General features: G+C 64.0%; 107 protein-coding genes and 1 tRNA gene (2 of these 108 running past the window's edge). 66 read left to right on the forward strand and 42 right to left on the reverse strand.

The window, feature by feature from the left end:
- On the reverse strand, positions 1-138 hold the beginning of the coding sequence (locus tag F3H96_RS01335) for a branched-chain amino acid ABC transporter permease (protein ID WP_149790134.1). It extends 768 nt beyond the left edge of the window; the window shows 138 of its 906 coding nt (coding positions 1-138); it begins with the start codon at positions 136-138; the stop codon falls past the left edge of the window.
- Positions 139-332: 194 nt separating this feature from the next.
- Here F3H96_RS01335 and F3H96_RS01340 point away from each other — a divergent pair, with 194 nt between their 5' ends.
- The 10 genes from F3H96_RS01340 (at position 333) to F3H96_RS01385 (ending at position 12,579) form a co-directional block, all read left to right on the forward strand.
- Complete coding sequence (locus tag F3H96_RS01340) at positions 333-941, forward strand: CGNR zinc finger domain-containing protein (protein WP_149790135.1); 609 nt, start codon at positions 333-335, stop codon at positions 939-941.
- The gene (locus F3H96_RS01345) at positions 934-1,464 is read left to right on the forward strand and encodes a hypothetical protein (protein WP_149790136.1); all 531 of its coding nucleotides are present in this window, start codon (positions 934-936) and stop codon (positions 1,462-1,464) included. The genes F3H96_RS01340 and F3H96_RS01345 overlap by 8 nt, the downstream gene beginning before the upstream one ends.
- 170 nt (positions 1,465-1,634) lie before the next feature.
- The gene (locus F3H96_RS01350; protein ID WP_280177767.1) at positions 1,635-5,147 is read left to right on the forward strand and encodes an indolepyruvate ferredoxin oxidoreductase family protein; all 3,513 of its coding nucleotides are present in this window, start codon (positions 1,635-1,637) and stop codon (positions 5,145-5,147) included.
- A gap of 146 nt (positions 5,148-5,293) precedes the next feature.
- Positions 5,294-7,609 (forward strand): EAL domain-containing protein, encoded by a 2,316-nt coding sequence (locus tag F3H96_RS01355; RefSeq protein WP_149790138.1) that lies wholly within the window; start codon positions 5,294-5,296, stop codon positions 7,607-7,609.
- A gap of 401 nt (positions 7,610-8,010) precedes the next feature.
- Entirely contained in the window at positions 8,011-8,772 is a 762-nt protein-coding gene (locus tag F3H96_RS01360) for a hypothetical protein (protein ID WP_149790139.1), read from the forward strand.
- Between the two features lie 95 nt (positions 8,773-8,867).
- On the forward strand, positions 8,868-9,017 hold the full coding sequence (locus tag F3H96_RS01365; RefSeq protein ID WP_149790140.1) for a DUF3096 domain-containing protein: 150 nt from the start codon (positions 8,868-8,870) through the stop codon (positions 9,015-9,017).
- Positions 9,018-9,157: 140 nt separating this feature from the next.
- Positions 9,158-9,382, forward strand: a complete 225-nt coding sequence (locus F3H96_RS01370; RefSeq protein WP_149790141.1) for an aa3-type cytochrome c oxidase subunit IV — start codon at positions 9,158-9,160, stop codon at positions 9,380-9,382.
- Between the two features lie 86 nt (positions 9,383-9,468).
- Entirely contained in the window at positions 9,469-10,749 is a 1,281-nt protein-coding gene (locus F3H96_RS01375; RefSeq protein ID WP_149790142.1) for a Re/Si-specific NAD(P)(+) transhydrogenase subunit alpha, read from the forward strand.
- Positions 10,749-11,171, forward strand: a complete 423-nt coding sequence (locus tag F3H96_RS01380) for a proton-translocating transhydrogenase family protein (protein WP_149790143.1) — start codon at positions 10,749-10,751, stop codon at positions 11,169-11,171. The genes F3H96_RS01375 and F3H96_RS01380 overlap by 1 nt, the downstream gene beginning before the upstream one ends.
- 1 nt (position 11,172) lies before the next feature.
- Positions 11,173-12,579 carry an NAD(P)(+) transhydrogenase (Re/Si-specific) subunit beta gene (locus F3H96_RS01385; RefSeq protein ID WP_149790144.1) on the forward strand — a complete coding sequence of 469 codons (1,407 nt, stop codon included), beginning with the start codon at positions 11,173-11,175 and terminating at the stop codon, positions 12,577-12,579.
- Positions 12,580-12,702: 123 nt separating this feature from the next.
- Here the strand turns inward: F3H96_RS01385 and F3H96_RS01390 are convergent, their stop codons facing one another.
- From F3H96_RS01390 to F3H96_RS01405, 4 genes are all read right to left on the reverse strand, one after another.
- Positions 12,703-13,302, reverse strand: coding sequence for a short chain dehydrogenase (locus F3H96_RS01390; protein ID WP_149790145.1), 600 nt, complete (start codon positions 13,300-13,302; stop codon positions 12,703-12,705).
- Positions 13,299-13,661: a MerR family transcriptional regulator gene (locus F3H96_RS01395; protein ID WP_149790146.1), complete on the reverse strand. Its 363-nt coding sequence runs from the start codon at positions 13,659-13,661 to the stop codon at positions 13,299-13,301. The genes F3H96_RS01390 and F3H96_RS01395 overlap by 4 nt, the downstream gene beginning before the upstream one ends.
- Before the next feature lie 253 nt (positions 13,662-13,914).
- The gene (gene gyrB / locus F3H96_RS01400) at positions 13,915-16,386 is read right to left on the reverse strand and encodes a DNA topoisomerase (ATP-hydrolyzing) subunit B (RefSeq protein WP_149790147.1); all 2,472 of its coding nucleotides are present in this window, start codon (positions 16,384-16,386) and stop codon (positions 13,915-13,917) included.
- Between the two features lie 253 nt (positions 16,387-16,639).
- Positions 16,640-17,221, reverse strand: coding sequence for an NADPH-dependent FMN reductase (locus F3H96_RS01405; RefSeq protein ID WP_149790148.1), 582 nt, complete (start codon positions 17,219-17,221; stop codon positions 16,640-16,642).
- Positions 17,222-17,396: 175 nt separating this feature from the next.
- Here F3H96_RS01405 and F3H96_RS01410 point away from each other — a divergent pair, with 175 nt between their 5' ends.
- Positions 17,397-18,767: a cytochrome P450 gene (locus tag F3H96_RS01410; RefSeq protein ID WP_149790149.1), complete on the forward strand. Its 1,371-nt coding sequence runs from the start codon at positions 17,397-17,399 to the stop codon at positions 18,765-18,767.
- A gap of 91 nt (positions 18,768-18,858) precedes the next feature.
- Here F3H96_RS01410 and F3H96_RS01415 read toward each other — a convergent pair whose 3' ends face one another.
- The 6 genes from F3H96_RS01415 to F3H96_RS01440 form a co-directional block, all read right to left on the reverse strand.
- Positions 18,859-19,842, reverse strand: coding sequence for a complex I NDUFA9 subunit family protein (locus F3H96_RS01415; RefSeq protein ID WP_149790150.1), 984 nt, complete (start codon positions 19,840-19,842; stop codon positions 18,859-18,861).
- Between the two features lie 378 nt (positions 19,843-20,220).
- Positions 20,221-21,222 (reverse strand): Ldh family oxidoreductase, encoded by a 1,002-nt coding sequence (locus tag F3H96_RS01420; protein ID WP_149790151.1) that lies wholly within the window; start codon positions 21,220-21,222, stop codon positions 20,221-20,223.
- A gap of 112 nt (positions 21,223-21,334) precedes the next feature.
- Complete coding sequence (locus F3H96_RS01425) at positions 21,335-22,144, reverse strand: ABC transporter permease (protein WP_149790152.1); 810 nt, start codon at positions 22,142-22,144, stop codon at positions 21,335-21,337.
- Positions 22,144-22,857 carry an ABC transporter permease subunit gene (locus F3H96_RS01430; protein WP_244619892.1) on the reverse strand — a complete coding sequence of 238 codons (714 nt, stop codon included), beginning with the start codon at positions 22,855-22,857 and terminating at the stop codon, positions 22,144-22,146. The genes F3H96_RS01425 and F3H96_RS01430 overlap by 1 nt, the downstream gene beginning before the upstream one ends.
- A 153-nt stretch (positions 22,858-23,010) precedes the next feature.
- On the reverse strand, positions 23,011-23,805 hold the full coding sequence (locus F3H96_RS01435) for a transporter substrate-binding domain-containing protein (RefSeq protein WP_149790154.1): 795 nt from the start codon (positions 23,803-23,805) through the stop codon (positions 23,011-23,013).
- A 56-nt stretch (positions 23,806-23,861) separates the two neighbouring features.
- Positions 23,862-24,677 carry an ABC transporter ATP-binding protein gene (locus tag F3H96_RS01440; RefSeq protein ID WP_149790155.1) on the reverse strand — a complete coding sequence of 272 codons (816 nt, stop codon included), beginning with the start codon at positions 24,675-24,677 and terminating at the stop codon, positions 23,862-23,864.
- A gap of 211 nt (positions 24,678-24,888) precedes the next feature.
- Here F3H96_RS01440 and F3H96_RS01445 point away from each other — a divergent pair, with 211 nt between their 5' ends.
- The 4 genes from F3H96_RS01445 (at position 24,889) to F3H96_RS01460 (ending at position 29,131) form a co-directional block, all read left to right on the forward strand.
- Complete coding sequence (locus F3H96_RS01445; RefSeq protein ID WP_149790156.1) at positions 24,889-25,761, forward strand: dimethylarginine dimethylaminohydrolase family protein; 873 nt, start codon at positions 24,889-24,891, stop codon at positions 25,759-25,761.
- Positions 25,731-26,402: a TetR family transcriptional regulator C-terminal domain-containing protein gene (locus F3H96_RS01450; protein WP_149790157.1), complete on the forward strand. Its 672-nt coding sequence runs from the start codon at positions 25,731-25,733 to the stop codon at positions 26,400-26,402. Before F3H96_RS01445 ends, F3H96_RS01450 begins: the two co-directional genes overlap by 31 nt.
- 198 nt (positions 26,403-26,600) lie before the next feature.
- The gene (locus F3H96_RS01455) at positions 26,601-28,181 is read left to right on the forward strand and encodes a 5-guanidino-2-oxopentanoate decarboxylase (RefSeq protein WP_149790158.1); all 1,581 of its coding nucleotides are present in this window, start codon (positions 26,601-26,603) and stop codon (positions 28,179-28,181) included.
- 242 nt (positions 28,182-28,423) lie between these two features.
- A complete protein-coding gene (locus F3H96_RS01460) occupies positions 28,424-29,131 on the forward strand; it encodes an SDR family NAD(P)-dependent oxidoreductase (RefSeq protein WP_149790159.1) in 708 nt (235 codons plus the stop codon).
- Between the two features lie 18 nt (positions 29,132-29,149).
- Here F3H96_RS01460 and F3H96_RS01465 read toward each other — a convergent pair whose 3' ends face one another.
- The 5 genes from F3H96_RS01465 to aroA form a co-directional block, all read right to left on the reverse strand.
- Entirely contained in the window at positions 29,150-29,506 is a 357-nt protein-coding gene (locus tag F3H96_RS01465) for a hypothetical protein (protein ID WP_149790160.1), read from the reverse strand.
- A gap of 57 nt (positions 29,507-29,563) precedes the next feature.
- The gene (locus F3H96_RS01470) at positions 29,564-30,379 is read right to left on the reverse strand and encodes an MOSC N-terminal beta barrel domain-containing protein (protein WP_149790161.1); all 816 of its coding nucleotides are present in this window, start codon (positions 30,377-30,379) and stop codon (positions 29,564-29,566) included.
- A gap of 215 nt (positions 30,380-30,594) precedes the next feature.
- A complete protein-coding gene (gene rpsA, locus F3H96_RS01475; RefSeq protein WP_149790162.1) occupies positions 30,595-32,292 on the reverse strand; it encodes a 30S ribosomal protein S1 in 1,698 nt (565 codons plus the stop codon).
- A gap of 208 nt (positions 32,293-32,500) precedes the next feature.
- On the reverse strand, positions 32,501-33,151 hold the full coding sequence (gene cmk, locus F3H96_RS01480; protein ID WP_149790163.1) for a (d)CMP kinase: 651 nt from the start codon (positions 33,149-33,151) through the stop codon (positions 32,501-32,503).
- 247 nt (positions 33,152-33,398) lie between these two features.
- Positions 33,399-34,757 carry a 3-phosphoshikimate 1-carboxyvinyltransferase gene (gene aroA, locus F3H96_RS01490; RefSeq protein WP_149790164.1) on the reverse strand — a complete coding sequence of 453 codons (1,359 nt, stop codon included), beginning with the start codon at positions 34,755-34,757 and terminating at the stop codon, positions 33,399-33,401.
- A 194-nt stretch (positions 34,758-34,951) separates the two neighbouring features.
- On the opposite strand from aroA, the gene F3H96_RS01495 reads away from it, so the two are divergent.
- From F3H96_RS01495 to F3H96_RS01505, 3 genes are all read left to right on the forward strand, one after another.
- Positions 34,952-35,350 (forward strand): TIGR02300 family protein, encoded by a 399-nt coding sequence (locus tag F3H96_RS01495; protein ID WP_149790165.1) that lies wholly within the window; start codon positions 34,952-34,954, stop codon positions 35,348-35,350.
- A 178-nt stretch (positions 35,351-35,528) separates the two neighbouring features.
- A tRNA-Ala gene (locus F3H96_RS01500) sits at positions 35,529-35,604 on the forward strand.
- Positions 35,605-35,745: 141 nt separating this feature from the next.
- Positions 35,746-36,099, forward strand: a complete 354-nt coding sequence (locus F3H96_RS01505; protein WP_244619872.1) for a hypothetical protein — start codon at positions 35,746-35,748, stop codon at positions 36,097-36,099.
- Positions 36,100-36,112: 13 nt separating this feature from the next.
- Here F3H96_RS01505 and F3H96_RS01510 read toward each other — a convergent pair whose 3' ends face one another.
- Entirely contained in the window at positions 36,113-37,201 is a 1,089-nt protein-coding gene (locus F3H96_RS01510; RefSeq protein ID WP_244619873.1) for a lactonase family protein, read from the reverse strand.
- Between the two features lie 225 nt (positions 37,202-37,426).
- Here F3H96_RS01510 and F3H96_RS01515 point away from each other — a divergent pair, with 225 nt between their 5' ends.
- The 3 genes from F3H96_RS01515 to F3H96_RS01525 are packed head-to-tail and all read left to right on the forward strand — an operon-like array spanning position 37,427 to position 40,305.
- The gene (locus F3H96_RS01515) at positions 37,427-38,002 is read left to right on the forward strand and encodes a MaoC family dehydratase (RefSeq protein ID WP_149790166.1); all 576 of its coding nucleotides are present in this window, start codon (positions 37,427-37,429) and stop codon (positions 38,000-38,002) included.
- 3 nt (positions 38,003-38,005) lie between these two features.
- Positions 38,006-39,166 carry a CaiB/BaiF CoA-transferase family protein gene (locus F3H96_RS01520; RefSeq protein WP_149790167.1) on the forward strand — a complete coding sequence of 387 codons (1,161 nt, stop codon included), beginning with the start codon at positions 38,006-38,008 and terminating at the stop codon, positions 39,164-39,166.
- 14 nt (positions 39,167-39,180) lie between these two features.
- Positions 39,181-40,305, forward strand: coding sequence for an extracellular solute-binding protein (locus F3H96_RS01525; protein ID WP_149790640.1), 1,125 nt, complete (start codon positions 39,181-39,183; stop codon positions 40,303-40,305).
- 229 nt (positions 40,306-40,534) lie between these two features.
- On the opposite strand, the gene F3H96_RS01535 is transcribed toward F3H96_RS01525, so the two are convergent.
- Positions 40,535-41,371: an amidohydrolase gene (locus F3H96_RS01535; RefSeq protein WP_149790168.1), complete on the reverse strand. Its 837-nt coding sequence runs from the start codon at positions 41,369-41,371 to the stop codon at positions 40,535-40,537.
- A 64-nt stretch (positions 41,372-41,435) separates the two neighbouring features.
- Positions 41,436-42,224 (reverse strand): IclR family transcriptional regulator, encoded by a 789-nt coding sequence (locus F3H96_RS01540; protein WP_149790169.1) that lies wholly within the window; start codon positions 42,222-42,224, stop codon positions 41,436-41,438.
- Positions 42,225-42,390: 166 nt separating this feature from the next.
- Between F3H96_RS01540 and F3H96_RS01545 the strand changes: the two genes are divergently transcribed.
- The 11 genes from F3H96_RS01545 to F3H96_RS01595 all read left to right on the forward strand — a co-directional run bounded on the left by F3H96_RS01545 (position 42,391) and on the right by F3H96_RS01595 (position 52,476).
- A complete protein-coding gene (locus F3H96_RS01545; protein WP_149790170.1) occupies positions 42,391-43,707 on the forward strand; it encodes a sugar ABC transporter substrate-binding protein in 1,317 nt (438 codons plus the stop codon).
- Positions 43,708-43,828: 121 nt separating this feature from the next.
- Positions 43,829-44,725 (forward strand): sugar ABC transporter permease, encoded by an 897-nt coding sequence (locus tag F3H96_RS01550; protein WP_149790171.1) that lies wholly within the window; start codon positions 43,829-43,831, stop codon positions 44,723-44,725.
- A gap of 2 nt (positions 44,726-44,727) precedes the next feature.
- Entirely contained in the window at positions 44,728-45,594 is an 867-nt protein-coding gene (locus F3H96_RS01555; RefSeq protein ID WP_149790641.1) for a carbohydrate ABC transporter permease, read from the forward strand.
- Positions 45,595-45,598: 4 nt separating this feature from the next.
- Positions 45,599-46,696, forward strand: coding sequence for a sn-glycerol-3-phosphate ABC transporter ATP-binding protein UgpC (ugpC, locus tag F3H96_RS01560; protein WP_149790172.1), 1,098 nt, complete (start codon positions 45,599-45,601; stop codon positions 46,694-46,696).
- Position 46,697: 1 nt separating this feature from the next.
- A complete protein-coding gene (locus F3H96_RS01565; protein ID WP_149790173.1) occupies positions 46,698-47,810 on the forward strand; it encodes a mandelate racemase/muconate lactonizing enzyme family protein in 1,113 nt (370 codons plus the stop codon).
- A gap of 9 nt (positions 47,811-47,819) precedes the next feature.
- On the forward strand, positions 47,820-48,149 hold the full coding sequence (locus tag F3H96_RS01570; protein ID WP_149790174.1) for an L-rhamnose mutarotase: 330 nt from the start codon (positions 47,820-47,822) through the stop codon (positions 48,147-48,149).
- Positions 48,142-49,215, forward strand: coding sequence for a Gfo/Idh/MocA family oxidoreductase (locus F3H96_RS01575; RefSeq protein ID WP_149790175.1), 1,074 nt, complete (start codon positions 48,142-48,144; stop codon positions 49,213-49,215). The genes F3H96_RS01570 and F3H96_RS01575 overlap by 8 nt, the downstream gene beginning before the upstream one ends.
- Positions 49,216-49,223: 8 nt before the next feature.
- On the forward strand, positions 49,224-49,670 hold the full coding sequence (locus F3H96_RS01580) for a MaoC/PaaZ C-terminal domain-containing protein (RefSeq protein ID WP_149790176.1): 447 nt from the start codon (positions 49,224-49,226) through the stop codon (positions 49,668-49,670).
- A 16-nt stretch (positions 49,671-49,686) separates the two neighbouring features.
- Entirely contained in the window at positions 49,687-50,418 is a 732-nt protein-coding gene (locus tag F3H96_RS01585) for an SDR family oxidoreductase (protein WP_149790177.1), read from the forward strand.
- A 47-nt stretch (positions 50,419-50,465) separates the two neighbouring features.
- Positions 50,466-51,743, forward strand: coding sequence for an L-fuconate dehydratase (locus F3H96_RS01590; protein ID WP_149790178.1), 1,278 nt, complete (start codon positions 50,466-50,468; stop codon positions 51,741-51,743).
- A gap of 76 nt (positions 51,744-51,819) precedes the next feature.
- Positions 51,820-52,476, forward strand: coding sequence for a DUF2161 family putative PD-(D/E)XK-type phosphodiesterase (locus tag F3H96_RS01595; protein WP_149790179.1), 657 nt, complete (start codon positions 51,820-51,822; stop codon positions 52,474-52,476).
- Positions 52,477-52,499: 23 nt separating this feature from the next.
- Here the strand turns inward: F3H96_RS01595 and dgoD are convergent, their stop codons facing one another.
- Entirely contained in the window at positions 52,500-53,648 is a 1,149-nt protein-coding gene (dgoD, locus tag F3H96_RS01600; protein ID WP_149790180.1) for a galactonate dehydratase, read from the reverse strand.
- 16 nt (positions 53,649-53,664) lie between these two features.
- The gene (locus F3H96_RS01605) at positions 53,665-54,354 is read right to left on the reverse strand and encodes a FadR/GntR family transcriptional regulator (protein WP_149790642.1); all 690 of its coding nucleotides are present in this window, start codon (positions 54,352-54,354) and stop codon (positions 53,665-53,667) included.
- Between the two features lie 270 nt (positions 54,355-54,624).
- On the opposite strand from F3H96_RS01605, the gene F3H96_RS01610 reads away from it, so the two are divergent.
- From F3H96_RS01610 to F3H96_RS01625, 4 genes are all read left to right on the forward strand, one after another.
- The gene (locus tag F3H96_RS01610) at positions 54,625-55,617 is read left to right on the forward strand and encodes an arabinose ABC transporter substrate-binding protein (RefSeq protein WP_149790181.1); all 993 of its coding nucleotides are present in this window, start codon (positions 54,625-54,627) and stop codon (positions 55,615-55,617) included.
- A gap of 86 nt (positions 55,618-55,703) precedes the next feature.
- On the forward strand, positions 55,704-57,215 hold the full coding sequence (araG, locus tag F3H96_RS01615; protein WP_149790182.1) for an L-arabinose ABC transporter ATP-binding protein AraG: 1,512 nt from the start codon (positions 55,704-55,706) through the stop codon (positions 57,213-57,215).
- Between the two features lie 9 nt (positions 57,216-57,224).
- Complete coding sequence (gene araH / locus F3H96_RS01620) at positions 57,225-58,175, forward strand: L-arabinose ABC transporter permease AraH (RefSeq protein ID WP_149790183.1); 951 nt, start codon at positions 57,225-57,227, stop codon at positions 58,173-58,175.
- 102 nt (positions 58,176-58,277) lie between these two features.
- Entirely contained in the window at positions 58,278-59,057 is a 780-nt protein-coding gene (locus F3H96_RS01625) for an SDR family oxidoreductase (RefSeq protein ID WP_149790184.1), read from the forward strand.
- Between the two features lie 118 nt (positions 59,058-59,175).
- Here the strand turns inward: F3H96_RS01625 and F3H96_RS01630 are convergent, their stop codons facing one another.
- Positions 59,176-60,123: a GlxA family transcriptional regulator gene (locus tag F3H96_RS01630; RefSeq protein WP_149790185.1), complete on the reverse strand. Its 948-nt coding sequence runs from the start codon at positions 60,121-60,123 to the stop codon at positions 59,176-59,178.
- 85 nt (positions 60,124-60,208) lie between these two features.
- Here F3H96_RS01630 and F3H96_RS01635 point away from each other — a divergent pair, with 85 nt between their 5' ends.
- The 10 genes from F3H96_RS01635 (at position 60,209) to F3H96_RS01680 (ending at position 70,063) form a co-directional block, all read left to right on the forward strand.
- Positions 60,209-60,916, forward strand: a complete 708-nt coding sequence (locus tag F3H96_RS01635) for a DJ-1/PfpI family protein (RefSeq protein ID WP_149790643.1) — start codon at positions 60,209-60,211, stop codon at positions 60,914-60,916.
- Positions 60,917-61,038: 122 nt separating this feature from the next.
- Complete coding sequence (locus F3H96_RS01640; RefSeq protein ID WP_149790186.1) at positions 61,039-61,770, forward strand: FadR/GntR family transcriptional regulator; 732 nt, start codon at positions 61,039-61,041, stop codon at positions 61,768-61,770.
- Positions 61,767-62,969, forward strand: a complete 1,203-nt coding sequence (locus F3H96_RS01645; RefSeq protein ID WP_149790187.1) for a PLP-dependent transferase — start codon at positions 61,767-61,769, stop codon at positions 62,967-62,969. The genes F3H96_RS01640 and F3H96_RS01645 overlap by 4 nt, the downstream gene beginning before the upstream one ends.
- A 26-nt stretch (positions 62,970-62,995) precedes the next feature.
- The gene (locus F3H96_RS01650; protein ID WP_149790188.1) at positions 62,996-64,273 is read left to right on the forward strand and encodes a sugar ABC transporter substrate-binding protein; all 1,278 of its coding nucleotides are present in this window, start codon (positions 62,996-62,998) and stop codon (positions 64,271-64,273) included.
- A gap of 230 nt (positions 64,274-64,503) precedes the next feature.
- Complete coding sequence (locus tag F3H96_RS01655; RefSeq protein WP_149790189.1) at positions 64,504-65,427, forward strand: sugar ABC transporter permease; 924 nt, start codon at positions 64,504-64,506, stop codon at positions 65,425-65,427.
- Positions 65,427-66,275, forward strand: coding sequence for a carbohydrate ABC transporter permease (locus F3H96_RS01660; RefSeq protein ID WP_149790190.1), 849 nt, complete (start codon positions 65,427-65,429; stop codon positions 66,273-66,275). The genes F3H96_RS01655 and F3H96_RS01660 overlap by 1 nt, the downstream gene beginning before the upstream one ends.
- 3 nt (positions 66,276-66,278) lie before the next feature.
- The gene (ugpC, locus tag F3H96_RS01665; RefSeq protein ID WP_149790191.1) at positions 66,279-67,346 is read left to right on the forward strand and encodes a sn-glycerol-3-phosphate ABC transporter ATP-binding protein UgpC; all 1,068 of its coding nucleotides are present in this window, start codon (positions 66,279-66,281) and stop codon (positions 67,344-67,346) included.
- Between the two features lie 70 nt (positions 67,347-67,416).
- Complete coding sequence (locus F3H96_RS01670) at positions 67,417-67,902, forward strand: hypothetical protein (protein WP_149790192.1); 486 nt, start codon at positions 67,417-67,419, stop codon at positions 67,900-67,902.
- A gap of 119 nt (positions 67,903-68,021) precedes the next feature.
- Complete coding sequence (locus tag F3H96_RS01675) at positions 68,022-69,461, forward strand: aldehyde dehydrogenase family protein (protein WP_149790193.1); 1,440 nt, start codon at positions 68,022-68,024, stop codon at positions 69,459-69,461.
- A 20-nt stretch (positions 69,462-69,481) separates the two neighbouring features.
- A complete protein-coding gene (locus tag F3H96_RS01680; protein WP_149790194.1) occupies positions 69,482-70,063 on the forward strand; it encodes a DUF1349 domain-containing protein in 582 nt (193 codons plus the stop codon).
- Positions 70,064-70,169: 106 nt separating this feature from the next.
- On the opposite strand, the gene F3H96_RS01685 is transcribed toward F3H96_RS01680, so the two are convergent.
- The 4 genes from F3H96_RS01685 to F3H96_RS01700 form a co-directional block, all read right to left on the reverse strand.
- The gene (locus tag F3H96_RS01685) at positions 70,170-71,453 is read right to left on the reverse strand and encodes an O-antigen ligase (RefSeq protein WP_149790195.1); all 1,284 of its coding nucleotides are present in this window, start codon (positions 71,451-71,453) and stop codon (positions 70,170-70,172) included.
- 149 nt (positions 71,454-71,602) lie between these two features.
- Positions 71,603-72,694, reverse strand: a complete 1,092-nt coding sequence (locus F3H96_RS01690) for an acyltransferase (RefSeq protein ID WP_149790196.1) — start codon at positions 72,692-72,694, stop codon at positions 71,603-71,605.
- Positions 72,695-72,811: 117 nt separating this feature from the next.
- Entirely contained in the window at positions 72,812-74,047 is a 1,236-nt protein-coding gene (locus tag F3H96_RS01695) for a polysaccharide biosynthesis/export family protein (protein ID WP_149790197.1), read from the reverse strand.
- Between the two features lie 131 nt (positions 74,048-74,178).
- A complete protein-coding gene (locus tag F3H96_RS01700; protein ID WP_149790198.1) occupies positions 74,179-74,856 on the reverse strand; it encodes a sugar transferase in 678 nt (225 codons plus the stop codon).
- 607 nt (positions 74,857-75,463) lie between these two features.
- Here F3H96_RS01700 and F3H96_RS01705 point away from each other — a divergent pair.
- Positions 75,464-75,736: an exopolysaccharide production repressor exox gene (locus tag F3H96_RS01705; RefSeq protein ID WP_149790199.1), complete on the forward strand. Its 273-nt coding sequence runs from the start codon at positions 75,464-75,466 to the stop codon at positions 75,734-75,736.
- On the opposite strand, the gene F3H96_RS01710 is transcribed toward F3H96_RS01705, so the two are convergent.
- The 6 genes from F3H96_RS01710 to F3H96_RS01735 form a co-directional block, all read right to left on the reverse strand.
- On the reverse strand, positions 75,710-77,596 hold the full coding sequence (locus tag F3H96_RS01710) for an ABC transporter ATP-binding protein (protein WP_149790200.1): 1,887 nt from the start codon (positions 77,594-77,596) through the stop codon (positions 75,710-75,712). The genes F3H96_RS01705 and F3H96_RS01710 overlap by 27 nt on opposite strands.
- A gap of 8 nt (positions 77,597-77,604) precedes the next feature.
- Positions 77,605-78,582, reverse strand: a complete 978-nt coding sequence (locus F3H96_RS01715; protein ID WP_210248144.1) for a serine kinase — start codon at positions 78,580-78,582, stop codon at positions 77,605-77,607.
- Complete coding sequence (locus F3H96_RS01720; RefSeq protein WP_149790201.1) at positions 78,579-80,492, reverse strand: lasso peptide isopeptide bond-forming cyclase; 1,914 nt, start codon at positions 80,490-80,492, stop codon at positions 78,579-78,581. The genes F3H96_RS01715 and F3H96_RS01720 overlap by 4 nt, the downstream gene beginning before the upstream one ends.
- 3 nt (positions 80,493-80,495) lie before the next feature.
- Positions 80,496-80,912, reverse strand: a complete 417-nt coding sequence (locus tag F3H96_RS01725) for a lasso peptide biosynthesis B2 protein (RefSeq protein ID WP_244619874.1) — start codon at positions 80,910-80,912, stop codon at positions 80,496-80,498.
- A complete protein-coding gene (locus tag F3H96_RS01730) occupies positions 80,896-81,195 on the reverse strand; it encodes a PqqD family protein (protein WP_149790202.1) in 300 nt (99 codons plus the stop codon). The genes F3H96_RS01725 and F3H96_RS01730 overlap by 17 nt, the downstream gene beginning before the upstream one ends.
- Before the next feature lie 152 nt (positions 81,196-81,347).
- A complete protein-coding gene (locus tag F3H96_RS01735; protein WP_149790203.1) occupies positions 81,348-81,500 on the reverse strand; it encodes a lasso peptide in 153 nt (50 codons plus the stop codon).
- 501 nt (positions 81,501-82,001) lie between these two features.
- Here F3H96_RS01735 and F3H96_RS01740 point away from each other — a divergent pair.
- The 9 genes from F3H96_RS01740 (at position 82,002) to F3H96_RS01780 (ending at position 91,849) form a co-directional block, all read left to right on the forward strand.
- Complete coding sequence (locus F3H96_RS01740) at positions 82,002-83,216, forward strand: nucleotidyltransferase family protein (RefSeq protein WP_149790204.1); 1,215 nt, start codon at positions 82,002-82,004, stop codon at positions 83,214-83,216.
- 8 nt (positions 83,217-83,224) lie between these two features.
- Complete coding sequence (locus F3H96_RS01745) at positions 83,225-84,292, forward strand: glycosyltransferase family 2 protein (RefSeq protein ID WP_149790205.1); 1,068 nt, start codon at positions 83,225-83,227, stop codon at positions 84,290-84,292.
- 56 nt (positions 84,293-84,348) lie between these two features.
- Complete coding sequence (locus F3H96_RS01750) at positions 84,349-84,741, forward strand: hypothetical protein (protein ID WP_149790206.1); 393 nt, start codon at positions 84,349-84,351, stop codon at positions 84,739-84,741.
- A gap of 252 nt (positions 84,742-84,993) precedes the next feature.
- Complete coding sequence (locus F3H96_RS01755; protein ID WP_149790645.1) at positions 84,994-85,833, forward strand: family 16 glycosylhydrolase; 840 nt, start codon at positions 84,994-84,996, stop codon at positions 85,831-85,833.
- Between the two features lie 171 nt (positions 85,834-86,004).
- On the forward strand, positions 86,005-87,336 hold the full coding sequence (locus F3H96_RS01760) for a UDP-glucose/GDP-mannose dehydrogenase family protein (protein WP_149790207.1): 1,332 nt from the start codon (positions 86,005-86,007) through the stop codon (positions 87,334-87,336).
- 93 nt (positions 87,337-87,429) lie between these two features.
- The gene (locus F3H96_RS01765) at positions 87,430-88,878 is read left to right on the forward strand and encodes a GMC family oxidoreductase (protein WP_149790208.1); all 1,449 of its coding nucleotides are present in this window, start codon (positions 87,430-87,432) and stop codon (positions 88,876-88,878) included.
- 11 nt (positions 88,879-88,889) lie between these two features.
- Entirely contained in the window at positions 88,890-89,333 is a 444-nt protein-coding gene (locus F3H96_RS01770; RefSeq protein ID WP_149790209.1) for a hypothetical protein, read from the forward strand.
- 114 nt (positions 89,334-89,447) lie between these two features.
- On the forward strand, positions 89,448-90,668 hold the full coding sequence (locus tag F3H96_RS01775) for a glycosyltransferase family A protein (RefSeq protein WP_188131255.1): 1,221 nt from the start codon (positions 89,448-89,450) through the stop codon (positions 90,666-90,668).
- Positions 90,669-90,769: 101 nt separating this feature from the next.
- Positions 90,770-91,849 (forward strand): glycosyltransferase, encoded by a 1,080-nt coding sequence (locus tag F3H96_RS01780; protein WP_149790211.1) that lies wholly within the window; start codon positions 90,770-90,772, stop codon positions 91,847-91,849.
- 28 nt (positions 91,850-91,877) lie between these two features.
- On the opposite strand, the gene F3H96_RS01785 is transcribed toward F3H96_RS01780, so the two are convergent.
- Together F3H96_RS01785 and F3H96_RS01790 are read right to left on the reverse strand one after the other, a co-directional pair.
- A complete protein-coding gene (locus tag F3H96_RS01785; RefSeq protein ID WP_149790212.1) occupies positions 91,878-92,900 on the reverse strand; it encodes a phosphoribosyltransferase in 1,023 nt (340 codons plus the stop codon).
- Between the two features lie 45 nt (positions 92,901-92,945).
- Positions 92,946-94,442 carry a lipopolysaccharide biosynthesis protein gene (locus F3H96_RS01790; RefSeq protein ID WP_149790213.1) on the reverse strand — a complete coding sequence of 499 codons (1,497 nt, stop codon included), beginning with the start codon at positions 94,440-94,442 and terminating at the stop codon, positions 92,946-92,948.
- A gap of 197 nt (positions 94,443-94,639) precedes the next feature.
- On the opposite strand from F3H96_RS01790, the gene F3H96_RS01795 reads away from it, so the two are divergent.
- From F3H96_RS01795 to F3H96_RS01820, 6 genes are all read left to right on the forward strand, one after another.
- Positions 94,640-95,809, forward strand: coding sequence for a glycosyltransferase (locus F3H96_RS01795; RefSeq protein ID WP_149790214.1), 1,170 nt, complete (start codon positions 94,640-94,642; stop codon positions 95,807-95,809).
- A gap of 26 nt (positions 95,810-95,835) precedes the next feature.
- The gene (locus tag F3H96_RS01800; RefSeq protein ID WP_149790646.1) at positions 95,836-96,825 is read left to right on the forward strand and encodes a glycosyltransferase family 2 protein; all 990 of its coding nucleotides are present in this window, start codon (positions 95,836-95,838) and stop codon (positions 96,823-96,825) included.
- Positions 96,825-97,763, forward strand: coding sequence for a glycosyltransferase (locus tag F3H96_RS01805; protein ID WP_149790215.1), 939 nt, complete (start codon positions 96,825-96,827; stop codon positions 97,761-97,763). Before F3H96_RS01800 ends, F3H96_RS01805 begins: the two co-directional genes overlap by 1 nt.
- Entirely contained in the window at positions 97,753-98,739 is a 987-nt protein-coding gene (locus tag F3H96_RS01810; RefSeq protein ID WP_149790216.1) for a glycosyltransferase family 2 protein, read from the forward strand. Before F3H96_RS01805 ends, F3H96_RS01810 begins: the two co-directional genes overlap by 11 nt.
- A gap of 27 nt (positions 98,740-98,766) precedes the next feature.
- Complete coding sequence (gene galU, locus F3H96_RS01815) at positions 98,767-99,663, forward strand: UTP--glucose-1-phosphate uridylyltransferase GalU (RefSeq protein ID WP_149790217.1); 897 nt, start codon at positions 98,767-98,769, stop codon at positions 99,661-99,663.
- Positions 99,664-99,830: 167 nt separating this feature from the next.
- A complete protein-coding gene (locus tag F3H96_RS01820) occupies positions 99,831-102,212 on the forward strand; it encodes a polysaccharide biosynthesis tyrosine autokinase (RefSeq protein ID WP_149790218.1) in 2,382 nt (793 codons plus the stop codon).
- A gap of 97 nt (positions 102,213-102,309) precedes the next feature.
- Here the strand turns inward: F3H96_RS01820 and F3H96_RS01825 are convergent, their stop codons facing one another.
- Positions 102,310-103,398, reverse strand: a complete 1,089-nt coding sequence (locus F3H96_RS01825; RefSeq protein WP_348530042.1) for a LysR family transcriptional regulator — start codon at positions 103,396-103,398, stop codon at positions 102,310-102,312.
- Here F3H96_RS01825 and F3H96_RS01830 point away from each other — a divergent pair.
- Complete coding sequence (locus F3H96_RS01830; RefSeq protein WP_149790219.1) at positions 103,397-104,368, forward strand: NmrA/HSCARG family protein; 972 nt, start codon at positions 103,397-103,399, stop codon at positions 104,366-104,368. The two genes, F3H96_RS01825 and F3H96_RS01830, sit on opposite strands and share 2 nt — an antisense overlap.
- A 106-nt stretch (positions 104,369-104,474) precedes the next feature.
- Here the strand turns inward: F3H96_RS01830 and F3H96_RS01835 are convergent, their stop codons facing one another.
- From F3H96_RS01835 to F3H96_RS01845, 3 genes are all read right to left on the reverse strand, one after another.
- Positions 104,475-105,188 carry a metallophosphoesterase gene (locus tag F3H96_RS01835; protein ID WP_244619875.1) on the reverse strand — a complete coding sequence of 238 codons (714 nt, stop codon included), beginning with the start codon at positions 105,186-105,188 and terminating at the stop codon, positions 104,475-104,477.
- Between the two features lie 221 nt (positions 105,189-105,409).
- Positions 105,410-106,489 (reverse strand): acyltransferase, encoded by a 1,080-nt coding sequence (locus F3H96_RS01840; protein ID WP_149790221.1) that lies wholly within the window; start codon positions 106,487-106,489, stop codon positions 105,410-105,412.
- A gap of 121 nt (positions 106,490-106,610) precedes the next feature.
- Complete coding sequence (locus tag F3H96_RS01845; RefSeq protein WP_149790222.1) at positions 106,611-108,518, reverse strand: propionyl-CoA synthetase; 1,908 nt, start codon at positions 108,516-108,518, stop codon at positions 106,611-106,613.
- A 609-nt stretch (positions 108,519-109,127) separates the two neighbouring features.
- Between F3H96_RS01845 and F3H96_RS01850 the strand changes: the two genes are divergently transcribed.
- From F3H96_RS01850 to F3H96_RS01860, 3 genes are read left to right on the forward strand one after another with little or no spacing between them, the layout of a single operon-like run.
- Complete coding sequence (locus F3H96_RS01850; RefSeq protein ID WP_149790223.1) at positions 109,128-109,415, forward strand: PqqD family protein; 288 nt, start codon at positions 109,128-109,130, stop codon at positions 109,413-109,415.
- Positions 109,415-109,846, forward strand: a complete 432-nt coding sequence (locus F3H96_RS01855; protein ID WP_149790224.1) for a lasso peptide biosynthesis B2 protein — start codon at positions 109,415-109,417, stop codon at positions 109,844-109,846. Before F3H96_RS01850 ends, F3H96_RS01855 begins: the two co-directional genes overlap by 1 nt.
- Positions 109,843-110,829: a serine kinase gene (locus tag F3H96_RS01860; RefSeq protein ID WP_149790225.1), complete on the forward strand. Its 987-nt coding sequence runs from the start codon at positions 109,843-109,845 to the stop codon at positions 110,827-110,829. Before F3H96_RS01855 ends, F3H96_RS01860 begins: the two co-directional genes overlap by 4 nt.
- A gap of 126 nt (positions 110,830-110,955) precedes the next feature.
- On the opposite strand, the gene F3H96_RS01865 is transcribed toward F3H96_RS01860, so the two are convergent.
- From F3H96_RS01865 to ptsP, 4 genes are all read right to left on the reverse strand, one after another.
- Positions 110,956-111,981, reverse strand: a complete 1,026-nt coding sequence (locus tag F3H96_RS01865; protein ID WP_149790648.1) for a nucleotidyltransferase family protein — start codon at positions 111,979-111,981, stop codon at positions 110,956-110,958.
- Between the two features lie 68 nt (positions 111,982-112,049).
- Entirely contained in the window at positions 112,050-113,036 is a 987-nt protein-coding gene (gene dhaK / locus F3H96_RS01870) for a dihydroxyacetone kinase subunit DhaK (protein ID WP_149790226.1), read from the reverse strand.
- A 78-nt stretch (positions 113,037-113,114) separates the two neighbouring features.
- Positions 113,115-113,546: a hypothetical protein gene (locus F3H96_RS01875; RefSeq protein WP_244619876.1), complete on the reverse strand. Its 432-nt coding sequence runs from the start codon at positions 113,544-113,546 to the stop codon at positions 113,115-113,117.
- Positions 113,547-113,553: 7 nt separating this feature from the next.
- Positions 113,554-114,631 carry the 3' portion of a phosphoenolpyruvate--protein phosphotransferase gene (gene ptsP, locus F3H96_RS01880; RefSeq protein ID WP_149790227.1) on the reverse strand. The gene runs 497 nt beyond the window's last position, so only the last 1,078 of its 1,575 coding nucleotides appear in the window; its start codon lies beyond the right edge, outside the window; it ends in the stop codon at positions 113,554-113,556.

Raw genomic sequence — 114,631 nt, forward strand, 5'->3', positions numbered from 1 at the left:
GCAAAAAGCGAACAGCGCGCCATAGGCCAGATTGGTGCGGTGCAGGATGCCGTTGGTCAGCACATAGCCGAACGCCAGCAGCGCATAGAGCGCGCCCGAATGCAGCCCGTTCAGCACCTGCTGGCAGAAATAGAGCATGTGGCGTCCCTAGAGCAATTCCAGGAAAAGCGCGAAGCGGTCTTTCATCCGCAATTGCGCAAAAACAAAGACTTAGAACGGTTCAGCGATTCTGCGAAATGCTGAGCCGCTCTGGGCCGAGCGTCCCGGTCCGTTGGAACCGTTACATTCGGATTCTAACTTGTCAAACATGTTTTATCGGTTAGATTTCTACCATGATAGTCTCGTGGACCCCGCATCGCTTCACCGGCGGCATTCTGGCGCTCGACACGGCGAACACCGTCGTGCTGCGCAACGATCCGCAAAAGACCTTCGACCGTTTCGACGATCCGAACGAGATCGCCCGCTTCGCGGAAGCGGCAAGCGGCTTTCGCGCCTCCGAACTCGGCGGCCGGCGGCTGAGGGCGCTGGAGCCGCACGACATAAAGCCGACCGTGATCTCGATCCGCGAGGCGACCGATCGCCTGTTTCGCCATGCGGTGTCGAACGGCGCCGTCGCAACCAGCCACCTGCCGGCTTTCCTCACGGCCTGCGCCGACGGGCTGTCCGCCACCGCGACCGACATCGGGACGCCGGGCCGGCCTTTCGGCGATCCGCGAACGCCGATTGCCTTCGAGGCGGCTTTGGCCGTCTCGGCGCTGTCGCTGTTGCGAGACGAAACGGTCGCCAGGCTGAGGATCTGCCCCAATTGCAGCTGGCTTTTCCTCGACCGCAGCCGCAACGCCAGCCGCCTTTGGTGCGACATGGCCGTTTGCGGCAACCGCCAGAAGGCAAATCGCTATTATCGCCGCCGGACGGCGGCGAGGGAGGTCAGCAATGCTTAGAAAATTGTCGCGTTCGGCTCTGGTCGGCGCCGCCTTGACCGCCGCAATCGCGCTCGGCGCCTGCCGCGACACCGGCAAGGACCAGCTTTTTGCCATTTCCGGCAAGTTGTTCGAGTTCAACTACCGGCTCGCCATCGCCACCTATGTCATTACGCTGCGGCCGTTGCGGCCGATGGTCGACGGCCAGGTCGCGGTCGTGAGCTTCCAGAATCCGGCCGGCGGCGACCCGCTCGTCGTCAACCAGAAGATCTGGCCGAAGCTGCCGCATATCACGCTGACCAGCCCGCCGCTCACTTGCGTGGTCAAGGACAAGCCCTATTCCGTCTCGATCCGCATCGAGGACGCGAGCGGAAAGTTGCTGCAGAGCATCGACACCACCATGACCTCGTCCGAGGACCAGACGATGCTGCCGGACCGGCCGCTGGTGATCGGGCCGAAATACGAGCTCAACCCGGAGCTTGCCGGCCATCCCGATGGCAAGCTGCCCAACGCGCACAAGCCGGATTGCTCAAAAGCGACCTGAAACGTCCGCGCTCGCGCGAAATTTTTGTTCTTCACGAAACGGTTAGCATGATCTTGCGTGCGCCCCTGGCCACTCGCCAGACCGTTTGTTGCGTGTTACTTGGCCCCTGCGATTTTGTTTGACCTCTCCGCCAAGGGAAGAAAGACTGCGGCGTCCCACTCCGACGCTGGCTGCCTTATTTTGAGGCGCCTCCGCAGAGGAAATACCTGATGACGCTGCACGACGTCGCGCTCGACGACAAGTTCGACCTTGGCAAGGAGCGCGTCTTCCTGTCCGGCGCGCAGGCGGTCGTGCGCATGCTTTTGATGCAGCGCGAGCGCGATCGGCGCGCCGGCCTCAACACAGCGGGATTCGTCTCCGGCTATCGCGGATCGCCGCTCGGCGGCCTCGACATGCAGCTGTGGCGGGCAAAAAAGCAGCTCGCCCAATCCGATATCGTCTTCCAGCCCGGCCTCAACGAGGAGCTTGCCGCCACCGCCTGCTGGGGCTCGCAGCAGACCGAATTGCTGGGCGAGGGCACGCATGACGGTATCTTTTCGGTCTGGTACGGCAAGGGGCCGGGCGTCGACCGCTCCGGCGACGTTTTTCGCCACGCCAATCTTGCCGGATCGTCGAGAAATGGCGGCGTGCTTGCCCTGATGGGCGACGACCATATGGCCGAATCCTCGACCAACGCGCATGCGACCGAATTCCTGTTCGTCGACACCATGGTGCCGATCCTCAATCCGGCAGGCGTCCAGGAGATCATCGACTACGGCCTCTACGGCTTTGCCATGTCGCGTTTCGCCGGTACCTGGGCGGCGATCAAATGCGTGAAGGACAACATCGAATCGACGGCTTCGGTCGATGCCTCGATCGGGCGGCTCGACATCGTCATTCCCGAATTCGACATGCCGCCGGGCGGCTTGAACATCCGCCACGAGATCGACATGCTCGGCCAGGAAGAGCGGCTGCATGAATACAAACGCGCCGCCGCTTCGGCCTTCATCCAGGCCAACGGGCTGAACCGCATCGTCTATTCGGGCGGCCGCAATCCCAAGCTCGGCGTCATCACCATCGGCAAGAGCTATCTCGATGTCCGCCAGGCGCTGGAGGATATCGGCGTCGACGAGGAGGCCGCCAACCGCATCGGTATCCGCTTGTTCAAGGTCGGTTGTCCTTGGCCGCTTGATTTCCAGCACATCGCCGACTTCGCGCGCGGCCTCGACACCATCGTCGTCGTCGAGGAGAAGCGTTCGCTGATCGAGGTGCAACTGCGCGAGAGCCTCTACGGCACCGCCACGCAGCCGGTCATCGTCGGCAAGAAGGACGAGCGCGGCGACTGGCTGTTCCCGGCCAAGGGCGCGCTCGATCCGAACGAGATCGCGATCGCGCTCGGCGAGCGGATTCTGCGCACCATCGGACCATCGGAGGAGATCGCCGCGCGGGTAGCCAAACTGCGCCAGTTCCAGGCGATGCTCGCCGACACCGTCGATATCGGTTCGCGCACGCCTTTCTTCTGCTCGGGCTGCCCGCACAATTCCTCCACCAAGGTGCCGGACGGCTCGATCGCCGCTGCCGGCATCGGCTGCCACTTCATGGCGCTGTGGATGGATAGGAACACGGTCGGTTTTACCGCGATGGGCGGCGAGGGCGCGCAATGGGTCGGCCAGGCCCCGTTTTCCAAGCGCGACCATATCTTCCAGAATCTTGGCGACGGCACCTACAACCATTCCGGCGTGCTGGCGATCCGCTTCGCGCTCTCGAGCGGCGCCAACATCACCTACAAGATCCTCTATAACGACGCGGTGGCGATGACCGGCGGTCAGCCGCATGAAGGCGGCCTGAGCGTCGACATGATCGCCAGGCAGGTGCGTGCCGAGGGCGTCGAGCGGATCGCGGTCGTCACCGACGAGCCGGACAAATATGCCGGCAAGGCCGATTTTCCGGCGGGGACAACAATCCATCACCGCGACGATCTCGACCTGGTCCAGCGCGAATTGCGCGAGGTGAAGGGCGTTTCGGTCCTCATCTACGACCAGACCTGCGCCGCCGAGAAACGCCGGCGCCGCAAGCGCGGGACCTTCCCCGACCCCGACAAGCGCGTCTTCATCAACGAGCTGGTCTGCGAAGGCTGCGGCGATTGCGGCGTGCAGTCGAACTGCGTCTCGATCCAGCCGGTCGAGACCGAATTCGGCCGCAAGCGCCGGATCGACCAGTCGAGCTGCAACAAGGATTTCTCCTGCCTCAACGGTTTCTGCCCGTCCTTCGTCACCGTGCATGGCGGCAAGATCAGGAAGGCCGAAGGCATTGCGGGCAAGGCCGATCCCCTGGACGGTGTGCCCGCGCCGGCTGAATTTCGCATGGGCGGCCAGGGCTGGGCGGCGATCATCGACGGCGTCGGCGGCACCGGCGTCGTCACCGTCGGCGCGGTGCTCGGCATGGCCGCGCACCTGGAAGGCAAGGGTTGCGGCATGATCGACATGGCCGGCCTTGCCCAGAAGGGCGGCTCGGTCTTCACCCATGTCCGGATTGCCCCGACGCCCGAGGACATCCACGCCATTCGCGTTTCGGCCGGTAAGGCCGACCTGGTGCTCGGCTGCGACCTCGTCGTCTCCGGCGCCAAGAAGGTGCTGGGCGCGGTGCGCGAGGGCCACACGATCTTCCTCGCCAACACCGCCGAGATCATGCCTGGCGAATTCACCCGTTCCGCCGATTTCTCGCTGCCGGTCGAGCGGCTGAAGAAGGCGATCCGGGCGGCTGCCGGCGACGACAAGGCCCATTTCTTCGACGCCACCCGCACGGCAACCGCCTTGTTCGGCAATTCGCTCGGCGCAAACATGTTCATGCTCGGCTTCGCCTTCCAGCATGGCGGCCTGCCGCTTTCGGCCGAAGCCGTTGAAAAGGCGATAGAATTGAACGGCGAAGCGGTGGCGATGAATATCGCGGCATTCCGTTGGGGCCGCCGCGCCGCGCATCAGCCCGATTTCGTGCGCGGTCTGGTCGGCCAAGCCGGCAAGCCGGCATCCAGGTCGGCCGAGACGCTGGATGATGTCATCGCCCGCCGCGTCGCTTTCCTCACTGCCTACCAGAACGCCGCCTACGCCAGCCGCTATGCCGACCGTGTGGCGACGTTGCGTGCCGCCGAAGCCAAGGCGATCCCCGGCTCGACCACGGTGACCGAGGCTGCCGCCAGGAACCTCTTCAAGTTGATGGCGATCAAGGATGAATATGAGGTGGCACGGCTCTACACCGACGGCACCTTCGCCGCCGATCTCGCCAAGCAGTTTCAGAGCTACGAAAAGCTTGAATTCCACCTCGCGCCGCCGATCCTCGGCCGGCGCGGCAATGACGGCAAGCCCCGGAAATCGAGCTTCGGCCCGTGGATGATGAAGGGCTTTCGGCTGCTGGCGGCGATGAAGGGCCTGCGCGGAACGGCGTTTGACGTCTTCGGCTACACGGTCGAGCGGCGCATGGAGCGGCAGCTGCTGAGAGAGTACGAGGCCGATCTTGACCTTATCGCCGGCGCGCTGGCGCCGGGCAAGGTCGAAGCCGCGGCGGCCCTGGCCTCGGTGCCGGCGCTCATCCGCGGCTACGGCCATGTCCGGAAGGCCAGCGCCGAGAAGGCGGCGGGCGAGCGCTCGCGCTTGATCGGTCGTTTGGCCCAGGCCGCTTCGGAGCCGACCCTCCGGGCGGCGGAGTGATCGCGCATCGCGTCGACGGTGCGCCAAATCCTTGAATTTCCTGTCTGTCCCGCGTGTCTCGACCCTCTGCAACCGGGGTCGAGCGCCGTTCTAAGCCTTTCTTAAGGCGGGTGTGGCATGACAAGGCGCAGTGTTGGGCCAACGGCATGGGCAGGACAAAGACCGAGAACATCCCGGCGGATGTTTACATCCAGTTTGTGCGGTCGTTGTTCGACAACGCCCACATGCTGGTGATCGGTGGCGTTTGCTACTGGATCCTCGGTTTCATGATCTATTGGCGGACGCACAATCCGCTTTTTCTGGGCTTTTCCTTCGTTCTGCTCTCCATCAGCCTTTTCCGTTACTTCGGCATACGAAGCTTCCTGAAGGCGGGTGGCACCATAGCCGATGTCGAGGAAGCCCGGCAGTGGGAGCGCAACTATATCCTTAAAGGCAGCTTGCAGGGCCTCGGGCTCGGCTCGCTGTGCTTCATATCGATCTATGTTTATCCCGATCCCTTCGCCGAGCTGGCCGCGACCTCGCTGACGATTGCGACATTGGTCACGGTCGTTGGCCGCAACTACGGCTCGCCGCAGATGGTGCGGATTTTCTCCGTCACCTTCATCGGTCCGGCGGCACTCGGGCTGCTGCTGCGCATGGATTTCCCCTCGGTCCTGCTCGGCCTGATGATCATCCCGCTGACATTCATCACCATCAACAGCGCCGACCATGTCCGCAACGTGCTGTTCTCCGCCGTCATCGGCCACAAGCAGGCCAGAAACCTGACGCGCCGGTTCGACCGGGCGCTCAACACCATGTCGCACGGCCTGGTCATGCTGGGTCCCGACGGGCGCGTCGCGGTGGCCAATGCCGAAGCTGCCCGTCTGATGTCGCTGACATCGGGCGACGCTTTGCTTGGACGCTCGATCCATGGTCTTTTGATGCGCGGCGTTGCCGGCGGCATGCTGGCGCCGAAAGACTGCCGCTACATCGAAGCGCAGCTGACGCGCGCGCTGCGCGAAGGCCGCGACCGCAAGGTTCTGGTTTCCCTCGCCAACGGCCAGCACTATGAATTCTCCGCCCGCGAAGGCAGTCAGGAACTGGGCGTCATCACCTTCGAGGACGTGACGGCCCGCGTCGAGGCGGAGGAGAAGATCCGCTTCATGGCGCGCTACGACAATTTGACCGGCCTGCCGAACCGCGCCTATTTCCATGAACTGGTTGGCGAGGCCATGGCCTCCGGCGACCAGGACCGGCTCTGCGGCCTGGCGGTGCTCGATCTCGACGACTTCAAGAGCGTCAACGACACGCTCGGCCATCCGGTCGGCGACGGGCTGATCTATGCCGTGGCCGAGCGTCTCGCGGCGATCGCCGGACCGGGCATCACCGTCAGCCGCTTCGGCGGCGACGAGTTCATGATCTTCTTCGACCGTGTCGAGGACGAGAGCCATCTCAGCACCCTGCTCGACCAGATATTCGCGGACCTACAAGGCGAGGTCGACGTCGCCGGCCACGGGCTGCGCATCCAGACCAGCGGCGGCGCCGTGCTGTCCAAGGTCAGGGACACCGACGCGGACGCCATGATCGTCAAGGCGGACCTTGCCCTCTACAAGGCCAAGGAGCTCGGCAAGAACAGCTGGCGGCTGTTCGAGGCGGCCATGGATGCCGCCTTCCGCAATCGCCAGCTGATGAAGGCCGATCTGCGCAATGCCGTGCAGGCCAGGGAATTGCGCGTCGTCTATCAGCCGATCGTGGCCATCGACACCATGCGCATCGCTAGTTGCGAGGCGCTTTGCCGCTGGGATCATCCCGATCTCGGCCCGGTCTCGCCCAGTGTCTTCATTCCCCTGGCCGAGGAGATGGGCATCGTTTCCGACATCAGCACCTTCGTCTTGGAGGCCGCGTGCGCCGAATGCGCCAAATGGCCGGCCCAGACCAGCGTGTCGGTCAACCTCTCGGCCAAGGATTTCCGCAATCGCGACATCGTCCAGAAGGTCAGGGATGCCTTGGCCAGGTCGCATCTGGCCGCGCACCGGCTCGAAATCGAAGTCACTGAGACCGCGTTGCTCGACGACAAGTCGCTGACGCGCGAATCGATCGAGGAATTGAAGGCGCTTGGCGTGCGCATTGCGCTTGACGACTTCGGGACCGGCTACTCCAGCCTGAGCTATCTCCACAAGCTGCCGCTCGACAAGATCAAGATCGACCGCTCCTTCCTGGTCGATCTAAACCAGAACCGGCAGTCACTCGACCTTCTGAAGGGCATCGTCGGCCTGTCCCGGACATTGGGCCTTTCGGTCACCATCGAAGGGGTTGAGACCTTCGAGCAACTGAAGACGCTGGTCCATTCGGTCAAGCCGGACTTCGTGCAAGGCTTTCTCTTTGGCGCCGCGCTCAGCGCTTCGGGCATCGAGACGATGTCGAGCGTAACCTGGCCGTTTGCCGCGGACCTGCATATCGCCGCCAAACGGACAGCCGGCTGAAGGCAATTCCGCCAAAAGCGCGCAATGCGTTTCCGGCCGGAGCGACGTCGAAGCAAGGAGCGGCGCTAGGCCAAGTGTAAAGATGCCTCCTGCTCGAAGCGGTATTTATAAAGCCAGCGCGGTCATGAGTTTTCATGAAACGATGACTGCCGCAGCGCCGTATAATCCGCTCCGCACCGGCTCTGGCCAGCTGTGGATTCGAAATGATCTTATTGGTAGCCGATGGACTGGGTCAGCTGCCCGCCCGCGTGGAGATTTGCTTTTCTCTCGTGCAAGATCGGCGAAGGGAGCGCGGTCATTAACGTTAACAAGCGGTAAATCAGCGATATCGAATTTTCAGCTTGTGTCTCATTTCAACTCGAATAGCCTTATTCGCAGGCGGAATTCGAGGACTGCAAATAATGGATGCTGCGAACAAGGGGGCGTCGGCTCGCGCCAGCGCTAAAAGCGACTCGCTGCTCAATCGAACGATGATGCAGCTCTTGGAGCACGTCGAATATCGCCTCATTACCGGGGGCGAGGACCTGGAAGCGATCTACCGGCTCCGCTATCAATCCTACGTCAAATCCGGCATGTGCGGCCCGATCGCCAGCGGGATGTTCGAGGATCGCTGGGACAATCTGCCCAATTCCTACCGGTTCGGCGTCTATTGCTACGGTGAATTGGTCTCCACATTGCGCTTTCACTATATTTCCAGCGAGCAGCCATACTCGCCTTCGATCGACGCCTATCCGGAAGTATTGCTTCCGCGGCTCGCCCGCGGGGAAACCTTCATCGACGGAACCCGCTTCGCAACTGATCCCGACAGCGCGCCGGCACCCGGAGTGCTGCCTTTCCTGACACTCAGGATCGCCATGGTCGCCTCTTGTTACTTTGGCCAGGACTCGGTGCTCACGCCGGTCAAGCTCGAGCATTCCGCCTTCTACGCGCGTTTCTTCCATGCCGTGCAGAGGAGCGAGGCCAAGCAATTTCCGGGCGTTCTTGCCCCGATCGCCCTGTTCGAAATTCCTGCCGGCGAAAACATGCGCTTGACGCTCGAACGGCTGCCGTTTTTCAAGTCGACACCGATGGAACAGCGGCTGATGTTCGGCAATCCGGCCATCAACCGGCTGACGCCTCTCTCGATTGTGCCGACGGCCAAATACTATCGCACCGCTGCCTGAAACGCGGGCCATGAACCTTTCGCCGGCTGCGCCGTTATCCGGTCCGCAGCCCAGTCTGACAGGCGATCGCGCCTGTCATAGGAAAGGATCCACACATGACCATCCATTCGCTAGCATTGACGCCGCTGATCGCGCTGATCGCCGGCGTGCTGATCCTGGTGATGCCGCGGCTCCTCAACTACATCGTCGCGCTTTACCTGATCATCGTCGGCGTGCTCGGCCTTTTCCCCCATCTCGCCAGCTGAAATCCCGCGCCGATTTAGGCTTCACTCGATTTCAACTTTCATTTGAGGCTGTTGTCGCTGACCGTGCGGCAATCGCGCCATTGCTCTTGGTCCGGCTTTTCGCTATGTGCCTCAGAGGCATTTTCGAAGGGGAACTCTTAATGGCTGATCACTCGCCGACCGGTCCTGTCGAGCTTGGCGCGCAGATGGACTATGCCGAGCACGATCGCACCTATAAGGGCTTCCTCAGCCTGGCCAAATATGGCTCGCTGGTCTGTGCCGCCATCCTTATCGCAATGGCCTTCGGCTTCTTCGTCGGCGGCTTCTTTTCGGGCCTCATCGTGTTCATCCTGGTCGCGGCCATCGGCACTCTCATTCTGCGGTAGACTTCCCAAGCCCATTGCCCTCGACGTCGCCGGACGTCCCGGCCGACGCCTTGCGTAATCAAGGTTCCAGCCGAAAGGATCGTCCGGTGGGACAAATAGTGTTCATCCCTCGTGAGGTTGACTCGAACGAGCCGCGCGTCGCGGCCTCGCCAGAGACGGTCAAACGTCTGGCGGGTCTCGGCTTTGACGTGATCGTCGAAAAGGGTGCCGGTCTCGACTCGCGCATCCCCGACCAGGATTTTGCCACGGCCGGCGGCACGATCGGAACGGCGGGCGACGCCAGGAAGGCCGATGTCGTGCTGAAGGTGCGCCGGCCGACCGATGCGGAGCTGAAGGGCTACAAGTCGGGCGCGGCCGTCATCGCCATCATGGATCCCTACGGCAACGATGCCGCGGTGGCCGCCATGGCCGAGGCCGGCATCACCGCTTTCTCCATGGAATTCATGCCGCGCATCACCCGCGCCCAGTCGATGGACGTGCTGTCCTCGCAGGCCAATCTCGCCGGCTATCAGGCGGTGATCGAAGCTGCCGCCGAATATGATCGCGCGCTGCCGATGATGATGACGGCGGCGGGCACCGTGCCTGCGGCCAAGACCTTCGTCATGGGGGTCGGCGTCGCCGGCCTGCAGGCCATCGCCACCGCGCGCCGCCTCGGCGCCATTGTCACCGCCACCGACGTGCGCCCGGCGGTGAAGGAGCAGGTGCAGTCGCTCGGCGCCAAGTTCCTGGCGGTCGAGGACGAGGAGTTCAAGGCGGCCGAGACGGCCGGCGGCTACGCCAAGGAAATGTCGAAGGATTACCAGGCCAAGCAGGCGGCGCTCACCGCCGAGCACATCGCCAAGCAGGATATCGTCATCACTACGGCGCTGATCCCCGGTCGCCCCGCGCCGAAGCTGGTCTCGGCTGGCATGGTCGCGTCGATGAAGTCGGGTTCGGTGATCGTCGACCTCGCGGTCGAACGCGGCGGCAATGTCGAGGGCGCCGTTCCCGGCAAGGTCGTGACGACCGAAAACGGCGTCAAGATCGTCGGCCATCTCAATGTGCCGGGACGCGTCGCGGCCTCGGCCTCGCTGCTTTACGCCAAGAACCTTTACGCCTTCTTGGAGACGATGGTCGACAAGGGGACGAAACAGCTTGCCGTCAAGCGCGACGACGAATTGGTCAAGGCGACGATGCTGACTGACGCTGGCCGTGTGGTGCATCCGAACTTTGCCAAGGCGGCGCAAGAGCCGCGCACCGAGCCGGCTGCGATCCCGGCTACGATCTTGGTCGCCGGCGCCTCAGCCAAACCTGCTGCGAAAAAGACAACGGCGAAAAAACCTGCCGCAGCCAAGTCGCCTTCGTCCAAGTCGAAAGGGACCGCGTGATGGAACAGCTGCAGAAAGCCCTCGACCAGCTCGATCAGGCGACGGCCGCCGTTCGCCTTGCGGTGCAGGATCTGGCCAACGCGCCAGCCGGCGCCGAGGCCGCAGGCAACGCCGCGCACGCGCTGTCGGGCGGCGCCATCGATCCCTTCGTCTTCCGTTTCGCCATCTTCATCCTGGCGATCTTCGTCGGCTATTATGTCGTCTGGTCGGTGACGCCGGCGTTGCACACGCCGCTGATGGCCGTCACCAACGCCATCTCCTCGGTCATCGTCGTCGGCGCGCTGCTTGCCGTCGGCATTTCGGCTTCCGGTGTCGCCGCCGGCTTCGGCTTCGTCGCGCTGATGCTGGTTTCCGTCAACATCTTCGGCGGCTTCCTCGTCACCCAGCGCATGCTGGCCATGTACAAGAAGAAGGAAAAGTGACGTGAACGCCAACTTCGCTTCCTTCCTCTATTTGGTTTCCGGCATCCTGTTCATCCTGGCGCTGCGCGGCCTGTCGCACCCGACCACCAGCCGGCGGGGCAATATGTATGGCATGATCGGCATGGCCATCGCCATCGCCACCACGCTGGCCTTGGCGATCCCGTCTGTCCCGTCGTCGGGCCGCTACGGCCTGATCGTGCTCGGCCTCGCCATTGGCGGCGGTGTCGGCGCCGTCACCGCGCGCCGCATCGCCATGACCTCGATGCCGCAGCTTGTCGCCGCCTTCCACTCGCTCGTCGGCTTCGCCGCCGTCATGGTGGCAGCCGCCGCCATCTACGCGCCGGAAAGTTTTGGCATCGGCACGGCAGGCGACATCCATGCCCAGGCGCTGATCGAGATGAGCCTTGGCGTCGCCATCGGCGCCATCACCTTCACCGGCTCGGTCATTGCCTTCCTCAAGCTCGACGGCCGCATGTCCGGCAAGCCGATCATGATCGGCGGTCGCCACCTGATCAACATTGCGCTCGGCATCGCGTTGGTGGTGCTGATCGTGCTGCTCGTCACCACCGAATCGAAGCTCGTCTTCTGGCTGATCGTGGCCGCCTCGCTGGTGCTCGGTGTGCTCTTGATCATCCCGATCGGCGGCGCCGATATGCCGGTCGTGGTGTCGATGCTGAATTCCTATTCCGGCTGGGCAGCGGCCGCGCTCGGGTTCACGCTCGGCAATCTGGCGCTGATCATCACCGGCGCGCTGGTCGGCTCCTCGGGCGCGATCCTGTCCTACATCATGTGCAAGGGCATGAACCGCTCCTTCATCTCGGTCATCCTCGGCGGCTTCGGCGGCGAGACGGCCGCCAAGGCCGACGACGGCATCGAGCGCACCGTCAAGCAGGGCTCGGCCGACGACGCCGCCTACCTGATGATGAACGCGCAGAAGGTCATCATCGTGCCGGGCTACGGCATGGCGGTCGCGCAGGCCCAGCACGCGCTGCGCGAAATGGCCGACAAGCTCAAGGCCAACGGCGTCGAGGTGAAATATGCCATCCACCCGGTCGCAGGCCGCATGCCCGGCCACATGAACGTGCTCTTGGCCGAAGCCAACGTGCCCTATGACGAGGTGTTCGAGCTGGAGGACATCAACTCGGAATTCGCGCAGGCCGACGTCGCTTATGTCATCGGCGCCAACGACGTCACCAACCCGTCCGCGCGCGACGACAAGTCCTCGCCGATCTACGGCATGCCGATCCTCGACGTCGACAAGGCCCGCACCTGCCTGTTCGTCAAGCGCTCGCTCGGCTCCGGCTATGCCGGCATCGACAACACGCTGTTCTACAAGGACGGCACCATGATGCTGCTCGGCGACGCCAAGAAGATGACCGAGGAAATCGTCAAGGCAATGGACCACTGATCCCGATCGACTTGTCGAACTCCGGGCGTGCGCCCCAGCCTCTGCTCAATCGAGTGTCGGTGGAATGCCCATTTTGCGATCGGATAGAATTTCGTCGTAAAGCTGATTGGGAGTTTTTGCGATCTACTCGACGATGATCACCTTGCCGGTAATGGCTCCTTCCACACTCTTGGCATAGGCAAGCCCCACCCGTTTCGACGAAACGGGCTCATGACCGGGGAACCACTCGCCATATCTCGGTACGGACACGTCCAGAAGTCCGGGGCTCACGGCATTGATGCGAAGACCACGTGGCATCTCGATCGCCGCGCCGAGAACAAAGCCTCGGAGCGCGCCGTTCGCGGTTGCCGCCCCCGTTCCCATGCGAATAGGGTCGCGGTCGAGCACGCCGCTTGTTAGCGTGAACGAGCCACCGTCACTGACAACCGCTAACCCTGCCAGCACCAAATTGACCTGCCCCATGACCTTGTGGCGCAGGCCCAGCATGAATGTCTCTTCGGTGTATTCGCCAAGTGATCCGAAATGGACATTGCCCGCGGTCGATATGACGGCGTCCACCTTGGCGCATCTGGCGTACATGGCGTCGACCGATGCGCGGTTGGCTATGTCGACCTGAATGTCGCCGCTGGACCGTCCAGCCTTGATGATCTCATGGCGGAAACCCAATTCGCTGCAGACAGCCTTTCCAATATCGCCCTCGGCGCCGACGACGACAATTCTCATGACAGGTCCTCTGTCATCTCGTCATACCGTTTGAGCTTGTAGGCAAGCAGTTCGGAGCAGCGATCCAAGGCCGCACGCCGCATATCCAGATGCACTGCATGGTCAACAAGAACCGCTTTCCGTTCGGACAGGGTTTCGTTGCCCCTCTGATAGAGTTGCGCAAAGTACCGCATCCGCTCCATGGGCATACCCGTCTCGCGCAATGACGAAAGCAGGATGAGCCATTCGACATTCTCCGCCGAGAAGTCACGCCTTCCATCACGGCCTCGCGCGATCTTCGGAAGCAAATGCAATTTCTCATAGTAGCGGATGGTGTCGATACTCAGCCCGCTTGCGGATGCCGTCTCCGATATACGCATGTGTCGCCCATAGCCTGCCGATTTTTCGTTAGGCTACCAAGCTGGAGCAGCTCTAGGTCAAGCGGCAATCTTCACCCCGCCGCATGTCGTCCAAAGTGCGCAGCGGTTTTAGGAGAGCGACATGCATAAAACCTAAAGTACGTTGCCTGAATCCGTTTCGTCACGAGGCGCTCAGGGCCGAGCTGCCGTCCGGGGCTTCGGTTGGCTTGGCGCAGGCGCCGACGGGCTTCGGTTCGAACGCCTGGTCGTCCGCTCAAATATCCAGATTGGCCACCGAAAGCGCATTGTCCTGGATGAACTCGCGCCGCGGCTCCACTTCGTCGCCCATCAGCCGCGAGAACAGCGAGTCGGCGTCGGTCGCGTCATTGACCTTGACCTGCAGCAGCGAGCGCACGTTCGGATCGAGCGTGGTCTCCCAGAGCTGCTCGGCATTCATCTCGCCAAGGCCCTTGTAGCGCTGCATGGTGAGGCCCTTGCGGCCGGAAGCGAACACCGCGTTGAGCAGCGCCAACGGCCCCGAAAGCAGTTCCGAGGTCTCTTTGCGGCGCAGGCTCGGCTGCTCGCCATAGATTTCCGCCAGGCGCGAAGCGTAGCGGTCGAGCTGGCGCGCGTCGGCCGAATTGATCAGCCCGGCATCGAGCTGCACCACATCCTTCACGCCGCGCACGGTGCGCTCGAAGACATAGCCGCCCGAGCCGTCATTGGAGGTCGACAGCCGGCCGGTCCAGCCGCGTTCGGTCTCCTCGGCGATCATGTCGAGCCGCCCGGCGACGCGCTCGGCCATCGCGTTGGCGCGGCCGAGATCGGCAAGCACGTCGGGATTGAGCGCGCCGGCGATCGCCGCCTGCTCGACGACGCTGCGGTTGTAGCGCGTGTGCAGCCCGTTGATCAGCTGGCGCACCGCCAGCGCATCGTCGACGGAGCTGCGCAGGTCCTGCCCGGTGCGGACCTCGCCGGAGGCCAGCACCAGCGAGGCTTCGTCAAGCCCGGACTCGATCAGGTATTCCTCATAGGCGCTTTCGTCCTTGAGATATTGCGAGCTCTTGCCCCGCGTCACTTTGTAAAGCGGCGGCTGGGCGATGTAGAGATGGCCGCGCTCGATCAGCTCCGGCATCTGCCGGAAGAAGAAGGTGAGCAGCAGCGTGCGGATGTGGGCGCCGTCGACGTCGGCGTCCGTCATCAGGATGATCTTGTGGTAGCGCAGCTTGTCGGCGTTGAACTCGTCCTTGCCGATCGAGGTGCCGAGCGCGGTGATCAGCGTGCCGATCATGTCGGAGGAGAGCATGCGGTCGAAGCGCGCCCGCTCGACATTGAGGATCTTGCCGCGCAGCGGCAGGATCGCCTGGTTCTGGCGCGAGCGGCCGCCCTTGGCCGAGCCACCAGCGGAGTCACCCTCGACGATGAAGATTTCCGATTTCGCCGGGTCACGTTCCTGGCAGTCCGCCAGCTTGCCGGGCAGCGAGGTGACGCCGAGCGAGCTCTTGCGGGTGATGTCGCGCGCCTTGCGCGCGGCCTCGCGCGCGGCGGCCGCCTGGATCACCTTCTCGACCACCACCCTGCCTTCGCTCGGGTGTTCTTCCAGCCAGGTGCCCAGCGCCTCGTTGACCAGGCTTTCCACCACCGGACGAACCTCGGAGGAGACCAGCTTGTCCTTGGTCTGCGAGGAGAATTTCGGATCCGGCACCTTGACCGAGAGAACTGCGGTCAGGCCTTCGCGGCAGTCGTCGCCGGTGAGCGATACCTTCTCCTTCTTGGTTTGGCCGGAAGATTCGCCGTAGCCGGTGACCTGCCTGGTCAGCGCCGCGCGAAAACCGGCCAGATGCGTGCCGCCGTCGCGCTGCGGGATGTTGTTGGTGAAGGCCAGCACATTCTCGTGGTAGCTGTCGTTCCACCACATTGCGACCTCGACGGTGATGCCGTCGCGCTCGGCGCGGATGGCGATCGGCGTCTCGATCAGCGGTTTCTTCACCCGGTCGAGATATTTGACGAACTCCTCGAGACCGCCGTCATAGTGCAGTTCGTGGCGCACCAGGTCGGCGTGGCGGGCGTCGGTCAGCACGATGCGCACGCCGGAATTGAGGAAGGCGAGCTCGCGCAACCGGTGCTCCAGCGTGTTGTAATCGAATTCGACCATGGTGAAGGTCTCGGCCGACGGGAAGAAGGTGATCTCGCTGCCGCTGCGGCCTTCGTAAGTGCCTGGCTGCTTGTCCTGCACGTAGCTGCCGGTCACCTTCAACGGCGCATCCGCATTGCCATGCGTGAAGCTCATCTCGAAGATTTCGCCGTTGCGGCGGATCTTGAGTTTCAGCCAGGCGGAAAGCGCGTTGACGACCGAGACGCCGACGCCGTGCAGGCCGCCTGAAACCTTGTAGGAGTTCTGGTCGAATTTACCGCCGGCATGCAACTGCGTCATGATCACTTCCGCCGCCGACACGCCCTCTGAGGGGTGGATATCGGTCGGAATGCCGCGGCCATTGTCGATGACGGTCACCGAACCGTCGGGATTGAGCGTCACCGAAACGAGGTCGGCGTGGCCGGCCAACGCCTCGTCGATGGCATTGTCCACCACCTCATAGACCATGTGATGCAGGCCCGAGCCGTCATCGGTGTCGCCGATATACATGCCCGGCCGCTTGCGTACGGCATCCAACCCCTTCAAAACCTTGATGGAATCGGCGCCGTACTCGGCTTCCGCGCCAATGGCGCTCTCGGTCTGGTCGCTCATGAAAACCTGTCTGATTGATGTCGCTGATCCGACGCGGAAAAATGGCCCCGAATCGCGCCGTTTTGATGTCCTAGATATAGGCGCAAATGGTTGCTTTTCCAAGGTTTGCGGGCATTTTGCCGGCTCGCGGAGCGGCCGTTGCGCGCCAGCACGAGATTGCTGGGCGCATGCATGGGGACGCCCGGGCCCGTCCGACCGCGGAAGCCGCGCCGACGTGCGGCTTCGCAACTGCCTTCACACGACAATGTCGGGCCTATTCGGAGGCAAGGCCGGCGCGCAGCGTCTTCAGCGCTCCGCTCCAGCGGAACAATTCGTCGAGCATCGTCCTTGCACCGCCCAGCACCTGCTCGCTGGGATGGTATGCGCGGTCCTGGTCGAGCAGCGTCGCATAGGCGGGCAGCGCCACGCCTTCCGGGATCGGCATGACGCCGACGGAGGTGAGCAGTGGCTTCAAGGCCTGCGCCGCGCGCAGGCCGCCGGACACGCCGCCATAGCTGAAGATCGCCGCTGGCTTGTAGCGCCATTCATGGAGCAGGTAGTCGATGGCGTTCACGATCGCCGGCGCCACGAAGTAATTGTATTCGGGCGCGACGAACACGAAGGCGTCGGCGGCGTCGATTGCCTTCGACCACGCCTTGGTGTGGTCGTTCTGGTATTTGCGCAGGCGCGGATGATGCGGCTCGTCGAGCATCGGCAGCCCGAACGCGGCGATGTCGGTCAGCACCGGCTCGAACTTGCCGTGCTCGCGCGCGAAGCCCTCGAGCCATCCGCCGAAGATCGGGCCGGCGCGTCCCGGCCGCGTGCTGCCGATGATGATGTCCAGACGATGCTTCACGTGCGGCTCCTTGCTTGACAGTATCCGTTGGTGACTAAAGTAAGCTGCCTCCGGCAACAAGCCGGCATTTGCCGGCCCCGGTCACATTCCGGCGAGGCGGCGGCGCTCGCGGTCGGTCACATGGACGCCGGCTTTGCCGGGCACTACATTGGGCGCTGTCAGCGGAGCATGCTTCATGGACACCAAGCCCGCCCCCTTCGTGCCGCCGGCGCCGAAGCCGCGCACCCAGCCGCCGTCGACGCTGGAGATGATGCGCATCGTCTACCGCAACCCGCTCGAACTGTGGGGCGAGCATACCTATAACGAGCCGTGGATTTCGGTTACGGGCATCGGCGGGCCGCTGGTCATCGCCAACGATCCGGGCCTCATCCGCCACGTGCTGATCGACAACGCCAGGAACTACAAGATGGCGACGGTACGCCAGTTGATCCTGCGTCCGATCCTGCGCGACGGTCTGCTCACCGCCGAGGGCGAAGTGTGGAAGCGCTCGCGCAAGGCGATGGCGCCGGTGTTCACGCCACGCCACATCTTCGGCTTCGCCCCGCCGATGCTGAAGCGCACGCTGGAATTCGTCACCCGCTACGAGGCCGGCGGCATGACCGATGTCGCCCACGACATGACGCTGCTCACCTTTGATATCCTCGCCGAGACGCTGTTTTCCGGCGAGATCGCCGGCGAGCCGGGAAGTTTCGCCAAGGAGATCGACCGCCTGTTCGAGACCATGGGCCGGGTCGATCCGCTTGATCTCTTGCGGGCCCCGGAATGGCTGCCGCGTTTGACCCGCATCCGCGGCCGCAAGACCATGGCCTATTTCCGCAACATCGTCGCCGGGACGGTGAAGATGCGCGAGGAGCGGCTGAAGCGCGATCCCGATGGCGTACCGGAGGACTTTCTCACGCTTCTGCTCAAGGCCGAGGGGCCGGACGGGCTGACGCGCGCCGAAGTCGAGGACAACATCATCACCTTCATCGGCGCCGGCCACGAGACGACGGCGCGGGCGCTGGGCTGGACGATCTATTGTCTCGCCGAGGCGCCCTGGGAGCGCGACAGGGTCGAGCAGGAGATCGACGCAGTGCTGGCGCGCGAGCCCGATCCGACCAAGTGGCTGGATGCCATGCCGTTCACCCGCGCCGCTTTCGAGGAGGCCCTGAGGCTTTATCCGCCGGCGCCCTCGATCAACCGCGAGCCGATCGAGCCGGAAACCTGGAACGGCCTCTACATCCCGAAATACGCCGCCGTGCTGGTGATGCCCTGGGTCGTCCATCGCCACCGCAAGCTGTGGGACCGGCCGGACGCCTTCATGCCGGAGCGCTTCCATCCGGAGAACCGCGACAGGATCGATCGTTTCCAGTACCTGCCGTTCGGCGCCGGGCCGCGTGTCTGCATCGGCGCCAGCTTCGCCATGCAGGAGGCGATCATCGCCCTGGCGATCCTGTTGTCGCGCTTCCGCTTCGACGCCACGCCCGAGACGCGGCCATGGCCGGTGCAGAAGCTGACCACGCAGCCGCAGGGCGGCCTGCCGATGCAAGTCTCCCGTCGGGCTTGAGAGGGGCTGCCGGAATTGCGCAACTTCCGAACGTAAGGCTACGGCGAAGCCGCCGAGCCTAAGCGCAGCGCATCTTTTTCCTGGAATTGCCTTATCGGTCGGCGATCGGCCGGCGCTGCTGGAACTGTCCGGCGGCGCGGAAGCGCCACAGATAGCTCGGCAGGATCGTGGCGATCGCCTGCGGTTGGATGCCGAGGCCGGCAAGCGTCCTGGCAGCCTTGGCGGCTTCGTCCGAAACGATATTGTGCTCGCGCAGCTGCAGCACCTGGTCCTTGGTCAGCAGCGGATTGGGCAGCAGCTGAAGGATCGACGCCTGCATGTTCGCCATCCAGAACGGCACCGGCACCAGCAGGCGACGGCGCTCGATGACCGCGAGCAACTCTTCCATGCATTGCTTGAAGGTCAGCACCTGCGGGCCGCCAAGCTCATAGACCTGGCCGCGCTCGATCGTGCCGTCGACCGAGCGCGCCACCGCTTCGGCGACGTCCCCGACATAGACCGGTTGCAGCTTGTTCTGGCCGCCGCCGATCAGCGGCAGCGCCGGCGAGTAGCGCGCCATGCTGGCGAAGCGGTTGAAGAAGGCATCCTCCGGCCCGAAATTGATCGATGGCCGGAAGATGACGGCGTCGCCGATCGTGTCGAACACGGCCTTTTCGCCAAGCGCCTTGGTGCGGGCGTATTCGGATCGCGAATTCAGGTCGGCGCCGAGCGCCGAGATGTGGGTTAGGCCGGCGCCGACCGAGCGTGCGGCTTCGGCGACGGCGCGCGCGCCGAAGTCATGCACCGCCCCGAATTTCTGGCGCCCCGCCTCATGCAAAATGGCGACGAGGTTGACGACATGGTCGGCGCCCTGCACGGCGCGGTCGACCGACCAGCGCACGCGCACATTGGCCTGCACCGGCTGGATCTGGCCGACATTGCCGAGCGGCTGCACGTGGCCGGCGAGGTCGGGCCGCCGGCAGGCGACCCGGATGCGGTAGCCGCGCTTGGCCAGCGCCCGCACCACATGGCGACCGACGAAGCCCGAGCCGCCGAAGACGACGACGAGCTTGGGGGTCTGCAGGATTTCGGTCATGACTGGCTCCGCGCGCGTAAATGCTTGGCTGAGGCCGTTTCTTAATCCGTTTCTCGCCAAAGGCAAAGAGCGACCGGAGGTCGCCGCCGCCTTGTTTTTGAACTTGCTCGGAATGCGGCTCCAGCCGCGTTTGGCGAAGGCAGAAAACCCCGCCGAAGCGGGGTTTTCCAGGCAGTGTCCACGCCGAAACAGGGGCAAACGAGGCCGCCTGACCTGAGACGGTGTCAAGGTGGCGTGAAGCAAGCACGCCCGCCCCGGCCCTGAACGCCCGGCGCGGCGCCGCCAACCGCGAGCCGGACGAAGCCAACCAGGCGGCTCACGGCGTGGGGTACCGCGGATGGGTCGTTGCAGGGTGGCAAAAGGTTCAATCCCGGGAATTCAGGCCGAATAGCGCTCGGCGAATTCCGAAATGCGCTGCACCACCGTCTTGGATGTGGTGATGCCGCGCGCTTTCGCTTTCTCCGCGGCCTCGGCGCGGGACCGGCCGGGAACATGCACGCCGTAGCGCCGCCGCAGCCGGTCGAGCTGCTCCTTCATGCGCTGCTCGAAGTCCGGATCGAGCAGCTTGGGTTCGATGGCGAGAACGAAGAGGCCGGTGCCGGGGCTGTCCGGCCCGCCGGTGAACCAGGGCGCGTCGAGCGACCAGTTGGCGCCGGAAATGCCTGCGGCCAGCACCTCGACCATAAGCGCGATGTTGGCGCCGCGCTGGCCGCCGAAGGCCAGCATCGCGCCCTTCATCGCCGCCGCCGGGTCGGTGGTCGGGTTGCCGCTGGCGTCCAGCGCCCAGCCTTCGGGGATTCTCTTGCCATCCTCGGCCGCCTTGCGGATGTTGACGAAGGCGGTGGCGCTCGACGACTGGTCGATGACCAGCGGCGGCCCGTCGGCGGCAGGTGCTGCAAAGGACATCGGGTTGGTGCAATAGACCGGCTTGACCGAACCTGAGCCGGCAAGCACCGCCGGCCCGTTGGTGGCCGCGAAGGAGACCAGGCCCTGCTCGGCGAGCCGTCCGGTGAAATAGCCGAGCGCGCCGCATGTATAGGCGTTCTTTTGCGAGAAGATCGAAACGCCGAACAGCTTCGCCGCCTTGACCAGGTCCTCGATCGTGCGGTCGAAGCCGGTATGGGCAAGGCCGCCGCGGGCGTCGGAGAGATAGACGGCCAGCGCCGGCCGGGTGATGACCGGATCGGCATTGCCGTCGATGCGGCCGGCTTCGAGCGCTTCCAGATAGTCGATGAAATGCGACAGCCCTACCGTCGACAGGCCTTCCGCCTCTGCGGCGATGATGGAGGCGGCGAGCGAACGCGCGGCCTCCTCGTTGGCGCCGGCGCCGAGTGCCGCCATCCGGCACAGCCCTGTTGCCTGGTCGAGAGTGAGTTGCATGTGAACGCCTTGGTGAATGGTCGATGGTGAATGGTGACGAGAGATCAGGGATCATTGAAGGGCAGGGGCATGGCGATCTGGTGACCGTTCACCATTTTGCCTTCACCATTCACTACCCGATCTTGACCGGAATCCGAGCCTCTATCCGGCTGAAGGCGAAGACCAGGATGCCGGTGATGGTCATATAGATCAGCGCCAGCAGCAGCAAAGGCTCGTAAGTCAGGTAGGTGTCCTGGCGCACCTTGGAGGAGACGGCGAAGATATCGATGACGCTGATCGTCGCCACCAGCGGCGTCGACTTCAACTGCAGCACGGTTTCGCCAGTCAAGGTCGGCAGCGCCCGGTAGAAGGCCTGTGGCAGCCAGATGCGCCTGAAGATTTTCCAGCGGCTCATGCCGAAGGCGCGGGCGGCCTCGAGCTGGCCTCTCGGCACGCCGGCAAAGGCGCCGCGCATCACTTCGCCCTCATATCCGGCGAAGGAAAACGTCAGCGCCACCACGCCATATGGCCAGGCCTGCCTGAGATACGGCCAAAGCCACGATTCGCGTATCCACGGGTACTGCGGAAAGAGCGAACCGAGGCCGTAATAGAGCAACCAGAGCTGCAACAGCAGCGGTGTTCCCCGGATGATGGTGCAGAACACCTTGGCCGGCACGGCGAACCATAACGGTCCGCCTGCTTGCGCGAGCCCGAGCGGCACGGCGAGCGCAAAGCCCAGCGCGCAGGTGACGGCGAGGATCCACAGCGACCGCCAGATGCCTATCAGGCCCATTTCCCAATATTGCGGCAGCCAGTCCCAGCGCATGAAGAAGGCCGCGCAGAGCACCAGCCCCAGGGCAATCAGGATCAGCACGATGCGGTGCGGCCTGAGCCACAGCGAGGCGCGTGCGGCCATGTTGATCGCGCTCGCTTCGGCCGACATCAGCGCGCCTCCTTGACGGAGGGCATGCCGCGCCGCGACCATCCCTCGACGCGACCGATGATCAGGTTGGAGAACAGCGTCAGCGCCAGGTAAAGCGCGCCGGCCGCGAGGTAGAAGATCAGATAGGCCTTGGTGACGCCTGCCGCCTGCCGCGTCGCAAGCGTGAGCTCAAAAAAGCCGACGACGGCGAGCAGGGCGGTGTCCTTGGTGGCGATCAGCCAGAGATTGGCAAGGCCGGGGATGGCGAAAGGCAGCATCGCGGGCAGCGTGATGCGCCTCAGCATCAGGCCCGGCGCCATGCCAAAGGCGCGGGCGGCTTCGATCTGGCCTTGTGGGATGGCGAGGATGGCGCCGCGGATCACCTCGGTCGAATAGGCGCCCTGGACGAATCCCAGCACGAAAATGCCGGCCGCCAGCCCGCTGATGTCGACGCGCTGGTATCCGACAGCCGCCAGCACCTGGTTGATGAGGTCGGTGCCGGCGTAATAGAGCAGCAGGATCAGAACCAGTTCCGGCACCGCGCGCACCACGGTCGTGTAGACGGCCAGCAGGTCGCGTGTCACGGGTCCGCCATAGAGCTTGCCGAACGCGCCGGCGGTGCCGATCAGCAGGCCAAGGCAGGTGGCGCCGACGGCTATCTCGATCGAATGCAGCAAGCCGACGAGCAGGGTGCCGCCCCAGCCGGGCGCCACGGGCGACAGGAGTTCGAAGATGCCGGCCGCGGAAGCCGGAAGAAAGACGTCGATCAGCTTCGCCCCCGTATTGCTGTCCGACCGCTGACAAGGCGTTCAGCGGCAAGCATGCGTGGCAAGGTTGGGAAAGGCGGCACGGCGCTGGCGCCGTGCCGCTCACTCAGTGCGATATCGTCAGTTCGACTGCGTGGCGCCGCCGTAGATGTCGAAATCGAAGTACTTCTTCGAGATCTCGTCATACTTGCCGTTGGCGCGGATCGCCTTGATGCCGTCGTTGATCTTTTCCTTGAGCGCGGTGTCTTCCTTGCGCACGCCGGCGCCGACGCCTGGCCCCAGCACCTCGTCATCCGGTGCCACCATGCCCTTCAGGTCGCAGCAGGCCTTGCCCTGGTCGGTCTTGAGGAATTCGCCAAGCGCGATGGAGTCGGCCTGCACCGCGTCGAGACGGCCGGCGGCGAGATCATTGTTGGCTTCGTCCTGGGTCTGGTATTCCTTGATCTCCTGCGCGCCGGTGAAGTGCTTCTTGGCGTAGACCGCATGCACCGTCGACACCTGGACGCCGACCACCTTGCCCTTGAGGTCGTCTGGCGTGGCGCCGAATTTCTGGTCCTTCGGCCCGATGATCGCCGTCGGCGTGTTGTAATACTTGTCCGAGAAGTCGATCGTCTTCTTGCGTTCGTCGGTGATCGACATGGAGGAAACGATGAGATCGATCTTCTTTGTCGTCAGCGCCGGAATGATGCCGTCCCAGGCGACAGGTGTGATCACGCAGTCGAGCTTCTCTTGCGCGCAGACGGCATCGATGAATTCGATTTCCCAGCCAACCCATTTGCCGGAAGCATCCGGCGACGTGAAGGGCGGATAGGGTTCGGCGGCGACGCCGATCTTGACCGGATCGGCCTTGGCCGCGCCCATGGCGGCGACGCCGAAGAGCAGTGCGGCTGCGAATGTCTTGAGAACAGTCTTCATGTCAGAACTCCCAGTTTGTTGTTGTTCCCGGTTTCTTCGCTCCGCTTGATGCCGGCCTAGCCGACATTGCGGAGGAATTGCTTGAGCCTTTCGGATCTGGGCGCGCCGAACAGACGCTCCGGCGGCCCTTCCTCCTCGACCAGCCCGTTGTAGAGGTAGACGACATGCGTCGCGACCTCGCGGGCAAACTTCATCTCATGCGTCACCAGAACCATGGTGCGCCCCTCGCGCGCCAGGTCGCCGATCACTTTCAGCACTTCGCCGACCAATTCCGGGTCGAGCGCCGAGGTCGGCTCGTCGAACAGCATGACGCGCGGATTGATCGCCAGCGCCCGGGCGATGGCTGCGCGCTGCTGCTGGCCGCCCGACAGGAATGCCGGATAGACGTCGCGCTTCTCCGCCAGCCCGACGCGGGCAAGCAGCTTCTCGGCCTGGGCGATCGCCACGTCGCGCTTGACGCCAAGCACATGCACCGGAACCTCGATGACGTTCTCGATCAGCGTCATGTGGCTCCACAGGTTGAAGTTCTGGAACACCATGCCGAGCTTGGAACGGATGCGCTCGATCTGCCTGCGGTCGGCCGGAACGGTGTGGCCATGGCTGTCGGCCCGGAGCTTGATCTCCTCGCCGTTGACGCGGATGATGCCGCTGGTCGGATTTTCCAGGCAGTTGATGCAGCGCAGCAGCGTCGACTTGCCCGAGCCCGAACCGCCGATGATGGCGATCACCTCGCCGTCGCGCGCCGACAGCGACACGCCTTTCAGCACATGCAGCTGGCCGAATTTCTTGTGCAGGTTCTCGACATGGATGGCTTCAGCAGCGCCGTTTTGCACCTCGCCGGATGAGACTGCGGCAGCTTCCACCGCGCTCAACGGGTGGCCTCCGTATGGTCGACCGCAGTTCGTGGAGCGTCTATCCGGCTAATCAACATACGCTGTACTGTCCCGCTCCTGACTTCAGCATGGGCCCAGCAGCGCGAGCCCGTCAATCCCGCTCATTACGGCACTTGCGGGCTTGTTGTGCAAGTGTATAAATAGCCTTTCATGAAATTTTCTCGGTTTTTTTCAGCTTAAAAGGGCATCGATGAGCGCTTTCGGATCACAGTCCATGGCGGCGCCGCTGCGACGCGTGCTGATGCGGTCGGCGACCAATGCCATGCGCGACGCCGATAGGGCTGCCTGGCACTATGGTCCGGAATTCAACCCGGCGAAAGCTGCCTCGCAGCATGCCGTCCTTGCCGATCTGGTGGCGGCTTCCGGGGCCGAAATCGAATGGATCGAGGACAGGGCCGACGGACTTTCGGATTCGGTGTTCACCCACGACCCATCGCTGATGACCGACCGCGGCGCGCTGATCCTGTCCATGGGCAAGCCGTTGCGCGCCGGGGAACCTTCGCTGCACGAGGAAGCCTACAAAAGACTGGGCATTCCGATCCTCGGCCGCGTCGAGGCTCCTGGGCAGGTCGAAGGCGGCGATTGTGTGTGGGTGGATGCCCGCACGCTGGCGATCGGGCGCGGTGTGCGCTCCAATCAGGAAGGCATTCAGCAGGTTTCCAACCTGCTGACGCCGCTGGGCATTTCCGTCTTCGGCTTTGATCTGCCGTTGTGGCACGGCGAAGAGGCGTGCCTGCATCTGATGTCGGTGATCAGCCCGCTGGCCGACGACCTCGCGCTCGTCTATTCACCGCTTTTGCCGGCGCCTTTCTACCAGATGCTCAAGGCCCGCGGCATCCGGCTGGTCGAAGGCGACGCCGAGGAGTTCGCCGCGTCCAACGGCCTCAGCCTCAACGTGCTGCCGACCAGCCCGCACAAGGTCATCGCCGTCGCAGGCTTTCCCAAGACCAAAGCCGCGATGGAAGCCGCCGGCTGTACGGTTGAAATTTTCGAGGCGGACGCGCTCTGCATTGCTTGCGAAGGCGGGCCGACATGCCTGACGCGGCCGATCCTGCGTCAATGAATGCGCGCCGCAAGTTCCGCCGCGAGGGCGAGGAGCGGCGGCGGCAGGATCTGATCGAGGCTGCTTTGGACAGCGTGGCGCAATATGGCCTGCAGGGCGCCACCTTGCGCACCATCGCCTTGCGTGCCGGCGTCACCGCCGGGCTGATCCGGCACTATTTCCCCGGCAAGGAAGAATTGCTGCAGGAAGCCTATGCCGCGCTGGTCGGTCGAATGACCGAGCAGGCGAAAGCGGCATTGGTCATGGAAGATGCCACGCCGCGCCAACGCCTTGCGGCTTTCGTCACCGCCAACCTCAACGCGCCGATCATCGACACGCAAGTGTTTTCGCTCTGGGCAACCTTCCTCGGCCGCGCCAATGCGGATCCAACGCTCGCCCGCGCCCATCGCGAAGGCTACCTTGGCTTTCGCAACGAGGTCGAGGCGGTCGTGGCCGAAGTGCTCGTCGCCGAACGGCTCAAGCCGGACCCAAGTGAGCTGCGCCACCATGCCATCGCGATCAATGCGATCATCGACGGACTCTGGATCGAAGGCTGCCTTGCCGGCGAGATGTTCTCGCCCGGCGAATTGGCGGCGATTGGCATCAAGGCCGTCGAGGCCGAACTGGGCCTCGCGCCGCTGAAGCATGATCCCGAAAAGTAGGAACCGGTTTTCGGAGAAAGATCATGCTCCATCAAAGATGGTAGACCGGGATGGCGATTCAACCAAACGCCATCACGGTCTCGAGCAATTCCAGGAAAAGTGAGAAGCGGTTTTCCGTCCGGAATTGCGTAAGAAACAAAGAAATAGAGCGGATCACTGTTTCCGTTAACAGTGATCTCCTCCAAGGGGAGAACACCAATGACCACGCTCGGCGAAGCGCTCATCACACTGCTCGAGGCGCATGGCGTCGACACCGTCTTCGGCATTCCCGGCGTGCATACGGTCGAGCTCTACCGCGGCCTGGCCCGGTCGAAGATCCGCCACGTCACGCCGCGCCACGAGCAGGGCGCCGGCTTCATGGCCGACGGCTATGCGCGCGCCGGCGGCCGGCCCGGCGTCGCCTTCGTCATCACCGGGCCGGGACTGACCAACACCATCACCGCGATGGGCCAGGCGCGCGCCGATTCGGTGCCGATGCTGGTGATCTCCGGCGTCAATGCCACCGATACGCTGGGCAAGGGGTTGGGCTTCCTGCACGAACTGCCCGACCAGCGCGGCATGATGGAAAAGGTTGCGCTGTTTTCTGAGCGTGTCACCGAGGCCGGGCAGCTGCCGGGCGCGCTCGCCCGCGCCTTCGCGCTGTTTTCGTCGGCGCGGCCGGGGCCGGTCCATATCGAGATCCCGACCGACGTTATGGTCAAACCGGCCGACGGCATTACTGCTTCGCTCACCAATTCAGCGCCGCCGGCGCCGGATGGCGCGGCCATTGCCGAAGCCGCCGGGCTCATCGCAGCCGCGCGCCGGCCGCTAATCCTGGCTGGCGGCGGTGCCAAGCGCTCCGATGAGCCATTGCAGCGCCTGGCCGAGCGACTCGGCGCGCCCGTCGTCCAGACCGCCAATGCGCGCGGCCTGCTGCACGCGCATCCGCTTTGCGTACCCGCAAGCCCCAGTCTGAAAGCCGTGCGTGCGCTGATGGCCGACGCCGATCTGGTCATCGCCGCCGGCACCGAATTCGGTCCGACCGACTATGACGGCTACAGCGATGGCGGCTTCGTGCTGCCGGCCAATCTGATCCGTATAGATATCGGCGCCGACCAGCTCGCCCGCCGCCCGGTGAGCGTCGCCATCCAGGCCGATTGCGCGGAGGCGATCGAAGCCTTGCTCGGCGCGATTGGCCTCGCCCACGTCGCTGCCGAGCAAAGCGAAGCGCGCGCCGCTGCGGCGCGAAAGGCGGCTTTTGCCGAATTGAGCCCAGCCTATGCCGCGCAGGTGAATGCGGTGGAAACCATTCGCGACGCCTTGCCGGGCGCCATCATCGTCGGCGATTCGACACAGCCGATCTACGCCGCCAATCTCTACTACGACCATGACCGTCCAGGCGGCTGGTTCAACGCCGCGACCGGCTTCGGCGCGCTCGGCTACGGGCCGCCGGCGGCGATCGGCGCGGCGCTTGCCGTCCCCGACGCGCCGGTGGTATGCCTCACCGGCGACGGCGGCTTCCAGTTCACCTTGCCGGAGATCGGTGCCGCGCTCGATGCCGAGGCGCCTGTCATCTTCGTCGTCTGGAACAATCGCGGCTATCGCGAGATCGAGACCTCGATGCTCGATGTCGGCGTCGAGCCGGTCGGCGTGTCGCCGGCGCCGCCGGATTTCTGCAAGCTCGCCGAGGCCTATGGCATCGAGGCCGAGCGGCTGACCCAAGTTAGCGGTCTGGCCGAGGCGTTGAAGCGCGCCCGGGCCACCGGCAAGCCGCGCGTCATCGAGGTCGCCGTCGACTGAAGGACGTAGCGACTGGTGCGAGCCCCGGGTTGGGCACGGGTTGCCGTGTGCCGGCAACCCTCACGATCCGGCCGGCTCAGGCGCGGCGGCCAGGCGTCGCCGCGCCTGTCCGACGCATGCAAAGACGCTGCGCCAGCCATGTCGATATTTCAATTGAGTGACAGCGCGAAAGGCGCGACGTTCCAAGCTGGGGCGGCATAACCCGAGATATAATCATAAGAAACGACAGGAGCGGTTGGAGTATGACGGAAACGCTGAATGGCAGGCATGTCGTGGTGACGGGCGGTACTGGGGCGCTCGGCGGCGCGGTTGTCGGCAGGTTGCTTGAACAGGGCGCGATCTGCCACGTGCCAAACGCCCACGCGGCGGCGCCGCCGCATTTTCCATACGCAGCCCACGCCAGCGTGCATCTGGCGCACAATGTCGACCTGTCGGATTCGGCCAAGGTCGAGGCCTTTTACCACCAGGTGCCCGACCTCTGGGCCTCGATCCACCTTGCCGGCGGCTTCACGATGGCGCCGATCGAAAAGATCGAACCGGCTTCCTTCGCCGAGATGATGGATACCAACGCCCGCACCACCTTCCTGTGCAGCCGCGCCGCGGTCCGCTCGATGCTGGCGTCGGATACGGCCGGCCGCATCGTCAATGTCACCGCGCGCGCCGGGCTCGATCCCAGGCGCGGTTCCGGCATGGTTGCCTATGCCGCGAGTAAGGCGGCCGTCGCGGCAATGACGGTGGCGATGGCGGAAGAGCTGAAGCACAAGGGCATTTTGGTCAATGCTGTCGCACCCTCGACACTCGATACCCCGGCCAACCGTGCCGACATGCCGGATGCCGATGTCACCAAATGGGTCAGCCTGGAAGCGGCTGCCGAAGCAATCGCCTATCTGGCATCACCAGCCAATCTGGCAATGAGCGGAACGCTGGTACCGCTTTACGGACGCGCCTGAGGAGGCGCTGTAGGCGGCTCATTTGCAGCCGAGCTTGCCTATCTGCAGCTTGAACCTGCGCCGTCCCGGCATTTGTTCTGCGCTTGAGTCGTCTACGATAAACACATCGAGCGTGCAGGTGTCGGCCCGCACCCGGTAGTGGTCGTTTCCGGCATGCTCAATCGCGTCGATGGGGCCATGCTCTTCCAGCCTGCGGCGCAACATCGCCGCTGTCGGTAACGGCGTCGATCTCGGCCTTGCCGCTGCCAATTGGGCGGCAACGCCGCCGATGCCGCCACTGCGCCAGGCCGCAGGAATGCCGCGACAAAACCGATTCGGTTCATAAGACCTCTGATTGCTTGGCTTCCAATGGAGGCCTTTACCGGCGTCAGTCACTCTACAGCCGTTGGCGGCCGCCAACGCTTCTAAAGCATTAGGAGAACCGCGACTATGTCAGGTTCGATACGCCGGCCTCGATGACCTCGACCGCGTCGCCGATGGCGATTGTACCGGCATTGTTCGGAATCGCGTTCTGGCCGAAGATGATGCCACCCTTGGCCGAGCGATGGAGTTTGCCAAGGGTCTGCAACGGCCGCGCGGGTCCGGCTGCTCGCCGCTGTGCGGATCGCGAGTGGTGATGACACAGCGCGCGCAGGGCTTTGCGATCCGCAACTCGGCAGAGCCTATGCGGATCGTCTTCCAGCTGTCTTCGGGCCATGCGCCTTCTGCGTCGATTACGATGTTAGGGCGAAACCGCGCCATCTCGATGGGACTGGCAAGATGGCTGTTCAGATGCTCCAGCGAGCCAGTCGTGGCCACCAGCAGCGGAAAACCATCGGCAAAGCCGACGTATTCGCCAGGTTGGCCGAATTCCGAGTCGACCGGCCGGTTCCGCGGATCGTCAAAATAGACGAGGTCGACGGGCCGGCCAAGAATAGCCGAGAGATATGCGCCCGCGGCCGGATCGCCCGATCGCGCGGCAACCATATCCTTCCAGATCTTGACCTGGCGGAGTGCAGTACCAGGAGCCGGAGCCTCGACGGCGTGCGAGCCATGCCTGTCATGCTTCAGCAGGATGCCCGTGTCGCGATGCTCGACGTCGATTGTCGTCATTGCCGGTATCTGGCGAATGGTGAGGAACTGTCCGTCCTTGTCGACGACCATCCAGCGACGGTCCCCGGCCATGCCCATGGTCTCGATGTCAGCGCTCGGCACGGCATGGCCGCGCAGGCTCTTGACCGGATAGCGATAGAGTTCGACGACCTTCATGCGCAATGCTTCTCTGTTGCCCGAAGGGCGTGACTTCCCATGTCATAGCCCACGATGACACCCGCCCGACCCTACAGCCGCAAGGGCGCAGGTGAAGGGGTTGCACCGTCTTTGTCTTGTGCCAACCGCTCGGCTCTCACCGCGCATGAAAAAACCCGCGAGCCTTGCAGCCCGCGGGTTTTTGTTGACAGCCGCGCGCGAGGCGCGGTCGGGGCTTAGTTGCCTTGCTTCTTCAGCGCCGCGCCCAGGATATCGCCCAGCGAGGCGCCGGAGTCGGTCGAGCCGTATTGGGCGACCGCTTCCTTTTCCTCGGCGATTTCCAGCGCCTTGATCGAGACCTGCAGCTTGCGGGTCTTCTTGTCGAAGGCGATGACGCGGGCGTCGACCTTCTGGCCGACGGTGAAGCGCTCGGGGCGCTGCTCGTCGCGGTCGCGGGAAAGGTCCGAACGCTTGATGAAGGTCTCGATGCCGCTGTCGACCAGCCGCACGTCCAGACCGCCATCCTTCACGCCGATGACCTCGCAGGTAACGACGGCGTTCTTGCGCAGCTCGCCGCTGCTCGCGGCTTCGCCGACCGTGTCACGCGCCAGCTGCTTGATGCCGAGCGAGATGCGCTCCTTCTCGATGTCGACGTCGAGCACCTGCGCCTTGACCATGTCGCCGCGATTGTACTCTTCGATGACCTGCTCGCCCGGACGGGTCCAGTCGAGGTCGGAAAGGTGGACCATGCCGTCCACGTCGCCTTCCAAGCCGATGAACAGGCCGAACTCGGTCTTGTTCTTGACCTCGCCCTCGACCTGGCTGCCGACCGGATGGCTGCGCGCGAAGGCCTCCCACGGGTTCTCCAGCGTCTGCTTGAGGCCGAGCGAGATGCGGCGCTTGGCCGGATCGACCTCGAGCACCACCACGTCGACTTCCTGCGTCGTCGACAGGATCTTGCCGGGATGCACGTTCTTCTTCGTCCACGACATTTCCGAAACGTGGATGAGCCCCTCGATGCCCGGCTCCAGCTCGACGAACGCGCCGTAGTCGGTGATGTTGGTGACGGTGCCCTTGATCTTCTTGCCGATCGGGAACTTGGTGCCGATATCCGACCATGGATCGCTCTCGAGCTGCTTCATGCCGAGCGAGATGCGGTGGGTTTCCTGGTTGATGCGAATGATCTGCACCTTGACCGTCTGGCCGATGTTGAGGATCTCGGTCGGATGGTTGACGCGGCGCCATGCCATGTCGGTGACGTGCAGCAGGCCGTCGATGCCGCCGAGGTCGACGAACGCACCGTAGTCGGTGATGTTCTTGACCACGCCTTCGACCACCTGGCCCTCCTCGAGGTTCTGCACGATTTCCGAACGCTGTTCGGCGCGGCTCTCCTCGAGCACGGTGCGGCGCGACACCACGATGTTGCCGCGACGGCGATCCATCTTGAGGATCTCGAAGGGCTGCGGGTTGTGCATCAGCGGGGTGACGTCGCGGATCGGACGGATATCGACCTGGCTGCGCGGCAGGAACGCCACGGCGCCGTCGAGGTCGACGGTGAAGCCGCCCTTGACCTGGTTGAAGATGACGCCTTCGACGCGCTCACCCTTGGTGAACTTCTCTTCGAGGCGCACCCAGCTCTCCTCGCGGCGGGCCTTCTCGCGCGACAGCATGGCTTCGCCAAGCGCGTTCTCGATGCGCTCGACATAGACCTCGACGGTGTCGCCGACCTTGAGGGAGGATTCCTTGCCCTTGGCGCCGAATTCCTTCAGCGGCACGCGGCCTTCGACCTTGAGGCCGACATCGATGATGGCCATGTCCTTTTCGATCGCGGTGATCGTGCCCCGGACAACCTGGCCCTCGCCGGAATGGCCGGCGGTGAATGATTCTTCGAGCATGCTCGCGAAATCGTCGCGAGACGGATTAGCTACTGACATTGTTTCTCCTGGAATGCCCCGCATGGCTAGCGGAGCGGGCGCCGTGGGTTAGCGTTGCGTGAGCCTGCCGGCGTTCCGGGCTGAAGAGCCCTTGGCCGCTGTTCAGGCGGCAAGTCCGGCGCATGAAGAATGCTGGCAGGCTGGTTCGTGCCCGATATGGGTATTTTTTCCGCGTTCGGCAATCGCAAGCGCGGGAGAAAAACCCGGATCAGGCCTTGTTTCTCTTGGCAAGGGCCTCGTCAACGATCGCCATCGCCGCCAGAAACGCGGCTTCTATAGCCATTTCGCTGGTATCAAGCAAGTGCGCGTCTTCCGCCGGCTTCAGCGGCGAGGAGGCTCTGCCCATGTCGCGCTCGTCGCGGCGCTGGATATCGGCGAGGATCGTGGCAAAGTCGGCGCTGCCGCCCATGCTCTCGATCTCGGCCAGCCGGCGCTTGGCGCGCACTTCGGCGCTTGCCGTGACATAGAGCTTGATGTCGGCGTCGGGACACACGACCGTGCCGATGTCGCGGCCGTCGAGTACCGCGCCCGGTGGCGCCTTGGCGAAGGCGCGCTGCTTTTCGACCAGGATGCGCCGGACCGTGGGAATGACCGCGACCTTGGAGGCCGCCTCGCCCACCGCATGCGCCGACAGCACGGTGCGGTCGAGGTTGGAAAGGTCGACCTGCCGCGCCGCGGTTTCGGCCGCCGAGACATTGTCGAGCGGCAGGCCGAGCTCGAGCAGCTTGTGGGCGACCGCGCGATAGGTGAGGCCTGTGTCGAGCAGGTTCAGCCGATAGTGGTCGGCGAGCCGGCGGGCCAGCGTGCCCTTGCCGGCGCCCGCTGGTCCGTCGATGGCGATGGTGAAGGTGTGGGTCATGAGAGGGTCGCCACGAGCGGAAGAAGAGACGAGCGCCGCGTTCCGTCGCGCCCCCCTCTGTCCTGCCGGACATCTCCCCCGCAAGGGTGGAGATTGGCAGTTTTGGCGCTCCGCTCAATTCCGTAACGTTGGCGATTGGCGAAAGCCGCGATGACAGCTGATCTCCCCCCTGGTGGGGGAGATGTCCGGCAGGACAGAAGGGGGCGCTGTCCCGCCAGCGTTTCAGTTCGGCCCGTACCCATCGCCTTCATTCGATCTCCGCGCCCAGCCCTGTCATCAGCCCCATGAACTCCGGAAAGCTCGTCGCGATCATCGCCTGGTCGTCGATGGTCACCGGCTTTTCCGTCGCCAGCCCCATCACCAGGAAACTCATGGCGATGCGATGGTCGAGATGGGTCTGGACGATGGTGCCCGGCCCATTGGGATGCTGGCCCAGCCCCTTGCCGCCCGGCTTGCCGCGCACGGCGAGCGAGGCTTCGCCCTCGGTGCAGTCGACGCCGTTGAGTTTCAGCCCGTTGGCCACCGCGGACAGCCGGTCGGATTCCTTGACGCGCAGTTCCTCCAGCCCTTGCATCAGCGTCTCGCCCTCGGCGAAGCTCGCCGCGACAGCCAGCACCGGATATTCGTCTATCATCGACGGCGCCCGCTCCGGCGGCACGGTAACGCCTTGCAGTTCGGAATATCGCACGCGCAGGTCCGCCACATCCTCGCCCCCGGCATTGCGCGGATTGAGGATGTCGATGCGGCCGCCCATTTCCTGCAGCGTCAGAAGCAGGCCGGTGCGGGTCGGGTTCATCAGCACGTTTTCGATCGTAATGTCCGAGCCCGGCACGATGAGCGCGGCGACCAGCGGGAAACCGGCGGAGGACGGGTCGCCGGGCACGGCGATCGTCTGCCCGGTGAGCCTGCCCTGGCCTTCGATGAAGATATGGCGCACGCCGCGCTCGTCGGTCTCGACGGTCAAATTGGCGCCGAAACCCTTCAGCATCTTTTCGGTATGGTCGCGCGTCATCACCGGTTCGATCACGGTGGTGATGCCCGGCGTGTTGAGGCCGGCGAGCAGCACCGCCGACTTCACCTGCGCCGACGCCATCGGCACCCGATAGGTGATGGGCGCAGTATGCTTTGGCCCGCGCAGCGTGATCGGCATGCGGTCTCCCGGCGCTGCCTTCAGCACCTGCACGCCCATCTGGCGCAGCGGGTCGAGCACGCGGCCCATCGGCCGGCCGGAAAGCGAGGTATCGCCGATGAAGGTCGTCTCCATGTCATAGGTTCCGACGAGGCCCATGGTCAGCCGTGAGCCGGTGCCGGCATTGCCGAAGTCGAGCGGGCCTTCGGGCTGCAGCAACGCGCCGTTGCCGGTGCCGCGGATCACCCACTCGGCTCCCTTCTTTTCGACATGGGCGCCCATAGCCTTCATGGCAGCGCCGGTGCGCATCACATCCTCGCCTTCGAGCAGGCCGGTGATGCGCGTTTCGCCGGAGGCCAGGCCGCCGAACATGAAGGAGCGGTGCGAGATCGACTTGTCGCCCGGCACGCGCGCGGTGCCCGTAAGGGCGGGAGATTTGCGGGCCGTGGCTGGTTTAGCGGCGGCGGAATGAGACATTTTGTCTTCCAAATGAAAATGCCGGCTGCCCGGCTCCGTTCGTGATGGTGCGCGGTCTCGTATCACGGCGCGCTGCAATGGTCATCCCCTTGGCGCGGCCCTTCGAACGCAAGCTTTTATGATGCCGGCTTTTGGCTTTGACAGCGCTCAAAACTGCGGTTAAGGGGACCACTCTTTTATCGACGAGGCCTACTGTGGCAAAAGCTGAACTTGGCACCAAGCGTGTCGACCCAGAGACGGGTCGGAAATTCTACGATCTCAACAAGGACCCGATCGTCTCGCCCTATACCGGCAAGAGCTATCCGCGCTCCTATTTCGACGAAGGCAAGATTTCCGCCGTCGAGGAAGACGAGGACGTCGCCGACAAGGAAATCGACGCCGAGGAAGAAGAGGGCGCCGAAGTCGTCTCGCTCGAAGAAGCCGATGACGAGGCCAAGGGCCCCGCCGACGATCTTCCCGATCTCGGCGACGAGGAGGAGGACGATGTCGATCTCGGCGACGATGACGACGTCACCTTCCTGGCCGATGAAGAGGAAGAGGACGACGACGTCGCCGACATGATCGGCGTCGGCGACGACGAGGACGAGGTCTGACCTTTGGTCTTTGGCGCGCTTGTTTGCCGGCCATTTTGGCCTGTGACGAAAAAGCGGCTGTCCAAGGCTTGATCTTGACCGAAGGCGGCGCTAGAAGCCGCCAGCACTAAACGACGGCGCGGTTCCCGACCGCGCCGGATCTCTTCGCCGGAAACGGCGCCGGCCGACTGCCGGGAGTGGGGCCATAGCTCAGTTGGGAGAGCGCTTGAATGGCATTCAAGAGGTCGTCGGTTCGATTCCGATTGGCTCCACCAAACAGTCTCCTGGCCATGTTCGGCGTTGCAGCATTAGCGCTTGCAGCTTGCCAGTCGGCTTCCGACGAACCGCCTCCGCCGCAACAACCTGCCCTGGCCGCTGCCGCAGCTCCGGCTCCCGCCGTGCCGAACTCGGCGGTCTTGGACCAGGCCGTCGCGGTCGTTCCTCCCGGCAAGGGCGTTCCGGCCAGATATGCGGCATTCTCGGGCATATGGGCCGGGCAGCTCAATGGCATGTATGACGGCAAATTGGCCGTGCTGACGGTTTCCCCGGGCGGGCAGGTGACGGCCAGCTATGCATGGGGCGACCTGGCCGACAACAAGCCGGGCGTCGCCGACGGCTCCGGCCGGATTGCCGGCAACACGTTGAAGCTCGGGCGCCTGCCGAACGGCGCCGACATCACCGCCACGATGCTGTCGGAAGGGACGCTCAGCGTTACCTACGCGCTGGCCGGGCAGACCTATACAGGCTCGTTCGCCCGGGTCGGCCAGTGAACAAGCTTGGCAGTTAAGATTGAAGCGGGTCCTTGGTGATCCGCACGCACATCGGCGTTCCGATCTCGATGGCGTGGCTGGTGTCGGTCAACCGGCCGGTCGCGCCGTCGCGGGCGAAGATCGAGATGCGGTCGGCGTTCTGATTGGCCGAAAACAGATGCCGGCCCGAAGGACTCAGCGCGAGGTTGCGCGGCGTGGCGCCGCCGCAGGGCGCGAAATCCACCAGATCGAGCTTTCCCGATTGCTGACCGACAGCCAAGATGACGACGCTGTCGTGGCCGCGGTTGGAGCCATAGAGGAAGCGGCCGTCGGGCGAGATCTGGATGTCGGCGCAGTGATTGCGCGCGCGAGCCTGCTCGGGCACCGCCGGCCTGGTGTCGATCGGTTCGAGCCGGCCCGATGCTTGGTCGAGCGCCAGCGAGACGACCGTCGAGTCGAGCTCGTTCATGACGAAGACGAAGCGGCCATTCGGATGCAGCGCGACGTGACGCAGGCCGGCGCCAGGCGCGAGCGCCGAGGAAGCGAGCTTCACCAGGCCGCCGTCCGGTTCGATCCGGTAGGAGACCAGCTGGTCGATGCCGAGATCGGCGACGATGGCGACGCCGCCTTGGATCGTCTCGGTGACGCTATGCGCGTGCGGCCGCTCCTGGCGATCGGCGTTGGGACCGGTGCCGGAATGCGCGACGCTGGCCAGCGACGCGGTCAGGCCGCCATCATTCCTGAGCCCGAAGACCGCAACCGCCTGGTCGGGTCCGCCGCTGCCCATGCCGTAATTCGCCACCAGAAGCTTGGCGCCGTCGCGCGTGATCGTGTTGTGCGCGGTGATGCTGCCAAGCGAAGCCTGCTTGTTGATATAGGCGAGTGAATTGGTGGCGCGGCCGAAGCAATAGGCCGAGACCGTTCCCTCGCGCCAGGCGAAGACTTCGGAATTGGCATAGATCAATGAGCCGTCAGGCGTCACCGACAGGAAGGTCGGGTTGTCGACCTCGCCGGTCTCGGCAAGCTTTTGCACGGCAAGCGTCGCCTCGTCGAAGGCGTAGACGCCGAGGCCGACACCGTGCGCCTTGGAAATAGGGCGCCTCGCGGTTGAGGCTGCCGACAAAGACCAGACAGGCGCTTTGCATCGATATTCCTCCCATGCCCGGGGCTTCTCCGCCTGTGCCGGCCGTCGAAAATTTCGCCGATCATCGCTTGCAAGGCAATCTCATATGTGAAAATATTATTCACAAAAGAAAACTGACGGGAGAAAAGCGATCATGCGTCTCGCCATCCGGCTTCGTGCCCCGACCTGCCTTGCAGGCCGCGTCGGAACCTTCCGGGTCGAGGCATGAGCGCCTTCCCGCCGACCGCCTGCCCAACAGTCGGCCCAACGGTCGGCATTGCCTCGACGCATCCGGCCGACATGCCGCAGGCGCATGCCGACATCCCTGTCTGGAATTCGGAAAACTGGTTTTACGAGGACTGGCAGGTCGGCCACAAAATCCGCTCCCTGCGTCGCACCATCGCCGAGGGCGAAAGCCATATGTTCAATGCGCTGGTGCTCGATATCCACCCTTACGTGCAGGACCAGATGTTCGCCGAGAAGGAGGGCATCTTCGGCCGGCGGCTGGTGGCGGGCGCGTTCGTGTTTTCGGCCGGCCTCGGCCTCGTCGCCACCAACTGCGTCAACGCCTTTTCCTATGGCTACGACAAGCTGCGCTTCATCAAGCCGGTCTTCATCGGCGACACCATCTATTCCATCCGCACCAACCTCGACAAAAAGCCGCGCTACAAGGACATGGGCCTGATCCGCGCCAGCTACGAAGTCTTCAAGGGTGAAGGAGAGCTGGTGCTCTACTGCGAGCATCTGCAGACGGTGAAATACAAGAACCCGGCCGACTTTGTCGGCAAGACCGAGAAGTGAACCGTGGCCGCTGAAAAAGAACTTCCGCTCACCGGCCTCGTCGTCGTCGACATGAGCCAGTTCCTGTCGGGGCCCTACTGCTCGCTTCGCCTGCTCGACCTCGGCGCGCGCGTCATCAAGGTCGAGCGGCCCGACGGCGGCGACCTGTCGCGCCGGCTTTACCTCAGCGACACCGAGATCGGCGGCGATTCCACCATTTTCCATGCCATCAACCGCGGCAAGGAGAGCCTGGCCGTCGATCTCAAGAACGAGGCCGATCTCGCCATGCTGCGCGGGCTGATCGCCAAGGCGGACGTGCTCATCCAGAACTTCAGGCCGGGCGTCATCGAGCGCCTCGGCCTCGACTATGAGCATGTGAGAGCGATCAACCCCAGGCTCGTCTATGCCTCGATCAGCGGCTACGGCGAGGACGGGCCCTGGGTCAAGCGCCCGGGGCAGGATCTGCTTGCCCAGGCGCGCTCCGGCGTGATGTGGCTGAATGGTGACGAGGAGCAGGGGCCGGTGCCGTTCGGCCTGGCGATCGCCGACATGCTGGCGGGCGCGGCTAGCGCGCAAGGCATCCTCGCCAAGCTGGTACGGCGCGGCATCACGGGTGAGGGTGGCCATGTCGAAACCAGCCTACTCGAGGCGCTGGTCGACTTCCAGTTCGAGGTGCTGACTACGCATCTCAACGATGGCCGCCGCCTGCCGAAGCGCTCGTCGTTCCGCAGCGCGCACGCCTATCTCTCGGCGCCTTACGGCGTCTACCCGGCCAAGGACGGCTACCTTGCGATTGCCATGACACCGATACCGAAAATTGCCGATTTGCTCGAATTGCCCGAGTTGGACCCGTTCCGCGACAGGCCGGCGACCTGGTTCACCGCCCGCGACGAGATCAAGGCGATCATCGCCGGACGCATCGCCGAGAAGACCATCGACGAATGGCTGGCCGTCCTCGAGCCCGCCGATGTCTGGTGCGCCAAGGTGCTGGCCTGGCCGGAACTGATGGCAAGCGAGGGCTTCAAGACGCTCGACATGCTGCAGACCGTGACGCGCGAGGACAATGTCTCGATCCTCACCACCCGCACGCCGCTGCGCATCGACGGCGCACGCGCCAAGGTGGATAGGGCCGCCCCCCGCATCGGCGAGCACAGCGAAGAAATCCGCGCGGAGTTCGGCCTGTGATCCGGTTGAAAGGCATGACCTGGAGCCATCCGCGCGGCTACGACCCGATGGTGGCGTGCTCGGCGCTGTGGGAGAAAAAGACCGGCGTCTCGATCGACTGGGAAAAGCGCTCGCTGCAGGATTTCGAATCCTTCCCGGTCGAAGAACTCGCCCGCGCCTATGATTTGATCGTCATCGACCATCCGCATGTCGGCCAGATCACCGCCGAGAAATGCCTGGCGCCGCTCGATGTGCCCGGACGCGAGGCGGAACGTGAAGCCCTTGCGAGGGCCAGCGTCGGCCCGTCCTATCCGAGCTACACATGGCAGGGTCGGCAATGGGCGTTTCCGATCGATGCCGCGACCCAGGTGCAAGCCTGTCGGCCGGATCTGATCGAGGCCGCGCCGACGATCTGGACCGAAGTGCTGGCGCTTGCCGAGCAGGGCCGCGTTCTGCTGCCGCTCCGGCCGCCGCATTCGCTGATGTGCTTCTTTACCCTTGCCGGCGATCTCGGCCGGCCATGCGCGGTCGATGGCTCAGGCGATCTGGTCGACGGCGAGACCGGCGAAACCGCCTTCGAGATGCTGCGCGAGATCGCAGCACTTGTCGATCCCGCATGCCTGGCGATGGATCCGATCGCGGTGTTCGAGAGGATGGCGCAAGCAGGGTCGACCATCGCCTGCGCGCCGCTGATCTACGGCTATGTTCCCTACGCAGTGCCGGGTTTCCGGCCGCACCGTCTTGCTTTTGCAGACATGCCGGTCGTGGGCGGCAACGGCCCGGTAGGCTCCGCGCTTGGCGGCACCGGCATTGCCGTCTCCGCCTTTTCCGCCGCGCGCGAAGCGGCAATCGACTTCGCCTACTGGATCGCCAGCGGCGACGTGCAGCGCGGGCCTTACGCCGCCGCCGGCGGCCAGCCCGGCCATGCCGGGGCCTGGGAGGACGACTCTGTCAACGCCGCGACGGGCGAGTTCTATCGCGCGACGCGCGCGACGCTTGAAGGTGCCTGGGTCCGTCCGCGCCATGACGGCTACATGGCGTTCCAGCAACGGGCTTCCGACCGCATCAATGAAGGCCTCGCCGGCAGGCAGGACGCCCGCCGCGTCGTTGCCGACATCAATCGCCTGTTCCGGGAGAGTTTCGCGCCGGCCAAAAAATGACCAGCCTGACACGCAGCCTTCTCCATCCGCTGATCGTCACGCTCGGCATTGGCATGATCGTCCAGGGCGCCGTGCTGTTGTGGACCGGCGGCTTCCCATCCGGATCGGCGCCGCAGGCCGTGTCCAGCTTCGTCTCGATCGGCGACTCGGTCGGCCCTTGCCTGTGCCCCTGCTGGTGCCTTGCCTCGTGGTGCTCACTGCGCTGGTCGTCCGCACGACGATCTGACTTCTATAGCCGCCACAGCCGGCGCGCATTGCTGGAGAGCAGGCGGGCGCGTTCTGAGTCGCTGGCACCCGCGAGCAAGGCATGGGTGGCGGCAACCCAGGTGGTCAGTCCGCCGCCCAGCGTGCAGACCGGCCAGTCGCTGCCCCAGATCACCCTGTCCCAGCCGAAACACCGGATCGTGTGCTCGACATAGGGCTTGAGCGTATAGGCCGTCCAGGTCGCCGGGTCGGCATAGGCGACGACGCCGGAAATCTTGGCCGTGACGTTTGGCCGCTTGGCGATTGCCTCCATGTGCTCGCGCCACGGATGTTCTGCATTGCCCTTGATATCGGGTACGCCGCAATGGTCGAGAACGAACTGGACGTCGGGCGCGAGGTCGGCGAGCGCGATGGCCTTCGGGATCTGGTGCGGCAATACCACCAGATCGAATGTCAGGCCGGTGCCGGCAAGTCGCTTGATGTTCTGGCGAAACAGCGCCCCTTCCGAGACTTCGTCGGCCACGACATGCAGCACGCGGCGGAAACCCTTGACGAACGGATCGGCCTTGACCGTCTCCAGATATCCCTCGAAACCCGCCTCTTCCGGCCGGCAGGACGCGATCGCCCCTCTGAGCAGGCTGTCAGCCCGGCCGGCGAGCGACTTCACATGCGCGGTCTCGGCGGCGATGTCGGCGGGATCGACATCGACCTCCATATGCAGGACGCCCTCGATGCCGCAGCGCCGCGCATCGCTGGCATATTCGTCATAGGTGAAATCGCGGTTCAGCGCCGGCACCCCGGCCAGCCACGGATAGCGAAGCGCGCTCTGGTCGATGAGATGAAGATGCGTGTCGACGATCATGGCGGCGTATCCTTCGTGGTCCGCAGCACTATCTCGCTGAAAAATCCATTATTCAAATAAGAAATTACGACGATTGCGGCACATCGGATCCGGCCAGTTGCGAAAGCCGCGCGGCGGCGGCTTGCAGATGTCGAATCGTCAGCGTGATGTCGGGTGCGGTGGGCGCGTTGACCAGGGTGATATAGGGGATGGTGAGCGCGGCGATGGCCCTGCCGTCGGGCCCGAGCACCGGCGTCGACAGATTGTAGACGCCGGCGGTCTGCAGCGACGCCATCATCTCGTAGCCGCGATCGCGCACCTGGTCGAGGCGGGCGAAGAACTCCGGTGTCAGGTTGAGCTGTTCCGTGCTCTGCAGATGCTCGGCGATCATCATCTCGCGCTCCTCCGGCGAGCGGAAGGCGAGCAGCACATGGCCCGAACCGGTGTCGAACAGGCTGATATGGGAGCCGACTCGGATCGAGATGCCCCAGTAACGCGGCGCTTCCTGCTGGGCGATAACCACGGCGGCGCCGCGGTCGAACACCACCAATTGGTTGGCCTGCCACGACGTCTCGGCCAGTTCGCGCATGATCGGCGTCGCATAGGACACCAGCCGGCGCACCGGCGCGTGCAATTGCGCGAGGCCGAAAAGCTTGAGCGTCAGCGAATAGCGATCGCCGTCGATCTTGGTGACATAGCCGCGCCGCACCAGGCGGTCGAGCATGCGGTAGAACTCGTTCGGACTGCGCTCCAGCCGCTTGGCGATCTCCGCCTGCGTCAGCCCACCATCCACGCTGGACAAGAGCTCGAGAATATCCAGGCCCTTGTCGAGCGCCGGCGCGCGGTAGCGGTCCCCGTCTTCTTCCTCTGCCACCTGCCCCTCCAGTGAATTTCGATCTGCATATACGCATGAACTTCGTTCCGCTGGAAGAACAATCGGCTTGACCCGGGAATGAAAATGCTATTTGCATATGAATGAAACCTGATCGGCGCGGTTCCGCATCCTGCGAGCCGTCGCCGCGGGCTCATGGGAGGAGAACATGACGAGACTGCTTCTGGCCGTTTCCACTGGCCTGGCCGGGCTGATGCTGAGCAATGCTGCTTTTTCGGCCGATCTGCCCGGCAAATTTCCGGGCGTGACGATCGACGTGAAGCTGATCGGCGGCCAGCAATATGAAAAGCTCTACGAGCGCATCCCCGAATGGGAGAAGGCCACCGGCGCCAAGGTCAACATCCTGACCAAGAAGAACGGCTTCGACATCGACAAGGAGCTGAAGTCCGACATCGCCTCGGGCAGCACCAACTGGTGCGTCGGCTGGAACCATTCGTCCTTTGCGCCGCAATATACGGGCCTTTACACCGACCTCAGCAAGCTCTTGCCGAAGGACGAGATCGACGCCTTTGTGCCGTCGACGATCAAGGCCGCGACCATCGACGGCAAGCTGGAGATGCTGCCGCGCGCGCAGTTCGACGTCTCGGCGCTCTACTACCAGAAGAGCCTCTACGAGAACGCCGACAACAAGACCAAGTTCAAGGCCAAATACGGCTATGACCTTGCCCCGCCCGACACCTGGAAGGAAGTCACCGACCAGGCCCAGTTCTTCGCCAACCCGCCCAATTTCTACGGCACGCAATTCGCCGGCAAGGAAGAGGCGATCAACGGCCGCTTCTACGAGATGGTGGTCGCCGAGGGCGGCGAATATCTAGACAAGGACGGCAAGCCAGTCTTCAACTCCGAGGCCGGCATCCGGGCGCTCGATTGGTTCGTCAACCTCTACAAGGCCAAGGCCGTGCCGGCCGGCACGACCAACTACCTGTGGGACGATCTCGGCCAGGGCTTTGCCTCCGGCACCGTGGCGATTAATCTCGACTGGCCGGGCTGGGCCGGTTTCTTCAACGATCCGAAGTCGTCGAAGGTCGCCGGCAATGTCGGTGTGAAGGTCGCGCCCAAGGGTTCTTCCGGCAAGCGCACCGGCTGGTCGGGCTTCCACGGCTTCTCGGTCACCGAGAACTGCGCCAACAAGGAAGCCGCTGCCTCGCTGGTGTGGTGGCTGACCAATGAGGACAGCCAAAAGCTGGAAGCCGCCGCCGGCCCGCTGCCGACCCGCACCGCGGTTTGGGACTGGGACCTGAAGCAGGCGGAAAACGATCCTTACAAGAAGGAGGTTCTGGGCGCTTTCCAGGAGGAGGCCAAGCACGCCTTCGCGGTGCCGCAGACGCCTGAGTGGATCGAGATCTCGAACGCCGTCTACCCCGAACTGCAAGCGGCGATCCTCGGCGACAAGACGTCCAAGCAGGCCCTCGACGAGGCCGCCGCCAAGGCGACGCAGATCCTCCAGGACGCCGGCAAGCTCTAGAAACTGCCGCCAACGCTGCCTCCCCCGTCGCGAACGGGGGAGGCGACAGCGTCTTGCCGCCATGGGCCGGGCCTTGCCGGTGAGGGGCCAGAAGTCGAATGCAAAACCGCACAGGATCCTGATGAAGGGCTTCAAGCCATCCGCGCCGTTCCTGCTGTTGCTTCCGGCCATCATCGTGCTGGCGGCGGTCGTGGTGCTGCCGTTGATCCTGTCGCTCTATTCCAGCTTCACGCCGTTCCGCCTGACGCGGCCCGAGACGTTCTTCGTCTTCGTCGGCTTCCGCAACTATCTCTCGATCCTGTCCAATGCGGATTTCTGGTGGGCCTTCGGCCGCACCGTCCTGTTGCTCACCATCGCGCTCAATCTCGAAATGCTGCTTGGCCTCGGCCTGGCCATGCTGGTCGAGAAGGCGACGCGCGGACAGCGGGTGCTGCGAACGCTGATGATGTTCCCGATGATGTTCTCACCGATCCTGGTCGGCTTCCAGTTCAAATTCATGTTCAATGACAATATCGGCCTGGTGAATAACGCGCTGCAGTCTCTCGGTATCACGCAGGACGCCATCCCGTGGCTGATCGAAGGGCATCTCGCCTTCATCGCCATCTCGATCGCCGAGATCTGGTCCTCGACCTCGATCTTCGCCATCCTGATCCTGGCCGGCCTGCTCGCCATGCCCAAGGAGCCGATCGAGGCGGCGCGCGTCGATGGCTGCACGCCCTGGCAGACCTTCCGCTATGTGACCTGGCCGTTCGTCATGCCTTTCGCCTATATCGCCATGACGATCCGCTCGCTCGACGTGGCGCGCGCCTACGACATCGTCAAGATCATGACTGATGGCGGCCCCGCCGGCCGCACAGAGCTCTTGTGGACGCTGGTCGGGCGTACCGCCTACAGCGATGCGCGCATGGGCCTGGCCAACGCCATGGCCTATTTCTCGATCCTGCTGTCGATCGCCTTCACAGTCTATTTCTACAACAAGCTCGCCGCCGCGCGCGCGCAGATCGGCGCGGAGTGGTGATGATGGACGAGAACGCCTCCGCCCGCCTCACCCGCCGCACCCTGACCGTCGCGCACCGTGTCGGCCTCTTCCTCGCTATGCTCGTCATCTGCCTGCCGGGCATCTGGATCGTGCTGTCATCGCTGAGGCCCACGGTCGAGATCATGGCCAAGCCACCGGTCTGGATCCCGCAGCAGCTGTCCTTCGATGCCTATGTCGCGATGTTCAGCGGCATCGGTAAAGGCGGCATTCCGGTGCTCGACTATTTCCGCAACTCGCTGATCATCTCCGTCACCTCGACGGTGATTGCGGTGGCGATCGGCATGGCCGGCGGCTACGCCTTCGCGCGCTACCGCTTCCGCGGCAAGTCGGGCATGTTCCTCGGCCTGATGCTGACGCGCACCGTGCCCGGCATCGCGCTCTCGCTGCCGTTGTTCTTCCTCTACGTGCGCCTGGGCATCATCGACACCCATATCGGCATGATCCTCGCTTATGTCGCGCTCAACGTGCCGTTCACGATCTGGCTGATCGACGGCTTCTTCCGCCAGGTGCCGAAGGACCTTGCGGAAGCCGCGCAGATCGACGGCTGCACGAGGTGGCAGGCGTTCTGGCAGGTCGAATTCCCGCTGGCCCGGCCCGGCATCGCCTCGGCCGCGATCTTCGCCTTCCTCACCTGCTGGAACGAGTTTGCGCTGGCCTCGCAGCTCACCCGTTCCGTCAATTCCAAGACGCTGCCCGTCGGGCTGCTCGACTACACGGCCGAGTTCACCATCGACTGGCGCGGCATGTGCGCGCTGGCCGTGGTGATGATCATCCCGGCGCTGACCCTCACCTACATCGTCCAGAAACACCTCGTCGGCGGCCTTACCTCCGGCGCGGTGAAAGGTTGACTTCATGGCAACGGTCTCGCTGAAAAACCTCACCAAGCGCTACGGCAACATCGCGATCGTGCATGGCATCGATCTCGAGATCGCCGACCGCGAATTCATTGCGCTGGTCGGCCCGTCCGGCTGCGGCAAGTCGACGACGCTGCGCATGATCGCCGGCCTCGAGGATATCAGCGGCGGCACGATCGACATCGGCGGCCGCATGGTCAACGACCTGCCGCCGCGTTCGCGCAACATCTCGATGGTGTTCCAGTCCTATGCGCTTTATCCGCACATGACGGTGCGCGAGAATCTCGGCTTCTCGTTGAAGATCGCCGGCGCCGCGAAGGACGACATGGACCGTCGTGTCGCCGAGGCGTCCGCCATCCTCGGCCTCGACGAACTGCTTGAGCGCCGCCCCTCGCAGCTCTCTGGCGGCCAGCGCCAGCGCGTCGCCATGGGCCGCGCCATCGTGCGCGATCCGGACGTGTTCCTGTTCGACGAACCGCTGTCGAACCTCGACGCCAAGCTGCGCACCCAGATGCGCACCGAGATCAAGAAGCTGCACGCCAAGGTGAAGTCGACGGTCATTTATGTCACGCACGATCAGGTCGAGGCGATGACACTGGCCGACCGCATCGTCATCATGCGGTCAGGCTACATCGAACAGGTCGGCACGCCGGACGAGGTGTTCAGCCGTCCCGCGACCCGCTTTGTCGCCGGGTTCATCGGCTCGCCGCCGATGAATTTGCACGAGGCGACGGTCAGCGACGGCAAATTGGTGTTCGGCAGCGGCGACAGCCTGCCTCTGCCCGGCCAGTTCAAGTCGAAAACAGCGGCCGGCGACAAGGTCGTGTTCGGCATCCGCCCCGATGATTTCTTCCCGACCGGCCACGGCCTGAGCTCGGGTGGCGACACCGAAGTCCACCGCCTCGAGCTGCCGGTCAGCATCACCGAGCCGCTCGGCAACGAAACGCTGGTCTTCGCCGAGTTCAACGGCACCGACTGGGTGTCGCGCATGCTCAACCCGAAGCCGTTGAAAGCCGGCGACAGGATCGGCATGAGCTTCGATCTCAGCCGCGCGCATCTGTTCTCCGCCGAAACCGGCAAGTCGCTGAGGGTCTGACATGGCGAAAATCGAAAAAGTCGAACTGCGCATGGTCGACCTGGTGCCGAAGGTGAAGCGCACGGATGCCATCCAGAGCTTCGTCAGCCAGGAAACGCCGATCGTCACCATCACCGATTCCGATGGCGCGTCGGGCACCGGCTACAGCTATACGATCGGCACCGGCGGCTCGTCGGTGATGCGGCTTCTGGCCGACCATCTCGCGCCGCGCCTGATCGGCCGCGATGCCGACCAGATCGAGGCGATCTGGCACGACCTCGAATTCGCCACCCACGCCACCACCATCGGCGCCATCACGGCGATCGCGCTCGCCGCGATAGACACCGCTCTGTGGGATCTGCGCGCCAGGAAGCAGAACCTGCCGCTCTGGAAGCTCGCCGGCGGCGCCAAGGACCGCTGCCCGCTCTACACCACCGAAGGCGGCTGGCTGCATATCGAGACGCAGGCGCTGGTCGACGATGCGGTTGCCGCGAAGGCCAGGGGGTTTACGGGCTCGAAGGTCAAGATCGGCAGGCCGCACGGTTCCGAGGATTTTGCGCGGCTCTCCGCCGTGCGCAAGGCGGTCGGCGACGGCTATGAGATCATGACCGACTGCAACCAGGGCTTTTCGGTCGACGAAGCGATCCGCCGCGCCGAGCGGCTGCGCGAGCTCGACCTCGCCTGGATCGAGGAGCCGCTGCCGGCCGACGACATCGACGGCCATGTGCGACTGTCGAATTCGACCGCGACGCCGGTTGCCGTCGGCGAATCGCTCTATTCGATAAGGCATTTTCGCGAGTACATGCAAAAGGGCGGCTGCAACATCATCCAGGTCGATGTCGGCCGCATTGGCGGCATCACCCCTTGGCTGAAAGTGGCGCATGCGGCGGAAGCCTTCGACATGCCGGTCTGCCCGCATTTCCTGATGGAACTGCATGTCAGCCTGGTCTGCGCCGTCCAGAACGGCAAATATGTCGAGTATATTCCGCAGCTCGACGAGTTGACGGGAAGGAAGATGCGCATCGAGGATGGCCATGCCCTGGCGCCCAGCGAGCCCGGCATCGGCATCGATTGGGACTGGGACGCCGTGAAGGCAAGAAGCGTCGCCGAATTCACCACGGCGATCACCAAATAGGAGGCGGATATGCAGCGCGTGGGAATGGTGCTGGGCCTGAAGCCCGAGAAAGTAGAAGAATATGTCCGCCTGCACGCCGCCGTCTGGCCGGACGTTCTCGCCATGATCTCGGCCTGCAACATCAAGAACTACTCGATCTACCTGAAGCGGCCGGAGAACCTCTTGTTCTCCTATTTCGAATATCACGGCACCGACTACGCCGCCGACATGTCCAAGATGGCCGCCGACCCGAAGACCCAGGAATGGTGGTCGGTGTGCATGCCCTGCCAGGAGCCGCTGCAAACGCGCAAGGACGGCGAATGGTGGGCGACGATGGACGAGGTCTTTCACCATGACTGATGCCTTCGATCCGGCGTCGCTGGCCCAGTCCTGGCCCACGCCGTCGAAACCGCGCCCGATCGTCACCTTCGGCGCTGGCTCGATCGTCGGCGACGCGCATTTTCCCGCCTACCGCAAGGCCGGCTTCCCGATTTCCGGCCTCTACGATCCGGACCAGGCCAAGGCGCGCAAGCTCGCTGACCAATGGGGCGTCACGGCCTTCGGTTCGATCGAAGAGGCAGCGGCGGTGAAGGATGCGATCTTCGACCTGGCCACGCCGCCGGGCCGGCACGCCGAGGTGCTGAAGGCTCTGCCGGACGGCGCGATGGCGCTGATCCAGAAGCCGATGGGCAACTATCTCGGCGAGGCGACCGAGATCCTCGAAATCTGCCGCGCCAAGAAACTCAGGGCCGCGGTGAATTTCCAGCTCCGCTTCGCGCCGATGATGCTGGCGCTGAAGGACGCGATCGCCAAGGGCTGGCTGGGTCAGGTGGTGGACTTCGACGCCCTCCTGGCGCTCGATACCCCGTGGCAGTTGTGGGAATTCCTGCTCAAGGCGCCGCGTGTCGAGATCGCCATGCATTCGATCCACTATCTCGACCTGATCCGCCAGCTTCTCGGCAATCCGCTGGGCGTGCATGCCAAGACGCTCGGCCATCCCAACCACAAGGTCGCGCAGACCCGCACCAGCGCCATCCTCGATTACGGCGATACCGTGCGTTGCGCGCTCTCGATCAACCACGACCACAAATTCGGCCGCCGCTACCAGGCCTGCGAGTTCCGCATCTGCGGCACCGAGGGCGCTGCCTATGTCAAGCTCGGCCTCAATCTCGATTATCCCCGCGGTGAGCCGGACATTTTGGAGATCTATCCCAAGGGCGGGTCTGACTGGGTCGGCGTACCGCTCGCCGGCGAATGGTTCCCCGACGCCTTCGTCGGCCGCATGGCCAATGTCCAGCGCTTCGCTTCCGGCGAGGACGCCGAGCTTGTCAGCTCCGTCGAGGACGCCTGGAACACCATGGCGCTCGTCGAAGCCGCCTATAAATCGAGTGCCGCGCCGGCGACGCCGCTGGCCGAAAAGCCATAAGGCGGGATATGGAACAGACCACCTATTTCGAAGATTACGAGATCGGCTCCTCTCGCCTCACCGGCGGGCGCACGATCACTGAGACCGATTTCATCGTCCATGCCGGCCACACCGGTGATTTCTTTCCGCATCACATGGACGCCGAGTTCATGAAGACGACGCCATTCGGCCAGCGCATCGCGCATGGCACGCTGGTGTTTTCGGTCGGCGTCGGGTTGACGGCGAGCGTCGTCAACCCCGTCGCCTTCTCCTACGGCTATGACCGGCTGCGCTTCATAAAGCCGGTCTTCATCGGCGACACGATCCGTACGCGCACCACCATCGCGGCCAAGACGGATGACCCGAAGCGTCCTGCCGCGGGGCGCGTCATCGAACGGGTCGAGGTCATCAACCAGCGCGACGAGGTCGTATTGGCCGCGGATCACATCTATATCGTCGAGCGACGGCTCGGCTGAAGACGGAGGCAAGAACATGGCTGATATCACAGGCAAGGTCGTGGTCGTCACGGCGGCCGCGCAAGGCATCGGACGGGCGAGCGCACTGGCTTTCGCCAAGGCCGGCGCCGTCGTTCATGCCACCGACATCAACGAGGCGGCTCTGGCCGACCTCGCCAAGACATCCGGTATCAAGACGCGCAAGCTCGACGTGCTGAACGACGACGCGGTGAAAACCGCCTTCGCTGAAATCGGGCGCGTCGACGTGCTGTTCAACTGCGCCGGCTTCGTCCATGCGGGCTCCATCCTGGAGATGAAGGACGAGGATCTCGACTTCGCCTTCAATCTCAATGTGCGCGCCATGATCCGTACCATCCGCGCGGTGCTGCCCGGCATGCTGGAGCGCGGCGATGGCTCGATCATCAACATGTCCTCGGTCGCCGGCGCCCCGAAGGGCGTGCCGAACCGCTTCGCCTATGGCGTCACCAAGGCGGCCGTCATCGGCCTGACCAAGTCAATCGCCGCCGACTATGTCGCCAAGGGCATCCGCTGCAACGCCATCTGCCCGGGCACCGTCGAGAGCCCCTCGCTCCAGGGCCGCATGCAGGCGCAGGGCGACTATGACGCGGCCCGCGCCGCCTTTATCGCCCGCCAGCCGATGGGCAGGATCGGCACGCCGGAAGAGATCGCCGATCTTGCGGTCTACCTGGCCGGCGCCACCTACACCTCCGGGCAGGCCTACAACATCGACGGCGGCTGGTCGATCTGAGCCGCTTCGGCGGGCAGGGCAGGCGGCAATCCAATGACGAGGCAGACATGACCAAGATCACAGACCTCAGAACCTTCGACCTGCGCTTTCCGACGTCGCAAAGCCTCGACGGTTCGGACGCGATGAATCCGGATCCGGATTACTCAGCCGCCTATGTCATCCTCGAGACCGACGTCCCGTCGCTGAAGGGTCATGGGCTCACCTTCACCATCGGCCGCGGCAACGAGATCTGTTGCGCGGCCATCGAGGCGCTGCGCCATCTCGTCGTCGGGCTCGATCTCGACTGGGTGAAACAGGATCCCGGCCGTTTCTGGCATCATGTGACCGGCGACAGCCAGTTGCGCTGGATCGGACCCGACAAGGGCGCGATGCACCTCGCCGTCGGCGCGGTGGTCAACGCGGTCTGGGATCTGTGGGCCAAGGAAGCCGGCAAGCCGGTCTGGCGTCTGGTCGCGGAGATGAGCCCGGAAGAGATCGTGCGCATCGTCGATTTCCGCTACCTCACCGACGCCATCACGCCGGCCGAAGCGCTGGAGATTTTGAAGCGTGCCGAAGCCGGCAAGGCCGAGCGCATCGCCACGCTCGAGCGCGAAGGCTATGCCTGCTACACCACTTCGGCCGGCTGGCTGGGCTACCCCGACGACAAGCTGCGGCGCCTGTGCCAGGAGGCGGTCGACCAGGGCTTCGATCACATCAAGCTGAAGGTCGGCCGCGACCGTGCCGACGACATCCGTCGTCTCAGGATCGCCCGCGAGGTCATCGGTCCGGACAGGTACCTGATGATCGACGCCAACCAGGTTTGGGAGGTCGACCAGGCGATCGACTGGCTCAAGGACCTTGCCTTCGCCAAGCCGTTCTTCATCGAGGAGCCGACAAGTCCCGACGACGTCGCCGGTCATGCGAAAATCCGCAAGGCGGTGGCGCCGATCAAGGTCGCGACTGGCGAGATGTGCCAGAACCGCATCATGTTCAAGCAATTCATCGCCGGCGGCGCGATCGATGTCGTGCAGATCGATTCCTGCCGCATGGGCGGGCTGAACGAGGTGCTGGCGGTGCTTCTGATCGCCGCCAAGTTCGGCCTGCCCGTCTGGCCGCATGCCGGCGGCGTCGGCCTGTGCGAATATGTCCAGCATTTGTCGATGATCGACTATGTCGCGGTGTCGGGCACGAAAGACGGTCGCGTCATCGAATATGTCGACCATCTACACGAGCATTTCATTGAGCCCTGCGTGATCCGCGATGCAGCCTACATGCCGCCCAAGGCGCCTGGCTTCTCGATCGAGATGAAGGCGCAATCGATCGAGGACTATCTGCACCGAGTCTGACGTTGGTGACCGCGGCCGGCAAACCCCTGCCGCGGCCCGCTGTGCCGGAGCGCGCCGAATCGGCTATGCCTTTCGCATGCAGGAAACATCCCTCTACGAGCCGGTTAAGCGGTTCCTCGAGAGCATGGATTTCGCCGTCAAGGGCGAGATCGGCGGCTGCGACGTGGTCGGCGTGCGCGCCGGCGAGCCGCCGGTGGTCGTCATCTGCGAGCTGAAACTGCAGTTCAATCTCGAGCTCGTGCTCCAGGCCGTCGACCGCGCCGCGATTTGCGACGAGGTGTGGCTAGCCGCCTATATGTCGGCGCGCGGCAAGGGTCGCGAGCATGACCGTCGTTTTCGCGCGCTCTGCCGCCGCCTCGGCTTCGGCCTGCTGGGTGTCGGCAAGAAGGGCGAGGTCGAGCTGCTGCTCAGCCCGGCCGCCCTGCCGCCGCGCCGCGATCCGCGGCGGCGCTCCCGCCTCGTCGAGGAACATCACCGCCGCAAGGGTGATCCCTCCATTGGCGGCAGCACGCGCAAAAAGCCGATCATGACCGCCTACCGGCAGGAGGCGCTCGCCTGCGCCGCCGCCATGGCCGACGGACCGAAGCGGCCGCGCGACCTCAAGTCCCTGTCGCCGCGCGCCGCGAGCATCCTTCTGCACAACTACTATGGCTGGTTCGCAAGGGCCGAGCGCGGCATCTATGCGTTGACCGAAGCCGGCCTCGCCGCGATCCAGCCTCTACCGGCACGGTAAGCACGCGAGAAATCTTTGCCGGCTTACCACTCGGCGAAGGAGCCGTCCTTGTGCCGCCAGACCGGGTTGCGCCAGCGATGGCCCTCCTTGGCGCGCTCCTTCACATACGCCTCGTCGATCTCGACGCCGAGGCCGGGTCCGTCCGGGATCGCGACATAGCCCTCATGATAGCGGAACACGTCCTTGTTGGTGGCGTAGTCGAGCAGGTCGTTGGCGGCATTGTAGTGGATGCCGAGGCTCTGCTCCTGGATGAAGCAATTGTAGCTGACAGCGTCGAGCTGCAGACAGGCGGCCAGCGCGATCGGTCCGAGCGGGCAGTGCGGCGCGACCGCCACGTCATAGGCCTCCGCCATCGCCGCGATCTTGCGGCATTCGGTGATGCCCCCCGCATGCGACAAGTCCGGTTGAATGATGTCGACGACCGCCTCCTCGAACACGGATTTGAAATCCCAGCGGCTGTACAGCCGTTCGCCAAGCGCGATCGGCGTCGAGCCAAGCGCCGCGATCTCCTTCAACGCCTCGCGGTTTTCGCTCAGCACCGGCTCCTCGATGAACATCAGCCGGTATGGCTCCAGTTCCTTGACCAGGATGCGCGCCATTGGCCGGTGGACGCGGCCATGGAAGTCGACGGCGATGCCGATGTCGGGACCGACCGCTTCGCGCACCATGGCGACGCGTTCGATGGCGGCATCGATCTTGTCGTGGCTGTCGACGATCTGCAGTTCCTCCGTTCCGTTCATCTTCAGCGCGGTGAAGCCGCGCGCGACCATTTCCCGCGCGCCCGCCGCAACCTCCGCCGGCCGGTCGCCGCCGATCCAGGAATAGACCTTGATGGTGTCGCGCAGCTTGCCGCCGAGCAGTTCGTGCACCGGCACGCCGAGCGCCTTGCCCTTGATGTCCCACAGCGCCTGGTCGATGCCGGCGATGGCGCTCATCAGGATTGGCCCGCCGCGATAGAAGGCGCCGCGATGCATCACCGTCCAATGATCCTCGATCCGGCGCGGGTCCTTGCCGATCAGGTAGTCGGCCAGTTCCTTGACCGCCGCCTCTACCGTCAGCGCCCGGCCTTCGACGACCGGCTCGCCCCAGCCGCTGATGCCGGCATCGGTCTCGATCTTGAGGAAGAGCCAACGCGGGGGGACGACATAAGTGGTTAGGGCGGTGATCTTCATGCGGGCGGGGCTTGTCTCAATTGTTCTTCAGTTTCTTGGCGCTGGTCAGGTCGCGCGCGGCCAGGTCGAGGATCTTGTTCGCCGCATTGCGCGCGGCGACGGCGTCGCGCATGCGCAGCGCCTCGACGACCTCGCCATGCGCCGCTGCCGCTTCCCGACGCCTGACCGGCGAGATCGTCGCCGTGGCCTCCAGCGAAAACAACAATGCCGCATCGATCAGCTTGCCGATCTGGCGAAAGATCGGGTTGTGGCTCGCGCCGTAGACGATCTGGTGGAAGACGATGTCGGAGCGCGAGAACTGCGTGAGATCCTCGCCGGCGCCGGCCATGCCTTGCCACGCCACCTCCAGATCGGCGATCTCCTGCAGCGTCGCCCGCGTTGCCGCGAGTTCGGCGACCAGTGGCTCGATCGCGCGGCGGGTTTCGAGGATCGCGTCGAACAGCTTGTCGTCCAGCGCGTGCGGCGCATGCCAGGCAAGCACTTGCGGATCGATGATGTTCCAGTTGTCCTGGTCGCACACGATCGTGCCGACGCGCGGCCTGGACAGCACCAGCCCCTTGGCAGCCAGCACCTTCAGGGCTTCGCGTATGACGGTGCGGCTGACGCCGTATTCGATGCCGAGATCGTTTTCGGTCGGCAGCGAGGATCCGGCCGGATAGCGTCCGGAAAATATGTCGGAAGCAATCGCCTTGGTCACATCCGGCATGACGCGCGGACGGCGCGCCGTCTCGCGCGCTTGCGTTTCCTCGTCAGCCTTCTTCGGTGTTTCGTTCACCTCAGCCCCTCCTCCAAGGCAGCGAACCCTTCGGTTTGCGCGCAATTGGTCCGGCCTTAGCGGATGCGAGTGATTTGCGCCAGCGACTGCTGATCATACCATGTATATCATTTATCATACCAGATCAATTGACGGGTATGATAAAACTGATTACACCTTACCCAGCCGAGCCCGCACTCGGCCGTTCGCTGGGAGGTAAACATGCGACTTTTGAAAACCGCGCTCGTCGCGGGCGCTCTCGCCGTCTTGTCGGTCACGACCATAGCGTCTGCCTATGCGCAGGACACCAAGATCGGCTTCATCGTCAAACAGCCCGAGGAACCGTGGTTCCAGGATGAATGGAAATTCGCCGACCAGGCCGCCAAGGAAAAGGGTTTCACCCTGGTCAAGATCGGCGCCGAGGACGGCGAGAAGCTGATGTCGGCAATCGACAATCTCGGCGCCCAAGGCGCTCAAGGGTTCGTCGTCTGCACGCCGGATGTGAAGCTCGGCCCGGGCATCGTCGCCAAGGCGGCCGCTAACAATCTGAAGCTGATGACGGTGGACGATCGTCTCGTCGGCGCGGATGGCAAGCCGCTGGAAGACGTGCCGCATATGGGCATCTCCGCCACCAAGATCGGCGAGGCGGTGGGTCAGGCCATTCTCGACGAGATGAAGGCGCGCGGCTGGAAGATGGACGAGGTCGGCGCGATCCGCATTTCATACGACCAGCTGCCGACCGCCGTAGACCGTGTCGAAGGTGCCATTTCGGTGCTGAAGGCAGCCGGTTTCAAGGCGTCGAACATCTTCGACGCCCCGCAGGCCAAGACCGATACGGAAGCCGCCCTCAACGCTGCGACCGTCGTGCTCAATGCCCATGCCGACATCAAGAAGTGGGTCGCCTTCGGCCTCAACGACGAGGCGGTGCTGGGCGCCGTTCGCGCTTCCGAAAGCGTCGGCATCCCGGCGGACGGCATGGTCGGCGTCGGCATCGGCGGCGCGGAATCGGCGATCAACGAGTTCAAGAAGCCCGCGGCCACCGGCTTCGTCGGCACCGTGATCATCTCGCCGAAGCGTCACGGCTACGAGACCGCGCTCAACATGTATGACTGGATCGCCAACAACCAGGAGCCGGCGAAGCTGACGCTGACCTCCGGTGCGCTGGCCAAGCGCGACGACTATCAGAACGTGCGCAAGGACCTCGGCATCGAATAGTCCTCCCTGTACAAACAGGCGGCGGCCCGCGTCGCCGCCTGTTTTTGCATGACCCGGCAAAGGATAGCGCAGTAGGATCGAAGCCCGTGTCCTTTCTCGAATTCTCGAACATCACCAAGACCTATCCGGGCGTCAAAGCTTTGTCGGACGTGTCGTTCGGCGTCGAAAAGGGCGCCGTGCACGGATTGATGGGCGAGAACGGCGCCGGCAAATCCACCTTGATCAAGATCCTCTCCGGCGACCAGCATGCCGATGAAGGCGAGATCCGCATCGACGGCGAGATCCAGGCCTATGCCTCGACGAGGAACGCCTTCGACAACGGCGTCATCGTCATCCATCAGGAATTGCAATTGGTGCCTGAACTGACCGTCGCCGAGAATCTCAGCCTTGGCCGCTTTCCGGCCCGTACCGGCGTCATCGCCCGCCGCCGGATGCTCGACGATGTCGGCGCCAAGCTGAAATCGGCCGGCATCGACATCGACATGCGCCGCAAGGTCAAGACGCTCTCGATCGGCGAACGCCAGATGGTCGAGATCGCCAAGGCCGTGATGCTCGACGCGCGCGTCATCGCGCTCGACGAGCCGACCTCGTCGCTGTCCTCGCGCGAAAGCGAGATCCTGTTCGCGCTGATTGGCCGGCTGCGCGGCGAAGGCAAGGTCATCATCTATGTCTCGCACCGCCTCGATGAGGTGTTCCGGCTCTGCGACAGCCTGACGGTGCTGCGCGATGGCAAGCTGGCCGCGCATCACGCATCGCTGAAGGATGTCACGCGCGATCAGGTCGTGGCCGAAATGGTCGGCCGCGAGATTTCCGACATCTGGGGTTTTCGCACGCGACAGACAGGCGATGTCAGGCTGAAGGTCGACAAGCTTAGCGGCGCAAGGCTGCGGACGCCGGCAAGCTTCGAGGCCCGCGCCGGCGAGATTGTCGGCTTCTTCGGCCTCATCGGCGCCGGACGCTCGGAGTTGATGCGGCTGGTCTTCGGCGCCGACCCGCGCTCGGGCGGGATGATCGCCGTCGACGGCAAGACGGTTGCCGCGGCAAGTCCGCATGAGGCGATCCGGGCCGGCATCGTGCTGTGCTCGGAAGACCGCAAGCATGATGGCATCATCCAGGGCCGCTCGATCGAGGAGAACATCAACATCTCGTCGCGGCGCCATCACACGCGCTTCGGCGTCCTGAACCGCGCCAGCGAGATCGCCACGGCCGAAAGCTTCATCAGGAAGCTCAAGGTGCGCACGCCCTCGCGCAGGCAGGACATCGTCAATCTGTCCGGCGGCAACCAGCAGAAAGTCATCCTTGGCCGCTGGCTGTCGGAGCAGGGCATACGCGTGCTGGTCGTCGACGAGCCGACGCGCGGCATCGATGTCGGCGCCAAGTCGGAAATCTACGAACTGCTCTACCAGCTCGCCGAGGACGGCATGGCGATCGTCGTCGTCTCCTCCGAACTGCCGGAAGTGATGGGCATCTGCGACCGCATCCTGGTGATGTGCGGCGGGCGCATCAGCGCCGAGCTCACGCGCGACCAGTTCGCCGAAAAGGTGATCCTGGCCGCGGCCCTTCCCGACAAGAAAACCCCCGACGCGATCGCATCCTGAGGACAGCCGATGACCGACCCGTTGAAAAAGATACTGCTCGGCGAGCAGGGCCTCGTCGTCATCTTCATCGCCGCCTTCGCGCTGGTGTCGCTGCTCGTGCCGAATTTCCTGACCGACCGCAACATGCTGGGCCTCCTGCAGTCCGTGGTCACCGTCGGCATCGTCGCCTGCACCATGATGTTCTGCCTTGCCGCGCGTGACTTCGACCTGTCGGTCGGCTCGATCGTCGCCTTTGCCGGCATGGTCGCGGTGATGGCCTCGAACGCCACCGGCTCGATCCTGCTCGGCCTCATCGCCGCCGTCGCTTGCGGCGCGTTTGTCGGCTGGGTCAACGGCGTCGTCATCGCCAAATTCCGTATCAATGCCTTGATCACCACCTTGGCCACCATGCAGATCGTGCGCGGCATGGCGCTGATCTCGTCGGACGGCCGCGCCGTCGGCATCAACAGCCCGGATTTCTACCAGCTCGCTTTGTCGAAGCTGCTCGGTATACCGACGCCGATCTGGGTGCTGGCGGTGCTCTTCGCCATTTTCGGCTTCGTGCTCAACAGCACCGTTTTCGGCAAGAACACGCTCGCCATCGGCGGCAATCCCGAGGCCTCGCGCCTTGCCGGCGTCAACGTCGACAGGACGCGCATCTGGATCTTCACGCTGCAAGGCGTGGTCTGCGGCATTGCCGGCATCCTGCTTGCCTCGCGCATCACCTCGGGCCAGCCCAACGCCGCGGTCGGGCTCGAGCTCTCGGTGATCTCGGCCTGCGTGCTCGGCGGCGTCTCGCTTGCCGGCGGCCGCGCGACGATGTCGGGCGTCATCGTCGGCGTGCTGATCATGGGCATCGCCGAGAACGCGATGAACCTGCTCAACATCCCGGCCTTCTACCAGTACATCGTGCGCGGCGTGATTCTGCTGCTTGCCGTGCTGCTCGACAATCTGCGTTCGTCGGCATTGGGCCGGCGTTGAGCCGGTATGTCGATATCGACCCGATGGGGCTGAAGATACTCGCCCCCGGCCGAACTCGCACGGCCGGGATCGCCATGGCTGTCTTCGACTGGAGTGACGACGATGAGTGAGCGCCTTTCAGGCAAATCCATCTTTCTCACCGGTGCTGCCCAGGGCATCGGCCTCGCGATCGCCGAAGCCTGCCTCGCCGAAGGCGCCAACCTGTTCATGATCGATCGCGATGGCGGGCTTTTGGACCGAGCCGCCTCGGGGCTGTCTGCGTCAGACGGTCGTCTCGGACATTGCGAGGCCGACATAACCGATGCTTCGGCAATCACGTCGGCGGTCGGTCGCGCGGCGCAGGAAATCGGTCCGGTCAATGCGCTGATCAACAATGCGGGGATGAATGTATTCTCGACGCCCCTCGACGCGACCGAAGTGGAATGGAACCGCAATTTCGACGTCAACGTCAAAGGCGCGTGGAATTGCTGCAAGGCGGTCCTGCCGGGCATGCTTGCAAGCGGCGGCGGGGCGATCCTCAACATCGCCTCCACGCATAGCTTCACCATCATCCCGCATACCTTTCCCTATCCCGTCGCCAAGCACGCGCTGCTCGGCCTGACCAGATCGCTGGCGCTTGAATATGCCGGACAGGGCGTGCGCGTGAATGCGCTGGCGCCAGGCTATGTCGAGACGCAGAAGGCCCTCGACTACTGGAAGAGTTTTCCGGACCCGGTTGCGGCGCGGGCCAACACCATGGCGCTGCATCCCGGTGGACGCATCGCCTCGGCGCGCGAGATCGCGCTCGCCGCGGTGTTCATGATTTCCGACGAGTGCCCGTCCATGAATGCGGCCTGCCTCGTCGTCGATGGCGGGCTGAGCCAGCTTCAGCATCCCGCCTGAACATCGCCGAGGACACGGCCCCGACGAACTTGCACGCGTTCAATATTCACACGCTAGGATCGGGATTCACACGCTAGGATCGGGCGGTCCGCGACCGGGGTCGCGCCTGGCCCGTCGATCAGAAACGCTCGCGATAGTCGCGCGGGTTGGTACCGAGGACGCGCAGAAAGCCACGCCGCATCGTTTCCTCTGAACCGAAGCCGCAGCGCCGGGCCGTTTGGCGGACCGTCTGTCCTCGCTCCAGCATCCGTCGCGCCGCTTCGATCCGGATCTCCTCGATGGCGCGGGCGGGTGTGCGTCCCGTTGCCTGCTGGTAGTGCCGCGAGAAACTGCGCAGGCTCATATTGGCGTGGTCGGCCAGCTGCGCCAGCGAAAGGTCGCCGTCCAGATTGTCGAGAATCCAGCCATGCAGTCGGTCGAAGCGTCCGTCGCCTTCCTGCAGCTTGAGGGTTTGGCTGAATTGTGCCTGGCCGCCGGGACGTTTCAGGAAGACGACCAACTCGCGCGCCACGGCGAGCGCCATGCGCCGGCCAAGGTCGGCCTCGACGAAGGAAAGCGCAAGGTCGATGCCCGCCGTCACGCCTGCGGACGTCCAGACATTGCCGTCGCGAATGAAGATCGGGTCTGGTTCGAGCCGGACCGCCGGAAAGCGCCGGGCGAATTCCGCGCAGCGACCCCAATGGGTAACCGCGCGACGGCCGTCGAGCAGGCCTGCCTCCGCCAGCAGCATGGCGCCGCTGCAGACGGAAGCCGTTCGCACGGCATCCCGCGAGCGGCCGGCGACCCAATCGATCAGCTCTGGATCCTCGCAGGCGGCATTGACGCCCCATCCGCCAGGCACGATCAGCGTGTCGATATCGAGCCCGTGCGCAGGCAGCGCCGTGGTCTCCAGCACCAGACCGGCCGACGTCTTTATCCGCGGGGAGCCGGCGACGACGACGAGCTCGTATACGGCAGGCTCACCGGCCTGCGTCCTGAAGTCATTAGCGCTGGCGAAAACCTGAAGCGGTCCGCTGACGTCGAGGAGTTGGACGTCAGGATAGGCTAGAATTTCAATACGGCGCATAGTTTGGCCTGAAACGAGGGGTGATTGGCGATCGTGCCAAAGCATGATGCCTTAGGTTGCCCGGAGTCAACCTGTGGAGATTTCCATGACCCTTCGTTTCGGCATCCTCGTGTTCCCCAACGTCCAGCAGCTCGACCTCACCGGCCCCTATGAAGTCCTGGCAACCGCCAAGGGCGCCGAGGTGGAATTGATCTGGAAGGACCGTAATCCGGTGATGTCGTCGACGCGTCTTTCCCTCACACCGACGGCGACCTTCGACGATTGCCCACCTCTCGACGTGCTGTGCATCCCAGGCGGAGGCGGCGTCAACGCGCTGTTGGAAGACCAGGCTGTCCTCGATTTCGTGCGGCAGCGTGCGGCGCAGGCACGCTACATCACCTCGGTGTGCAGCGGCGCCCTGGTGCTCGGCGCGGCCGGCCTGCTCGAGGGCAAGCGGGCGACCACGCACTGGTATGCCCATGATTTCCTTGAAGAGTTCGGGGCTGTGCCCGTCGATGCGCGGATCGTCGAGGACGGCAAGCTGATCACCGCGGGCGGTGTCACCTCGGGGATCGATTTCGGTCTGGCACTGGTCGCAAGGCTCCTCGGCCAGGCCGAAGCGGAAACCGTGCAGCTCGCGCTCGAATATGCTCCGGCTCCTCCCTTCCGCTCGGGCACGCCCGCCGAGGCTTCTTCGGCTGTGCTGGCGGAGGCAAAGGAGCGGCTCGCGGCTTCGCGGCGGGTTCGCGAGGAAATGTTTGCTCGCTGGCGCAAGGCTCGCGCGGCCTCCGGCCCGGCCCGTATCCAGGCCTGAAGCCACAGGGCCGAATGGCGCCTATCCGCGCCATTCGGTCCGGCCTCGTTTCGACGGTTGACACGTCTCGCCGGCTGTGCAGAAATTGGTTGGACCATTGAACCACTTTAGGCTCAGCCGGCTTGACCGATTTCTTGCCCCCCATCCAGACGACGGCCCGCGACGACGCGGTGCTGAAGGCGTTGGTGGGGTTCGTCAGGCAGGAGGCATTGGGTCCCGGCGAGAAGCTGCCGACAGAACGGATCCTGGCCGAGCGCCTCAAGGTCAGCCGCAACACGGTGCGCGAAGCGCTGACGCGATGGGAAGGGTTGGGCCTCGTCGAGCGGCGTCAGGGCTCAGGCACTTATCTCAAGGCGGCAGTCTCTCCCGACATGCTGCACATGCCGCTGACATTGGCCGGCGGCAATGATTTCAGCGGCCTGATGCGCACGCTGGAAATTCGCCGCGCCCTCGAAGCCGAGGCGGCGGCACTGTGCGCCGTCCGCGCCGGCAAGGCCGAGATCGCCGAGATCGAGCGCAAGCTCGACATCATGGAGGAAGCCTTCCGGACCCGCGCCGGCATGTCCTCGGAAGAGGATTGGGAGTTCCATCAGGCGGTCTATCGCGCCTCGGGCAATCCGCTGTTCGAGCAGATCATTTCGGCCATGCACGAACTGTTCCATCGCTTCTGGGAACATCCGCTCGGCGTGCGCGACTTCGGCCATGCCAGCTTTCCCTATCACCGCACCATCTTCGACCGTATTGCCGCGCACGATCCCGACGGCGCTCGCGCCGAGGCGCTGAAGCTCATCGCCACCGTCGAGAACGATCTGAAGCGCGGCGCCGCCAACCTCAAAATGTCGGACCGCAAATGAACGAGCAGCCCAGCACTTTCGATCCGGCCGCCCTGGCCAGCGACTATCTCGGCGAGGCGGCGACGCTGCTTGCCCACGACGATCCGTTTCCCGGCGGCGCGGTGGTGCCGCCGATCTACCAGACCTCGCTGTTCACATTCGACAGCTATGCCGACATGGCTGACACCTTTGCCGGCCGGCGAAAGCAGCCGATCTATTCGCGTGGCGACAATCCGACGGTGATGGAGTTCGAGGCCCGCGTGGCGGCGTTGGAAGGTGCTGAGGCCGCGCGCGGCTTCTCCAGCGGCATGGCGGCGATCAGCGCCACCGTGCTTGCCTTTGTCGGCGCCGGCGAGCGCATCCTCGCCGTGCGCAACTGCTATGGCGACGCCTACCGGCTGTTCGAGCGGCTGTTCCCGCGCCTCAACATCAAGGTCGACTATGTCGACGGTTCCGATCCGGACGCGGTTGCCGCCGCACTTCCCGGCGCCAAGCTGCTTTATCTCGAAAGCCCGACCTCAATGATGTTCGAGCTGCAGGACCTGGAGCACCTGACGCGGCTGGCGAAGGAACAGGGCATCGTCACCACCATCGACAATTCCTGGGCCACTCCCGTCTTCCAGAAGCCGATTACACATGGCGTCGATCTGGTGCTGCATTCGGCCTCGAAATATCTCGGCGGTCACAGCGACACCGTCGCCGGCGTGGTGGCGGGGTCGGCCGCCCATATCAAGCACATCAACGAGCAGACCTATTCGCAGCTTGGCGCCAAGCTGTCGCCCTTCGAAGGCTGGCTGCTGCTGCGCGGCCTGCGCACCTTGCCGCTGCGCCTGCCGCATCACATGAAGAGCGGGCTCACGATTGCCGAGCGGTTGAAGGCGCATGGCAAGGTCGAGCGGGTCAATCACCCTGCCTATTCCAATCACCCCGGCAAGAAGACGCTTGCCGGCTATGCCGGGCTGTTCTCCTTCGAGGTCACCGAGGATGTCGACATCCCGGCCTTCGTCGATGCGCTGAAGTTCTTCCGCATCGGCGTCAGCTGGGGCGGCCATGAAAGCCTGGTCGTGCCGGCGAAAGCTTCGCTCGAGCAGACGCCGGGCATCAATTCGATGGCGCGCTTCGGCGTCAGCCCCCGAACCATCCGCTTCAATGTCGGATTGGAAAATGTCGAGGATCTCTGGGCCGACATCGCCCAGGCCTTCGACAAGTCAAAAAAATAAGTCGTCCAAAAATGGGAGTCCTGAAGATGAAAAGACTGTCCGTCATGCTTGCCGCCACAGCCGGCCTGGCGATTTCCGCCAGCAGCGCGCTGGCCGACACCACCATCAAGCTGGTCGAGGTCATCACCAGCCCGCCGCGCACCGAATTCCTGAAGAAGCAGATCGCCGAATTCGAGAGCGCCAACCCGGGCATCAAGGTCGAGGTGGTCTCGCTGCCCTGGGGCCAGGCCTTCGAAAAGTTCCTCACCATGGTGCAGGCCGGCGACACGCCCGATGTCGTCGAAATGCCGGAACGCTGGATGGGCCTCTATGCCAACAATGGCCAGCTCGAGGATCTTGGTCCCTTCATGGCCCAGTGGGATGACGCCAAGACGCTGGGCGACCGCGCCAAGCAGTTCGGCTCGACCGTCAACAACACCCAGTTCATGATCCCCTACGGCTATTATGTGAACGCCCTGTTCTGGAACAAGAAGCTGTTCAAGCAGGCCGGCCTCGATGGCCCGCCGGCGACGCTCGATGAATTCGTCGAGGATTCCAAGAAGATCTCGGCCATCCCCGGCAAATACGGCTACTGCCTGCGCGGCGGCCCCGGCGCCTTCAACGGCATGCACATGTTCATGAACATCGCCGACGGCAAGGGCGGCTATTTCACCGATGACGGCACCTCGACCATCAATGACGAAGGCTCGGTCAAGGGCCTGCAGATGCTTGCCGACATGTACAAGAACGGCCTGGCGCCGAAGGATGCCGTGAGCTGGGGCTTCAACGAGACGGTGACCGGCTTCTATTCCGGCACCTGCGCCATGCTCAACCAGGATCCCGATGCGCTGCTCGGCATCGCCGACAAGATGAGCGCCGACGATTTCGCCGTCGCGCCGCTGCCGGTTGGGCCGAGCGGCAAGTCCTATCCGACGCTGGGCTATGCCGGTTGGGCGATGTTCGCCAATTCGCAGCACAAGGACGAGACCTGGAAACTGATGGCGACGCTGCTGTCGCCCAAGGACAATCTGGAATGGGCCAAGGAAGTCGGCGTCATTCCGATCCACAACGGCGCCGACCAGGATGCCCACTTCAAGACCGAGCAGTTCAAGGGCTGGTTCACCGAGCTCAGCGACACCTCCAAATATGAAATGGTGACGCCGCCGACCCACCTCGAAAACCTCGGCAACTTCGTCGACCAGGTGGCGATCAAGAACTTCCAGGAAGTGCTGCTCGGCCAAAAGCCGGCCAAGCAGGTGGCCGACGAATGGGCCGCGTTCCTGACCAAGGAACAGAAGGACTGGCTGGCCAAGAACAAGAAGTGACGCCCTTCTTCCTTCTCCCCGTTCAAGGGGAGAAGGTGGCCCGATAGGGCCGGATGAGGGGCAGCGCCAGCATTTCGAGGTTCGCGCCGCCCCTCATCTGCCTGCCCTCCTTCGCAGCAACTGCGCCGCTGCTACGGAGGGTGAACCGGCATCTTCTCCCCGTATAGCGACGGGGAGAAGGACGCTGTCACTTACGCCAGCACCCAACCTTCACCGTAGAGCCAAAACTTATGACCTACGCAGTGTCCGAAATCCGATCCGCCGTCCGGCCGCGCAAGAAGCCGCTGAGCAAGGCAGCGATCGAGCCCTGGCTCTATCTTTCGCCTTCTATCGTTCTGCTGGTCGTAGTGCTTCTGGTGCCGCTGATCATCGGCATCAGCTATTCCTTCCGCAAATTCTCGGCCTTCAAGTCGCAGTATGTCGGTCTTGCCCAGTATCAGGCGATGGTCTCCGACCAGGTGCTAGGCCAGGCGCTGATCAACACGCTCTGGTGGACGGTCGCCAGCCTGTTCTTCCAGTTCTTTCTCGGACTGGGTCTCGCGCTGCTGCTCGACAAACCTTTCTACGGCCGCAAGATCGTGCAGGCGGTGGTATTCCTGCCCTGGGCGGTACCGTCTTTCCTCTCTGGCCTCACCTGGGCCTGGCTGTTCAACCCGATCATCGGGCCGCTACCGCACTGGCTCTTCGCGCTTGGCCTGAAGGCCGAACCCACCAATGTGCTGTCAGATCCCGCTACGGCCATGTGGGGCCCGATCGTCGCCAACATCTGGTTCGGCATCCCGTTCTTCGCCATCACGCTGCTGGCCGCGTTGAAATCGATCCCTTCCGAATTGCATGAAGCGGCGGCCATCGACGGGGCTTCGCCCTGGCAGCGCTTCACCAAGGTGACGCTGCCGTTCCTGGCGCCGACCATCGTCATCACCGTCATGCTGCGCACCATCTGGATCGCCACCTTCGCCGACCTGATCTTCGTCATGACCGAGGGCGGGCCGGCCGGCTCGACCAGCACGGTGCCGGTCTATATCTATGTCAGCGCCTTCAAGTCGCTGGATAAGGGCTACGCCTCGGCGGTGGCGGTGCTGCTCCTGGTGCTGCTGATCGCCTATGCCATCGGGCTGATTGCCATCCGCCGCACGCTTGTGAGGCACGTCTGATGATCGCCGGTCGCTCAACCTCATCGCGCATTGCCGGCGGCGTCGGCCTTTACGCGGCCATCGCCGCCTATGTGATCTTCGCGCTGTTCCCGATCTTCTGGACGCTCAAGATCTCGGTGACGCCCGAGCGGCTGCTCTATTCCGAGGGCATCACCTTCTGGCCGTCGCAGACGACCTTTCAGAACTTCATCACCGTGCTCGAAGCCTCCGACTTCCCGCGCTACTTCCTCAACAGCGTCATCGTCTCGGTGTCGACGGCGGCGCTGGTCACCGTCATTGCCACGCTCGCCGGCTACGCCATGTCGCGCTTCACCTTCCGCGGCAAGGCGACGCTGGCGATCCTGTTGCTTCTCACCCAGACCTTCCCGCTGGTCATGGTCATCCCGCCGATCTACCGCATCATGGGCGATCTCGGCCTGACCAACAGCCTGACCGGCCTGATCATCATCTACACCGCCTTCAACACCGCCTTCGCCACTTTCCTGATGCAGTCCTTCTTCGACGGCATCCCGAAGGACCTGGAGGAGGCGGCCATGATCGACGGCTGCACGCGCGCCCAGGCCATGCGCCGGGTGATCGTGCCGCTGACCCTGCCCGGCATGGGCGCCACGCTTGGCTTCGTCTTCACCGCCGCCTGGAGCGAGCTTTTGTTCGCGCTGATGCTGATCTCCAGCGACGAGCAGAAGACCTTTGCCGTCGGCCTGCTCACCTATATCGGCAAGTTCGCCGTCGACTGGGGGCAGATGATGGCCGCCTCGATCCTGGCGCTGATCCCGGTCTGCATCTTCTTCGCCTTCCTGCAACGTTATCTCGTCACCGGCCTCACCGCCGGCGCGGTCAAAGGATAAAAGATGGCTTCCGTCACGCTGCAACACATCGAGAAGGACTATGGCTCGCTGCGCATCCTGCACGGCGTCGATCTCGAGATCGCCGACGGCGAGTTCGTCGTCCTGGTCGGCCCCTCCGGCTGCGGCAAGTCCACGCTGCTGCGCATGATCGCCGGCCTCGAAGAGGTCACCGGCGGCGAGATCCGCATCGGCGAGCGGCTGGTCAACGACGTCGCGCCCAAGGACCGCGACATCGCCATGGTGTTCCAGTCCTACGCGCTTTACCCGCATATGGACGTCGCCTCGAACATGGGCTTCAGCCTGCTGCTGAAGAAGGCCGAGAAGACGACCATCGACGGCAGGGTCGGCGCCGCCGCCAAGCGCCTCGGCCTCGACAGCTATCTCGGCCGCTTGCCGCGCCAGCTTTCCGGCGGCCAGCGCCAGCGCGTCGCCATGGGCCGCGCCATCGTGCGCGACCCGAAAGTCTTCCTGTTCGACGAGCCGCTGTCGAACCTCGACGCCAAGTTGCGCGTCCATATGCGCGCCGAGATCAAGGCACTGCACCAGCAGCTCAAGACCACCTCGGTCTATGTCACGCATGATCAGGTCGAGGCCATGACCATGGCCGACCGCATCGTCGTCATGCATGACGGTTACGTCCAGCAGGTCGGTCATCCGCTCGAGCTCTACGACCGGCCCGCCAACACTTTCGTCGCCGGTTTCATCGGCTCGCCGGGGATGAACTTTTTGCCCGCGAAAGTCGCCAAGGGCGGCAAGGCGGATGCCGTGCTCGCCGACGGCCAGAAGCTGCGGCTGCCGGATGGTCTGCCGCTGAGCGATGGCGACGAGCTCACCATCGGGCTGAGGCCCGAGCATATCAAGCTGGTCGACGATGGCGCGCTGAAGGCGGAGGTCGAGGTGGTCGAGCCGCTCGGCCTGTCGACGCAGTTCTATGTCAGGCTGGCCAATCAGCAGATCTGCGTCTTCGTCATGGGCCGCAGCGATGTGAAGCCCGGCGACAGGATCCGGCTCGGCGCCGATCCGGCCGCGCTGCATCTTTTCGATCCGAAGCGTGGGGATAGGATCGGATAAGCCTGCCGGTGCGGCGCCGCTGGCCCTAAGCTAAAATCCTTCCTGTTGATTCGTCTCGGCAGGAAAAGGCATGAGCAAGGCCCTCGGCACATTCGCACTGATCACGGTTTTCGGCGCCTTGCTGATGGCGCTGTCGTTGTCCGTGGCGAGGCATGGCTATCCCTATGGCGCGTTCGGCGTGAAGCGTCTCGACGGCATTGCCGACGCCGGCTCCTTCCTGGCCATTGCCGCCATCTATTTCTTCGGCGCGATGCTGATGATGATCCTGCCCATCCGCGCCGCCGGCATAGTGCTGACCCATGCCGCCGACGCGATCTTCTGGGCGACGGTCGTGCTCTTCGCGACCATCGTCGGCTCGCTGCTTGCCAGATGGGCCTTCGGCCAGCATGAGGTGCTCTGGGCGCTTTTCAACTGGCGCTTTCTGTTCGTCGCTGCGATCGTTGCGGCGCACCTCACCATGAACGAGCTTCGCCGCAATATCCTGCTCAGAAGCCTGTTCTTCGTTGTCTTCGGCGCGGTCACGCTCGCCTGCCTGTTCTGGTCGTTCTCGACCTGACGGGAACTGGCCCTAGGTTTAAGATCGCGGGTAGACCTCATACCGGACAATGACTATATCATTTGTCTGACAATTGACCGGCCGATGGCTGTGACAAGCAAAAAACTCAAGGAAACAACATGACTGTGCTGCGTAAGAACCTGATCGACGGCGAGTGGCTTGGCGAAGCCGGCTCGCGCAACATCAACCCGTCGAACACCAACGATGTCGTCGGCGAATATGCGTCGGCCGGTCCCGAGGAAGCAAAACAGGCCATTGCGGCCGCCAAGGCGGCTTTCCCCGCCTGGTCCCGCTCCGGGCCTCTCGCCCGCCACGCCGTGTTGAAGAAAACCTCCGACGAGATCATGGCCCGCAAGGACGAGATCGGCCGGTCGCTGGCCCGCGAGGAGGGCAAGACGCTGGCCGAGGGTGTCGGCGAAACCATCCGTGCGGCGCAGCTCTTCGATTTCTTCGCCGGCGAGACGCTGCGCCTCTCGGGCGAGATGGTGCCGAGCGTGCGGCCTGGCGTCGGCGTCGAGATGACCCGCGAGGGCGTCGGCGTCGTCGGCATCATCACGCCGTGGAATTTCCCGATCGCCATTCCCGCCTGGAAGATCGCCCCGGCGCTGGCTTACGGCAACACCATCGTCTTCAAGCCGGCCGAGCTGGTGCCCGAAAGCGCCTGGACCATCGTCGACATCCTGCATCGCGCCGGCCTGCCCAAGGGCGTGCTCAACCTCGTCATGGGCAAGGGATCGGTGGTCGGCCAGGCGATGCTCGACAGCCCCGATGTCAACGCCATCTCCTTCACCGGCTCGGTCGGCACGGGCAAGCGCGTCGCCGCGGCGAGCGTCGAACACATGCGCAAGTTCCAGCTTGAGATGGGCGGCAAGAATCCGCTCGTCGTGCTCGATGACGCTGATCTGGCCGTCGCTGTCGATTGCGCGGTCAACGGCGCCTATTTCTCGACCGGACAGCGCTGCACCGCGTCTTCGCGCCTGATCGTCACCGAAGGCATCCACGATCGCTTCGTCGACGCCGTCAAGGAGCGCCTGAACAAGCTCGTCGTCGGCGATGCGCTGGATGCCAAGACCCAGATCGGCCCGGTCGTCGACCAGACCCAGCTCAAGCAGGACGAGGACTACATCGCCATCGGCCGCCAGGAAGGCGCCGAGCTCGCCTTCGGCGGCGAGCGGCTGGAGCGCGAGGCGCCTGGTTTCTATCTGCAGCCGGCGCTGTTCGTCGGCTCGACCAACGCGATGCGCATCTCGCGCGAGGAAATCTTCGGCCCGGTCGCCAACGTCATCCGCGTCAAGGACTATGACGAGGCCTTGGCCGTCGCCAACGACACGCCATTCGGCCTCACCTCCGGCATCTGCACCACCAGCCTGAAGCACGCGACCTATTTCAAGCGCAATTCCGAAGCCGGCATGGTTATGGTCAACCTGCCGACGGCAGGCGTCGATTTCCACGTGCCGTTCGGCGGCCGGAAGGGGTCGAGCTACGGTCCGCGCGAGCAGGGCCGCTACGCGATGGAGTTCTATACGACGGTGAAAACCGCCTATACGTTCGCCGGCTAGGCAAAGTGGGGGAGGGGCCGATGACGCCAGGCATGGCCGACATGGCGTGGCTTAACCCGCCGCCGCACCACACGTTCGGCAATGGCACGCTCATCGTCCGAACGGCCCAGGAAACCGACTTCTGGCGCGAGACCTTCTATGGCTTCTGGCGCGACAACGGCCATTTCCTCTACCGTTCCGTCGAGGGTGACTTCACCGCCGAGGTCACCGTCAAGGGTGACTACAAGGTACTCTACGATCAGGCGGGGCTGATGCTGCGCCTCGCCGAGACGCACTGGATCAAGGCCGGCATCGAGTACACCGACGGGCTGGCTTACTTCTCCGTCGTCGTCACCAACGACACCTCCGACTGGTCGCTGGTCAGCATTGCGGCCGGCAAGGATGGCGTCAGGATCCGCCTGACCCGCCACGCCGAGGCGATCCGCGTCCAATATCTGGATGCTGCGGATGGCCACTGGAAGCCGGTGCGGCTGGCCTATTTGCCAATCTCGAAAACTGTCGATATCGGCATGATGTGCTGTTCGCCGCAGCGTGAGGGTTTTGAGGTGACATTTTCCGACTTCACGATCGGGCCGGCGATTTCGCGGGACCTGCACGACTGAGCTTCGGTAAAAGGCGAGCTCTTTTGCGGACCCGGTCGCGGCGCCCGAAAGCGTCAAACCCCGGGTTCGGCATCATGCTCTATTGTGAGGCAATTCCTCAGCGGCATCAGACCGCGGCCGGCATACGGCCACTGGCAGGCCGCTCGTCCTCGGCGGCAATGGCCATTCGCCGGCGCCGGAAAGCCGGCAGCGGGTTCAGCTTGAACAAGCCGTAATAGACGATGAACGAGGCCATGAAGTAGGGGCCGAGCATCTCGACCTCGAAGAAGGAGCGGATCAGCATCAGCCCGATCGCGCCGGCTAGCACCACCGAATCGGCGCTCCAGTCGCCGAACACCACTTTCGAGACATGGCCGTAGAAAGCGCGCAGGATGACCAGCGCCAGCAAGGTGACGCCGATGAAGCCGATCTCGACCAGCGTCTCGACATAGGTATTGTGGAAGTGGAAGCCGGAGCGGGTCGAGATGTAGAATTCCGCCCACAGCCGCTCCGGATCGGCGAAGCCCTGCACCCAATAGGCGGCATAGCCATAGCCGAGCAGCGGATGTTGCTGCGCCGCCTCCCAGCCCTGCTCCCAGAGATAGGTGCGGCCGGTGAGCGTCGAATCCTTGCCGAAGATGCCGAGCACGAGATCCAACAGGCCGAGGTTGAGCGCTGCGGCCACGCCGGTCACCAGCGCACCGGCGCCGACTATGAACAGCACGCGACGATAGCGCCGCGACAGCACCTTGGTCATGGAGAGCAGCGCCACGATGCCGATCACGGCCGGCAGCGAGGCCACCGACGTTGCCGAATGGGCGATGGCAAGCATGTACGATGACAACAGCAGGATCGGCGTGGTCCAGACAAAGCCCAGCCAGTTGCGCCGGTAGAAAACCACGAACGCAAGGCAGAAAAAGATGCCGAGCGAAGAGAAGAAGCCGATCTGGTTCTTGGAACCGAAGGCGCCGACGAAATTGACCGTGCCGTCGAGCGTGTCGAGTGCATAACCGCCGACTTGCAGTGAATAGAGCAGGACGATGAAGATACCGATCAGCGAGCCGACCACCAGCGTGCGCGTGTTGATGGTGCGCGCCGCGACATAGGCGCAGACGATATGCGAGGAATATTGCACCGCCGCGCGCGCGCTTATGCCCGCCGCCTGGGACCAGAAGACCGAGAAACAGACATAGGCCGCAAGCAGAATGGGCAGCCAGGCGCTTGAGAGTTTCCAGGTGAAACGCCGGTAATCAACGAACAGCAGCGGCAGCCAGACTGCGTAATAGGCAAGGATCAGGATCTGGCCGAAATTGGGCGAATAGGCGAAGGCGACCATGGAAACCGCGACGGCGAAGGCGCCGTAGGTCTCGTTGCGGTCGGGATCGATCAGAATGGATTTCGGAATCTTCATACCGGATTTTTGCCCGTTGGGCCCTTCTCTGTCCGGTCAAGCCTTGACGCACGACCACTTGTCATTGTGCGTTGCAGCATAACCTACCGCCCTGGCGTCGGCGGCTCAACCGGAAATGTTGTCGCGCGCTACGAAGGCGATGAACCGCACTAAGCCACGGCCCGCGCGCGCTGCATCTGCCGCTGCAGGAAGCGCCGCACCGGCTCGTCATAGATGCGTGTGGCGATGTCGGCTATGACGATGACCACGCCCGCCATCACGATGCCGAACCAGGGATGGTGCGCGAACGGATCGATCGAGACGGCCTTGCCGGCACCGGCGATGATCATCAGCATCGGCGTGTGGATGATGTAGATCGGGTAGGAAATTCGCCCGAGCCAGCCATAGAAGCCGGACAGAAGCGGCGCGGTCGGCGCAACCGCGCCGGTCATTACCATGATCGGGAAGACGATGACGATTGCGGCAAGGTCGTAGAGAACGCGCGCGCCGCCCGCCGGGGCAATGGCGAAGACGGCAAGCGTGAGCAGGATCGCGCCTTCGACCCAGTAGCCGCGCCGCAGGAAGCCGAGGCTGCCCTGGTAGCGCGCCATCGACCGGCAGAGCAGCACGCCGAAGAAGAACGAGAATGACACGCGTGGCAGCCCGCTGAGGATGGTGTTGCCGGTCATGCCGAAATCGAGCGTGCCGGCGAAAACCGCGGCGGCGACGAGCAGCACGAGGCTGACGGCCACGATCCCCGTCAGCGCGCGCCGCGACAGCAGGAAGAAGACGGCGACATAGGCGATGTTGACAATGAGCTCGAAGAACAGCGACCACGAAGCGGGATTGAGCGGAAAGATCGTATGATAGGCGTCGCTGACCAGCGGGATGAAGAGCATGCCGGTCGTCAGCTGCATGCCGATCTCCGACAGCGGCATGTATTCCGCCGGCATCAGCCCGTTCTTGACCAGCAGGTAGAAGAAGCCGAGCAGCGTGCCGGCCAGATAGAGCGGATAGAGCCGGATCAGGCGGATGGCCACGAAGGAGCCGAAGCCCATGCCGTTCTCGATCTTGCGGTCGTAGGCATGCGCGATGACGAAGCCGCTGAGCAGGAAGAAAAGGTCGACCGCGAGATAGCTCGACGGCAGCACCCTGCCATCGGCAAGGAATGGCGAGAAATGGTAGAGCATGACGCTGATTGCCGCCACGCCGCGGATGGCGTCGAGGTTCAGATACACATGACGCGGGGCTGCGGGCTGCATGTTATGCCTTCAAGGGTCCAAACAGATCGCCCGCCCGCGCGGTAGCGCGAACGAGCCTGGCTTGTTCCTCCCGCCTCTGTTTCTCGGCTCGCTCGAAGCGAGTCCGAACCGGCGACGCTACTGGCTCGCCGTCGGCGCCAGCTTCACCTTGATCACGTCGCCCGGCAGGACGGGCGTGTCTTCCTTGGCCTCGATCTCGCTCGTCTTGCCGTCGGCAACCCGCACCAGCGAATAGAGCAATGCCGGTTCCTGGTCGCCGGTGATGCCGGCCGCCGTCGCGGGGTCTGATGCCTGCGCGATCAGGCCCTTCTGCATGCCGGCCTTCAAAGTCGCCTCGTTCAGATCCGCCTCGGTCTGCTGACGGCTGGCGGTAAGAGCGGAATTCAGCGAGTTCCTGGCATCGATGGCGTCCTGCTCTGCCTTGCTGATCGACTGCTTGGCGGTGAGGATAGCCGTCTCGTAGTCCAGGATCTTGCCCTGCAGGTCGGTGACCGACTGCTGCGAGGAAAGCAATCGTGCATTGGCAATCAGGCCTTTCTGCGCCAGCGGGCCGATGCTGTCGGCCTGCTGCACCGCCAGATCGACCTGCTTCTGCTGGTTGGCGATCTTTTTCTGCAGCGATTCGATTTCCGACTGCAGGACGCCTTTCAGGTCATCGAGCGCGTCGAGCTTCAGCTTCAGTGATTTCTGGTCCGAGACCAGGATCGCCGTTTCGTCGGCGACGATGGGCGGCAATCTCGAATCGCCCTGAATTTCCTGAGGCACCTCGAAAGTCGTTTTCCCGGCCAGGTCGGCGTCGATGCGGGCCCGCTTGACCAGCAGCCGCAGGCGCTGGTCGTCGTAGATGTCGTAGCTGCCCTTGGCGGTCACCAGATCCTTGCCGACCTGAGGACCGTAGTCGGCATTGCGCCGCATGCCACCGGCGATGCTGATTGCCTTGAGCACGGTCAGGTCGGGGACGAAGGGAAACTGGCCGGGGTTCTGGACCTCGCCTGAAATGTAGAACGGCCGGAACTGCGCCATCTCGACCGAGGCTTCCGGCTTGTCCGGCAGCGCCAGTTTGCGTTGCAGGGCCAGCCCGATCGCCGAAGCAATCTCCGCTGTCGTTTTGCCGGCTGCCTGCATGTCGCCGACGAACGGCACCGACAGCGTCCCTGCCGGGCCGACCGAATACTCGCCATTGATAGCCGACCAGTCGCGGAACGTGCCGTCGACCGTCTGCCATTCGGCGACGCGGATGTTGAGCTTGTCCTGTGGGCCAAGGAGATAGTCGCCGGCGGCAGCGAGCTGCGGCATGGCTAGCGACGCTCCGACGAGCAACGCGCCCGCGAAGCGGGCGGCTGTCCTGGGCATGAGACTGCAGGCGAAAGACAGTCCGAATAGGTCTTTTGTCAAATGAACGTTTCCGATCCGCTTTGGCCCCATCCGCCCGATGAGATCACTGCCGGATGCCTGCCCCGAATTCGATAGGGCCGGCCCGTTGGTCAATAGCTGCCGCGCGACATCCACACGGCAGGAACCGTCTTGAAGATGATGCGTATGTCCTCGAACAACGACCAGTTCTCGACATAGTGGCGGTCGAAGGCGACGCGCGTGTCATAGGATACGTCGTTGCGGCCGCTGACCTGCCACAGCCCGGTGAGACCCGGGCGCGACTTCAGGTAATAGACCGCGGCGCTGCCATAGATCTCCAGCTCATCGCGCACGACCGGGCGCGGGCCGACGAGGCTCATGTCGCCCTGCAGGATGTTGAGGATTTGCGGCAGCTCGTCGAGGCTGAGCTTGCGAAGCACCTGGCCGACGCGGGTGACGCGCGGATCGTTCTTCAGCTTGCGCGTCGCGATCCATTCGGCGTTGGCCTCAGGATTGGCCGCCAGATGGGCGGCAAGCACGCGCTCGCCATCCGGCACCATGGTGCGGAATTTGAGGCAGGAGAAAATCCTGCCGCCGCGGCCGATCCGCTTATGGCCATAGAAAATCGGACCGTTGTCCGACAACTTGACCAGCAGGGCGATCATCAGGAACAGCGGGCTGAGCAGAACCAGCCCGGCCAGGGAACCCACGATATCGAAACTGCGTTTGAGCAGACCGCCGATGGGGGGTGGAAAATCAACGCCGACCTGCGCAAAACCCGCATTAGCCGACTTGGCGACGTCCCTCATGCAGAAGCTCCATACGTTGAACGGATGGTTTACGGCAAGATATCAAAAAAATGCTGCAGCGCAACACACAATTTCCCATCGCGATGAAATGTGCACGTCATGAATTGACCAAATAATAAACCTGCCCTGCCCAAATTTTCACCTTTGTGGCACGTTTATGACAAGGTGAGGGAAAACCAGGAAAATGTAGTCCAGATTTTGGGCCATTTTTGGACAGTGCATTCTTTGCTGCAGAAGAAGCGCGGTTGCATGCGCTCGGAAGCACTCGCAAAGGTAAGTTGTTCGGGTAAAATACTAATCAAAGTCGCAGGTTTTACTGAGGCTGCATGCGCCCCATCGAATAGCTGGCCGAGCCGGAGTGTGCGTCGCAGCATGGCAGAGTCGATCTCGTAAATTCGTTGGAAACCATACCTGCGGGGCCTTGCTCCAGCCGGCGCGCCTTAATAGAGTCGCAAATTGTTCCTGTCATAGTCTGCATGGGTAAGGAAGGCCGGAAGCAACCGGCCGGATTGGGCAGCCATAAAGAGCTCTTTGGCGCAACGGGGAGTTACGCGGGTGGGTAGATCGCAGCTTCTGCATGTTCGTCTCGGTTGAGAGGCGGGCGAACATGTCTCTGCCAAAATTCATCGTCGGAATGATGTTCGCGCTGGCGATCGTTATCGGCTGGTCGTATTTCGATGGTGCATCGGCGGGCACGATCCTGCTCCGTGCCGTCGTCTGTGCCGTCATCATCCAGGCGGGCTATTTCCTTCTGGTCTTTGCCATGATCGGCAGAACCACGCCGACATCGGCCGAAAAGGTTCGCGACGCCGACCGCGGCACAATCCTGAATAAAGTCGCCGAAGGCGAAAAGCTAAGCGCCAGACGCAGCCTCAACTGATCGTTCGATCTGAGGGACCAGCGCGGCCTCGGCCGGCGGCGCGGGTTCGCGCTCGGCCTGCTCGCCCGACAGCATCTTGGCAAGGCGGCTGCCGGCCTTTGCCTTCAGCCGCTGATATTGTCCGACTTCGACGATGCGTCCGTTCTCGATGGCCACGACCCAGTCGGCAAAGGCGATCATCGATGGTCGGTGAGCGATGGTCAAAATCGTCATCTGGCCACGCAGCGCCTCGATCGATTGGGCGATCGACGACTGATTCTGCCAGTCGAGCGCGCTCGTCGCCTCGTCGAGGATCAGCAGCGACGGCTTGCGCAACAGCGCCCGCGCCAAAGCGATGCGCTGCCGCTCGCCGCCGGAAAGCCTGACGCCGCGGTCGCCCACCACAGTCTCGAGCCGCAATGCCATCCGCTCGACAAAATCCGCCGCATGGGCATTGTGCAGGGCCGCCCATAGCTCGTCGTCGCCGGCCTCAGGCGCGGCAAGGCGCAGATTGGCGGCGATCGTGTCGTGCAGCAGGAACACATCCTGCGGCACATAGGCGACCTGATCGCGCCAGGCCCTGCGATTTTGTGCCGTGATCTCCACGCCGTCGGCCAGGATCCGACCGCCGGTCGGTTCGAGCAGGCCGAGCAGCATGTCGGCGATCGTGCTCTTGCCGGAACCGGAAGGGCCGATCAGCGCCGTCACCTTGCCGGCCGGCAGGCCGAAGGTGATGTCGCTGACCACCGGTCTCCCATCGCCCTCGCCATAGGCGAACGAGACGTCGCGAATGTTGAGGCCGGTATCGAGCGACAGCTTTGCGCCTTGTTCGGCCATGCCGGGCGCCGCCTCGCGCTCGGCGTCGAAGCGGGCCTGCAGGCCTTGCATCGAAGCATAGGCCGGCAGGTTGATCAGCACCTGTTGGGTCTGAAGCTGCATGTCCATGAAGCGCGGCGCGACCCGCATGAACACCAGCAGCAGCACGACGATCTCGGCCAGCGACAGGTGGAAGCGCACCAGCGCGATATAGATGAACAGGCTGAGCCCGATCACGCTCGCCACCTGGAACAGGGCGGTGCCGAGCGAGCTGTTGCGGACAAAGGCGATGTTGTCGGCCTTCATCCTGTCCAGCGCCGCGCCAAGCTCGGAAAAATAGCCCGCCTCGACATTGAGGCTCTTGGCCACCTTTATGCCGCCGAGGAATTCGGAGACCGTGCGATACTGGTCCTGGCGATTGCCGGTCAGCGCGCGGCCATAGGCGCTGGCGCGCGCCCTGAACGGCTGCAGCGCAACCAGCAGCACCAGCCCGATCAGGATGGCGAAGGACGTCATCACTGGCGAGATGAATAGCGAGACCACCAGGTAGCCGGTCAGGAGCAGGGTGGCCTGGGTGAGCATCAGCAGCGAGAAGGCTGCCACCTGCACGCGGTCGACGTCACCGTTCAGCGCGTGGTCGAGGTCGGAGCTGCGGATGCGGGTGAAAACCCCCCAGCGCGCCTGGCCGATGCTCTCGAACAGGTTCATGCGCACGCGGTTGACGAAATCATAGAGCAGCCGCGCCATGTAGACCGACTTGAAGCGGTTGAACATCGCTTGCAGCGCCACCAGCGCGACAAGCAGGCAAAGCACCGTCGCAAGCGACAGCGCCCCGCCGGGCACCAGCCATTGCAACGCCTCCGGCACCCGCACCGCGTAGTCCTGATCGGCCTTGCCGATCAGGCGCAGCAACGGAACGAGCAGCAGGATCGAGATGCCCTCCGTCAGGCTGCCCAGTATCAGGAAGGTGAGCGCCGTCGCCGTGCGCCGGCCGCCGACATGCGCCATCATGGCGCCGAAGCCAGCGACATCGTGCAACAGCGACAGGCGGAACTTGGAGCCCATGTCCCGGCTCACCTCCCGGACGCCAGGTCGGTTTCGATCGCGGCGACCGCTTCGTCGATCCGGGCAAGCCCGGCCGGCACGTCGAGGCGGCTGACGCCGATCCGCCCCGCGATCTGCGCGCACTGACGCAGGTGGGCGGAGGCAAATTCGCCCGGCAGCGCCTGCCGGCCGAACCGTGTGATGTAGGAGAATCTGATGATCGCCGGCAAGGCGGCGGCACAGGTCAGCGGCGAGATCGCCGCCCTCTCGCCGCGCTCGAGCATGTAGATGCGCGATACCGGCACCGCCTCGGCGGCAAATCCTTTGTGCAGCCGATGCTGCGCCTTGTCGATTTGCGGATGCACCTGCGGCCGCACCTGCGCCTGCTCGAGGCGAATGGCGCCGGCCGCATCCGCCGCGAGCTTGAGTTGCGGGAATCCAGGCAGGATCATTGGTCGGTTCGGATCGCAAAAATCCAGCGCCACGACATCGTCGGTGAGCAGCCGATGGCCGGCGCGGATCATCGCGCCCGCCGTCGTCGACTTGCCGGCGCCCTTGTCGCCCATGAAGATCACGCTCTTGCCGCCGACGGCAACCGCGCTGGCATGCAGGACGAGCAGCCCGCGCTGATGCAGGGCGAGCGCCATCACCGGCCCGAGCAGCGGAAAGGCGAGCAGCGGATCGCAGACCCCAGGCGCCGGATCGACATCGATCCGGTTGGCGCCGCTGATCATGAAGGTGCCGACAGCCTGCCATGAAAGACACTGGCGGGTCGGCTCGAATCGGAAGGCGGTGGCGCCCCGTGACGCAGCGTCGGGAAAGTCGATCGGCCCGACCGCGATCTCCAGGTCCGGCCTCGCCGGTGCCGTCGGTTCCAGTTCCGGCAACGCCACTTCCGAGCTGACGACCAGCCCATAGGCCTTGTAGAAATGGCGGGCGCGCTTGCCAGTCATCATCGTGTCGGTGGCGGGTTCGGGCCGCGCAAGGGAAGCGATCGGAAGATTCATGCAGGGCTTCCTTCGACTTGCCGCAGCCACAGCGACAGCGAAACCGAGCGCCATACATGCTGGACCTCGGGCAGCGTCGCCTGTTCGGGCTGGCGCAGCATGCGCTGATAGACCGCGTTCACTTCAGCCAGGTTGACGTAAGGGGCGATCCGCTCGCTGTCCGATATCAGCAGCCTGTCCAGAAGCTCGCGGTGGTTGGCGAGCATGCCGTTGACCAGGTTGGCGGTGAAATCGATCTTGTCGCGGCGCCACTGCACCGCCGGCGGCAGGACGCCTTGCATGGCCCGGCGCAGCACATGGCGGCCAAAGCCGTCCCTCAGCTTTTCCTCGCCGGGCAGCGACAGGCAGAATTCGACGAGCGGCTTGTCCCAGAACGGATAGCGGGGTTCGACGCCGAAATTGGCGGCGGCCTTGTCGAGCACTTCGAAAGCGTGCGGCACCAGCCCGGCGGACAGAAGCCAGCGATGCGTCAGCGCTTCGCTGGCGCTGACGGCGCTTGGCATGTGGCCGCTGCGATGAAAACGCTCGGCGAGATCGGTGCGCCTGGCAAGATCCGGATTGACGAGGCCCGTCCAGGCAGCGCGCGGAGCCTGCGACGGCCTGTGCCGCACCTTGCCGGCAATGCGTTTGGCCATCGCCCGCATCCTGGCGATCCGCCAGGCCGGTCCATAAATGGTCAGGAACTTGAAATAGAGGGAGAACATACCCTCGCCATAGGTGTTGGCGGCGCTGCGCAATTCGCGCCACAGCTCGAGCCACCTGCCGGCATTGGCGAGTTCGTGGAGGTGCCCATGGCCTTGCGAAACGACCTCGTCGCCGCCGTGCCCGTCGAGAAGCACTCTGACGCCCTTTGCGCCCGCTGTCCGGTAAAGGTCGCGGGTCAGTGACAGGCCGGGCGCCAGGAACGTGCCCTCCTGTTCCTCCAGAATGCGCTCGAACTCGGCGAAGGGCGCGTAATTGCCGACGGCAATCAGGGTGGCGTCGAGCGGATTGTCGTCGAGCACCGCATCGATGAACGGCTTCTCGTCCATCGACGATCCCTTGTCGAAGACCAGGGAGAAGGTCTTGAGCTTTGGGCTGCGCGTCGCCGCCGCGCGCTGACCCGCAAGGCAAGCGATAGAGGATGAATCGAGCCCGCCGCTCAGCATGGCGCCGATGGCCGGGGTGCCGCGCATCCGGTTCTCCACCGACTTCGCAAACAGATACCTGAATTCCTCCGCCGTGTCCGATCGCAGCGACCGCTGCGACGGCTCGATCTGCCAGTAGCGCCGCACCACAATCTGGCGGTCCGCGACAATCATGCTGTGCCGCGCCGGCAGGCGGAAGATTTCGGCGTAGGGCGTAGCCTGCGGATCGTCCGGCAAGCCGGCGAGGAAGCCGGAAATCTGGTGTTCGCTGAGGCGCCTGCCGACACCGTCCAGCGCCAGGATGGGGCCGATCTCCGAGGCAAAGGCGAAGCGCCGGTCGGTCGAATGATAGTAGAAAGGTTTGACGCCGAAATGGTCGCGCGCGCAAAACAGCGCCTGGCGCTCGCCATCCCAAATCGCGAAAGCGAAATCGCCCTGCAGGTAGGTCGGGCAGGCTTCGCCCCATTTGAGATAGGCGCGCATGATGAGCGCAGCATCGGCAAGCGACCGGTCGCGCGTGCCGAGCCGCGCCAGAAGCTCGTCGCGGTTGTCGAGCCGGCAGTCCGCGGTGATGGCGAGCTTGCCGCCGGCCATCGTCAGCGGGCCTGGGCCGTCCTCGCCGGTCGTGTCGAGCCAGGCATGGCCGAGCGCCGTGCTGCCTGCCGTCCACCATGAGCTGCCGTCGCGGCCGCGGTGGCGCATGCGCGAAAGCATCTGTTGGATATCGCCCGCCGCGGCGGGCCGGCCATTGTCAATGAGCACAATTCCGGCAACGCCGCTCATCGGTCACGAGCCATGGTCGACCAGATGAGTGAATCCGTTGAGTGAGCCACCGAGCACGATGTGGTTGCCGCTCATCAGCCAGGCGTGCGCCTTGAGCTCGCTGCCCGTCCCTCGCTCGACACCGATGCTGATTTTCGAGGCGCTGCCCTGGCGCGCCAGCAGATATTGTCCGGCGAGCGCCTGGGTGAGGCAGCTGGCGCCCGGCACGAGCCGCGCCGCGGCGGCAACACCCCAGGCGACCCGACGCAGCTCGGCGATGCTGGCGTCGCGGCTGGCGTCCAGTCGCGTGACCAGGTCGCGGATGCGGTTGTAGGAGGAAACCGTCAGCGCTAGCCGTACAACGCTCACCACCGTCAGGCAGCGCGCCAGAAACAGCATCTCCCGGCCGCTCAGCGAGCGGAGCCTAGACCAGTTCCTCACTGTGCAGCCTCGCAAGCCCTGCTTCGGTCAGTCCCCTCAGCAGGCCCTCGACATCGGCCTTGCAGCGCTCGGCATCGACATCGTAGCGCGCAAGCACCGCGCCGCGGATATCGCGGATCGATCGCGGCTGCTGGATCTGCTCCCAGATGAAGGCGCCGACGCTGTTCAGGCTGTAATAGACATTGGATTTGAGGTGGAGCAACGCCAGTCCGGCGCCGAATTCACAGGCCACTGCCTCGCTGCTCGCGACCACGCGGTCATCGTCCGAAGGGTTCCAGTACATGCTAAAACCTCGTTTGCGGCCCGCCGCCCTGGCGCCACCGCCGCGGATCGGTTGCCATCGATCCTCGGCAGGAAACCGGGGGACGTCGTCCCCCGGCTCACCTGTTGGAGCGCATCCGGAGCCCCAACTTAGACACCCGGATGCCCGTAAGGTCAGGAGAAAGTCAGCTCGCCGACCGGCGTATGAGCGGGAAAGCTCGCGTCGAGCGCCGTCGTGCCAGCACCGCCCTGCGTGATGGTTTCAATCGAACCGTGAACCGTCAGGCTGGGGGTCTCATACTCATGCTTTACAACTTTCTGTTCCATTGTACTCTCCAATTAAGGACTGGAAGCGGCTGCAGAACGCCGCCAGCACATAACTATGCTGCAATGCAATTGCTGCATGGCAACATGCATGAGTCAAGCCAGATTTACCAACCGTTAATCAATTCTTGGTTGCGCTGGCCTTCGTTGGTGATCAAGCCTTGAGCGCCGCCATCGTAAACCTCAACCATCCTGGAATTCAACCGCAGGTCTTTGCCGATCAGATAAGCATCTGATTTATTTGCGATAATTTTTTGGGTGAAAAACCCATCTCGCTTATGCGAAGAAATTGCTGCAAGAAACCGCCATTTTTCGCCTCACGCCGGAGTATCTCCAGGGTTGTCTTCAAAAGTGATTGGGCACGGGCAATTCTGAACGCTGCGGTTGCAACGATCAAATGGCTCCAGCCGAGTCTTGGGCGATCGCGTCAATTTTTCCGATGCTTTTCTTCGCAGTTGCGGTATAAACCGGTCGGGCGGCATTTTGCGGAGAACGACATCGGGCATGGCGGTCCAGGATGGCTCCTATGAAAGGCTGCGTGCCGCCGGCTGCGGCGACGAGGTCGCCTACGTCCAGGCCTGCCTGAGGCTGTTTTTCGCGCCGGGCGCCGACACCATCGCAAGACCGGCCGATATGCCCGCGCCGACGATCTCGGCGGCCAATGTCGCCGACATCGCCAGGCTGAACAAGGTCGCCGTCTTCCTGCTCAAGGCGCTGATGCGTGCGCCGTCCGGCGCGGCGCCTCCGGGGTTGCTCGGCTGGCTCGACGGCTACCGCCGGCGCACCATGTCGATGAATGCCGCCTGCATTGGCGATTCGATGGCCATCGATCGCGTGCTGCGCGACAGAGGGATCGATTTCGTCTTCCTCAAGGGCCCGCTCCAGCAGCATCGGCTCTATGGCGACCACTTCATGAAGCCGTCCGGCGATGTCGACATCCTGGTTTCGCCGGCCCGCTTCGGCCAAGCCCGCGAGGCGTTGCGCGCGATCGGCTACGAGGTTGCCGGCAAATCCCGTTCGATCTGGTGGGTGCGCTTCCTCGGCGAGCAGCACATGGTTCGCGAAGATGGCGCGCGGGCGTCGACGGTCGACCTCCACCACCGGCTGCAGCAGCCCGGTTCGCCGAGCCCGCGCGACACCGACGGCTTCCTGCGCCGCAAGCGCGAAGTCGAAGTGGCCGGCGCCGCGATGCCCGTCATCTCGGCGGCCGACACCCTGCTCTTGTCCTCGATCAGCGTCGCCAAGGCCTTCTTCAACCGTGAGCCTTGCGCCGGCTATGTCTGCGACGTCAGGGCCAGCGCCAGCCGCCTGAGCGAAGCCGAGCAGCAAACGGTGCTCGATCACGCCGCCGAGCAGGGTTTGGCGGACACGTTGCTCCTCGGCCTGCGCGCGGCCGATGTGCTGCTTGGCGCCGCCGGCACGCTGCTTTCAGATCGTGCCACCCGCATTCTGGCGCGCATCGACAATGCCGATCTCTTCCACATGGTGATGGCGCCATGGCTTGCCTCGCTGCGCTGGCCGCAACGTCGGCTTGTGTTGTGGGAACTCTGCGGCCGAGAGCCTGTCCGTTACCTGGCCGAGGCCGGCTGGGCCGCCTCCGCCGACCTCAGCCGGCGCATCTTCGAGCGGCCGGTGCTTGTCGAGCCGGGGCGGCGCGAGACAATCAAAATCGTGGCGGGGCTGCCACTCATGCAAACGAAAGGTGAGCCATGCCAGTGACGACGCCCATGACGGGCCGCGGGGTCTGCGTCATCATCGCGGCGCGCAATGCGGCGGCGACGATTCCCGTCGCCATCGCTTCGGCGCTGCGCGAAGCCGAGGTCGCCGAAGTAGTCGTGGTCGACGACGCCTCCACCGACAACACCCGGGACGCGGCGCGCGCCGCTGATGACGGCAGCGGCCGGCTTGCCGTCATCCGCCTCGACGTCAATCGCGGTCCTTCTTCCGCCCGCAACCTCGCCATCCACGCCTCCAGGGCGCCCTTCATCAGCATTCTCGACGCCGACGATTTCTTTCTCGAAGGCCGCTTTCGCCGGCTTTTCGCAAGCACCGACTGGGATTTCGCCGCCGACAACATCATGCTCATTCGCGATGATGCCGCGACCGACCTCGACAAGGTCGCCGCGCCGCCCTTCGCGGCCGACCCGGAATTTCTCGATTTTGAGCGGTTCATCGACGGCAACATCTCGCGCCGCCGCGTCCGGCGCGGCGAGCTCGGTTTCCTCAAGCCGGTGATCAGCCGGGCTTTCCTCGATCGGCACGGGCTGACTTACGATGAAAACCTGCGCCTTGGCGAAGATTACGAGCTCTACGCGCGCGCCGTCGCCTGCGGGGCGCGGTTCAAGGTCATCAAGTCCTGCGGCTATGGCGCGATCGTGCGCGCCGATTCGCTCAGCGGTCGCCACAGGACGCAGGATCTGAAGCGCCTTGCCGATGCCGATCTGGCGCTGCTTCAGCTCGACAACCTTCCGGAGCGCTCCAAGGCTGCGTTGCGGCGCCACGAGCGCCATGTCCGCGACAAATACCGGCTGCGCAATTTCCTCGACGTGAAAGCCGAGCGTGGCCTGGCTTCGGCCGCGGCTTACGCCTTCGCCAGCCAGTCGAACCTGATCCCGATCGTGCGCGGTGTCGCCACGGACAAACTCGACGCGCTGTTCCGCCGCACCGGGATTGCTGCAGAGCAGCAAATGCCGCCGATGCGCTTCCTGATGGCGGCAAGAACGAGTGATTCCCCATCATCCCGAAAGCCGCCGACCCTCAAAAAATCCGCATTCGAAAACAATGATGTTGCCTAGTCGCTGCGGGAATGGCAGTCTATGTTGCAATGCAGCAATTTCGAAAGGCCGATAGGATGGCTTCGATTTTTGGCTTCAGATCCAGGGATCCGGTTCGCGACCGGCAGACCGATCTCCAGCGTTTCGACCGGCTGGCGAAGCTGTTCGACCAGATCGCGGCCGAGATCGAGGCGGAGAAAGCCGGACTGGAGGGTCGTTACAAGTCGACGGCTGCCAACGCGGCCTTTCTCGTCGAGGCGATGGAGAATGGTTCGGCATCGACCAGCAAGGGATCGGATGTCAGCGCCATGACCAACTCTATTCTGAATTGCGAGCGGCGCATTTCCGAGCTCGCGCGCCAGAAAGGTCTGATGAAGGAACTGCGTCATTCGCTCGACGCGATTGTCGAGGATGGTGCCGATCGGTCTGCTTCGCAGTCCGCAGCAAGGGCAATTCCAGGAAAACTGTGAAACGTTTTTCCGTCCGGAATTGCGTCGAAACGAGGAGATGGAGCGGTTCGCGTTTCCGTGAAACGCTCTAGAGGCTGACGGCGCCTGAAGGGGCCGTCATCGGTACGAGACATTAGAGGAGTTCAAAGGGCGGAAGATCACAGGCGGCTCGCTCATGCGAACCGAGGATGACTTTGGGTTGGGCGGACAACACAAGGTGAGTTTGTTATGAATGTAGATCCGAACAACACCTCCACCGTGGCGGCTTGCGCGATGTCGCAGGTGCCATGGAACGGATTGGCCGGCCCGCGGCTCGGCGTCATCGGCGCCCTGCTTGCGATCGCGGCAACTGTTGCGGCGAGCTTGCACCCGGCGCACGCGCAAGGGGTGCAACAAGAAATCCAAAGCGCGCCGTCATTCGTCGACAATTTCTCGAATTTCGACCGTTCCCGCTGGTTCGTCTCGGACGGTTGGACCAATGGCGCCCATCAAAACTGCACCTGGTCGAAAGATCTTGTCCGGCTTTCCGATGGCGTGCTTTCGCTCGGCTTTGAAAAACGCAAGCTGAAGGACCGCGAGTTCGCCTGCGCCGAGATCCAGACCAAGCAACGCTACGGCTACGGCGTCTACGAGGCGCGCATGAAGACCGGTACCGGCTCCGGCCTCAACGCCGCCTTCTTCTCCTATATCGGCCCGCAGGACAAACAGCCCTGGGACGAGGTCGACTTCGAGGTCCTTACCAAGGACCCGTCGAAAGTGCAGGTCAACAGCTACATCCAGGGCAAGCCGAAGAACGGCAAGCTGGTCGACGTCGAGGGCGGCGCCGACAAGGGTTTCAACGACTATGGCTTCGTCTGGGAGAAGGACCGGCTGCGTTGGTACATCAACGGCAAGCTCGTCCATGAAGTGACCAACCCTGACGAACTGCCGACGCATTCGCAGAAAATCTTTTTCAGCCTCTGGGGTAGCGACAAGCTGACCAACTGGATGGGCGCCTTCGTCGACCCCGGCAGCAAGGTGACCATGGAAGTCAAGCGCGTCGCTTTCACCGCTTTGGGCCAGCCATGCCAGTTCCCGGAATCGCTGGCATGCAGCATAAGTAACAGCAACTAGAGGATGATCCCGAAGCGAAGCTTCCGTCAGCGAAAAGTGGGTGCCGGTTCTTGCCTCGCTGACCCGCGGTTCGGATAAGATCATGCTCTAACGAATACCCGGGGTTGCCTGGGGGACATCTGAACCGGCCGGGCCACTTTTGTGGCCCGGCCTTTGACAGGAACAGACCGAATGAATTTGACCGTGTTTGGGATTGGCTATGTCGGTCTCGTCCAGGCCGCTGTGCTTGCCGAGGTCGGCCACGAGGTGGTTTGCGTCGATATCGACGAGAAGAAGGTGGAGCGGCTCAACCAGGGCTTGATCCCGATTTTCGAGCCCGGCCTGGAAAGCCTCGTCCGGGAAAACCATGCGGCAGGGCGCATCCGTTTCACCACCGACGCGGCCGCGGCGGTCAAGCATGGCCAGATCCAGATGATCGCGGTCGGCACGCCGCCCGACGAGGACGGCTCCGCCGACCTGAAATACGTGCTCGCCGTCGCCGAAGCCATCGGCCGCGAGATGGACGCGCCGAAGATCGTGGTCGGCAAGTCGACTGTGCCGGTCGGCACCTGCGAGAAGATCAAGGCCAGGATCGCCGAGACGTTGAAGGCGCGCGGTCGCGAGGATCTGCGCTTCGACGTCGCCTCAAATCCCGAGTTCCTCAAGGAGGGCTCGGCGGTCGCCGATTGCATGAAGCCGGACCGCATCATCGTCGGCACGTCCAGCGAGGACACCGAGATGGTGATGCGCGAGCTCTACGCGCCGTTCAACCGCAACCACGAGAAGATGATCGTGATGGACGTGCGCAGCGCCGAATTCACCAAATACGCCGCCAACTGCATGCTGGCGACCAAGATCAGCTTCATGAACGAGATGGCCAATCTCGCCGAGCAATTGGGCGCCGACATCGAGGAAGTGCGCAAGGGCATCGGCAGCGATCCGCGCATCGGCTATCACTTCATCTATCCCGGCCTTGGTTATGGCGGATCGTGCTTCCCCAAGGACGTGCGCGCCCTGATCAAAACCGCGGAAAGCATCAAGTTCGACGCCAAGTTGCTGCGCGCCGTCGAGGAGCGCAACAACGCCCAGAAGTCGATCCTGTTCGACAAGGTCAGCCACTATTTCAAGGGCGCGCTCAAGGGCAAGACCTTCGCCGTCTGGGGGCTCGCCTTCAAGCCCAACACCGACGACATGCGCGAGGCGCCGTCGCGCACGCTGATGGAAGCGCTATGGGCGGCCGGCGCCAAGGTGCAGGCCTACGATCCCGAGGCGATGCAGGAGTGCCAGGCCATTTACGGCCTGCGCGAAGACCTGCTGCTCTGCGGCACCAAGGAGGCAGCCCTGCGCGGTGCCGAGTCGCTTCTGATCTGCACCGAATGGAAGAGCTTCCGCGCGCCTTCTTTCGATGCGCTCAAGGATGCGCTGAGCACGCCGGTCATCTTCGACGGTCGCAACCTCTACGATCCGAAGGTGATCGCGCGCTACGGCATCGAATATTTCTCGATCGGCAGGATGGCGGGGTGACGACGGCCGATTTTCTCGAGAAGAACTGCCGTCGCCGCGACCGACAACGGGGCCGACAATGACTATGCGCGTAGAGGAAGAGGGTTCGATCTGATGGTGCTCGACGTTCGGCCCCAACAAATCGCCAACGAGCATTTCGATCTCGTCGTCATCGGATCCGGTTTCGGTTCGTCCTTCTTCCTGCACGAATTCCTGCAGCGGCGCAAAGCTCGCGTCCTGGTGCTCGAATGGGGCCGCCACAACACGCATGAGTGGCAGCTCAGCCAGAACGCCAACACCGACATCGACGACGAAAGCACCTATGAGACCGACAATGCCGACAAGCCGTGGAACTATACGATCGGTCTTGGCGGCGGCACCAATTGCTGGTTCGCGCAGACGCCGCGCTTCCATCCCAACGACTTCAAGCTGAAGAGCACCTATGGCGTCGGCAATGACTGGCCGATCGGCTATGACGAGCTCGAGACGTTCTACGGCGATGCCGAGGAGATCATGTCGATCTCGGGCGACCCCGACATGGCTCGTATGCTGCCGCGCTCGCGGCCTTTTCCGCAGCCGCCGCATCGCATGTCGACGCCCGACCGGATGATGAAGGCCGCGCAGCCGGATCAGCACTTCGTCATGCCGACCGCCCGGGCGCGCGTGGCGACCTCGCAGCGCGCCTCGTGCTGCGCCAACTTGCGCTGCTGGCTGTGTCCCGCCGACGCAAAGTTCACCGTCAACAACGGTTTGATGCATGTCTTCCAGCATCCGGATGTCTCGGTCTGCCTCGGGGCCGAGGTGCGCCGGTTCGATCATGTCGGCGGCGCGGTGCGCTCCGTCGTGTTCGTGCAGAACGACAAGGAATATTCGGTCAGCGGCGACCTCTTCATCCTCGGCGCCAACGCCATCCAGAGCCCGGCGATCATGCTGCGCTCTGGACTTGGCGGCGAGTTCGTCGGGCTCGGCCTGCACGAATCCTACGGCTGGAACTACGAGGCCTATCTCGGCGGCGTCGACAATTTCGACGGCAGCACGATCACCACCGGCCTGAATTTCGGCCTCTATGACGGGCCGCACCGGGCCGAGCATGCGGCGGCGCTCGTCTATTTCGAGAACCGCTGGCAGCACGGCATGCGCGCCGAGAAGGGGAGGCTGCGGCAGGTGCTGCCGCTGGTCATCGTCACCGAGAACCTGCTCGATCCGGAAAACCGCGTCATCCTCGACAAGGACGAGAACGCCTTCGTCACTTTCAAGGGCGCGTCGGACTACGCGACCAAAGGCATGGCGAAAGCGCTCGAAAGGCTGCCGGAGCTACTCAAGCCGCTGCCGGTCGAAGAGATCTTCGATCGCGGCATCAGGCCGACCGAATCGCACGTGCAGGGCACCCTGCGCATGGGCACCGGCCCGGCCGATTCCGTGGTCGACCGTGACATGATCCACCACCAGCTCAGGAACCTTGTCGTCGTCGGCACCAGCACTTATCCGAGCTGTTCCTGCGCCAATCCAAGCCTGACGGCGGCCGCCCTGTCCCTGCGGGCGGCGCGCCGGCTGACGGCGTGAGGGAGGGGCCGATGAAGATCACGCGCCGCACAGCACTGGCCATCGTCGCCGGCGGGGTTGCCTCCACCGGCATCGCGGCCGCGGCCGTCTCGTCCTTCTCGGATGAGGACCTGGTTCGCGTCACGCTGGAAAAATATTTCGGTCCCCTCAACATGCGCATCGAGCACCTGCAGCAATTCGTGCTCGAATTCCAGAACCGCAATCCCTGGATATTCCCCAGCGACAAGGTGGGGGACGTGGTGACGCTGGCGGAAACCGTCAAGCTCGGCAAGGCGCGCGAGCTGCTGCCCCAGGACAAGCGGCGCGACCTGCGCCATTTCGACCGCTGGGTCATCGCCGAGTTCCACATGCTGACCGATTATGCCTGGCGCAGCTCGCCCAACGATCCGATCCGCTTCACCGGCTGGCATCCATGCACCAATCCCTTCGCCAATTTGGAGCTGCAGGATGCATGAAGCATGCGCGACCGAAGGACGAACCGAGACAATGGGCGATGCTCAGTCCAGCCATCGCCATGTTTGTGAAACCACGCCGGCAAGCGGCGCATCGGCAATAGTATGAGGTCACCAATGGCTGCCCAGCGCAAACCGACGGTCACCGTCATCGTCCCCACCTTCAACAGGGAGAAGTTCCTGCCCGAATCCATCGGCAGCCTGCTGCGGCAGACTGTGATGCCGGATCAGATTCTGATCGTCGACGACGGCTCGACGGACAATACCGGCGCCGTGGCGGCAACTTTCGCCGCGCCGGTGGAATATTACCGCAAGGAGAATGGCGGCAAGTCGACGGCGCTGAACTTCGCCCTGAAGCACTGCAAGGGGGATTTCGTCTGGATATTCGACGACGACGACGTCGCGCATCCGACGGCGCTCGAACGGTTTCTGGCTGCGTTCGCGCGGGAGCCGACAGCCGATTTCGCTTTCGGCGAATATGCGCGTTTCCGGCAGTCGGCCCAGATCGAGGACCAGAGTTACGAGACCGTCGCCTTCGGTCACGTCAACCAGGACAATTTCTTCCCGTCCCATCTCGAATATTGCCACGTCCATCAGCCGGGTCTGCTGGTGCGCCGCCAATGCTACGACGAAGTGGGCGGCTTCAACGAAAACCTGGTCCGGTCGCAGGACTACGAGATGATGCTGAGGCTTGCGCGGCGGTTCAAAGGCGTCAGGGTCGATGGCCTCATGTTCTTCCAGCGCCAGCATGACATGGTTCGCGGCAGCACCCAGGTCGTCATTTCCTATGCCAACAGGATAAAGGCCTGGGGCTCATACGACCGGGTGATCATGGAAGAAATCTACAAGTCGGTCGATCTGCATGAGTATCTCGATCGCTCGGAGCAGGCCTTGCCGAAGGCGGCCGATCTCGAGATGCAGGCACTGCTGCAGCGTTCGAGCATCATGGCCAGGAAGGGGCTCTGGCACCATGCGGCCGAAGATATCCGCCGCTACGCCATGCTTGCCGAACGAGCCGGAAAGACGTCCCTCAGCGACAAGGAACGCGCCATCGTGCGGCGTACGTTCGAAGCCTACGACACGGGTTTGGCGACCGCCCCTGCCGACGAATTCGTCTCCGCGGTGAAGGCCTGGAAGCCGGGACCCCTCAAGACCGACATCGTCAGGGAATACATGCACTCCTTCCCGCATTACTTGGCGCGGGACTTGAAGGCGGGCAAGGTGATCCCGGCATCGAAGTTGTTGCGGGAGTACTCGACGCTGTCGCTTTCAGCCTCGGTCGGCCGCTTGTATCAGGCAATGACGTCGAAGCTTCCATCGGTGCGCGGTGCAAGCTGATTGGGCGTGGGCGCTTCCGCAATTGAGCGCCGACGCCGGCGGACCGCCTGTGGGCGCAAATCGCGGATGCTCGTCCGGCGGGCCGAATTAGGAGCAGGACAATGAAAGTGCTTTTTGCAAGCGGCAACGGATATATTCCCGAGTTCACCGGCGGCGTGCAATCCAACACCCACCATCTGGTCGAACAGCTGATCGAGCACGGCCACCAGGCATCGGTCCTCGCTTCGCTGTTCGGCGACGGCATGTTCGGCTTCAAGGCGCGCGCCAAGATGAAGCTGTTGCGGCAGCCCGCGGTCGTCGACAATTTTCCCGGCTATCCGGTGATGCGCGCCTGGTTTCCCTGGGACGCGGCCGGCTTCGCTGTCGAGAAAACCAGACCTGACGTCGCCGTCGTGCAGTGCCACAAGTCCGTCCTGCTCGGAAAGGCGCTTCTGGCCGAAGGGGTGCCGCTGGTGGTCTACCTTCACAACGTCGAATTTCACGAACTCGCCGGCGATCCGCGCGAGCTGCATTCGGCTTTATACATCGCCAATTCGGAGTTCACGGCACGCACCTACAAGGAAAAATTCGGCATCGATTCCACTGTTCTCCCGCCGACCATCAATGAAGCTCTCTACTGCACGCATACGACGGGTGAATTCGTCACCATGATCAATCCCTATGAGGAGAAGGGTTTCGAAACGGCGGTGCGGATCGCGGCCGCCTGCCCGGAGGTTCCGTTCCTGTTTGTCGAAAGCTGGAAGCTGGACGACGACCATCGTGCGCGCGTCGAGAAGACCCTCGCGCCGCTTTCGAACGTCAGGCTGGAAAACCGCACCAACGACATGAAGACGGTCTATGGCCGCACCAGGATCCTGCTTGCTCCGAGCAAATGGGAGGAGGCCTGGGGCCGCGTCGCATCCGAGGCGCATTGCAGCGGCATCCCCGTCGTCGGATCGCGCCGTGGCGGCCTGCCCGAAGCCATCGGTCCCGGCGGCGTGGTGCTCGACTACGACGCTCCGATTGCCGACTGGGCTTCGACGGTGCGGCGTTTGTGGAACGATCGCCAGGAATACGAACGGCTCTCGGCTGCCGCTCTCGCCTTCTCCAAACGCCCGGAACTTGATCCGGCGCGGCAATTGGTGGTGTTTCTCGATCTGCTCGAAAGAGCGTCACGGCAAGGAGCCCGCCGCGCCGCGTAGGCGTGCGGAAGAGTTCCTGGAAGAGGGCTTATGCCGGGCGCTTCACCCGATTCTTCAGCGCCTCGTAGCCGCGCTCGCCGAGCAGCGCGCGAGCGGTCGCCTTGACGGCTTGCTTTCGCCCGTCGAGCGAATTGATTTGCCGGAGCCGCGCCGGAAGGTTGCGCGCCGCCTGCTGGAGCGCCGGCAGCGACAGCGGGTCGGGGAGGCTCACCATGTTGCTTTCGACACACAGCACCGGCTTGCCGGAAAGCTTCGCGATCTTCATCGCCTGCTCGTGCTCGCTCTCGATGAACAGGATGGCGTCCGACTTGCGGTAGAACTCGGCCTTGAAGCTGCCATGCGCGCCGAGCCGCTGCCGCTCGGCCTTGTTCGGCAGGTCGAGCATGATGAGATGATCGTGTTTGATGCCGTGACCGGCAAGCCACGCCTCGGTCAGCTTGCGGTATTTTTCCAGTCGGCTCGTCACCAGCCAGCCGATCTTGCGCGTCGGTCCGAGCAGCGGCCGCGCCTCGGCGAGGAATTTCTCATAGGCCGGGCCGTCGTCGTTTTCCTCCTCGGTCGGATCGAGGCAAAGCACGCCGTCAATGTCGACGCAGCACTGTTCGAGGAAGACGTGGTGCATGAAATTCCACTGGAACATCCTGGGATGCGGCACGGCCTCGAAGACCATGTCGGTTTCCTCGTGCTGCAGCGACAGCCCGAATACGGCGGCGAAGATGAAATCGCCCTCGATGCCGCTGGCCGCAACCTTCTCGCGCGCTTCGCGCATGGCGGTGCCGCCGATGATGCTGTCGTCGATCACCAGGATCTTGCGCATCTCGGAGGCTTGCCGGTCGAGGCCCGCCCAGCGTTTCGTGATCCCCGACGTATAGATCCTGCCGGCCAGGAAACTGTCGAGATCGGTCATCGGAATGTTTGCCGTCAGGCTGACCAGCGTCGCGGCAAGGATGCCGCTCCTCGGCACGCCGACGACCAGGTCGATGTCGCGCGGCAACCGATGCAGGTTGCGCACGATCGCGTCGTTCATGTCTGCAATCGATCGGTAGTTCATGCGATTATCCTGTCCTGAGATCAGCGTGTCGCGAGCCGAGCGGGCTCATTTCACCGCGCTCGGAGCCGCGAGCAATCCCCGTGCCGGGATCAGCCGCAATGCCTCGCGAAGCGTCTCGCGGCCGGCGCTGAAGGCAAGCGCGACGACAATGGTGGCGGCATAGGAGAGCGCCACGCCGCCGGCCAGCGCGACGACCGGCGGCGCCTGCAGCATTGGCTTGGCGAGCCAGACCACCCCGAACGCCAGATGCGCGCCGAGCACGAAGGGTGTTGCCGCGTGAAGCACATGGCTCGCCTTGAGCGGTCCGCTCTTGCCGACATAGAGCCACAGGAACGGCGTGCGCATATATTCGCTGATCGCGTAGGCGACCGCGACGCCGAGGGCCCCGTAAGGAAGGCCGATGGCGAAGGCCAGCACCGAGGTTATGGCGGTGATGATGCCCCAGCGCATGAAATCGCCGGACCGGCCCTGGCTGACGAACAGCCATCCCGCGGGGTTGTTCAGCGGCTGCAGCAGTCCGGCAAAGCCGAGCGCCAGGAAGATCGGCGCGCTGCCGCGCCATTGCTCGCCGAGCACGAAGGGGATCAGCGTATCGGACATGGCGGTGGCGAAGGCGACACCCGGAAGCGCCACCAGGAGGATCAGCGGCATGACGCGCAGATAGGCGCTGCGGTAGCGGTCCGGCTCGTCCTTCAGCCGCGACAGCGCCGGCACCATCACTTTCGACAGCGGATTGGTGATCTGGCTGAGCGGGAAAAGCAAAAGCTTGTAGGCGCGGTCGTAGAGGCCGAGCTGCGCCTCGCCCCAGTATTTGCCGATCAGCACATTGTCGAGGTTGCGGGCAAAGAAATTGGCGAAATTGAAGCCGGTGATGCCGGCGCCGAAATTGATCAGCGCGCTGATCCCATTGACCTTGTGCGGCAGGCCGGGGCGCCAGCGGGATGAGTACCAGTAGCATAGCGTCGGCAGCACGGCGCTTGCCAGCGTGCCGGCGAAAAGCGCCCAGTAGGAGCGATCGATGAAGGTCCAGGCGATCGAAACGGCGACACCGGCGATCGCGCTGGCGATGTCGATGACGGCTAGCCGCGTGAACTCCATGCGGCGGGTCAGCAGGGCCACGTGCTGGGCTCCCAGGCCATAGGCTATGATCTGCAGGCCGAAGGCGGCGACGAGGCTCGTCACGCGCGGCTCGCCATAGAAGGTGGCGACCAGGGGCGCCGAGGCGGCCAGCACGCAGGCGAGGACCGCGCTCACCGCCACGTTGATCCAGAAGAGGTAGTTAACCTCCTCGTGGCGGATCCCGGTCTTCTGGATCGTCGCCTGGGTCAGGCCGAAATCCTGGAACAGCGCGATGAAGGCGAGCACCGGCGCGCACATTGCGACGACGCCGAAATCCTGCGGCGACAGAAGCCGTGACAGCACGATGACGGAGATAATCTGCGTCGCCACCCGCACGCCTTGCGCCATCGCGGTGACGACCGCGCCGCGTCCGACCGACTTGCGCAAAGAGCCCTCAGGCGGATCGAATGCACTGGTTTCCAAAATTCAGGATTCCTGATCTTGCATCGGCCCGACATCGTCGCGACCGGCGCCCGCCGCCACGCATAGGTTACTGCAAGACGTTTTTGCAGTGCAACAAAAATTGTGCGGGCATTTGCTACGCCGCACCAAAATTGTTGCGATGCAGCAAGAGCTGTACTAGCATCCCCGATGGGTGGGCCCAACAGCGGTCGAGTTTCATGCTGCATGTCTTGTACCTTGTGCATGACGTATCCGATCCGGCAGTGCGCCGGAGGGTGCAGATGCTCAAGGCAGGCGGCGCCAGGGTCACCCTGGCGGGCTTCCGCCGCACCACCGGCCCGGTCGCCGAGATCGAGGGTATCGAGCCTGTCGACCTTGGCGCGACGCGCGACGGCCGATTCGCGCAGCGCATCGGTGCGGTCGCCAGGGCGGCCGTGTCGATCGGCGCGAAACTAGGCGCCATGCCCAGACCCGATCTCATCATCGCGCGCAACCTCGAAATGCTGGCGCTGGCCCGCCGCGCCAACGGCGCGCTCGGGACGAGCGTGCCGATCGTCTATGAATGCCTGGACATCCATCGCCTGGTGCTGCGCAACGATTTCGTCGGCAGGACGCTGCGCGGCGCCGAGCGTCGCCTTGCCCGCGACGTCAAGCTCCTGGTGACGAGCTCGCCCGCCTTCATCGCCAATTATTTCGAGCCGTTCGGGCAGATCGTCGCGCCGGTCGAACTGATCGAGAACAAATATTTCGAGACCGCGCCGGTCGCCGCACAGCATTCTTTCGAGGACGACAACCCGGTGACGCCGCCTTGGCGCATCGGCTGGTTTGGCGCGCTGCGCTGCCGCCGCTCGCTGGAGCTGTTGGCCGATTTCACCCGCCGGCAGGCGGGACGTTTCGAGGTCGTGCTCAGAGGCCGTCCGGCGCTGACCGAATTTCCCGACTTTCATGGTTTCGTCGAGGCGGAGCCATGGCTTTCGTTCCTCGGGCCTTACCGCAACCCGGAGGATATGCCGGCAATCTACGGGCAGGTGCATTTCTCCTGGGCGATCGATTTCTTCGAAGCCGGCCAGAATTCCGAGTGGCTGCTTCCCAACCGCCTCTACGAAGGCTGCCGCTTCGGCGCCGTGCCGATCTCGATGGCGGACACCGAGACCGGCAGGTTCCTCAAGGGGCAGGATATCGGCGTTCTTCTGTCCGAGGCGACGCCCGAAGGCATCGAGGCGATGCTCGGCAGGATGGATCAGGATCGATATCGCGGCCTGAAGTCGCGGGTGCTGGCCCGCAATCCGAGGACCTGGAGCTACGACCGCAGCGATTGCGCGGCCTTCGTCGAGAAGCTGCGCGGCCTCGCAGCCATGCCTTCCACTTTTGCGGCGGAGGCGGCGTAATGGCGCCGCAGGATGAACAAAAGCCGATGACGCAGGCCGTCGGATCGATCCTGATCGTCATTCCCTGCCTTGACGAGGTCGCCCATATCGGCGGCCTGCTCGATCAATTGCGCCCCGCGGCGGCACGGCTTGGCGGCCGCATCATCGTCGCCGACGGTGGCAGCACCGACGGCACGCAAGCCATCGTCGAAGAGGTCGTGGCGAGGGATCCCCGGGTCACCCTGCTCGCCAATCCGAAACGTCTCCAGAGCGCCGCCATCAATCTCGCGGTGGGGATTTTCGGCGCCGGCGCCGACTACGTCATTCGTATCGACGCGCATGGCGGTTATCCGGACGATTACTGCGACCGGCTGGTCGAGGAAGCCCTCGCCACCAGCGCTGATTCGGTCGTCGTTTCGATGCTGACCGCCGGCACAGGCGCCGTGCAGAAGGCAGTCGCGGCGGCGCAGAACTCCAAGCTCGGCACCGGCGGCTCGAAGCATCGGCACATGTCCGAGGGCGAGTGGGTAGACCACGGCCACCACGCGCTGATGCGCATCGCCGCCTTCAACGACGTCGGCGGCTATGACGAGAGTTTCAGCCACAACGAGGACGCCGAGCTTGACTACCGCCTCCGCCGGGCCGGCTACGGGATCTGGATGAGCGGCAGGACGCAGATGGTCTACTACCCGCGCTCGACCCTGAAGAGCCTCTATTTCCAGTATCTCGGCTATGGCCGCGGCCGCGCCAAGAACGTCCTGAAACACCGCATGGTGCCGAAGGTGCGGCAGATGATCCCGCTTTTGGTGGCGCCCGTGGTGCTGCTAGCCCTGTTCTCCTTCGTTCACTGGCTGGCGGCAGTGCCTTTCCTGCTGTGGGCGGCGGTGTGCCTGGGCTACGGCCTGGTGACGGCGATACGCCAGCGCAATGCCGGCATCGCGCTGGCCGGGGTCTCGGCGATGGTCATGCATTTCGGCTGGTCGGTCGGCTTCTGGCAGCAGCTTTTGACACCGCGATCGCTGCGTAGGGTGGCGTGATGGCCGGACGCTCGATCAACATCTGCATCTGCACCTTCCGCCGGCCGGAACTGGCCGATACGCTGCGCTCTATCGCTGCGCTGGCGAAGCCGGCGGACGCGGAGATCGGCATTGTCATTGCCGACAATGACGATGAGCCAAGCGCGCAGAAGCTGGTGAAGGCGCTGGCCGAGGAGTTGGCGCTGCCTATCCGCTATCGCCACGCGCCGGCGCGCAACATCTCGATCGCCCGCAACGCCTGCCTCGATGCCAGCGTTTCCGACTTCGTCGCCTTCATCGACGACGACGAGACGGTGTCACCCGGCTGGTTGGTCGAATTGATGGCGGCGGCCGATTCCACGGGCGCCGCGGCAGTGCTCGGACCGGTGCGGGCGCATTATCGCCAGGACGCGCCGGACTGGATGCGAAAGGGCGACTTCCACTCGACCTTGCCGGTTTGGGTGCGCGGCGAGATCCGCACCGGCTACACCTGCAATGTGCTTCTCAGAACGACCGATGGCAGCCTGCGCGGCCGGCGCTTCAGCCTGGCGCGCGGCCAGACCGGCGGTGAGGATACCGAGTTCTTCGATGCCATGGTGAAGGCCGGAGGCCGCATCTCCTTTGCGCCGCATGCCTTCGTCGACGAGGTCGTGCCGCGTGCCAGGGCCGGCTTCGACTGGCTGCGCCGGCGCCGCTTCCGCTTCGGCCAGACGCATGGCCACCTGATCGGCCACGGCACTGGTGGCGTGCGCCGCGCCGGACAGGTCGGTCTCGCTTCCGTGAAGGCCGCTTTTTGCTTCGGCATGGCCATTTTGACCGCGATCAGCCCGGTGCGGCGGAACCGCAGCGTGCTGCGCGGCATTATGCACGTTGGTGTCGTCAGCGGTTTGGTCGGCATCCGCGAAATCCGCCAGTACGGGCTCACTTCGCCAGAGCAAGGGAACAAGCGTGCAGCCTGACGTCAGCTTCGTCATCGCCGCCTACAACGCCGAGGCTACCCTCGACCGCGCCATCGCCAGCGCGATCGCGCAATGCGGTGTGACCGTTGAGGTCATCGTCGTCGACGACCAGTCGCGCGACGGCACGCTGGATGTGGCGCGCGCTTATCCGGAAGATATCGTCAAGGTGGTGGCGCTGCCGGCAAACCGTGGCCCGGGCGGCGCCAGGAATGCCGGCCTCGACCTTGCCCGGGGCCGCTGGGTGGCGGTGCTCGATTCCGACGATGCCGTCCTTCCCGGCCGTCTGGCGGCGATGATCGCGCGGGCGGAAGCGGCCGGCGCCGAGATCGCCGTCGACAATGTCCAGGTCGTGCGCGAGGACGGCACGCCCGACGACACCATGTTCCCGGCCGGCTATCTCGAAGGCCTGCGCGAAATCTCGCTTGCCGACTACATCGCCGGCAATCTGGTCTTCGAGTCGCGCTTCAATCTCGGTTATCTCAAGCCGATCTTCCAGCGGCGGTTTCTCGATGACAACGGGCTGCGCTACGACGAGAAACTGCGCATCGGCGAGGACTACATCCTTCTGGCAAGCGCGCTGGCCAGCGGCGGTCGCTGCGCGGTCGAGCCGAGCGTCGGCTATGTCTACCACATCCGCACCGGCTCGATCTCGCGCGTGCTCGAATTGCATCATGTCGAGGCGATGACCAGGGCCGACGCCGCATTCGCGGCGGCATTTCCAATGGACGGCAGAGCCCAGGCGGCCTTCGCCAGGCGCGGCCGCAGCCTGCGTAAGGCGGCGTCGTTCCTGGCCCTGGTTCAGCACATCAAGGCGCGTGCGCCGCTCAAGGCGATAGGCACGGCGCTCAGGGATCCGGCGGCGGTCGGGCATATGTCGATGCCGATCGCGGTCCGGCTCAGAAGGTTGCGGCGCAGTTTGCCGTGGGGCGGGGAGATGAAGCATGCGGGCAATTTTTTGGTAGCCGGCGATAGGTAGAATCGATCTTCTCAGAAGGAATATCAGATGCAGAAAGTCAGGAAGGCAGTCATCCCGGTGGCGGGGCTCGGAACCCGGTTCCTGCCGGCGACCAAGTCGATGCCGAAGGAAATGCTGCCCGTCGTCGACAAGCCCGTCGTGCAATATGCCGTCGACGAGGCGTTCGAGGCCGGCATCGAGCACATCGTCTTCGTCACCGGCCGCAACAAGGCGGTCATCGAGGACTATTTCGACTTGCATCCTGAACTGATCGGCACGCTGGAGCAGACCGGCAAGAAGGCGCAGTTGCAGTCTCTGGAAAGCCTGCTTCCGGTGGCCGGCGCCACCAGCTTCATCCGCCAGCAGTCGCCGCAGGGCCTCGGCCACGCCGTGTGGTGCGCGCGCGACGTGATCGGCAACGAGCCCTTCGCGCTGCTGCTTCCCGACATGGTGTCCTTCGGCACGCGCGGCTGCCTTGCCGAGACGGTCGACCTTTACCAGCGGACCGGCGGCAATGTCATCGCCGTCGAGCGTTGCGACCCGTCCGAAACCAGCAAATACGGCATTGTCGGCCGCGGCGACGAGGTCGGCTCCGGCTTCAAGGTCACGGCGATGGTCGAAAAGCCCGCGCCCGCCAACGCGCCGTCGAACTTCTACATCAACGGCCGCTATGTGCTGCAGCCGGAAATCTTTGCGCTGCTCGGCAACCAGCAGCGCGGCGCCGGCAACGAGATCCAGCTCACCGACGCCATGGTGCGGCTGGCTCAGAGCCAGCCGTTTTACGCCCAGCCTTTCGAGGGCCGCATGTTCGACTGCGGTTCCAAGGAAGGCTTCATCGAAGCCACCATCGCCTTTGCCCTGGCCCGCGACGACATGAAAGGGCCTGTCTTGGAGATGCTGCAGCAATTCGTCCGGTCGCATGAGCGCCGGGAAGTAGCCGCATAATGCCCATTTTTCGGGTGCATATGCGAACTCGCGATGGCGCGACTGCCACACCTGCGCCCGGGCCTGCGGGCCCGGCGCATCCTGGCAACAACGTTGCGCGGTCTTTTCTGGTCACGACGCCGATCTACCAAGGCCGATAGCGCCTGCAACCTGGAATTGGACCGAACATGAACTATGCCAACTTCCCCCTCGACAAGAGGATGCCGTTGCCCAACGCCGATCCGGAAAAGGGTGAAGACTTCATCGATGTCGAACGTCTGCTTGGCATGGCCGCCCGACAGGCCAAGGTGGTGGCGGTCTGCGCCGTCATCGGCCTGTTCCTGGGCTTGATCTATCTGCAGACCACCCCCAAGCAATATATGTCCGTGGCGAGCGTCCTGATCGACGAGGGCTTGAACAAGGTCGTCGACGACATCTCGGCCGCGTCGCAGACCATGCAGACCGACGCTTCCCTGCTGAGCCAGATCGAGATTCTAACCTCGGCGCGCCTGGCATCGGTGGTGGTCGACAAGCTGAAGCTCGACCAGAACCCGGCCTTCATGGACCCGCCGCAATCGGCGCTGGCCAAAGGCATAGGCTTCGTGCGCGGCGTGGTCGGCTATTTCCGCAGCAGCTCGGCTGATCAAATCCCCGGCATCGAGAATGTCGACGAGGCGACGCGCCAGGCCATGATCAAAACGGCGACGCATGACTATGCCGTGTTGAAGCTGCAAAGCGAGGTATTGGCGCAGCGCAACGGCCGCAGCTACGTCATTTCCATCGGCTACCAGGCGCCGGATCCCGGCTTGGCCACGGCCATCACCAAGGCCTATGCCGATGCCTATCTGGCCGACCAGCTCAACGCCAGCTTCGACGCCACCGAACGCGCGGCCCTATGGCTGCAGGGCAGGCTCACCGAGTTGCGGGAAAGCTCGCAGAATGCCGCGATGGCGGTCGAGAAATTCAGGGCCGAACATGGGCTGTCCGCCAACAGCGACGGCCAGTTGCTGAGCGACAAGCAGCTTGCCGATCTCAACGCCCAGCTCATTGTCGCCCAGGCCGATACGGCGCGCGCCAGCGCCCGTTATCAGCAATACAAGGCGATCGTCGACAGCGGCTCCGAAAGCGCTTTCAACGATTCGGCCATCGGCGCCGACCAGCCGAGCAGCTCGGTCATCATCGCGCTCAAGACCCGCTATCTGGCCATCGCCAAGCGCCTGCAGGACGTCGAGTCGAATTTCGGCAAGGATCATCCGCAGGCGGTGGCGCTGGCCAAGGAAAAAGCCGATGTCTCGGCGCAGATCTTCGGCCAGCTGAAGCAGCTCACCGAAAGCTACCGCAACGATTTCGAAGTGGCGCAGGCGCGCGAGACGGCGCTGCGCGACAAGATTTCAACCGCCGCCGGCAAGAGCTCCATCGACAACCAGTCGCAGGTGAAGCTGAAGGAGCTCGACCAGCAGGCGCAGGCGCTGACCACGCTCTACCAGACCTTCCTCAGCCGCTATGAGGAAGCCTCGCAGCAGCAGTCCTTCCCGGTCGGCAAGGTCCGCATCATTTCCGACGCGACGATGCCGCTCACGGCCTCCAGCCCACGCACCTTGCGCGTGCTGGCGCTGTCGCTGGTGCTTGGCCTGATGCTTGGCGCCGGCTTTGGCGGCCTCAACGAGTTCAACGAGCGTTTCTTCAGGACGGGCGAGGACATTCGCGACCGCATCGGCCTGAAATTCCTCGGCTATCTGCCGACGATCGGCGGCGGCAAGGCCAGGGATGCCAAGGCCGACGACGTGCCGACCGACGGCAAGGTGGCCAGTCTTTCTGCGGCTGAGAGACGGGCGCGCATGCGTGTCAGCATCGACGCTCCGGCCTCGATGTTCGCCGAGACGCTGCGCAACGCCAAGATCGCCTTCGACGTCGTGATGGAGGATCGTGGCAGCCGGGTGATCGGCGTCATTTCGGTGCTGCCCGGCGAAGGCAAGTCGACGGTGGCCGCGAATCTCGCGGGGCTGCTTGCCGCCAACGGCGCCAAGACCTTGCTCATCGACGCCGACCTGCGCAATCCAGGCCTCAGCCGCAGCCTCGGCATGGAGGCCGAACAGGGCCTGATGGAAGCGGTGGTCAACGGCCAGACCTGGCAGTCGGTCGGCAAGGTCGACCGCCAGACCAAGCTTGCGATCATTCCGGCCGTGCTGCGCGGCCAGTTCTCGCACACCAGCGAGCTTCTGGGCTCTGCCGGCATGCGGCGCTTCATCGACAACGCCAAGGAGACGTTCGAATACATTGTCGTCGACCTGCCGCCGCTCGGGCCCGTTGTCGACGCCAAGGCTTTCGCGCCGCTGGTCGATGGCTTCGTGCTGGTCACCGAATGGGGCCGCACGCCACGCGCCATGGTGCGCTCGATGCTGGAATCGGAACCCTATATCGCCAACAAGGTGACCGGCGCGGTGCTCAACAAGGTCGACCTGAAGAAACTGGCGAAATACGGCTCGCTCGGCGGCTCGGAAAAGTTCTTCGACCGCTACTCGACCTACTATCTGGAGAAGTCCGACCAGCGCGCCAGGCAGGCGGCCTGAAGCAATTCTAGGAAAATGCGGAACCGGTTTTCCGTCCGGACTCCCGGCTCGAGCAAAGGGATAGCGGTTCTGCGTTTCTGGGAAACGTCGAACTCGTCTATCTGTGACGATCATGCGTCTGAGACGAGGATTCACGAGCGACAAGCGAGACGATAGCCTCGCGGATCCAGCGCTGGCCGCTGTGTCCGTGACCGCGCTCATGCCACACCATTCCCACTGCAAAACCTTCAACGGGAAATGGACAGTCCATGACGTCGAGCTTGGCCGCCGAGCCACGCACCAGCCGCTCCGGGACCAGCGCGACGAAGTCCGAGTTGGCCACGATCTCGGGGACGAACAGGAACGACGCCGCGGAAAGCACCACGTTACGCTTATGTCCGAAAGCGGCCAAAGCGCTGTCCACCGGCGTTACGAATCCGCCGCCGTCCAGGGATACGATCACCTGCTCCAGTTGGGCAAATTCAGCGATCGTGATTCCTTCCCGGAGCCGCGGATGCTTCCGGCGGCCGATGAGCGCATAGCGCTCATCGAACAGATGTCGGGTGCGAAGACCTGGCGGGGCGTCTTGCGGCGTCATCAGCGCCAAATCCACATCGCCGCGCGCCATCTGTGCTTCCAACTGCGGCACGTCCAGATTGCGTATCGCGATGCGAACACCGGGCGCCCGCGCCCTGAGTTCCACGACGAGCGGCTTGATCACGGCAGCTTGCAGATAGTCTGTGCAAGCGATTGCGAAGGTTAGCTTGGCCTTTGCCGGATCGAAGTTCCGATGCGAGGTGAGCGTGGCGCGAACCTGATCAAGGGTTTGGCGCAACGGATCGAGCAACTCCATTGCTTTGACCGTCGGCGTCATCCCTCGCTGGGCCGGAATCAGCAGTTGGTCATCGAACTCTTGCCTGAGGCGGTTTAGCTGGGCGCTTACCGCTGGCTGGCTCAGATGCAGTCGGGCAGCCGCCTTCGTGACGTTGCGCTCGATCAGCAGCGTCTCCAGGGTAACCAACAGATTGAGATCCAGGCGCTTGGTATCCATGCAATGGATAGTAGCTGAACATTTATACGATTTCAAAAATACCTTCGGGTAGCCGAGACTTCTTGCTGGAGCCAGACACTCGGAGGCGCTTGGCAAGCCCGTCGTGGTCAAATCGGGGCGGAAGCGGTTTCGCCCCCAAACCAGGATAACCAGCATGAAACCTCTGATCACCGTTGTTGGGGCCTCGAGCAAGCAGGGCCGCAGCGTAGCCAACTCCTTGCTCGACAGTGGGCGCTACCGCGTACGCGCCCTGACGCGCCGTCTCGACAGCCAACCGGCGCAAGCCTTGGCGAAGAAGGGTGCCGAAGTGATGGTGGCGCCCCTCGAGCTCGGCAGGCAGGCCGAACTGGCCGAAGCACTGAAAGGCTCGGCCGGGGCATTCTTGATGACGCCGCCCATCGTCAAGGTGCCGCCGGCGGAACCCGAATTTGACCTCGGCAAGGAGTTGGCCGATGCGGCGGTGGCCGCGGGCGTTGACCACGTGGTCTTCAGCGGGCTCGAGAATGTCGAAGCAATCACCGGCGGCACCGTGTGGGCGCCGCATTTCACGGACAAGGCGAAGGTTGAGGACTACATTCGCGGCTTGCCCGTCCGCGCCTCGTTTGTGTACCTGGCGTTCTATTACACCAACTTCCTGGAGTACTACGTGCCGCAGAGCGGGCGGGACGGCATAACGTTCGCCATATACTTGCCGCCGGATATTCCCATGCCGTTCTGCGACCCGCTCACCGCGGCCGGTCCGGCGGTGCGCGAAATCTTCGATCACCCGGCGCGCTACGCCGGCGAAGTCCTGCCGGTGATCGGGGAGTTTATCTCGGCGCAGCAAATGGTGGACACGTTTGCGCGCGTCACAGGAAGGCGCGCGCGCTATGCTTCTGCGTACTCACGCGAGGACTTGCTGCGCCACTTTCCGGGTTTCGCCGGCAACGAGCATCTCGTGCGCGAGTTGGTGGGCATGGTCGAATACGCTGTCGAATATGGCTACTATGCACCCGGGCGCGACCTGACCTGGAGTCGGAAGATCGATCCGAATGCTCTGACTTGGGAACAGTTCCTCAAGCGCAGCAAATGGCAAGGCGACCTGCTGTCCTATGGCGCAGCCGAGGCCGAGCTTACGCGGGCCTGAGAGCGGCGGAGGCTGGCGTTCGCGACACGATGGCAGGGTGTTTCGCCCGTCCGGAGTCTGCGTAAGGAACATTTGGAGCGGTCCGAGCGCTCCAAGGCGCTCTTCGTTAATTTCCGGAAGACAGCAGCCTGCCGTATTTGCCGACGATCCTGAGCGCGGTCAGCCTCCCCGTTTGAAAGGCACCGGTGTCGATGTCGAGCCGACGCCCGTCGAGGGCCGGAAAATCCACGATCGTGTGCCCGTGCACCACCCACCGGTCGAGGCGGTGCGCCGCCTGGAAGAACTCCTCGCGGATATTGGTGAGGTCGCCCTCGTCCTGCGCCTCGAGCGCGATGCCGGGCCGGATGCCGGCATGCACGAAGACGAACTGCTCGGAGCAGACCATCGCCGGCAGCGTGCGCAGGAAGTCGACATGGCTGGCCGGAATGGCCTCGCGGATGCGCGCGTCCGCCTGTTCGCTCGAACCGTAGAGGCTTGCCAGATGGTCGGGGTCGACGCCGTAGGAGAACAAGGTCTCGCGCCCGCCATAGCCAAGCCAGGGTTCACGCGGGAGGTAGCCGTCGAGATAGCTGAGCAGCGCGACTTCGTGGTTTCCCACCAGGCAGACGCGCAGGAAGCCTTTCGGCGGCGATGCCATCAAATGCTCGATCACGCGGCGCGAATGCGGTCCGCGGTCGATATAGTCGCCCAGCATGATGATGACCTTGCGGCCGCGGAACCGCAGCGCGTCGACCTGAATCTTTTGTTCCAGCGCGCGCAGTTCGTCATGGCAGCCATGCACGTCGCCGATCGCGTAGACAACCGTGTCGCGCATATCCATGACAAGGCGCTCGCGCGGCGCGGGTCGAGGACGTCTCGATCGTTGGAACAGGTTCACGGATTGAGGCTCGGATACTCGCACTGATTTGCGCCTCGATATCATGCCGAATGCAAACAATTCCACACCGGCGTGCTTATCTCGCAATTCCTGGCGGAAAAACTGCCTCGTTCTTTCCAGGAATTGCTTTGGCCGTCGCTGAAACGCGATCGATCGACAGCCCGTCAGGCGGCCTTTAGTCGATAGCGGAACAGCGTGTGGTCGAGCAGCAGCCGGATACGCGGCTCGGCCTCGGCCGCCACCAGCCAGCTCACCGCGATCATGGCCGCGCCAACGGCCGGGATCGCGGCAAGGTAAGGCACGCCGGCGCGCGTCAGGGCGCCGAGCATCGCGGCGCCGACGACGTCGTGGATGAGATAGAGCGGATAGGTCATCAATCCGATCCGCCGCCAGCCGCGCCAGGAAAGGTCGAGGCGCAGAGACCACGCCATCAGCGCCACAGCCGCGAGAAAGATGACGATTGGCGGCGCATAAGGCATGGAGGCTTCCACCTTGGCGCTGTGCACGTCGATAGAGCTTGCGATCTGCAGCACGCCGGCCAACAGGAACAGGGCTGTGAAGGCGAGGCGCGGCATGGTCACCGCCTTGAAGCGCATCAGCCATAGAAGCACGCCGACGGCAAAGAACGCGCCATGATGAACCAGCATCAGCTGCAGCCAGCGCGTCTCGGCGAGATCGGTCCAGCCGAAAGCGAAATAGAGGCCCCAGAACAACGCGCTGACCAGGCCGATGACGATGGCGACCGTTTCCATCAGGTCGAAGCGGCCGAGCCGCAGCAGGACCCAGACGATGGCATAGAACGCAATCTCGATGCCGAGCGTCCAGTAGACGCTGTCCACCCATGGCTCGAAAGGCACGAACAGCCCTGTGCGGACGAGGCGGATCACGGCGTCCGTGGGCCAGGAGAGACCCACCATGAGCAGGACGATCGCGGAGATCGGCGCGCACACCCATACCGCCGGCACCAGCCGTCTGAAGCGCGCCTCGAAAAATTTCAGCGGCGTCGAGTTCTCGGCGCTGAAGGCGATGACGAAGCCGCTGATGACGAAGAACACCTGCACGCCGACCCAGCCGGAGCCAGCAAAGGCCATTTCGGGATGGGGCGGCATACCGCCGGTGGCGCGCGCCGAAACGCCGTCGGGGAAAGCCCAGACCCAGAAGCCATAATGATAGAACATCACCATGACGGCAGCCAGGAATCGCAGAATGTCGACACCGCCGAATGTCGTCTTGTGCTGAGCCATGCCGTGCCTTCGGTATGGCCCCCCAATGCAAACTTTAAAGTCTATTGTTGCGTTGCACAACACGCGATTGCAGTGCGGGACAAATTCGTGAATTCGTCCTTAACGGCCGTCTGCTGGGCGACTACACCCCGATGCCGCGACCCTTCAGCGCCGCCGTGATCTCGTCGAGGATCGCGGGGTCGTCGATGGTCGCCGGCATCGTCCATTCTTCCTTGTCGGCGATCTTCTGCATCGTGCCGCGCAGGATCTTGCCGGAGCGCGTCTTCGGCAGCCGCTTGATCGTCACCACGGTCTTGAAGGCGGCCACCGGGCCGATCCGCTCGCGCACCAGCCCCACGACCTCGCTTTCGATCGCGCCGGTGTCGCGCGACACGCCCGCGTTCAGCACCACGAAGCCCAGCGGCACCTGGCCCTTCATGGCATCGGCAATGCCGATGACCGCGCATTCGGCGACATCGGGGTGGGCCGCCAACACCTCTTCCATGGCGCCGGTCGAGAGCCGATGGCCGGCGACATTGATGATGTCATCGGTGCGGGCCATCACATATAGATAGCCGTCCTCGTCCAACATCCCGGCATCGGCCGTCTTGTAGTAGCCGGGGAACTCTTCGAGATAAGCCTGGCGAAAGCGGGCATCGGCGTTCCACAGCGTCGGCAGGCAGCCGGCCGGCAGCGGCAGCTTGACCACGACATTGCCGAGCGTGCCGCGCGGCACCTCATGACCGGCATCGTCGAGAATGCGGATGTCGTAGCCGGGCATCGGCACGCCGGGCGAGCCGTATTTCACCGGCAGGAGCCCGAGGCCCGCCGGGTTGATCGTCATCGGCGAGCCGGTCTCGGTCTGCCACCAATGGTCGACGACCGGCCGGTCAAGCTTCTGCTCCGCCCATTTGATCGTTTCGGGATCGGCGCGCTCGCCGGCGAGGAACAGGGTACGGAACTTCGATAGGTCGTATTTCGACACGAACTCCCCCTTGGGATCCTGCCCCTTGATGGCGCGGAACGCGGTCGGCGCGGTGAACAGCGCCACCACGCCATGCTGCGAGATCACCCGCCAGTAGGTGCCGGCATCCGGCGTGCCGATCGGCTTGCCTTCGAACAGCACGCTGGTGCAGCCATGCAAAAGCGGCCCGTAGACGATGTAGGAATGGCCGACCACCCAGCCGACATCCGACGCCGCCCAGAACACTTCGCCGGGCTTGACGCCGAACTCGTTGTCCATCGTCCATTTCAGCGCGACCATATGGCCGCCATTGTCGCGCACGATGCCTTTCGGCTGTCCGGTCGTGCCGGAGGTGTAGATGATGTAGAGCGGATCGGTGGCCAGCACCGGCACGCAGTCGACATTGGCGCCGGCCGCCCGTTCACGGGCGACTGCGTCCGCATAGTCGAAGTCGTAGTTGTCCTTCATTTCGCAGCGCAGCTGCTCGCGCTGCAGGATGAGGCAGGCGTCCGGCTTGTGCTTCGACATCTCGATCGCCTTGTCGAGCAACGGCTTGTAGGCGACGACGCGTCCGGGTTCGAGGCCGCAGGAGGCGGTGATGATCAGCTTGGGCTTGGCGTCGTCGATGCGCGTGGCGAGTTCATGCGAGGCGAAGCCGCCGAACACCACCGAATGCACGGCGCCTAGCCTCGCGCAGGCGAGCATGGCAATGGCCGCTTCCGCCACCATCGGCATGTAGATGATGACGCGGTCGCCCTTGCCGATGCGGCGATGCCGCAGCACCGACGCCAGGGCAACGACCTCGCGCTTCAGTTCGGCATAGGTGAATTTGCGCACCATGCCGGTGATCGCGCTGTCATGGATCAGCGCCAGCTGGTCGGCGCGGCCGCCCGCCACATGGCGATCGACAGCGTTGTGGCAGGTGTTGCAGGAGGCGCCGACAAACCAGCGGCCATAGACGCCGGCGCTCGGGTCGAAGACGGCTTCGGCCGGCGAATACCAGTCGATGGCCTTGGCCGCTTCGGCCCAGAACCCTACGGGGTCGCGTTTCCAGCCGGCATAGACTTCATGATAGCGTGAGGCCATTCGGCTTTCCTCCCAGGACATTCTGCCGTCTGGGAATAGCCTAGAGCAATTCCGGGAAAAGTGCGAAACGGTTTCCGTCCGGAATTGCGGCAAACACCCCTGTTCGGCGCCTCCGGCGGCGGAGGCGTCCGCTGTCGCTGTCCGCGACTCGAAACCGGCTTAGAGCGGCAGCGCCGCCAGCATCAGCCCGACGCCGCCGGCGATCAGGATGGCAGCGGCAAGCGCCTTCCGATGGCGCTCGAACGCCGTCGGCGCCCGTTCCCAATTATAACGCATACAGATTACTCCCCAAAAACCCCGCGGAGTCATAGCTTACTTAAGGGAAGGAAGGCAACCCTGGCGGGATCGGCCGGCTTGGCAGTGGGCGCGACCACCCGTCATCCTGGCATCGTGGATAGTTCACTCGGGGGGATTCTTGATGAAGAAAACTTGCGAAAAGCCGATGCTGGTAAAGCGCGAGAGTTTGTCGAACCTCGTGGCGGGTACTGCAAGCGGCCCGACGGGTCCGATTGGCCTATAGGCCGCGATCCGCATATGCGCCCGCCATTCGTCACGATGGACAGCTTCGCGGCGCCGCGCTAATTGCTCTTGAGCGAAGGGAGCGGGCGGATGGCTGGAATTGGTTCGGAAACGGTGCTGCGGATGGCGGACGACGCCTCCCTGCAGCATGTCGGCGACGGCGCCGTCGTGCTTTTGGCGCGCAGCGGCCAGCTCTACACCTGCAACGGCACCACCGAGGCTTTTCTCGACAAGGTCGACGGCGCACGCAACCTCAGCCAGATCGTCGACCTGCTGTCGGATGAGTTCGAGGTCGACAAAGCGACGCTCGACGAGGATATGGTCATGTTGGCCGTCGAACTGATGGCCGAAGGCATCCTCGCCGAACCGGGCGTGTGATGGCCGACGGACCGTCCTTGCGCGCCTTGTTCCGCGTCCATCTGTGGCTTAGCGCGCGGTTGATGCCGGTGCTGGTCGGCCGGCGCGATTTCGAAAGCGTGTTGAAACTGGCGCCGCTGCAGTCGCCTGCACCCTATCGTGACCTGCCCTGGACCTACATCGTCCACCGCGTCAACCGAACGGTCCGGCGTCCCTGGTTCATGCGCGACCGCAGATGTCTTCGGGAGGGTCTGCTCGGTTTCCGGTTTCTGCGGATGGCCGGCCTCGATCCGGAACTGCGTTTCGGCGTCGATGCCAAATCGATGCACGAGCCCCGCCTGTCGGCGCATTGCTGGGTCTGCCTCGACGGCAAGCCGGTGGTCAGCGACAGCCAGCCCGGCATGGTGGAGATCTACCGCCATCCGTCCAGCGTGAAGGGGCGCGCCGCTTGAGCGACCCGACGACGACTTTCTGCTACGACCTCAAGGGGCATGTCATCGGCATCACCGCCCCGCGCGCCGACCTCTGGCCGAGCTTCGACCTGATGCTTGGCACCTTGCGCACGAGCGAACCTGTCCAGCCCGATTTTCGCGTCAACATCGTCGAAACGTCGCAATTGCCGGAGAACCCGGAAGGAAAACTCGCTTTCGATGGCGAAGTGCCGCTGGACGGCCATTGCCGGATGATCGACGCCGGAGGCGTCTTCCACCTCGTCTTTCCAGGTCAGCAGACGGTGTCGATCCACGACGATGAGGGTTGGGCCGAAATCCGCGTTCATCCGGACAGCAAGATCAAGTGGACGCCGCTGATGATGGTGCTGGACGCCGCGTTCGACGCCGGCGCGCAGCACATGCTGCATACGGCCGGCCTAACGCTGCCGGGAAGCGAGGCGCTCGTCCTGGTCCATGCGCCAAGCGGTACCGGCAAGTCGACGACGTCGCTGGCGCTCGCCTCGCAAGGCTTCGGCCTCTGCTCCGACGACGTCATGATCCTCAGGACGACGCCGGATGGCGTCACGGCCTGGGGCATGCCGCGTAAGGTGAAGATCCATCGCAACACAGCGGCGATGCTGCCTTTCGTGTCGCCTTGCCTTGGCGAGACATGGGGTGCCGAGGACGAGCAAGCCGTCTCGCTGGATCGTCTTGCCGAGGTTCTACATGTCGAGGATGTTCGCGCCCGACCGATCGCGGCACTTCTCCATCTTGCCCGCTCCGCCGACGGCCGGACCCGGCTCGCGCCGATGGCGAGGACCGATGCCATGGTGACGCTTGCCACCGACAATGTCAGGACCGGCCTGACCGGCCTGTTGCCGCTGCAGAAAAGGCGAATGGCCATGATCGCGACCCTGGTCAGGTCGGTGCCGACCTTCACGCTGGAAGTCGGGGCAAGTCCGGTCGAGGCGGCGGCGCTGATCCGCGTTGCGGTGAATCCTTAGGGCAATTCCAGAAAAAGTGTGACACGGTCTTTCGTCGGAAATTGCGTCAAAAACAAAGAGATAGAGCTTTTCGCCGTTTCCGGGAAACGATGAAACGCCCTGGACCCATCGCGAAAGTTGCGCCGCTCAGGCCGCGTGTGGTCTCGGCCGGGCGAGCCTCTGCACCCAGCGGAAGACGTCGCGGCTGAGGCGCGAGCGCAGCCTTTCGCGCGAGTTGACGCGCAGCAGCATGTTGCCCGTGATCAGCCATTTCGCCAGCCGTATCGAAAGATCAGGCTCGATGCGATCGGCGAGCGCGATCGCGCGCGGCGCGCCGAACAGGCATCCGGTCACGTTGAGGACCGTTGCCAGTTCGAGCTCGATGCCGGTCATGCGGGCGGCCTCGAGCAGCCGTGATTCCTCTTCCGGCGATTTCAGCGCCCGCACGCCTTGCAGCACGTCGACGCAGAGCTGCAGCCGGTGGAATTTGTGGCCGCCGGCGGCATGAACGATGCCGATTGTCAGCAGCGCCGCCGGCGTGTCGGTTTCGCCGTTGTCGATCGCCTGCAACTCGCGAAAGCCGAGCGACAGGCGTCTGCGCATGCCGGTGTCATGCACCAGATTGCCGTGCAGCTCGATTAGCAGGCTGGAGTTCTCTTTCTCCAGCCATTTGAATTCCTGCAGCTCGCGCGACTCGGCCTCGCCGCTGGCGAGCTCGAAGCCGCATTCGGCGATCGTCCTGTTGGCCTCGTCGATGCTGGCCGGGTCGACGAGGATGTCAATGTCGGTGAACGGCCGGTCGGCAGCCTGGCGATAGAGCTTGCGCGCGAACACCGGTCCCTTGACGATTCGGGCCGGGATGCCTTTCGCCGCCAGCGCCTTCATGATGCGGTCGCCGTGGTATTGCAGCAGCATCGACTGCCCGGTCGCCGTCGTCGCCTGGTCGCGCAACTCGTCAAGCTTCTGCAGCAGGGCTGCGTCTTTCGGTAGATCGGCGTCGCCGCGCTCCCTGAACTTGCGCAGCACGATCGGCAGCACGCCGTGGAACTCGGCATTGGCCAGCATCGCCGTCAGGCCGCTCGCCGAGAGCTCCTTGCCCCATTCGGCGGGTGCCTCGGGGTCGGCGAGGTTGATCAGCAGTTTTTCCTGGGCAGGCGAAAGCTCGGGCAGCATCGTTTCGGCAAACTGCAATTGGGTCCCGAGCATGCTTGCCAGAAAAGCCGGCGAGAAGCCAGTGACGCCTACATCCCCCAGCGCAGCGCCGCTGTATGCACCGGAGCGTCCCACAATGCCGTCAGTTCATCGTCGATCATGGCAAGCGTGATCGAGCACCCGGCCATGTCGAGCGAGGTCACATAGGAGCCGACGAGCGAGCGGATTACCGTCACGCCCTGTTTTTCGAACATTCTGCGGGCGCTGTTGTACATCAGATAGAGTTCCATCGCCGGCGTGCCGCCGAAGCCGTTGACGAACAGCAGCGCAGGCCCTTTGGCGCGGTCGCCGAGGTCGCCGGTGATTGCCGCGCAGACTTCCTCGGCGATGGCGTCGGCGCTCTTGAGCGCGTCGCGCCGCCGGCCGGGTTCGCCATGGATGCCGACGCCGAATTCCATCTCGCCGTCGCCGATCTCGAAGGTCGGCCTGCCGGCGGCCGGAACCGTGCCGCTGGTCAGCGCAACGCCCATCGAGCGCGTCGCGGCGTTGACGCGGTCGCCCAGCGCCTTCAGCTCCGGCAGGGCCGTCCCTTGTTCGGCCGCGGCGCCGACAATCTTCTCCACCACCAGCGTGCCGGCGACGCCGCGCCGTCCGGTCGTGTAGGACGAGTTCTCGACCGCGACGTCGTCATTGGTCACAACCTGCAGCACGCCGTCCGCCATTTCGGCCGCCATGTCGAAATTCATCACGTCGCCTTCATAGTTCTTGACGATGAACAGGCAGCCGGCGCCGGTGTCGACCGCCTGCACGGCGGCCAGCATCTGGTCTGGCGTCGGCGAGGTGAAGACCTGGCCGGGGCAGGCGGCGTCCAGCATGCCGTGGCCGACCAGGCCGCCATGCAGCGGTTCGTGGCCCGAGCCGCCGCCCGAGATCAGCGCCACCTTGCCCGGCTTCAGCACCTTGCGGCGAATGAATTTATGCTCATCGCCCAGCACGAGGATGTCGGCATGGGCGGCGGCGAATCCATCGAGGCTCTCGGTGAGGACCGTGTCCACCGAATTGAGAAATTTTTTCATGGCCGTCCTCCCGACAGTCTTCAATTCTACGCAATTCCGAGCCGAAACCGCTATGCGCTTTTGCTGGAATTGCTTTGGTCAGCCGCTGCCCTTGCCGGCGATGCTGGTTATTTTCTGGATGAATTCATTGATCGCCCGGTCGAGCGCGGCGTTCTGTTTGTCGTCGCCGAAATCCGGCACGATGAGCGAGACATGGCGTGTCTTGCGCTGCCCGGAGGCCGCGGACACCTTGCCGGGATGCGCCTGGTGATAAGCGGCCATGAACTGGTCGCGCTCGGCCTGACTGAAATGGCAGACGGAAAAGATCGATGGCAGATGCTTTGACGGGATCGGGATCGAATAGGCCGGGCTCGAAATCTGCGTGACGAAGCTGCGGTGCTTGCCGAGCGCATCCGCCAGGCGCTGGCGCATACCCGAGGGGCGCTGGTCGATGACCTGCGACAGGATCGTCTTATAGGCGCGGATCGCCTCTTCCGAGCCTGCTTCCATTATCTTTTCGGATCCGGTCATGCCATGCTTACACCGCAACGTCGGCAATGGCCGCCTTGGCCATGGCAAGTTGAGCAGGGGCGACCGACAGGTCGCGCAGACCGGCCTCGAGCAGCGCCGGGATGGCTGCCGGATCGCCGCCGGCATCGCCGCAGAGGCTGACCGGAATTCCTTTCTCGCGCCCGAAGGCGGCAACCGCAGCGATCAGCCGCAGCACCGCAGGATGACGGACGGCGTTGAGATGCGCGACCGCTGCATTGTCGCGCGCCGCCGCCATCACATATTGCGTCAGGTCGTTGGAGCCGATCGAGAAGAAGGCCGCATCGGCGAAGGCCTCCGGCGCCAGCGCGACGGACGGCACCTCGACCATGATGCCGAGTGGCGGAAGCTTTTGCGCCACGCCCAGCGCGGCAAGCGCGGCCTGCTCCTGCGCGAACAGCGCCGCGGCTTGGCTGTACTCGTCGGGCGTGGCGATCATCGGGAACATCACCTTCAGATTGCCGTGGATGGCGGCGCGCAGCAATGCCCGTATCTGCACGCGGAAGATATCGCGCCGCGCCAGCGAAAGCCGGATGCCGCGCAGGCCAAGAAACGGGTTGGTTTCCTCGACCGTGAATCCGGGCACGGGCTTGTCGCCGCCGGCATCGACGGTGCGGATGGTCACCGGCTTGTCGCCGGCCCATTCAAGCACCCTGCGGTATGCCCGATATTGCGTCTCCTCGTCCGGAAGCGTCTTGCCGAACAGGAACTCCGTGCGCATCAGGCCGATGCCGTCGCAGGTCGCGACGTCGATACCGTCGACATCCGAAGGGTAGGCGATATTGACCTGGACGCGCACGGCGGTGCCGGCTTTGGTCATCGCCGGCTCCGTCAGGAACGTCTGCGCCGCGCCCTGCCGGTCGGCGAACAACGAGGCGGATTGCCGGAAGGCTTCAATCTCGGCCGGGGACGGGGAGAACGTGATCCCGCCGCGTTCGGCATCGAGCAGCGCGACGCCGGTGCGCGGTCCGTCCGGAATGCCGAGACCGACGACCATCGGCACGCCGCGCGAGCGCGCCAGCATCGCAACGTGGCTGGCGGTGCTGCCGGCCCGCAGCGCTATGCCG

Origin of the sequence: Mesorhizobium sp. NFR06, from assembly GCF_900115245.1 — a bacterium.
In the GTDB taxonomy this organism is placed as follows: Bacteria; Pseudomonadota; Alphaproteobacteria; order Rhizobiales; family Rhizobiaceae; genus Mesorhizobium.

Coding starts and splice junctions, on each gene's coding strand:
- F3H96_RS01340 (WP_149790135.1), top strand. CDS start 333: ATGATAGTCTCGTGGACCCCGCATCGCTTCACCGGCGGCATTCTGGCG.
- F3H96_RS01345 (WP_149790136.1), top strand. CDS start 934: ATGCTTAGAAAATTGTCGCGTTCGGCTCTGGTCGGCGCCGCCTTGACC.
- F3H96_RS01355 (WP_149790138.1), top strand. CDS start 5,294: ATGGGCAGGACAAAGACCGAGAACATCCCGGCGGATGTTTACATCCAG.
- F3H96_RS01360 (WP_149790139.1), top strand. CDS start 8,011: ATGGATGCTGCGAACAAGGGGGCGTCGGCTCGCGCCAGCGCTAAAAGC.
- F3H96_RS01365 (WP_149790140.1), top strand. CDS start 8,868: ATGACCATCCATTCGCTAGCATTGACGCCGCTGATCGCGCTGATCGCC.
- F3H96_RS01370 (WP_149790141.1), top strand. CDS start 9,158: ATGGCTGATCACTCGCCGACCGGTCCTGTCGAGCTTGGCGCGCAGATG.
- F3H96_RS01380 (WP_149790143.1), top strand. CDS start 10,749: ATGGAACAGCTGCAGAAAGCCCTCGACCAGCTCGATCAGGCGACGGCC.
- F3H96_RS01390 (WP_149790145.1), bottom strand. CDS start 13,302: ATGAGAATTGTCGTCGTCGGCGCCGAGGGCGATATTGGAAAGGCTGTC.
- F3H96_RS01395 (WP_149790146.1), bottom strand. CDS start 13,661: ATGCGTATATCGGAGACGGCATCCGCAAGCGGGCTGAGTATCGACACC.
- gyrB (WP_149790147.1), bottom strand. CDS start 16,386: ATGAGCGACCAGACCGAGAGCGCCATTGGCGCGGAAGCCGAGTACGGC.
- F3H96_RS01410 (WP_149790149.1), top strand. CDS start 17,397: ATGGACACCAAGCCCGCCCCCTTCGTGCCGCCGGCGCCGAAGCCGCGC.
- F3H96_RS01415 (WP_149790150.1), bottom strand. CDS start 19,842: ATGACCGAAATCCTGCAGACCCCCAAGCTCGTCGTCGTCTTCGGCGGC.
- F3H96_RS01420 (WP_149790151.1), bottom strand. CDS start 21,222: ATGCAACTCACTCTCGACCAGGCAACAGGGCTGTGCCGGATGGCGGCA.
- F3H96_RS01425 (WP_149790152.1), bottom strand. CDS start 22,144: ATGTCGGCCGAAGCGAGCGCGATCAACATGGCCGCACGCGCCTCGCTG.
- F3H96_RS01435 (WP_149790154.1), bottom strand. CDS start 23,805: ATGAAGACTGTTCTCAAGACATTCGCAGCCGCACTGCTCTTCGGCGTC.
- F3H96_RS01445 (WP_149790156.1), top strand. CDS start 24,889: ATGAGCGCTTTCGGATCACAGTCCATGGCGGCGCCGCTGCGACGCGTG.
- F3H96_RS01450 (WP_149790157.1), top strand. CDS start 25,731: ATGCCTGACGCGGCCGATCCTGCGTCAATGAATGCGCGCCGCAAGTTC.
- F3H96_RS01455 (WP_149790158.1), top strand. CDS start 26,601: ATGACCACGCTCGGCGAAGCGCTCATCACACTGCTCGAGGCGCATGGC.
- F3H96_RS01460 (WP_149790159.1), top strand. CDS start 28,424: ATGACGGAAACGCTGAATGGCAGGCATGTCGTGGTGACGGGCGGTACT.
- F3H96_RS01470 (WP_149790161.1), bottom strand. CDS start 30,379: ATGAAGGTCGTCGAACTCTATCGCTATCCGGTCAAGAGCCTGCGCGGC.
- rpsA (WP_149790162.1), bottom strand. CDS start 32,292: ATGTCAGTAGCTAATCCGTCTCGCGACGATTTCGCGAGCATGCTCGAA.
- cmk (WP_149790163.1), bottom strand. CDS start 33,151: ATGACCCACACCTTCACCATCGCCATCGACGGACCAGCGGGCGCCGGC.
- aroA (WP_149790164.1), bottom strand. CDS start 34,757: ATGTCTCATTCCGCCGCCGCTAAACCAGCCACGGCCCGCAAATCTCCC.
- F3H96_RS01515 (WP_149790166.1), top strand. CDS start 37,427: ATGAGCGCCTTCCCGCCGACCGCCTGCCCAACAGTCGGCCCAACGGTC.
- F3H96_RS01525 (WP_149790640.1), top strand. CDS start 39,181: ATGACCTGGAGCCATCCGCGCGGCTACGACCCGATGGTGGCGTGCTCG.
- F3H96_RS01535 (WP_149790168.1), bottom strand. CDS start 41,371: ATGATCGTCGACACGCATCTTCATCTCATCGACCAGAGCGCGCTTCGC.
- F3H96_RS01545 (WP_149790170.1), top strand. CDS start 42,391: ATGACGAGACTGCTTCTGGCCGTTTCCACTGGCCTGGCCGGGCTGATG.
- F3H96_RS01550 (WP_149790171.1), top strand. CDS start 43,829: ATGAAGGGCTTCAAGCCATCCGCGCCGTTCCTGCTGTTGCTTCCGGCC.
- F3H96_RS01555 (WP_149790641.1), top strand. CDS start 44,728: ATGGACGAGAACGCCTCCGCCCGCCTCACCCGCCGCACCCTGACCGTC.
- ugpC (WP_149790172.1), top strand. CDS start 45,599: ATGGCAACGGTCTCGCTGAAAAACCTCACCAAGCGCTACGGCAACATC.
- F3H96_RS01565 (WP_149790173.1), top strand. CDS start 46,698: ATGGCGAAAATCGAAAAAGTCGAACTGCGCATGGTCGACCTGGTGCCG.
- F3H96_RS01570 (WP_149790174.1), top strand. CDS start 47,820: ATGCAGCGCGTGGGAATGGTGCTGGGCCTGAAGCCCGAGAAAGTAGAA.
- F3H96_RS01575 (WP_149790175.1), top strand. CDS start 48,142: ATGACTGATGCCTTCGATCCGGCGTCGCTGGCCCAGTCCTGGCCCACG.
- F3H96_RS01580 (WP_149790176.1), top strand. CDS start 49,224: ATGGAACAGACCACCTATTTCGAAGATTACGAGATCGGCTCCTCTCGC.
- F3H96_RS01585 (WP_149790177.1), top strand. CDS start 49,687: ATGGCTGATATCACAGGCAAGGTCGTGGTCGTCACGGCGGCCGCGCAA.
- F3H96_RS01590 (WP_149790178.1), top strand. CDS start 50,466: ATGACCAAGATCACAGACCTCAGAACCTTCGACCTGCGCTTTCCGACG.
- F3H96_RS01595 (WP_149790179.1), top strand. CDS start 51,820: ATGCAGGAAACATCCCTCTACGAGCCGGTTAAGCGGTTCCTCGAGAGC.
- dgoD (WP_149790180.1), bottom strand. CDS start 53,648: ATGAAGATCACCGCCCTAACCACTTATGTCGTCCCCCCGCGTTGGCTC.
- F3H96_RS01605 (WP_149790642.1), bottom strand. CDS start 54,354: ATGCCGGATGTGACCAAGGCGATTGCTTCCGACATATTTTCCGGACGC.
- F3H96_RS01610 (WP_149790181.1), top strand. CDS start 54,625: ATGCGACTTTTGAAAACCGCGCTCGTCGCGGGCGCTCTCGCCGTCTTG.
- araH (WP_149790183.1), top strand. CDS start 57,225: ATGACCGACCCGTTGAAAAAGATACTGCTCGGCGAGCAGGGCCTCGTC.
- F3H96_RS01625 (WP_149790184.1), top strand. CDS start 58,278: ATGAGTGAGCGCCTTTCAGGCAAATCCATCTTTCTCACCGGTGCTGCC.
- F3H96_RS01630 (WP_149790185.1), bottom strand. CDS start 60,123: ATGCGCCGTATTGAAATTCTAGCCTATCCTGACGTCCAACTCCTCGAC.
- F3H96_RS01635 (WP_149790643.1), top strand. CDS start 60,209: ATGACCCTTCGTTTCGGCATCCTCGTGTTCCCCAACGTCCAGCAGCTC.
- F3H96_RS01645 (WP_149790187.1), top strand. CDS start 61,767: ATGAACGAGCAGCCCAGCACTTTCGATCCGGCCGCCCTGGCCAGCGAC.
- F3H96_RS01650 (WP_149790188.1), top strand. CDS start 62,996: ATGAAAAGACTGTCCGTCATGCTTGCCGCCACAGCCGGCCTGGCGATT.
- F3H96_RS01655 (WP_149790189.1), top strand. CDS start 64,504: ATGACCTACGCAGTGTCCGAAATCCGATCCGCCGTCCGGCCGCGCAAG.
- F3H96_RS01660 (WP_149790190.1), top strand. CDS start 65,427: ATGATCGCCGGTCGCTCAACCTCATCGCGCATTGCCGGCGGCGTCGGC.
- ugpC (WP_149790191.1), top strand. CDS start 66,279: ATGGCTTCCGTCACGCTGCAACACATCGAGAAGGACTATGGCTCGCTG.
- F3H96_RS01670 (WP_149790192.1), top strand. CDS start 67,417: ATGAGCAAGGCCCTCGGCACATTCGCACTGATCACGGTTTTCGGCGCC.
- F3H96_RS01675 (WP_149790193.1), top strand. CDS start 68,022: ATGACTGTGCTGCGTAAGAACCTGATCGACGGCGAGTGGCTTGGCGAA.
- F3H96_RS01680 (WP_149790194.1), top strand. CDS start 69,482: ATGACGCCAGGCATGGCCGACATGGCGTGGCTTAACCCGCCGCCGCAC.
- F3H96_RS01685 (WP_149790195.1), bottom strand. CDS start 71,453: ATGAAGATTCCGAAATCCATTCTGATCGATCCCGACCGCAACGAGACC.
- F3H96_RS01690 (WP_149790196.1), bottom strand. CDS start 72,694: ATGCAGCCCGCAGCCCCGCGTCATGTGTATCTGAACCTCGACGCCATC.
- F3H96_RS01695 (WP_149790197.1), bottom strand. CDS start 74,047: ATGCCCAGGACAGCCGCCCGCTTCGCGGGCGCGTTGCTCGTCGGAGCG.
- F3H96_RS01700 (WP_149790198.1), bottom strand. CDS start 74,856: ATGAGGGACGTCGCCAAGTCGGCTAATGCGGGTTTTGCGCAGGTCGGC.
- F3H96_RS01705 (WP_149790199.1), top strand. CDS start 75,464: ATGTCTCTGCCAAAATTCATCGTCGGAATGATGTTCGCGCTGGCGATC.
- F3H96_RS01710 (WP_149790200.1), bottom strand. CDS start 77,596: ATGGGCTCCAAGTTCCGCCTGTCGCTGTTGCACGATGTCGCTGGCTTC.
- F3H96_RS01715 (WP_210248144.1), bottom strand. CDS start 78,582: ATGAATCTTCCGATCGCTTCCCTTGCGCGGCCCGAACCCGCCACCGAC.
- F3H96_RS01720 (WP_149790201.1), bottom strand. CDS start 80,492: ATGAGCGGCGTTGCCGGAATTGTGCTCATTGACAATGGCCGGCCCGCC.
- F3H96_RS01730 (WP_149790202.1), bottom strand. CDS start 81,195: ATGTACTGGAACCCTTCGGACGATGACCGCGTGGTCGCGAGCAGCGAG.
- F3H96_RS01735 (WP_149790203.1), bottom strand. CDS start 81,500: ATGGAACAGAAAGTTGTAAAGCATGAGTATGAGACCCCCAGCCTGACG.
- F3H96_RS01740 (WP_149790204.1), top strand. CDS start 82,002: ATGGCGGTCCAGGATGGCTCCTATGAAAGGCTGCGTGCCGCCGGCTGC.
- F3H96_RS01745 (WP_149790205.1), top strand. CDS start 83,225: ATGACGGGCCGCGGGGTCTGCGTCATCATCGCGGCGCGCAATGCGGCG.
- F3H96_RS01750 (WP_149790206.1), top strand. CDS start 84,349: ATGGCTTCGATTTTTGGCTTCAGATCCAGGGATCCGGTTCGCGACCGG.
- F3H96_RS01755 (WP_149790645.1), top strand. CDS start 84,994: ATGTCGCAGGTGCCATGGAACGGATTGGCCGGCCCGCGGCTCGGCGTC.
- F3H96_RS01760 (WP_149790207.1), top strand. CDS start 86,005: ATGAATTTGACCGTGTTTGGGATTGGCTATGTCGGTCTCGTCCAGGCC.
- F3H96_RS01765 (WP_149790208.1), top strand. CDS start 87,430: ATGGTGCTCGACGTTCGGCCCCAACAAATCGCCAACGAGCATTTCGAT.
- F3H96_RS01770 (WP_149790209.1), top strand. CDS start 88,890: ATGAAGATCACGCGCCGCACAGCACTGGCCATCGTCGCCGGCGGGGTT.
- F3H96_RS01775 (WP_188131255.1), top strand. CDS start 89,448: ATGGCTGCCCAGCGCAAACCGACGGTCACCGTCATCGTCCCCACCTTC.
- F3H96_RS01780 (WP_149790211.1), top strand. CDS start 90,770: ATGAAAGTGCTTTTTGCAAGCGGCAACGGATATATTCCCGAGTTCACC.
- F3H96_RS01785 (WP_149790212.1), bottom strand. CDS start 92,900: ATGAACTACCGATCGATTGCAGACATGAACGACGCGATCGTGCGCAAC.
- F3H96_RS01795 (WP_149790214.1), top strand. CDS start 94,640: ATGCTGCATGTCTTGTACCTTGTGCATGACGTATCCGATCCGGCAGTG.
- F3H96_RS01800 (WP_149790646.1), top strand. CDS start 95,836: ATGACGCAGGCCGTCGGATCGATCCTGATCGTCATTCCCTGCCTTGAC.
- F3H96_RS01805 (WP_149790215.1), top strand. CDS start 96,825: ATGGCCGGACGCTCGATCAACATCTGCATCTGCACCTTCCGCCGGCCG.
- galU (WP_149790217.1), top strand. CDS start 98,767: ATGCAGAAAGTCAGGAAGGCAGTCATCCCGGTGGCGGGGCTCGGAACC.
- F3H96_RS01820 (WP_149790218.1), top strand. CDS start 99,831: ATGAACTATGCCAACTTCCCCCTCGACAAGAGGATGCCGTTGCCCAAC.
- F3H96_RS01830 (WP_149790219.1), top strand. CDS start 103,397: ATGAAACCTCTGATCACCGTTGTTGGGGCCTCGAGCAAGCAGGGCCGC.
- F3H96_RS01825 (WP_348530042.1), bottom strand. CDS start 103,398: ATGCTGGTTATCCTGGTTTGGGGGCGAAACCGCTTCCGCCCCGATTTG.
- F3H96_RS01835 (WP_244619875.1), bottom strand. CDS start 105,188: ATGGATATGCGCGACACGGTTGTCTACGCGATCGGCGACGTGCATGGC.
- F3H96_RS01840 (WP_149790221.1), bottom strand. CDS start 106,489: ATGGCTCAGCACAAGACGACATTCGGCGGTGTCGACATTCTGCGATTC.
- F3H96_RS01845 (WP_149790222.1), bottom strand. CDS start 108,518: ATGGCCTCACGCTATCATGAAGTCTATGCCGGCTGGAAACGCGACCCC.
- F3H96_RS01850 (WP_149790223.1), top strand. CDS start 109,128: ATGGCTGGAATTGGTTCGGAAACGGTGCTGCGGATGGCGGACGACGCC.
- F3H96_RS01855 (WP_149790224.1), top strand. CDS start 109,415: ATGGCCGACGGACCGTCCTTGCGCGCCTTGTTCCGCGTCCATCTGTGG.
- F3H96_RS01865 (WP_149790648.1), bottom strand. CDS start 111,981: ATGCTGCCCGAGCTTTCGCCTGCCCAGGAAAAACTGCTGATCAACCTC.
- dhaK (WP_149790226.1), bottom strand. CDS start 113,036: ATGAAAAAATTTCTCAATTCGGTGGACACGGTCCTCACCGAGAGCCTC.
- F3H96_RS01875 (WP_244619876.1), bottom strand. CDS start 113,546: ATGACCGGATCCGAAAAGATAATGGAAGCAGGCTCGGAAGAGGCGATC.